The organism is Micromonospora parva (genome assembly GCF_040649675.1).
Lineage (GTDB): Bacteria > Actinomycetota > Actinomycetes > Mycobacteriales > Micromonosporaceae > Micromonospora > Micromonospora parva.
Genome location: NZ_JBEZFX010000001.1, coordinates 57,120 through 172,462, shown reverse-complemented (window position 1 = coordinate 172,462; position 115,343 = coordinate 57,120). Strand labels below are relative to the sequence as shown.

Sequence of the window (115,343 nt, the reverse complement as noted above, 5' to 3'; positions counted from 1 at the left end):
TAGACGGTCCCCTTGACGTGCGGCACACCGAACTCGGCGCCCGGGTCGATCTCGTGGTTCTGGATCAGGGTGTACCGGCCCCGGCCGGCGTCGTAGACGGCCATGCCGTCGTGGTCCGAGGGGGTCACGCCCTGGCCGCGGTCGAGCCGGGTGACGCCGGTCCGGGTGATCACCGTGTAGCTGAAGCCCTTGGGCAGGGCCAGGACTCCCTTGGGGTCGTCCACCAGCGGCGGGAAGGGCACGTTGCCGGGCTTCACCGGCGGGTGCGGCCGGGCCGGGCTGGCCTGGGCCAGGGACGGCAGGCCGCCCGCGACGGCAAGGCCGACGCCGGCGGCGGCACCGCTGGCGAGGAAGGTACGACGAGAGGAAGGCACGCGGATCAGCTCCTGGTCAGGACAAGTGCGACGGCTCGCAGCCAACTCCTGCGGGCGGACGGCGACACGTCACCAGTGGGAGCGGACGGTGACATCGGGGTGAAGAGTCAGGGTCGCGACGGCGTGCGGGTTGTGATGTCGGCGGCCTGCGGGCTTGACCTTGACGCTGCGTCAACCCTCCATGCTGACGCCATGAGCATCCCGCCACCAACAGCGCAGGTCGAGCAGCCAGCGATCCACGTGCACGGCCTGGAGAAGTCGTTCAAGCAGCTGAGGGTGCTGCGCGGCGTCGACATCGACGTGGCGCGCGGCAGCATCTTCGCCCTGCTCGGCTCGAACGGGGCCGGCAAGACCACCGTGGTGCGAATCCTGGCCACGCTCCTGAAGGCCGACGGGGGGACCGCCCGGGTTGCCGGCTTCGACGTGGCGACCCAGGCCGCCGACGTACGGCAGGCGATCAGCCTCACCGGGCAGTTCGCGGCTGTCGACGAAATCCTCACCGGCCGGGAGAACCTGGTCCTGGTCGCCCGGTTGCGCCACCTCAGTGAGCCCGGCGTGATCGCTGACGACCTGCTGCGGCGCTTCTCGCTGACCGAGGCGGGCAGCCGCAGGGTGCGGACCTACTCCGGCGGCATGCGTCGCCGGCTGGACATCGCGATGAGCCTGATCGGGAACCCGCCGGTGATCTTCCTCGACGAGCCGACGACCGGGCTGGACCCGGAGGCGCGCATCGAGGTGTGGCAGGCGGTCAGGGAACTCGCCAGTGGCGGCACCACAGTGCTGCTCACCACCCAGTACCTCGACGAGGCGGAGCAGCTCGCCGACCGCATCGCGATCCTGCACGAGGGCCGGATCGTCGTGAACGGCACCCTCGACGAACTCAAGCAGCTCCTGCCACCCGCCCAGGTCGAGTACGTGGAGAAGCAGCCGACCCTGGAGGACGTCTTCCTCACCCTCGTCGGCACGAAGACGGAGAAGGAACAACGATGAACAAGCACTTCCTCGGCGACACGACGGTCCTGCTGGGACGCTCACTGCGCCACATCGCCCGCAGCCCGGACACCATCATCACGACCGCTGTCATGCCGATCGCCTTCCTGCTGCTGTTCGTCTACGTCTTCGGCGGCGCGATCGAGACCGGCTCCGACTCGTACGTGAACTATCTGCTCCCCGGCATCCTGCTCATCACCATCGCGTCGGGCATCTCGTACACCGCCTTCCGGCTGTTCCTGGACATGCAGGGCGGCATCTTCGAACGGTTCCAGTCCATGCCGATAGCCCGATCCTCGGTGCTGTGGGCGCACGTGCTGACCTCGCTGGTCGCCAACCTGATCTCGCTCGCCGTGATCGTCCTCGTGGCCCTGGTGATGGGCTTCCGCACCGGCGCCGGGGTGCTGGACTGGCTCGCCGTCGCCGGCATCCTGCTGCTGTTCACCCTGGCGCTGACCTGGATCGCCGTGATCCCCGGCCTCACCGCGAAGTCGGTGGACGGCGCGAGCGCGTTCTCGTACCCGCTGATCTTCCTGCCGTTCGTCAGCTCGGCCTTCGTGCCCACCGCGTCGATGCCCGGCCCGGTGCGCGCCTTCGCCGAGCACCAGCCGGTGACCGCCATCGTCAACGCGATCCGGGACATCTTCGCGCAGAAGCCGGTCGGTGCCGGCATCTGGGCCGCCCTGGCCTGGTGCGTCGGGATCCTCGTGGTCGCGTACGTGTTCGCCAACCTGACCTACCGCCGCAAGATCTCCTGATGCGGATTCGGGTGGGGCCGGACGACTCGCAAGGCAGGATCAGTGCATGTTGACGATCAGCCAACTGGCGGCGTACGCCGGCGTCACGGTGCGGGCGGTGCGCCACTACCACCAGATCGGGTTGCTGCCGGAGCCCGAGCGGGACGCCTCGGGCTACCGGCGGTACGGCGCCACGGCGGCGGTGTCCCTCATCCGGATTCGGATCCTCGCCAACGCCGGGGTGCCGCTGTCCCAGATCGGTCAGATGCTGGAGGCCGACGCGCCGACCTTCGCCGCCGCGGTCGCTGACATCGACAGGCAGTTGGGCGACGAGATCGCCCGACTGGAGGCCAGCCGTCAGCAGATCGCGCAACTCGCCGCCGGGGACCGGCTGGCACTCCCGCCGCAGGTGATCGCCTATCTCGACCGGCTCCGGGAGATCGGGGCCTCGGAGCGGGTGGTGGCGGGCGAGCGGGACGGCTGGATCCTGATGTCGGCCCGTTGGCCCGACCGCGTCGGCGACTGGATGCCCGGCAAGATCGCGCAGCTGGATGACCCGCAGGTCGTTCGGCTGTACCAGATCCTGTCCGGGGTCTTCGACAGCGACGCGGGCGACGACGCGCGCCTGGAGGAAGCCGCCGACCTCATCGCCGGCCTGGCCGAGCAGGCGTACGCCTCCGGCGAGATCGACCTCGGCGAGGTGGGGCAGGACGACCTGCCGTTCGACCTGCTGGACGCGCTCGCCGTCGAGGCCGACCCGCGGTTGCAACGCCTGCTGGACCTCGTCCGGGAGCGGGGCTGGGCCGGGCTGGCCAGGTTGGAGCGGCTGCCGGCGTCCCCCGACTGACCATCGCCACGAACCGCGGTCAGCTCTGCTGGTAGTTCACCGCGGCGAACCCGCACGGCTGGTGCAGGTGCAGGTAGTAGGCGCCCTCGCCGACCTCGTCCAGGTCGGCACCCCCGATCAGGCCCAGGTAGTCCATCGGCTCGCCGCAGCCGGGGCAGTCGGGGTGCTCGGCGTCCTGGATCCAGTCGGGCCGACCACCCACCGTCGAGCCACCCTCGTTCCAGGCGCTGGCCTGGTACGGGCTCGCCAGGGCCGGCCCCGGAACCGGGAGCAGCGTCGGCGGGTCCTCCGGCCCGACGTCACCGCCCAGGTAGCTCGGACGGATGTTGTCAGCCCACCAGTCGGTGGTGCCGGCCGGCGTGACCCGGCTGTACAACGTCGTGTAGCAGGCGCAGAAGTGGCAGGTCTCGATGACCAGGCGGCCGGACCAGCCGGTATGTGCCAGCGCGGCGCGGATCGTGGGGTCGGTGGTGTCAAGGTCGGCGGCGACCCAGAGGGGTGACGTGCACCAGGGGCAGGCGGGTCGGTCGGCTGGCGCGGGCCCGTCCCGCATGACCCACCGGTACGCGAGGTCGGCGCACAGGTCCCGGCGGTTGCCGTCCGGCCCGATCGTCCAACCGCCCTCGAGCGCATAGCTCAGCACGCCGACGTGCAGGTCGTCCGCACCGGCTGGCGGCTGCGTCGACCAGCGACGCAGGGCACGCTCGGCGAGCGGGTGCCCGCTGTGGGCCAGGATGAGGAGCAGGTGGTTGAGCTGGTCCGGCGTCCGCCCGCCGTCGATCTGCTCGATGACCCGGCTGACCACGTCGGCGTTCGCCGCCCGGTACAACGTCGCCGGCCACAGCAGATCGAGGTCGAGCAGACTTGCGTGGTACGGCGACAGTCTCCGCGGATCGGCGGCACCGATCCCGGTCAACTCCTCGATCGCGTCGTCGTCCCCGTCCGCCGCTCTGCCGATCAGTTCCTCGATCACCAGCGGATGGTAGCCGGGTGGCGGCCGCGCTTGTGAGGTCGGCGATCCGTTGACGCATCCGGCGCGGCTCGCCACCACCGGCGGGACGCCCACGCCGCCAGTCCGGCGCCGGCGGCGTTGAGCAGGACGTCGTCCACCGACGACACCCGGTCGAGCCGCAGGACGTACTGGGCGGTCTCGACCAGGATGGAGGAGCCGGCTGCGAGGGCCAGGATTCGCGGTACCGACGCCAGCGCCCGGAACCGCAGCGGGGCGAAGAACCCCACCGAAACGAAGACCAGCAGATTGCCGACGACCTGGACCGTCGCCGTCAGCGGGCCCCCGTCGGAAAAGATCGTGAGCAGGTCGCGTAGCGGCACCAGGGCCACCCGGCCGGACACCACACCGGCCTGGTCGCCCGGCAACATGATCATCCAGACCCACGGCACCGTGCCGTAGACGATGCCGACGTCGGCCAGCGACGTCCGCCACGCCGAGGTGATGCCGGCGGCACGTCGGCGGCGCGCCACCGCCCACACCGTCAGCGCGGCCAACGGCAGCAGGAGCACCGTGATGAGGACGACGCCGTTGATCGTGCCGAGCCAACCGTGCCAACCCTTGACCACGCGCCCCCGCCTCTCGCCCGGCCCCGAAACCTACCCGGACCGGGCGGCGCGCGTTCGCCCGTTTGTGACACCCGTGGGTCGGGGACAACAGCGGCATGGGGACGCAGATCCTGGTGATCCAGGGAGCCGGTGCCGGCGTACACGACGAGTGGGACAACCGGCTGGTGGACAGCCTGCGCCGTGAGCTCGGGGACGGGTACGAGGTCCGCTATCCGCGGATGCCCGACGAGGACGACCCGAGCTACGCCACCTGGAGCGCGGCCATCCGGCGGGAGACCGCGGCGCTGGCCGACGGGGCGGTCGTCGTGGGCCACTCGGTGGGCGGGACGATCCTCGTCCACACCCTCGCCGAGCAGCCACCGCAGCGGGTGCTCGGCGCGATCGTGCTGATCGCCGCCCCGTTCGTCGGCACCGGCGGCTGGGCCGCCGACGAGTTCGAGTTGCCGCCCGACCTCGGCGCGAGGCTGCCGCGCGAGGTGCCGGTGCACGTGTTCCACGGCCTCCGGGACGACACGGCGCCACCGTCGCACGCCGACCGGTACGCCGACGTCATCCCGCAGGCGCGTCTGCACCGGCTGCCGGAGCGCGATCACCAGCTCAACGATGACCTGCGCGAGGTGGCTGCGGTGATCCGGCGCGGTCCGGCGACCGCAGCGGACCGTGTTCCGCCGCGGTCGCCGCTCGTCTGAACCCGAAGCTGGTGCTCAGCGCATCACGGGTTCAACCGCACCTCGGGCTGGTGGCGGCGGGTGAGGCGATCGATGCCGGTAACAATGGCGGCGATCACCGTGATGAGGATTGCCAGTGGTAGCGGCTGACCGTCGAAGTGCCGCATCGCCGTGTTGACGAGAAGCGGGTCGGGGATGAGCCACCCGGCCAGGAATCCGGTGAGTCCGACGCCGACGATGACGGCGGGCCGATGGCGGCGGACCGCGAAGGCGGCGACGACAGCGGCGGTGGCGGCGGCGAGGATCCCCAGGACCGTCGGCACGGCGTCGAGAACGTAGACGCCGTGGCGTCCCCATGCTCCGGTGCCTTTCCAGGCGAGGATCCCGAGCGGGACGAGGGCCCACCAGAACAGGCGCGGCCGGGGCGCGGTCCACCGCTCGCGGGCGGCGATCACGAGCAGGACGAGGATCGAGACCGGTACGGCGGTGGTGAAGAGCTGTTGGCCGAGATTCGTGCCCATGCCGCCGCCGTTGCGAGCATCGACGACGAACCAACCGACGGTGGCCGTCAGGAATATCGCCTGTACGGTGAGGGCGGTCCGGGCCGCGCCGCACAGCCAGGCGATCAGCGGTGCGAGGGGCAGCAGGCCGAGACCGACTGTCTGTGGCCAGCCGGCGATGATGGCCGGCATGTCGGTGGCGAGGACGGCGCCGGTGAACAGGTCCAGGGTCTGACCGGCGGGCTGGGTGCCGGCGGCGACGAGCAGGGCACTGAGGCCAGTGGTGAGGGCTGTGGTGGTGACGGGCGTGGTGAGTCTCAGTCGGATAGCCAGGGCGACGATGTGCAGTGTCTCGTGCCAGCTCGGGTGCCGGCGGCCGTGGTCGAGGTCCAGCAGCAGTCCGAGTAGTTCCTCGCCGCGGGCGGTGCGGTGCGCGGCTGGCAGCAGCCGCAGCAGCCGTCGATATCGTCGCTCCAGACTGCTCCTGCCCGGGTTCATCCGGTGGTCCCGAGGCGCGGAGCGTTGCGGGCGGCACGTTTGCTGAGGCGCTCCTCGGCGAGCCGGACCGCTCCGGCCATCCGCTGGCTCTCGGCACGGATGGCGTCTGCCCCCGCGTCGGTCAGTTTGTAGAAACGTCGCAGCCGACCCTTCTCCACCTCGTCGTGGTCGGGGGCGATGAGCCCCTGGGCGACGAGACGGTCAAGGGCTCCGTAGAGGGTGCCGGCGCGTAACCGGATCCTGCCGTCGGTCATCTGGTCGACCTCCGTCACCACGGCGTAGCCGTGCCGGGGTTGGTCGGCGAGGGCGGAGAGGATCAGGAACGTCTGCTCACTGAGGTCCATGCACGATATATATCGCACCGCGATATATAAAGCAACGATGCCGGTGTGGGACGTCGCCGGTCGTGCCGCCCCCGGCTGCGTTGCGGGGGGCGGCGCGACCGATCAGTGGGTGGGTGGGTCAGCTGCGGGTGGACCACTGCTGGTTGCTGCCACCGTTGCAGGCCCAGAGGATGAGTTTGGTGCCGTTGGCGGTGGCGGCGCCGTTGGCGTCGAGGCAGAGCCCGGACTGGACGCCGGTGATGGTGCCGTTGGAGTTGAGGTTCCACTGCTGGTTGGTGCCGCCGTGGCAGTCCCAGATGATGGCCTGGGTGCCGTTGGTGGTGCCCTGGCCGAAGGCGTCGAGGCACTTGTTGCCGTACACCTGGAGTTGTTTGCCGGCGGTGTAGGTCCAGCGCTGCGCGGTGCTGTTGCTGATGCAGTCCCAGAGCTGGACCTGGGTGCCGTTGGTGGTGGTGCCGTTCGGTACGTCGGCGCAGCGCCCGGACTGGCCGCCCACGACCTGGGCGTTCTGTTGCGGGTTGCCGCCTCCGGCCGGTGCGTAGCCGGCGGCGTTGATGTTGGCCTGGACGGCGTTCTCGGTGGCGGCCGTCGGGTAGCCGGAGGTCAGTACGCCCTCGAAGAACGTGCCCCGGCCGGTGATGCTGTTGTCGCCGCCGATGCCGAGCAGGATGGCCCCTTCCTTCTTCATCGGGTGGTAGCCGTTGGGGCGTGGCCCGTCGAAGTAGGTCGTCAGGCTGCCCGACTGAGCGTTTCCGCCCCGGATCGCCCAGTGGTTCGGCTCGCCCTTGACCATGGCCGTGACGAAGCGGTGGTTGATGGACGCGATGTTGTTGTAGCCCGCGTTCACCCCGGAGAACAGCCCCCACTCCAGGTCGGCCATGATCCAGGGGCCGGCGCCCGCGCCGTAGCCCCACTGCTTGTTGGCGCCGAAGTAGACGGTCTCCATGATGGCGCGTTCGTCGGCCAGGTTGTTGGTCTGGGCGTTGCCGTAGTCGAAGCAGCACCACTGGTTGTAGTGCGTGCCGTCGACGACCGCGTAGATGCCCTCGGGCTGGTCGCCGGTGGCGACACCGTTGGTGTTGTTGTTGCGGTAGCCGGTGCCGGGGGCGATGTAGACGCCGTACGCCTTCTGGCCACCGACGGTGACCGGGGCCGCCTTCGCGTCGGCGAGGTTGTCCCAACCGCCGGGTGCGGGGCCGGCGAAGCCGCCGGGCGGTGCCTGGGTGAGCCGGTTGTTGCGGCCGGACTGGTCATAGATGATCGTGATGACGCAGCTGGTGTTGGCGCAGAAGGCGTCCTGGGTGGCGGCGTTGGCGTAGCCCCCCTCGCTGAGTACGCCCACGTCGCGGGTGGTGTTGTCCGACGAGCGTCGGACCTGGTAGAGCGGGCCGTTGTAGGCGCCGTACAGCGCGCGGGTGGTGCTGTGCGCGGCCACGCAGGGTGTGCCGCCGGAGGCGTAGATGTCGCACGGGCCGGTGCCGGCGGCATGGGCGACGCCCGGGGTGTCCGAGACCACGTAGACGCCGGCGCTGACGACCACTGCCAGCAGGGTCCCGGCGGCGGCCATCAGGCGACCCAGTTTTCTCTTCACATTCATCGGATCCTTTCCGGTACGGGACGGGGTGCGGTGCGGAGATTGACGTCACACGTCATACCTGTGACATTAATAGTCGTCCATCTATGAGCGCTAGTTGGCACACGTTGGTTGTCGATCGATGAGCCTGAGGACGGATATGCTGGCCGGCGGTGCAAGGTGCGTCCCCGTGTCGGGGCAAGAATCGATTCGAGGGCGATTGATGAACATCGGGGAGATCGCCCGTCGGGCGGGGGTGTCCCGCAGCACCGTCTCCTACGTGCTCAGCGGGAAACGCAGCGTCTCGGAGGGGACCCGGCAACGCATCCAGTCGGTCATCGACGAGTTGAACTACCGGCCGAACGCCAGCGCCCGCGCGCTGAAGGAGGGGCGCACCCGCACCCTCGGGCTGGTCATCCCGCCGGCCAGCCAGCGATTGACAGACATGCAGCTGGGCTTCGTCGCCAGCGTCGTCGAGGCGGCCGCCCGCCACGACCTCGATGTGCTGCTGTCCCCCTCCGGTGGCGACCATGACCGGTCCTTCGAACGGATCGTGACCGGGCGTCGGGTGGACGGCGTGGTCCTGATGGAGATCCGGTTGGCCGACGACCGGGTGACCCGGTTGACCACGGCCGGGCTGCCGTTCGTCACGATCGGCCGGACCGCCGAGCCGCACGGGATGAGCTGGATCGACATCGACTACGCCGGCCTGATCGCCCGGTGCGTGCAACACCTGGCCGATCTGGGGCACCGGCAGGTGGCCCTCGTGAACCGGTCGGCGGAGCTGGTGGCCGCCGGATACGGCCCCAGCCATCGCGCGCTGGCCGGCTTTCGTGCGGCGGCGCTGGAGCGGGGGCTGACCGGCGTGGAGGTCTGCAGCGGCGACGACACGGCCTCCGGCGAGGCGTGCATGGAGCAGCTGCTCGCCACGCACCCGGAGGTCACCGCGGTGGCCACCATCAACGAGGCCGCACTGCCCGGGATGCAGCGCGCGCTGACCGGCGCCGGGTTGTCGGTGCCCCGCGACTTCTCCGTCACCGGCGTCGCCGCGCAGCACTGGGCGGAGGACTTCCGTCCGCCGTTGACCGCCGCCGACGTGCCGATGGTCGAGATGGGCGCCGAGGCGGTGGCGCTCCTGCTGGAGATCATCGCGGCTCCCGGCGCCGTGCCACGACACCGCCTCTACAGCCCGCCCATCTCGTTGCGTTCCAGCACCGGGCCGGTCCGGGCCCGCTGATCCGACCCGGCTACCCGCCCCTGACCCGCCGTTGCTCCGCGGCGGCGGCGAGGATGAGATAGCTGCTCGCGGTCCAGGTGTACGCCCGGTCGCGCAGGCCGGTGCCGGTCTCGGCGTCGAAGTTCTCCGCGAAGCCGGACTTCTCACACAGGGCGAGGAAGCGTCGGCTGATGTCGTCGGCGATCCTGGTCTGCCCGGCCCGGCGCAGGCCGTCCTCGACCAGCACCGTGGACGGTGCCCAGATCGGGCCACGCCAGTAGCCGTCGGCCACGTAGTGGGCCGAGTCCGTCGGCTCGGTGGCCAGCCCGTGCGTGGTCAGGTGGGTTTCGACGCCTCGCGCCAGCGCGGCGGCGACCGGGGCCGGCAGGTCGGCCCCCAGCGCGACGGGCATCAGGTCGAGCAGACTGCGGCTGGATCGCCGCTGCCCGGTACGGGGGTCACGGGCACGGAAACGCTCACCGTCCCACAGGTCGCGCAGCATGGCAGCGTGGATCCGGTCGGCCTCCCGGGACCAGCGGGCGGCGGGCTCACCCAGCTCGGTGGCGAGGTCGGCGAGGCAGCGCAGCTGCGACACCAGGAACGCGGCGAGGTCGGCCGTCTCGAGGACCCGGCTGTCGTCGAAGGTGGTGGCGTTGTCCCAACCGCTGTCGTTGCCGTGGTGGTAGTGCGGCAGGTCGTGGCCGGGGGCCCGCCGCGCGTCGAGCCAGAACCCGGTCCAGCGCGCCACCCGGTCGTAGGTCTGCGCCAGCGCCGCCCGATCCGGCGGCTCGGGAAGGCGTCGGCGCAGGTGACGCAGGGCCCAGCCGTGGATGGGGGGCTTGACGTAGTTGTGCAGGACCTCGGAGTGGGTGACCGAGTCGGGCAGGGCGCCGGTCTCGTCCTGGTGGTCGAAGGGCAGCTGGAACTGGTGCCAGGCCAGCTCCGGCTCGCCGGCAGCCAGGGCTATCGCGTTGAAGCAGTGGTCCCAGCTCCACACCTTGTCCATCCAGTGCTTGGACATCAGCACGGCCGGTCGGGTGACGAAACCCGCCGGAGCGACGGTGGCCGACCACAGGACGTACGCGGCCAGCTCGGCGGCCGGGGTCTGGGCACCACGCCAGGGCGCGATCGCGTCGACGAACGCGGTGAACTCGGCCATCCGGTCACGGCACAACCGCTCGAAGGCGACGGATCCGGCGTACGGACGGCGCGCCGTGGCGTACTCCTCGATCGCGATCTCCCAGGGCTGGTCGCCCGGCAGGTCCACGGACCGGTCGGCGGTGCCGAGCGCCTGCGCGCCGTCGGTCCGCGACAGAGCGCCGGAGAGCACTGTGACCCGGTAGCGGCGACCGGTCTCGTACGAGGTGAACACGTGTGACCCGTCGACCGGGTCGGCGTACAGGTAGGTGCCGCTGAACGGGGTGAGGGTGTGCGCGGCGGCGGCCACCCGCAGGCCGAGCCGGTGGCCCCGGATCCGCAGGGTGTCCGGCCCGTCGTAGACGGCCTCGATCCGGCCGGTGCCGTTGTGCCAGGTCAGCACCGTGGGTGTGGCGACGACGGTGGTGCCGGCGACACTGGGGGCGAGCCGCAGGACGGGGTGCAGCCCGGTCTGGTGCGAGACCAGGTGCAGATCGTCGGCGTACGTCTTCTCGGCTACCACCGGGGAGATGTCGAACCAGGATCCTCGGTAGCTGAACGGGATGTCCTGGATTCCGAACTCCGGACCGGACGGGGCGACGGTCATGGGTGGCGGGTGCCTCTCTGTGGTGCGGGTGGTCGGTCCTCGACCGCCGCGGATGGTCAGTCCTTGACGGCGCCGGCGGTCACGCCCATCGAGACGTAGCGCTGGGCCAGGATCAGCAGTACGGCGGCGGGGATCGAGGCGACGACGGCGGTGGCCATGATGGCGTTCCACTGCTGGTTGTTGTTGCCGATGTAGTGGTAGATGCCGAGGGTGATCGGCTGGTGGTCGCCGCCTCCGGCCAGGGTCGAGGCGAAGATGAAGTCCGACCAGGACCACAGGAACGCGAAGAGCGACACCGTGACGATCGAGTTGCGGCTGACCGGCAGCACCACCGACCAGAAGGTCCGCAGTCGACCGGCGCCGTCGACCACTGCGGCCTGGAGCAGCTCGTCGGGGATGCCTGACATGAAGGCCGTGAAGATCAGGACGCCGAACGGCACCGCGAGCGTGGTGTCGGCCAGGATCAGGCCGGGCAGCGTGTTCAGGACGCCGAGGGTGAGGAAGATGGCGTAGAAGCCCATCGCCATGATGATTCCCGGGATCATCTGCGCGATCAGCAGCACGAAGCTCAGCGCCGGCCCGCCGGGTGGCCGCAGCTTCGCCAGGGCGTAGCCGGCGGGGGCGGCCAGTGCGACTGTCAGTGCCACGGTGCCGAGGCCGACCAGGAAGCTGGTGCCGAGGTACGGCAGTTGCTGGTCGAGCACCGCCCGGTAGCCGTCCAGGGTGCCGTTCGTGGGGAACAGGTGCGGGGGACTGGCCCGCATGTCCTGGTCCCGGGTGAAGGACACATTGATCATCCAGTAGACGGGGAAGAGCATCAGCCCGGTCAGCACCAGGCCGACGCCGGTCTTCCACCAGGCCCGAGGCGTCGAGGTGGTCATCGCAGCTGCTGCCTCCGCTCGATCCGGATGTAGACGAGGCCGGCGATCAGGGCCAGCACGATGAGCAGGTTCCCGATGGCCGCGCCCGGGCCGAACTCGGGCAGCAGGTTGCCGAAGCCGAGCCGGTACGACCAGGTGGCGAGCGTGGCGGAGGAGCCGGTCGGGCCACCCCTGGTCATGATCCAGATGATGTCGAAGACCTTCAGCGTGTAGATCAACCCCAGCAGGAGCGTGATCGCGGAGACGGGACGCAGCAGCGGGAAGGTGATCCCCCAGAACCGTTGCCACCCGGTCGCGCCGTCGAGCGCGGACGCCTCGTACATCTCCGCCGGGATCGCCTGGAGGCCGCTGTACAGCACCACCAGGTTGAACGGGATGCCGATCCAGACGTTCGCGATGACCACCGAGGTGAGCGACCAGCCCGGTGAGGTGAGCCAGTTGACCGGGTCGATCCCGACGACGCCGAGCGCCGCGTTGACCAGCCCCGAGTCGCTGTTGAGCAGCCACGACCAGGTCGACGCCGAGACGATCAGCGGCAACAGCCACGGTACGAGGATCAGCGCCCGCAGCGTGCGCGACAGCGGGAAGTGCTGGTGGAAGAAGAGGGCCAGGGCCATCCCGATGGTGAACTGGAAGGCGAGCGAGGCCGCGGTGAAGACCACCGTGTGCGTGAGCGTGGGCCAGAACGCCGGGTCGGTCAGGACCGTCCGGTAGTTGTCGAGGCCGGCGAACGGTGCCCCGCCCTGCACGAACGAGCGGACGGTGTACTCCCGCAGGCTCAACTCGACGTTGCGGTAGAGCGGGTAGGCGTAGAAGGCCGCCAGGTAGATGGTCACCGGGGCCAGGAAGCCCCAGGCCCACCATCGGTTGGGCCGGCGGGCCCGGGACGGGGGAGGCCCGGGTGGGGCGGTGCTCGCCGCCCCACCCTGGTCCCGTACGGCAGTGGAGGTCTCTGTCGTGGCGCGCATGGTGTCGGTTCGGATCGCTTACCTGGTCGAGGCGGCGGTCTGCGCGGCGGTCAGCGCCTCCTGTGGTGACTTCCCGCCGCTGAGGGCCGCCTGGACCGCCGTCCACAGGGATTCGGAGATCTTCGGGTACTTCGTACCGAGGTTGTCACCGGTGCGGCCCTTGGCTGCCCGGACCGCCTCCACCCAGACCTTGAGCTTCGGGTCCGCGGTCGCCTGTCGCTCCTGCACGGCGGCGACGGGTGCGACGTAGGAGAGCGTGGTGTCCGTGGTGAGGAGGTTGTCGGCGTTGGTCAGACAGGCGACGAGCTGCTGCGACGTCTGGTAACGACCGGTGTTTTTCTGCACCGGGATGGAGACGAACTCACCACCGGTGGGCGCCGGGGCCGGGCCGCCCGCGCTGGCCGGGACCGGGATGGTGCCGTACGCGAAGGGAAGCTTCTCCGCGTTCGCCAACTGCCAGGTGCCGTTCTCGGCGAACGCGTAGTCGCCGGTGGCGAACTCCTGCCAGCTGGTGGTCTGGGTGTTGTTGATGACGGAGTTGGGGGCGTGGCCCTGCTTGAGCCAGTCGGTCCAGAGCGTCAGTGCGGACACCGCCTGCGGCGAGTCCAGGCTGGTCAGTTGGGCCCCCGATCCCCAGAACCAGGGCAGGAACTGGAAGCTGCCCTCCTCGGTGCCGATCGCGGAGAAGGTGATGCCCTTCTTCCCCTTGGCCTTGACCTTGGTCAGGGCTGCGGTCAGCGACGTCCAGTCCGTGACGGTGGCGGGATCGACGCCGGCGGCGGTGAGCAGGTCCTTGTTGTAGTAGAGGGCGAGGGTGTTGGCCCCGATCGGCACCCCGTAGGTCTTGCCGTCGCTCTGGCCGGCGCCGAGCAGGTTCTTCTCCATGGCGGAGACGTCCAGCTTGTTGTCGTCGGTGGTGGTGAGCGCACCGGCCTCGGCCAGCGTCGAGATGACCGGGTTGTCGACGATCAGCACGTCCGGCGAGTTCCCCTGCTGGGCGGCGAGCAGCGCCTTGTTGGTCAGGTCGGTGGTGTCGTAGCCGGTTCGCTCGACCGTCACTCCGGCCGAGGTGCCGCACTTCTTGAGCAGCGCGACCCACTCGGAGTCGTCGGCGAACTGCGGATACGGGTCCCAGACGAGGTAGGCGCCCCCGTCGGAGGGGCCGTCGGTGGACGACGAGCAGGCACTGCCCGTCACTGCGGCGAGAGCTATCACGGCGACGGCGGCCAGGCGCCGCCGACGATTCAGTCCGGTCATCTGGTGCCTCACTTCAAATCGATCGTCAGGTGGGGTGTGTGGGTTGATCGTCGCGGGTTGGACCAGTCCAACCATGACGCGAATCGATTCGACGAATCGGTTCGCCCGAAGATAGGTCTGGGCGTGGCCGGGGGTCAAGAGCCGGTCGGCCGGTCGAGGAGGATCGCAGGGCAACGTGGACGTAACCGCGCCGTCATCTCATTGACATCGTTCAGTTCGTGGTCCTACGATCCGTGCGAATCGATTCGCAAGCGCTGCCCTCCGGAGAGCGTCCCCCGCGCCCCACCAAGGAGCCGCCCGTGAAAACCCCGTCCCGCAGCAGGTCAGGACGAGCCCGCGTGTTCGCGGCCCGACTCGTCGTCGGCCTGCTCGCCGCCGCAGCCGCCGTCACCGTCGTCGCGTCCCCCGCCCAGGCCGCCGACGAGTCGATCAGTGTCAACTTCTCCACCACCAGCGGTGCGCCGACCTACCGCGCGTCCGGCTGGATCTACGGCATGACCGAGAACGCCAGCGGCCCCGCCGACCACTTCTACCGGGACGTCAAGTTCCAGTACATGCGCGCCGGTGGCGCGCAGCTTCCGGGGAGTGGCTGGGTCGGCGGCACGTACGACCGTCGCTGGAACTCGACCCTCGCCCAGGCGCGCCGGACCACGTCCCTCGGCGGAAAGTTCATCATCCTGCCGCACGACCTGTGGGGCGCCGACGGTGCCGGAATCTCCCGCTTCCCCGGTGACAACGGCAACTGGACCGACTACGACAACTTCCTGACCCGCCTGATCAGCGACGTACGGGCGTCCGGCCTGTCGGTGCAGTGGGACATCTGGAACGAACCCAACATCACCATCTTCTGGAACCGGCCGATCTCCCAGTACCTCGAACTCTGGCGTCGGACCTACCAGCGCATCCGGGCGGAGTTCCCCAGCCAGCTCATCGTCGGGCCGAGCTGCGCCTGCGTGCCGTCGACCACGCACGCCTTCTGGAACCAGTACCTGGACTTCGTGCGCTCGACCAACACGGTGCCGGACATCATCAGCTGGCACTCGCTGCCCGGTGACCCGGTCGCCAACGTCGCCGCCGCCAACGCCACCCTCGACCCGCGCGGCATCGCCCACCCGCGTCCGTACCAGATCAACGAGTACGGCGCGCCGGACGAGCAGAACCCGGCCGACGGCGCCTGGTACATCGCGCGTCTGGAACGGGCCCGGGCCGACGGCCTGCGGGCGAACTGGGCCAGCGGCGGCAGCCTGCACAACGACCTCGGCAACCTGTTGATCCGCAACTCGGCCGGCCAGCACCAGCCCAAGGGGGAGTGGTGGAACTACCGCTACTACGCCTCCCAGGTCGGCGAGAACGTCGCGGTGACCCCCAGCCAGTCGTACGACGCGTACGCCACGAAGACGGCCGGGTCGGCGAAGGTCCTGCTCGGCGGTGGTCGTACCACCGGGAACCTGACAGTCAACCTGCAACGCCTGGACACCACCAGCGGCATCGTGCAGAACAACCAGGTCCGGGTCGTCACCCAACGCATCCCGCACAACGGCGGTGGCGCCGTGCCGGGGCCGGTCACGGTCTCGAACAGCGTGGTCACGGTCTCCAACAACAACGCGACGGTGACAGTGCCGTACACCAACCAGACCGACACCTACACCGTCACGCTGCTGCCCCCCTCGGACGGTGGCTTCCAGTCGGTGGCGGTGGCCCAACACTCCCAGCAGTGCCTGAACAACGCCGGGCTGAGCACCGCCGACGGCAACGTCCAGCAGCAGAACCACTGCGACGGGGGTGACCAGCAGCTGTGGAACTTCCGGCCGGTGGCCGGCGTGGCCAACACCTACACGGTGGTCAACCAGCAGAGCGGCAAGTGTCTCGACGTCAGCGGCGTGTCCACCGCCGACGGCGCGGCGGTGCACCAGTGGACCTGCCTGAACGGCCTCAACCAGCAGTTCACGCTGCGCAAGGTGACCTACGCCGGCAACGACTCGCACGACTACCAACTCATCGCCCGCCACAGTGGCAAGTGCGTCGATGTCAACGCGGTCTCCACGGCGGCCGGCGCGCAGGTGCACCAGTGGACCTGCCGGGCGGCCAACCAGGGCAGCCCGTTGAACCAGACGTGGCGGCTCCTGGGGCGGTAGGCGTCCCGGAAATGGTGACGCGCTGGCCGTCGGTCCCACGGCCAGCGCGTCACGTCGCACTGCATTCATTGACATAAATTCCACAAAGGTCATACGATTCGCTGCGAATCGATTCGCCGCCACCACTGACCTGGCGCATCGACAATCCCCCGCGCCTCCACGACTTCCGAGGAGCACCCCGTGCGAACCCCGTCCCCCATCGGGCCAGGAAAGGCCCGTGACCTCATTCCGAGACGTCGTCGCGCCCGACGGCTGACCGCCGTGGCGGGCGCTCTGGTCGGCGTTCTCGTCGGCATCGGCGCCACCCCGGGCGCCTCGTCGCCGTCCGCCGAGGCGGCCGCCGCGCCGCTGGCGGCCGCCATCCAACCGGGGCAGAGCACCCCCATCGTCGGCACCGCATCCGGCCGCTGCCTCGAAGTGCCCAACTCCAGCACCACCAACGGCACCCAGACGCAACTCTGGGACTGCAACGGCAGCGCCGGCCAGAGCTGGACCTGGACGTCGACAAAGCAACTCCAGGTGTACGGCAACAAGTGCCTGGACGCCTCCGGCCGGGGCACCACCAACGGCACCCAGGTGATCATCTGGGACTGCAACGGCCAGAACAACCAGCAGTGGAACGTCAACAGCAACGGCACCGTCACCGGCGTACAGTCCGGGCTCTGCCTCGACGCCAACGGCGCGGCCACCGCCAACGGCACCAAAATCATCCTCTGGGCCTGCAACGGCGGCACCAACCAGCAGTGGGCCTCGCCGACCACCACCCCGCCGCCGACCAACCCGCCCACCGGCGCGCGCCCGTGCGACATCTACGCCTCCGGCGGCACCCCGTGCATCGCCGCGCACAGCACCACGCGAGCGCTCTACGAGACGTACGCCGGCAACCTGTACCAGGTCCGACGCTCGTCGGACAACACGACCCGCAACATCGGTCTCACGGCGACCGGCGGCACCGCCAACGCGGCCACGCAGGACTCGTTCTGCGCCGGCACGACCTGCGTGATCACCGTGGTCTTCGACCAGTCCGGGCGTGGCAACGACCTCTGGTACCAGGGGTCGAGCGTGGTGCCGGGCTCGCCCCAGAGCAAGCCGGCGATCGCGACCTCGGAGTCGCTGACCGTGGGCGGCGCGAAGGCGTACTCGCTCTACATCAATCCCGGCAACAGCTACTGGCGCGACGGGCACCTCACCGGCGTGCCGACCGGCGCGGCTCCCGAGGGCATGTACATGGTGACCAGCGGGACCCACGTCAACAGCGGCTGCTGCTTCGACTACGGCAACAGCGAGACGACCAGGAAGGCCGACGCCGCCGGGGCGATGGACGCCATCAACTTCAGCAAGCAGTGCTGGTTCGGCGGCTGCTCCGGCAGCGGGCCCTGGGTGCAGGCGGACCTGGAGTGGGGCCTCTTCCCAGGTGGCAGCCAGGCCTGGAACCCGAACCAGCGTGCCTTCACCAGCAAGTTCGTGACCGCGACGTTGAAGAACAACGGCACGACCCGCTTCGCCATCAAGGGCAGCGACGCCCAGTCCGGCAGCCTCTACACACTGTACGACGGCTCGCTCCCGCCGGGATACAGCCCGATGAAGAAGCAGGGCGCGATCATCCTGGGCAGCGGCGGTGACTGCTGCAAGCCCGACGGCGGCGCGAACCTCAGCGCCGGCACCTTCTACGAGGGGGCCATGGTCGCCGGCTACCCGTCCGACGCGACCGAGAACGCGGTGCAGGCCAGCGTGGTGGGCGCCGGTTACCGCTGACCCGGTGACGCCGGAACGGGGGAGTGCGCCGGTCACCACGCGGTGGTGACCGGCGCACTGTCTCGCCGACGCCAGCCTGGTCTCAGGCGATGGCGCAGGACGCGCCGTTGAGGGTGAACGAGGACGGCCGGGCGTTGTTGCCGGTGTGGGTGGCCTGGAAGCCGATGGTCACCGAGCCGTTGGCGGGGATGCCGCCGTTGTAGGCGACGTTGCGGGCCGTCACCTGCCCGGAGTTGGGCGAATAGGTGGCGTTCCAGCCCGAGGTGATGGTCTGCCCGCTCGGCAGGGTGAAGACCAGTGACCAGCCGTTGACGGCGCTGGTGCTGGTGTTCGTAATGGTGATGTTCTCGGTCAGGCCGTTGTTCCAGGCGTTGACGGCGACGCTCACCCGACAGGCGCCGTTGGCCGGCGGCGGCGTGGTGGGCGGCGGCGTGGTCGGGGGTGGCGTGGTCGGGGGTGGCGTCGTCGGCGGCGGGGTGGTCGGCGGCGGCGTCGTGGGGTTGGTCAGGCCGAAGAACTGCAGGGCCGCGGCAGCCATTCCGCCGGAGGGCAGGCTGTGCCCGGCCCCCTGGATGCTGTACGCCTCAACCTGGACGGTGCCGTTGCTGTCGGCGTAGCGACGCCGGTTCCAGTTGGCCTGGGGCGTGTCGGTGGAGGTGGGTGTCTGGCTCAGCCCGAACACGTTGGTCCACTGCTCGATCGTCTCCTGCAGCAACGAGTACGGCACGAGCGTGTCGCTGGTGCCGTGCCACAGCTGCACGCGCGGGCGGGGCCCGGAGTAACCCGGGTACGCCTGGCGGACCGCGTCGCCCCACTGCTGCGGGGTCCGGTTCATGTTGCCGCCGGTGCACTGGCTGCTGCCGGGCGGATAGTCCGCCGCGTTGGCGAAGCAGTTGAACGGCACGCCCATGAACGCGGCGCCGGCCTTGAACACGTCGGGGTAGAGCGCCAGCATGTGGTTCGTCATCATGCCGCCGGAGGAACTGCCGGTGGCGTAGACCCGGTCCCCGTCGGCCGCGTACTGCTGCTGCACGTACCGGATCATGGAGATGATCGACACCGGGTCGCTGCCGCCACCACGTCGCTTGGCGGCGTCCGACCAGGTGTCGAAGCAGTTGCCGAACCCGGCCTGCTGGGTGGCGGACGGGTAGATGACGATGTATCCGTAGCGGTCCGCGAGGCTGGCGAACTCGCTCCCGGAGTAGAAGCCGGGGCCGGATCCTCCGCAGCCGTGCATGGCCACCACGACCGCCGGGCGGGCCGGGCGGTTGTCCGGCACGTAGACGTGCATGCGCATCCGACCCGGGTTGTCACCGAAGCTGGTCACCTCGGTCAGCGACGCCGCGTACGCGGGTCGGAGCGCGGGGACCAGCAGGCCGGCTGTCAGCAGCGGCACGGCGAGGGCGAGCAGCAGTTTTCTCTTGATTCTCAACGGACGACTCCTTCGATTGCCGGTTCGGCTGGGATTGGTCGCGCGATCCGTCAGCGGGTGCGCCCGGTTCCCGCGTGATCGCGCCTGCCCGCTACCTGTGGCTTGCCCTGCCCGGCTCCGGACGGCATTGCGTGGCAATTAGTGTTCCCCTCGGACCGACAAGTGTCAATCGAAGTTTCTCTATCGCGAGGTGGTCCCGGGGCTCGGCGGGGAGCGGCGATCCGTCTACAGTCGTCACACCGTCCCTGAAGAGCACGGAGCGCCTGTGGCAAGCCCGTTCGACATCGACGAGATATATCCGGACGACGGAGATCACGAACTCCGGCTGCCCAGGCGGCAGGTGGGCAACTCCCCCCAGGGGGTCGCCGTGACCCTGTTGGCGGACTACACCCTGCGGACCCGTGTCCCCCTGCCGTCCGCCGCCATCGTGGCGCTGCTCGGAGAGACCGGCGTGACGACGGCCGGGGCGCGCACCGCGATCAGCCGGCTGGCCCGCCGCGGGGTCCTGGAGGGCAGCCGACTGGGGCGCCGCAGCTCGTACCGCCTCAGCCGCGCAGCGGCGGCCAGCCTCTCCGCGGGCGCCCACTGGATCCTCGCCTCCACCACCTCGACGGTGCGATGGGACGGGTGCTGGACGGTTGTCGCCTTCTCGCTGCCGCAGGAGCTGAGCACGCAGCGACGCGCGCTGCGGGCTCAGCTGCGGTGGCTCGGCTACGCGCCGCTGTACGACGGGCTGTGGATCTCGCCGCGCGAACTGAACGCTCCGGCTCGGGCTCGGCTCGACCAGCTCACCCTCGGTGCCGTGACGGTGTTTCGCGGCCGACAGACCCCGCTCGGCTCGGCGGCTCATCGTGCCCCGATCGAGGCCTGGGACATCCAGGCGATCAGTCGGAGCTACGACGCGTTCCTGCGGCGCTGGACGCCGCTGCTGCCCGCTGTGGTGTCCGGGGAGGTCGACGGGGTTGCCGCGGTGCGGGCGCGTACCGAGGTGATGGACACCTTCCGGCGGTTTCCCGTACTCGATCCGCAGTTGCCCCTGGAGCTTCTTCCGCAGGGGTGGCTCCGGCGGCCGGCGCAGGAGTTGTTCGCGGCCGTCTACGACGGCCTCGCCGCGCCCGCCGAGCGGCACGTTCGGGCGGTCGTCGCCCGGTTTGCCGACGGCACACAGCCCGACATCCGGGCACACACCACCGCCGACATGCTCGCCGGTGTACGCGTCGAGGCGAGCCTGGCCGAGCATGGGCATAGCGGTTCTGCCGGCTGACGAGAATTACGTGGATCGTGCCGATGGCGCACTCGGGGTCTGGGGTCGGCGCGCTTGGCGATGACGCCTACGGGCAGCTGATCAAGGACGGTCTGGATCGGCTGGCGCAGGAGCTGACCTCCACGTAGGCGCGCGTTGCCGATAAGGACCTCTGGTCGCCGGATCGCCTGCCCCGCCGCCGCCCGTGCCCGGTCTCGCTTGCTAGCTGTGAGCGATAACAGAGCCACCCTCAGGCGTCTTTCGGTAGCGCCGTGGCGCGGCCGTTCCGGCAGGTCGCTCGGCGAATGACGCGGATCCTCGCAGGCGGCGGGTGGTGATCGAGGCGAGGTGTTCGGGTGCGTCGGCGTGAACGGCTCATTTCGTCTTGACGAACGACATGTTATCGCTCACTCTCGATATAGAGGACGATCGTTTCGTTGGGTTCACCGGGCGGGCCCTACGCGTCGTTTCTCGGTTCTCGGCGTCCATCCGGGCAGGCGGACGTCACCTCAGGGCTCCCGGCGGTGCCGGCGAACGCCTTCCCCAACCATGTGCGCCGGCACCAGGGGCCGTCCTGACTGAAGTGGCACATCACCACCACCGATGCACCCACTGAGAAGGAACGACATGAAATCACCGAGAACGTTGCTGGCGGCGGCGGCCCTCGCCGTCGCCCTCACCACCGGCATGACGGTGGCGCTGACACCCGCAGCCGGTGCCGGCACGACCCTGAAGGCGGCCGCCGCCGAGAAGGGCCGCTACTTCGGCGCGGCTGTCGCCGTCGGCAAGCTGTCGACCAGCGCCTACACGACGATCCTGAACCGTGAGTTCAACAGTGTCGTGGCCGAGAACGAGATGAAGTGGAGCTCGACCGAGCCGCAGCAGGGTGTGTTCACCTACTCCAGTGGTGACCGCCTGGTCAGCCACGCGCAGGCCAACGGCATGAGCGTGCGGGGTCACACGCTGCTGTGGCACCAGCAGCAGCCGGGCTGGGCGCAGGGCATGTCGGGCAGCGCGTTGCGCAACGCGATGATCAACCACGTCACCCAGGTCGCCACCCACTACCGGGGGAAGATCTACGCCTGGGACGTGGTGAACGAGGCGTTCGCCGACGGTGGTTCGGGTGGGCGTCGTGACTCGAACCTGCAGCGCACCGGTAATGACTGGATCGAGGCGGCCTTCCGGGCGGCGCGGGCGGCGGATCCGGGTGCGAAGTTGTGTTACAACGACTACAACACCGACGGGATCAACGCGAAGTCGACGGGGATCTACAACATGGTGCGGGACTTCAAGTCCCGTGGTGTGCCGATCGACTGTGTGGGGTTCCAGTCGCACCTGGGTACCTCGCTGGCCGGTGACTACCAGGCCAACCTGCAGCGTTTCGCCGATCTCGGCGTGGACGTGCAGATCACCGAGCTGGACGTGATGACCGGTGGCAACCAGGCCAACATCTACGGCGCCGTCACCCGCGCCTGCCTGGCGGTCTCGCGCTGCACCGGCATCACCACCTGGGGGGTACGCGACTGCGACTCGTGGCGTGGCTCGGACAACGCGCTGCTGTTCGACTGCAACGGCAACAAGAAGGCCGCGTACAACGCCGTCCTGGACGCCCTCAACGGCGGCTCCACCCCGCCCACCACGCCCCCGCCGGGCACCGGGGTGGACACCAGCGCCTGGTACGTGCTGCTGAACCGGAACAGCGGCAAGGCGCTGGACGTGTACGCCTCGGCCACCAGCGACGGCGCGCGGATCAGCCAGTGGACGCGCAACAACGGCAACAACCAGCAGTGGCAGTTCGTGGACTCGGGTGGCGGCTACTACCGGGTGAAGTCGCGCAACTCCAGCAAGGTGCTCGACGTCAGCAACTTCTCCACCGCCGACGGTGGCGCGATCGTGCAGTGGTCCGACCTCAACGGCACGAACCAGCAGTTCCGACTCGCCAATTCGTCTGATGGCTATGTGCGCCTGATCAACCGCAACAGCAACAAGGCGGTCGAGGTGCAGGGCGCGTCCACCGCCGACGGTGGCAACATCGTGCAGTACGCCGACTGGGGCGGCACGAACCAGCAGTGGCAGCTGGTCCGGATCGGCTAGTCGCTGCCATTGCCTGAGCTGGGGGAGAAGGGCTGCCGGCCGACCGGGATCCGGCCGGCGCCCGCCCCGGCGAGGTGTGACGACCGGTGGCCCGTCCCCGGGTGGGGGCGGGCCACCGCGACCATCAGGTAGTCGTTTCGGGCCGCCATTCGAATCGATGACAGTCATTTGACGTATGACGTCTTTGCCGCTAATTTTCACCAGCGGGCGACGCGGCAGCCGGGAGCCAGGACGTCGCGCCGCGCGGCTCGACGCGGCCTGCTCCGAAGCCCGGATCGCGGCATCGCCATCGACGTGCGCCGAAGGCCGCAGGATGCCCGCACAACACCCCCAGACGTGCTGACGCCACCACCACGACGCCGGCACGCACGCCAGGGCACCCGCGGCTCTCCGCTCGTGGGTGACCCCGATCGAAGGAGTGGACATGAAAGCCCTCGGTGAGGCTCGTCCCGCCTCTCGACAGAGACGTCGCTGGCGGTCAGGGTTGGCCGCGGCGACGGCCACGGTCATGGCCGCCAGCACCCTCGTCGCCGTCAACGCGGCGCCCGCGGCGGCAGCGACAGTGGACACCAACGCCTGGTACACCCTCGTGAACCGGAACAGCGGCAAGGCGTTGGACCTGTACGCCTCGGCCACCAACGACGGTGCGCGGATCAGCCAGTGGACGCGCAACAACGGCACCAACCAGCAGTGGCAGTTCGTGGACTCCGGGGGCGGCTACTACCGGGTCAAGTCCCGGCACTCGGGCAAGGTGCTCGACGTCAGCAACTTCTCCACCGCCGACGGCGGCGCGATCGTGCAGTGGTCCGACCTCAACGGGACGAACCAGCAGTTCCGGCTGGCCGACTCGGACGGTGGCTACGTCCGGCTGATCAACCGCAACAGCAACAAGGTCGTCGAGGTGCAGGGCGCGTCCACCGCCGACGGCGGCAACATCGTGCAGTACGCCGACTGGGGCGGCGCCAACCAGCAGTGGCAACTCGTTCCCGTCGGCGGCAGCAACCCCCCGCCGACCGGCGGCAGCGGGTGCGGCAAGGCGCCGACGCTGGCCAGCGGCACGCACACGATCCAGAGCAACGGCAAGAGCCGAACCTTCATCCTGCGGGTGCCCGCCAACTACAACAACAGCAACCCGTACCGGCTGATCTTCGCCTTCCACTGGCGGGGCGGCACCATGCAGGAGATATCCTCCGGCGGCACCAGTGGGGCCGCCTGGTCCTACTACGGGCAGCAGGAGCAGTCGAACAACAGCGCGATCCTGGTGGCGCCGCAGGGGTTCGGCAACGGCTGGGGCAACTCCGGCGGTGAGGACATCACCTTCGTCGACGACATGATCAGCCGGATCGAGAGCAGCCTCTGCGTCAACCCGAGGCAGCGGTTCGCGCTCGGCTTCAGCTGGGGTGGCGGCATGAGCTACGCCGTCGCCTGCGCACGGGCCACCGTCTTCCGGGCGGTCGCTGTCATCTCCGGCGCGCAGATCAGCGGGTGCAGCGGTGGCACCCAGCCGATCGCGTACTTCGGGCTGCACGGCATCTCGGACAACGTCCTGAACATCTCCCAGGGCAGGGCGTTGCGCGACACCTTCGTCCGCAACAACGGTTGCACCGCCCAGAACCCGCCCGAGCCGGCCGGCGGCAGTCGTACGCACATCACGACCGCCTACTCCGGTTGCCGGGCCGGCTACCCGGTGCAGTGGGCGGCGTACGACAACGGTCACATGCCCGGCCCGGTGGACGGCACCTACGCCGAGAGCGGCATCACGACCTGGACCAAGGGTGAGATCTGGAGGTTCTTCGCCCAGTTCTCGTGACACTGATCGGCGCAGCCGGCGGCGTCCGCTCCCGTACCCCGGGGGTGGGCGCCGTCCCGGCTGGGGTGGCGGTCAGCGTTCGAGGCGGGCGGGGCTCCCCGAGCCGTTGCGGCGGACCAGCCAGGCCTCGGTGATGTGGGTGAACATCGCCTCGGCGGCGCCGTTGGCGTCGTGGGCGGCGATGCGTTCGTAGATGCGTCGGTGGCCCTGGTTGGACGCCACGCACAGGGCGCGTTCCGTCCGGCCCATGTACCGGGCGGTGTTGATCACCTGGCTCTCCAGCGCACGGACGACGCCACGAGCGATGCGGTTCCCCGACGCCTGCATGATCGTGTCGTGGAAGGCCCGGTCGTGGTCGTGATAGGTGACGTGGTCGTCGACGAGCTCGTCCATCCGGTCGACCATGGCCCGCAGGCGCTCGATGGTCTCGGTGTCGGCGAGGCGGGCGGCGACGTTCGCCATGTCGGACTCCAGCACCCGCCGGGTGACGACCAGGTCGTCGAGGATGGCGAAGCTGTCGTCCACGGCGATGGTCGCGGCGAGGACGAGCTCGTCGAGCATGTCCCAGTGTGCCGGTGGGGTGACCATGGTGCCGGCGCCCTGGCGGACCTGCACCAGCCCCTTCTCCTGGAGGATCTTCACTGCTTCCCGGACCACGGTCCGGCTCACCCCGAAGGTCTCGCAGAGGATCGGCTCGGGAGGTAGGGACGTCCCGGACGGGTGTACGCCGCGGACGATGCGCTCCACCAGTTCGGCGGTGACCGCCCTGGCGAGGTTGGTCGGCCGACGCACCCACGCCGGGGTCGCCGGGCTGTTCAGGGCTGTCTCCCGTGGTGGCGTCATGTCCCCCTCCGAATGGCTCGCCGTGGCACGACGTCCGGATCAGTGTACGGCCGGGTGTTGACGTCACACGTCATACGAGTTACGTTCCCGTCAACATTGGCTCGCGGGGCACCCGCCGGCCACCCCCCATATAGAGGTGACAACATGAGACAGCGCGCAATGTGGTCGGCCGTCCTCGTTGTGGGCCTGGCCCTGGCCGGTTGTGGAAGTGCTAGCGATTCGGGCAAGTCAACCAGCTCGGACGGCAAGTTGGTGGTGTGGGACTGGAAGTCCGGCGAGCCGTTCGCCAAATCCTATCTGGACAAGGCCAAGGCCGACTTCAAGAAGAAGCACGCCGACGTCGAGGTCGAGTTCGTCGCACAGCCCTTCGATCAGTACTACACCCTGCTCGGTGCGGCGATTCAGTCCGGCAAGGGCCCGGACGTCATGCTGTTCAACGGTGGCGGCCAGATCCGCGACCGGGTGGACGCGCTGGTGCCCCTCGACGAGTACGTGGCCGAGGACAAGCAGCGGCTGGCCGGCTGGGAGGCGTTCACCAAGGACGGCAAGATCTACGCCGCCCCGGTGACGCTGCAGGGTTACCCGATCTACTACAACAAGGCGATCTACCAGAAGGCCAACCTCGACCCGGCGAGCCCGGCCACCACCTGGGACAAGTTCGTCGCCGACTGCGCCGCCATCGCCAAGGCCGGTTCCAAGTGCTTCGCCCTCGGCAACAAGGAGGGCGTCGGCATCCAGTTCTGGATCTCCAGCATGGGCTCGACGACCCTCACCGCCGCCGAGTACGACGCCTGGATCGCCGGCAAGCGCGACTGGAACTCGGCCAACGTCAAGCGGCTCTTCCAGCTCTGGAAAGAGACCGGCGACAAGAAGATGAACAGCGACGGGGCCAACTCGACCGCCATGTTCAACGACTCCTTCGCGCTCTTCCAGTCCGGTAAGGCCGCCCACGTCATGGGCCTGATGTCGGACGTGGGTCACTGGCAGGACTTCAACGAGTTCCTCACCCCGGAGAAGCTCGGCGTCATGAAGGCCCCGGTCGTCACCGCCGGCACCACCCCGAGCCTTCCCTACGACGGCGGCATCGGCTACGCGGTCGCCAAGTGGACGAAGGACCCGAAGATGGCCGCCGACCTGGCGCGCTCGCTGAGCTCGGCCGAGGCGTTGAAGGCCTTCTACGCTGACGCCGGCGCGATCGCCGCCGACACCACCATCGACGTGTCGGCGGGCGGCCCGGCGGTCTCCACGATCGTCGGTGAGCTCAAGAGCGGCAAGCCCGCTCTGCACGTGGCGCTCTCCTCGAAGACGATCGACCTGATGGGGCGCCTCTCCCAGCAGCTCCTCAGCGGTTCGATCACCGTCGACGAGGTGGTGAAGCAGTTGGCCGCTTCTGACCAGGCGGGCTGACCTCGTGCCAATGGGAAACACGCAACCATCGGTCCGTCCGGCTTCGGCCGGACGGGCCGGCGGGGCGGCAGTCACCCCCGCCGCCGCTCATCGCAGCGGCGTACGACAGCGTCGCGCCCGTGGCGGCCCGGGGGCCGAGCGTTACGCCCCCTACATCCTGGTCGCCCCGGCCGTCCTGATCATCGTGCTGCTGCGGCTCTACCCGCTGATCCTCGGCGTCAACTTCTCCTTCACCGGCGACGGCGCGCAGAACGGCACAGCGGTCGGATTCGGCAACTACCGCGAGCTGTTCGCGGACCCGCTGTTCCGGACCGCGCTGAGCAACGTCGGGCTGCTGGTGCTGCTGCTGCCGGTGGCGGTGGCGATCCCCGGTCTCCTCGCGACGTTCATCTACCTGCGGGTGCCGGGTCACCGCTTCTACCGCAGCGTCTACTTCTTCCCGGCGGTGCTCTCACCGGTCATCGTCGGTGCGATCTTCAACCTGCTGCTCGCCTTCGACGGCCCGCTCAACGCCGTGCTCGGGTCGGTCGGTGTCGGTCCGGTGGACTGGCTCGGAGACCCGGACATCGCGATGTTCATGGTGGTGGGCGTGCACATCTGGGCCACCTTCGGGATGGCGCTGGTGGTGTTCCTCGCCGGCTTCGCCACGCTGGACGCCGCGCTCCTGGACGCCGCCCGGGTGGACGGGGCGTCGCTGCGTCAGGTCGTCTGGCACGTGGTCATTCCGAGCCTCGCCCGGACCATCCAGTTCGTCTTCGTGACCACGATGATCGGGATGCTGACCTCGATGTTCGGGTTGCTCTTCGTGATGACCAGCGGCGGCCCGGAGGGCTCGACGTACCTGCCGGAGTACTACATCTGGATCCAGCAGGGCCAGATGAACCGCCCGGCCCTCGCGTCGGCAGCGTCGACGATCCTCTTCGTGATCATGCTGGTGGTGGGGCTCATGCAGATCAAACTGCTGGAACGAGCGGGGAAGGAGGACTGATGTCTCGCGTCCGACTGGGACGGTGGCTGATCGCCGTCCCGATGGCACTGCTCGCGCTGGCGACGATCTACCCCCTGCTCTTCACCGCCAACGTCGCGATGAAGACGCGGCGCGACTACATCCTCGACCGGTTCTCGCTGACCGACGCGCTGCGCTGGGAGAACATCAGCACGGCGTGGAGCAGCGTCGGCATGGGCCGCTACTTCGTCAACTCGCTGTTCGTGGTGACGGCGTCGGTGCTCCTGCTGCTGCTGTTCGGGTCGATGGCCGGCTTCGCCCTGAGCCAGCTGCGGTTCCGTGGCTCCTCGGCGTTGTTCCTGGGTTGCCTCGCGGGGCTCTTCATCCCGTTCCAGGTGATCATGGTGCCGCTCGCCCGGATCATGGCCGACACCGCACTCATCGACACCTACCCGGGCCTGATCCTGGTCTACGTGGCCCAGTTTCTGCCCTTCACGGTCTTCCTCATGACGAGCTACTACAAGGGCATCCCGCCGGAGATCGTGGACGCCGCGCGGATCGACGGCAGCACCGTGTACGGGGTGTACCGCCGGATCATGCTGCCCCTGGGCACCCCGGCGCTGCTGTCGGTCGGCATCCTCAACGCCCTGTTCTGCTGGAACGACGTCCTCATGGCGCTGGTGATGATGCCCTCGGCCGACCACCGGACGCTCATGATCGGGGTGACCTCGTTGCGCGGGCAGTACTCCGACAACATTCCCACCTTCGCCTCGGGTGTGCTGATCGCCGCGATACCCGTCCTGTTGGTCTACCTGTTCCTCCAGCGCCAAATTGCCGACGGCGTCGCCGCCGGTTCCACGAAGGGTTGACATGCGGATCACGGGATATCGGACGCTCACGACGGTCCAGGAGTGGGGGCGACCCGTCGGCGACGCCAACGGGGTGTTCGCCGACGGGGTGGTCCCCGTCTCGATCGTCATCGTCGACACCGACGAGGGAATCTCGGGAATCGGCCTCGGGCCGCACGTCGAGATAGAGCGGATCTTCGCAGCCGTCGAGGGCGAAGACCCCCGTGCCGTGACGTCCCTGTACGACCGCATGTTGCGGCACACCTTCAAGGCGGGCCACGCGGGGCCGGTGTTCGGCACCATCGGCGCGCTGGACACCGCGCTCTGGGACATCAAGGCGCAGGCCGCCGGCGAACCGCTGTGGCGGCTGCTGGGCGGAAGCGACCGGCGGGTCACCGCCTACGCGTCCGGTTTGGACATCGGGCTCACCGACGACGAACTCGTCGCGGAGTACGAGGTCTACGCGAGCCACGGCCTCCGGGCGGCCAAGCTCAAGGGCGGGCTCGACATCGAGCACGACAGGCGCCGCCTCGGGCTGGTCAAGGAGGTCCTGACCGAGGCCGGGAAGGGGCAGCGGCCGGGCCTCATGCTCGACGTCAACGAGGCGTGGACGCGCAAGCAGGCTGTCCGGCACGTCTGCGAACTGGAACGTACGCTGGATCTCATCTGGATCGAGGAGCCGGTCCGGCGCTGGGACGCCGAGGGTCTCGCCGCGGTGAGCCGGGGTGTGTCCGCGTCGGTAGCCACCGGCGAGAACCTCACCGGGCTCGAACAGTACCGTCCGCTGATCGCCGCCGGCGCTGTCGACATCGTCCAGATGGCGGCCGTCTGGGGGGTCACCCACTTCCTGCGGGCGTCCGCCCTGGCCCACGCCCACGACCTGCCGGTCAGCCCGATCGGCAACAGCCCGATCGGGCTGCTGCACGCCGCGACCTCGGTGCCGAACCACCTGACGAGCGAGTTGCAGGACCTGCACCCGCCGGTCGGCGTCTCCCTCGACCTGCACGTCGAGGATGGCGCCTTCATCCTCGGTGACACACCGGGGCTGGGGGTCCGAGTGGACGAGGACCGGATCCGGGCGGCCAACCGCCGCCCGCAGGCGCAGACGGCCGACAGCCCCAACGTCCGGCCGGAGCGGGCCGGTCGGCGGCTGCTGGCCGGTGTCGACGGGGTGATCCCCACACGTCAGGTGCCGGTCACGTCGCTGCACCCCCACAATGACGTGTCACCGACCGCACGGCACTGAGCTGACCGACAGAACAGGGAGACGTGGGTGCATCGCGACGGCGGTGCACCCACGACCATGCCCGGTCGGCACGACCGACGTACCGACCGTCGAGACGGAGGAACGATGAAGGCAGTCGTCTACCGGGGGGCGCGAAACCTCGGAATCGAGCACCGCGACCCGGAGCCACCGGGCCGGGGTCAGGTACGGATCGAGGTGGCGTACACCGGGATCTGCGGTACGGATCTGCACATCTACCACGGCGACATGGACGCCCGGGTTGGTGACTCCGCCGTCATCGGGCACGAGATGTCCGGCCGCATCGCGGCCCTCGGTGAGGGCGTGACCGGCTGGGAGGTCGGTCAGCCGGTCACCGTGATGCCGACCCGGCCGTGTGGACGCTGCGCCGCCTGCCAGCGGGGCAACTCCCACGTCTGCCACGCCATGAACTTCCTCGGCATCGACTCACCGGGTGCCATGCAGTCGTCCTGGACGGTGCCGGTGGAGCTGGTCCTGCCACTTCCGCAGGAGTTGCCCCTCGACCACGCGGCGCTCGTCGAGCCGGTGGCGGTCGCCGTGCACGACGTACGCCGGGGGAACGTGACCGCCGACGACCAGGTGGTCGTCGTCGGTGGCGGACCGGTCGGCGTCCTCATCGCCACCGTCGCGCGCAGCCGTGGCGCGCGGGTCCTCCTCGTCGAGCCGGACCCGTTCCGCCGCGAGGTGGCCGAAGGGATCGGGGTCGAGGCCGTCGACCCGCTGTCGACCGATGTCGTGGCGCTGGTCAACGACCGTACCGACGGCGCGGGCGCCGACATCGCCTTCGAGGTGTCCGGCTCCGCCGCCGGTGTCACCACGGCGGTCGACGTCCTCACCACCCGTGGGCGGCTGGTGATGGTGGCGATCCACCCCCAGCCACGGGAGGTCAACCTGCACCGGTTCTTCTGGCGTGAGCTGGAGCTCCTCGGCGCCCGGCTGTATCAGCGCGACGACATGGTGGAGGCGATCCGGCTGGTCGCCTCGGGTGCGATCCCGGCCCAGCGGCTCATCTCCCGGATCGAGCCGGTCGAGTCGGCCAGCGCAGCCTTCGCGGCGCTGGAGGGTGGCGGCGTGATGAAGGTGCTGCTCGACGTGCGGGAGGGTAACCAGTGACGGCCCTGTTCGACCTGTCCGGACGGACCGCCGTGGTGACCGGGGCGCGGCGCGGTATCGGTCTCGCCATGGCCGAGGCGCTGGCAGTGGCCGGTGCCGACATCGTGGGCGTCTCCGCGCAGCTCGAAGCCGACGGCAGCGAGGTCGAGCGTCGGGTGCGCGCCGCCGGCCGCCGGTTCACCGCGTTGCGGGCCGACCTCGGCGACCGGGCGGCCGTGCACCGCCTGGCCCGCGACATCATCGCGCTCGGACCGGTCGACATCCTGGTGAACAACGGCGGCACGATCGCCCGGACCCCGGCCGCGGAGCACCCGGACGAGATGTGGGACCAGGTGATCGAGGTGAACCTCAGCAGCCAGTTCATCCTCAGCCGGGAGATCGGCCGGACGATGGTCGAGCGCGGCCGAGGGAAGATCGTTTTCACCGCGTCGCTGTTGAGTTTCCAGGGCGGCATCACCGTCCCCGGTTACGCCGCGTCGAAGTCCGGCGTGGCCGGCCTCACCAAGGCGCTGGCGAACGAGTGGGCGGCCCACGGGGTGAACGTCAACGCCATCGCGCCCGGCTACATCGCCACCGACAACACGCAGGCGCTGCGCGACGACCCCGATCGCAACCAGGCGATCCTCGGCCGCATCCCGGCCGGGCGGTGGGGCCGGGCCGACGATCTCGGCGGCGCCACGGTGTTTTTGGCGTCGTCCGCGTCGGACTACGTCAACGGCGTGGTGCTGCCCGTCGACGGCGGCTGGTTGGGCCGATGACGGGCGCACCGGAGCCCGGCCGCGCCGGGATCGTCGACGCACACCACCACCTCTGGGTCCGGGCCCGGCACCCGCAGTCGTGGATCGACCCGGTAACCATGGCGGCCATCGACGCCGACTTCGAACCCGCCGATCTCGCGCCGCTGGCACGGGCGGCCGGGGTCACCGCGACCGTGGTGGTGCAGTCCATTCCCTCGGTGGCGGAGACGGTGGACCTGCTGGGCATCGCGGCCGAGGACACAGTGATCCGTGGGGTCGTCGGCTGGGTGGACCTGACCGCCGACGATGTCGCGGAGCGCCTCGACCGGCTACGGTCCGCCCGGGGCGGGGAGCGTCTCGTCGGCATCCGCCACCTCGTGCAGTCCGAGACCGACCCGGCGTACCTGGACCGCCCGGACGTCCGCCGGGGGATCGCCGCGGTGGGGGCCGCCGGCCTCGTCTTCGATTTGTTGGTACGCCAGCACCAGCTCCCCATGGCCGCGCGCCTCACGCGCGACCTGCCCGAGGTGAGCTTCGTCCTCGACCACCTGGCCAAGCCGGCGATCGGTCGTCCGGAGATGGCGCAGTGGAGCCGGGACCTGCGGTCGTTGGCCGCCTCGCCGAACACCACGGCGAAGCTCTCCGGGCTGGTGACGGAGGTGCCGGGTTCGGCCTGGACGCCGGGGGACCTGCGACCCGCCGTCGAGGACGCGCTGGACGCGTTCGGGCCGGACCGACTGATGTTCGGCTCGGACTGGCCGGTCTGCCTGCTCGCCAGCTCGTACCAGCGGTGGGTGGACACCGTGGCGGAGCTGCTGGACGGCCAGGACGCGGCCGACCAGGCGTCGGTCTGGGGCGCGACGGCACGCCGCGCCTACGGGCTGGAGACGTCATGATGACGCGTGCGCTGCCGCGCCGGCCGGGGACACGTCTCACCGAGCTGGGCTTCGGCGCGGCCCAGGGAGGCAACCTCTACCGGGCGACGACGGACGAGGAGTTCGCCTCGGCCGTCGACGCCGCGTGGGAGGCGGGCGTCCGGTACTTCGACACCGCGCCACACTACGGTCTCGGGCTGTCCGAACGCCGCCTCGGCGCCGCGCTGCGCCAACGGCGGCGCGACGAGTACGTGGTCTCGACGAAGGTCGGGCGGCTCCTGGTGCCCTCGCCCGAGGACGCGCACCTGCGGGACTCCGACGGGTTCGACGTGCCAGCGACCCATCGGCGGGTGTGGGACTTCAGCCGCGACGGCGTCCTGCGCTCCATCGAGGCCAGCCTGGACCGGACCGGGCTGGACCGGATCGACATCGTCTACCTGCACGACCCGGACGACCACTGGGAGCAGGCCGCGCACGAGGCCGTACCCGCCCTGGTCGACCTCCGCGACCAGGGTGTCGTGGGTGCCATCGGCGCGGGCATGAACCAGTCGGCGATGCTGGCGCGGTTCGTGCGGGAGGCCGACGTCGACGTGATGATGTGCGCCGGGCGGTACACCCTGCTCGAACAGGGCGCCGCCGGTGACCTGTTGCCGGCCGCCGAGGACCGGGGGGTGGGCGTGGTCATCGCGGGCGTCTACAACTCGGGGCTGCTGTCGCGGGACCGGCCGCCGGCCGACGCCGTCTACAACTACCAGCAGGCGCCGGCGGCGGTGATCGAGCGGGCGCGGCGGATCGCCACGGTCTGCGAGACGCACGGGGTGACCCTGCCGCAGGCGGCACTGGCCTTCGTTCGCCGGCATCCGGCGGTGGTGTCGACGGTGGTCGGCGTCCGCAACGAGGCGCAGGTGGCGGAGACGGTGCGACGGTCCGGGGTCGTCGTGCCGGAGGAGTTGTGGGAGGACCTGGCGGCGACCGGGCTGCTCGCCGAGCCGCCCGGTCGGCGCTCCCCGGCCCCGCCCGACTGACGGCTGCGTTCGCCTCTGCCGCCCACCAGTGGGTGCGACGGTGACGACGACGTCCCGGCCGGGACCGGTTCCGTTCCTCGGAGACCGGTCCCGACCGGGACGTCAGCTGTTACCGCGAGAGCGGCGGGATCACACTGCGGTGAACCGCCACTGCTGGTTGGCGGCGCTGTGGCAGGTCCACTGCAACAGCCGGGCGCCGTCGGCGGTGGATGCGCCGTTGACGTCCACGCAGAGCCCGCTCAGCACGTTGCGCACCGTGTACACGCCGGAGGTTCCGGTCGCGGTAGCGGTGAACTTCTGCTGGTTGCCGTTGTTGCAGGTGGCCTGCTGGAGGAAGGCACCCGCCGTGGTGGAGCTGCCGATCACCTCGACGCACTTGCCGCTGTGCACCGCCTTGAGGTAGAGCGCACCGTTACCGGCGTCGACCGCCTGCCACCTCTGGTTGTTGCCACCGGTGGCCGCCCACTGGTTGATCTGGGCGCCGTCGGCGGTGGAGACACCGCTGACGTCCATCAGCTTGTTGCTGTGCTGCGCCGTGACCGTGTAGGTCTTGCCGGCCAGGCCGGTGCCGGTGCCGGGTGTCCCGACGCCGTTGCCGCCGAAGGTGTGCGAGTCCAGATCGAACGAGTTGTTGGCGTTCTTGAACACCATGTAGAGCGTGTGCGTCCCGCCGAGGGCGGCGACGCTCACCGGTGTCGTGGACTGGTAGTTGTCCCAGCCACCCGTGCTCGGCACCGTGGTGGTGGCCAACAGGGTGCCGGTCGGCGAGTCGGCCCGCAGCTCGATCGATCCGCCACCGGAGGGCGACGACAGCCGGTAGCTGACCGTCGAGATCCCCGACAGGTTCATCGGGTTGAACGCGATCCAGTCGTTGCTGGAGATGTCACCGATGCGCTTGGTGCTCTCCGCGGCCGCCTGGTCGATCACCCGGATGCCGGACTGGCTGCTGAAGTACTCGGACTGCTTGTGCTTCGGCTGCAGGATCGCCTGTGCGGTGCCGGTGAGCGGAGACCCGCCGCCCGAGCCGCCGTTGTCGGTGTACCTGGCGTTCAGCACGTAGAACAGGTTGGCGCCATCGGGGTGCCCGCCGAGCAGGTCGGTGGAGATGGTGCCCGAGCAGCCCGGGTACTCGGTGGTCTCGTGGGCGTGGTCGTCGTGACCCAGCGCCGGGTTGAGGAACACCTTCGAGCAGTCGACTGTTCCGCCGTCCGGATCGGTCACGGTGATCTGGTACGGCACCTTGTCACCGAAGGTCAGCATGCCGCCGTTGCCCGGTGTGGTGATGGTGACCACCGGGGCGCTGTTGCCGACGGTGATCGGGACGTTGGCGAAGCCGGTCTTGCCGGTGCTGTCGGTGACCTTCAACTGGGCGGTGTAGTTGCCGTTGGCGGTGTACACCTTCGACGGGTTGGCCGCCGTCGAGGTGGTGCCGTCGCCGAACGTCCACAGGTAGGTCAGCGTGTTGCCGTCCGGGTCGGACGTGCCAGCGCTGCTGAACTGGACGGTCAGCGGTGCGCTGCCGCTGGTGGGCGTGCCGGTGGCCCTGGCGATCGGTGACCGGCCGCCCTGGTTGTAGTCGATCCGGTAGAGCCCGGAGTCGCTGTTGCCGCCGCCGAAGTTGGTGCCCCACTCCAGCATGTAGAGCGAGCCGTCCTTGCCGAACTCCATGTCCATCGGCTTGTTGAACCGAACGTTGGGCAGGAACGGGTTGGTGCGGGTCACCGCCGAGGAGGAGTCGAAGTGCACCTCCTTGACGTAGTTGCGCGCCCACTCGTAGAAGAAGTGCACGCCGTCGTAGTAGGGCGGGAACTTCGTCTCGGAGGGGTTCGCCGCGTCGTACCGGTAGATCGGCCCACCCATCGGAGCGGAGCCGCCGGAGCCGAGCTCCGGGAAGGTCGTCGAGGCGGGGTAGCCATACCAGATGTTGGGCATGACGACCGGCTTCAGGCTGGTCAGACCGGTGTTGTTCGGCGAGTTGTTGACCGGCGCGGAGCAGTTGAACTTCGCGCCGACGACGCCGGTGTCCGGGTTGAACGGGGCGTACGGCTGGTTGTTGCCGTGGCAGAACGGCCAGCCGTAGTTGCCGGCCTGCTTGATCACGTTGAGCTCGACCAGGCCCTCCGGCCCACGGTTGGTGGTGGGCGGGTTCCGGTCCGGGCCGTAGTCGGCCAGGTAGACCCAGCCGTTGGCCGGGTCGATGGAGAAGCGGAACGGGTTACGGAAGCCCATCGCGTAGACCTCGGGCTTGGTCTGCGCGGTGCCCTGGGGGTAGAGGTTGCCCGACGGGATGGTGTAGCCACCGTTGGCCGAGGGCCGGATGCGCAGCAGCTTGCCGCGCAGGTCGTTGGTGTTACCGGCGCTGCGAGCGGCATCCAGGTTGGACTTGCCCGACCGCCAGTCCAGCGGGGCGTAGCCCTGCCAGTTCGGGTCCAGGTTCGGCGGTGTGTCGTCGCCGGTGCCGATGAAGAGGTTGCCGTCGGGACCGAACTTGATGTAGCCGCCGGTGTGACCGGGCTCCGGGAACGTCCGGTCCCGGTACGCCGGGATGTCGATGATCGTCACGCCGCTGGACGTGTTCAGCGTGTCACCGCTGACCGTGTAGCGGGAGACCCGGTTGACGTCGGTGCTGCTGCTGGCCGGTGAGTGGTACAGGTAGATGTAGCCGTTGGTGGCGAAGTTGGGGTCCAGCGCCATGCCGGTCAGGCCGTCCTCGCCGCCGGTGTAGACGCTGAGCGTGCCGGCGGTGACGGTGCTGTTGGTGGAGGGCTTGAAGATCTTCACCTGGCCGCCGCGCTGGACGTAGAAGACCCGGCCGTCCGGGGCCACACCCAGCGCCATCGGGTCGACGGTGTTGTCGTCGAGGGTGCGCCTCTCGAAGTTGCCCCAGACGGTGCCGCCGCAGTCTCCGGCGGCGTTACCGGCCGCCCACCGGATGCCACCGAGCACGTGGTTCTGGAAGTTCGCCTCGCTGTAGGAGCCGATCGCGTGGCCCATCGCGGTGGCCCACACCCGCCCTCCACTGGTGTTGCGGCACCAGGAGATCGGGTGGTCCGGGCCCATCGCCCGGGATCCCGGGTTGTAGGTGCGCTCGTCGGCGGTCACCAGCACGTGCACGTTGCCGCGCGGGTTGGCGTCGAAGTTGTACCACTCCTCGCTGCGGGTCCACCGATCCGGCAGGCTGGCCGTCGACGGGTGCTTCTTGTCGGCGACGATGGCGGTGCCCTGGAGCACGCCGGGGGAGTGCTCGGGCATGTGGGCGCCACCGTTGATGGTCTGGTCCCACCACGGGTATTCGCCCTCGATGCCCATGTCGGTGGCGTTGTGGATGGCGACGATGCCCTTGCCGCTGGCGAGGTAGCCCTCCACCGCCTGGCGCTGCGCCGCCGAGGTCCAGACCATGCCGGAGGTCTGGAGCATGACGATCACGTCGAAGGTCGCCAGGTTGCTGGCGGTGAAGACGCTGGAGTCCTCGGTCGCCACCACCTCGAAGTTGTTCGCGGCGGCCTGCTGTTGGATCATGCTGATCCCGGCCGGGATCGAGTCGTGGCGGTAGCCGGTGGTCTTGGTGAACAGCAGGGCCCGGAAGGCCGGGGCCGCCGACGCGGGTGGGGCGAGTCCGAGCGCCAGTAACAAACCGGCGATCACTGATATGAGCAGTGTGTTGCGACGCATGGCGTCTCCTAGGTTGGACGGGCAACTCCGGTAGCGACCACGGGCCCCGCAGCACGTCAGGTTGTGCCTGGACGCGTGCGACGGCACGAGGGTGGTGGTCGGTCCTCGTGCCGCTCGCCGAAGACGGCAGTCAGACCCGTGGGACGTCACCCAGCGTGATGGTGGCTGAGGGCTTCGTCCGGTGATCCACGGGGTCAGGATGAGCTACAAATAGATGACTGTCAATCAAAGAAGCAAACGTCCGACGTCGCGCCCGGATGACGACGGCCGTGATCGACTCCCTCGCTGCGGCGTCGCTGCCGCTCAAGCTGCGGCCCTGGCAATCAGCCCCGGTCGAGGATTGCGGACCTCAATCCAAACATCTATCTTCATACGTGTGATGTTTCCTCGATGTCAAGGGAATGTTCGCACCATAAGAACGTAAGCATCCGTCGATGGCTACGAAAGTTCGATGCCCAGGGCCTCGAAGTCGCCGTAGAGTTTCATCGAACCTTGTTGATGACTACTGTCTGTGAGGGCTTTCGGGATGTCAGATCCGCCGCCGACGCCACTTCTCACCCTTCGGGGCATCGGCAAGTCCTTCCTCGGCGTACGTGTTCTCGACGGCATCGACCTCGACGTCGCCCCGGGCGAGGTCCACGCCGTCGTCGGTGAGAACGGTGCCGGGAAGTCGACTCTCATGAAAATCGTCTCCGGTGGCTACAGCCCGGACGAGGGCACCGTCGAGTTCGCCGGTGCCACGCGTAGCTTCCGCGGCCCGCGCGACGCGCAGCGGGCCGGCGTCGGCATCATCCACCAGGAGTTCAACCTCCTACCGGAGCGCACCGTCGCGGAGAACGTCTACCTGGGGCACGAGCCGGTCCGCCGCGGCTTGGTCGACCGCCGGGGCATGCTGGAGCGCACCCGGCAGCTGCTCGCCTCGATCGGCGAGACCACGTTGCCGGCCGACGCCCGGGTGGGGCAGCTCGGTGTCGCGCAGCAGCAGGTCGTCGAGATCGCCAAGGCGCTGGCCCTGGACGCGCAGCTGCTGATCATGGACGAGCCCACCGCGGCGCTGGCCGACCACGAGGTCGAGCTGCTCTACGGGCTGGTGCGCCGACTCCAGGAGCGGGGCATCGGGCTGCTGTACGTCTCGCACCGGCTCGCCGAGGTCTTCGACCTGTCCGGTCGGATCACCGTTCTCAAGGACGGCCGTCGAGTCACGACGGTGGCCACCGCCGACACCACCGGCGACGAGCTGGTGCGGCACATGGTCGGCCGGGAGCTGTCCAGCTACTACCCGGACCGGGCCGCCCCCGAGGACCGGGGCCCGGTGCGGCTCAACCTTCGCGACGCGGGAAACCGGAAGCTGCGCGACGTCAACCTTCAGCTGCGCGCCGGCGAGGTGCTCGGCATCGGCGGTCTGCAGGGCTCCGGGCGGTCCGCGCTGGCCCGCGCGATCTTCGGGGTGTCGCCGTTCACGACCGGCGACGTCACGCTCGACGACCGGCCGGTTCGGCTGCGCTCACCCCGCAGCGCGATGCGGGCCGGCATCGCCTACGTCACCGAGGACCGCAAGGGCGAGGGGATCGTGCCCCGGCAGTCGGTGCTCGACAACGCGCTGCTCGCCAGCCGGGCCGTCTTCGCCGCTCGCTCCGGCCGGGCGGCACGGACGATGCGGGTACGCGAGCTGCTGGCCGCCGTCGAGGTGCGCGGCGCCGGCGACGACCAGGAGATCCGCTTCCTGTCCGGGGGCAACCAGCAGAAGGTCGTGCTGGCCCGGTGGCTCGCGCTCAACCCGCGGATCCTGCTCTTCGACGAGCCGACCCGGGGCATCGACGTGGGCGCGAAGTCAGCCATCCACGATCTCGTCCGCCGCCTCGCCCGCGACGGCGCGGCGGTGCTGATGATCTCGTCCGATCTACCGGAGCTGCTGGGAATGAGTGACCGGATCGTCGTCATGCGGGACGGTCACGTCGCGGGCGAGCTGCCCGCCGGCGCGACCGAGGAGGAGGTCGTCGCGCTGGCGGTCGGCACCGCGCGTGAGGCCGTCGCATGAGCGTTTTGTCGCTGCTGCCGGCCCGGCGTCCCGTACCGGGTGTCTTCGTGGCCCTGACCCTGACCCTGACGATCGGTTGGCTGGTCGTCCTGCTCGACGGCGGTCAGCTCTTCAACCAGTCCACGACGGTGAGCCTGCTGCATGTCGCCGCCGGCCTGGGGCTGGTCGCGGTGGGGCAGACCCTGGTCATCCTGGGGGGTTCGCTCGACCTCTCGGTGGCGTACGTGATCAGCCTCAGCACCCTCGTCGCGGCCGAGACGATGAACGGCAGCGACGGTGCGGTGCTGCCGGCGATCGGCCTGGTGCTCGTCGTCAGCGCCGGCGTCGGGCTGCTCAACGGGATCCTCGTCACCAGGTTCCGGGTCAACGCGTTCATCGCGACGCTCGGGGTCGGGTTGCTGCTCAAGGGCTACCTGGACAACGGCTACGACGGTCCGGCCGGTACGACAGCACCCGCACTCGTGCAGGCGCTCGGCTACCAGCGCGTCGGGCCGGTCCCGGTGTCGTTCCTGCTGTTGGTAGCCGTCACCGCGGCGGCCTGGTTCGCGCTGTCGCGGACCCGCTTCGGCCATCACCTGGTCGCTGTCGGCGGGGATCCGGAGGTGGCCCGGCTCTCCGGTGTCCGCAACGACCGGGTCCTCGTCACCGCCCACGTCCTGTGTTCGATGTGCGCGGGGCTCGCCGGCATCTATCTCGCCAGTCGGCTCGGCTCGGGTGCCCCCCGGGTCGGCACCGAGGGTCTCTACGACCTGGAGTCGATCGCCGCGGTGGTGATCGGCGGGACAGCTCTCGCCGGTGGGCGCGGCGGCGTCGTCGGCACTGTCGGCGGCGTGCTGCTGCTGGCCAGCATCGACGCCATCTTCAACCAGCTTGAGGTCGACGCCTTCTTCAAGCAGGTGATCCGGGGCGTCATCATCATCGCCGCGGTCGCCGTCTACGCCCGCAGGGCCATGCGAAAGGCGGCCTAGTCATGCAGACCGTCCAACCCCGTTCCCTGCCGCTGCGGCTGCCGCGGGTACGTCCCGGTGGTGTCCTGCCGATCCTCGCGATTCTCGCGGTGTTGGTGGTGCTGGTCGGCATCCGGCAGCCCGACTTCCTGGCCCCGCCGTCGCTGATGTCGTTCCTGGGTCGGTCGGCGCCGATCATCCTGCTCGCCGCCGGTCAGTACTTCGTGATCGTCTCCGGTGAGTTCGATCTCTCGGTCGGGTCCCTGGTGACCGCGCAGGTGGTGGTCGCCGCCCGGCTGATCGACAGCGACCCGGCGCGTACCTGGCCGGTGGTGCTGCTCCTGCTCGCCTTCGGAGCACTTGTCGGGCTGGTCAACGGCCTGGTCACGACCCGGCTGCGGGTGCCGTCGTTCATCACCACCCTCGGCATGTTCCTGATCCTCGTGGGCGCTGTCTACCTGTGGTCCGACGGCGCTCCGAAGGGTGGGCTCTCCGAGGAGTTCCGGCGGTTCGGCCGGCGGGCCTTCGAGGACGTTCCGGTGCTGGGCCGGGTGCCGTACGCGCTGCTGGTTCTGGTGGTCCTGGCGGTGGCGGCAGTGCTGCTGATGCGGTCGGACTTCGGTCGGACGCTGGTCGCCGTCGGCGACAACCCGCGCACCGCCGAGCTGAGCGGGGTACGGGTGTGGCGTACCCGGACCTTCGCCTTCATCCTCAGCGGTCTGGCCGCGGCGGTGGCGGCGATCCTCCTGGGTGGCTACAGCGGCGTGTCGTTCCAGGCCGGCAACGGCCTGGAGTTCGGTGCGATCACCGCGGTCGTCCTCGGTGGGGTGGCGCTCGGCGGGGGTCGCGGCGCTGTCGTCGGGGCGATGCTCGGCGCGCTGACCCTCGAACTGCTGTTCGCTCTGATGAATTTCTACGGCGTCTCCGGCGCCCTCAGGTCGACCGTCCAGGGCGCGATCATCCTGCTCGCCGTGGCGGTCTCGGCAACGCGTTCTTCGTCCAGATAAGGGGAAACCATAGTGCGACGTTCCATGGCGGCACTGGCCGCTGTCACGCTGCTGTCTGTTGCCGCATGTGCCACCGACGAGCCGGCCGCGAGCCCGTCGGGGAGTGCGTCCGCCGCCACTGGTTCCGGCACCGGGGACCAGTCGAAGTTCTTCGTGCAGGCCGACTACGACGCCGAGTTGGCGCTGCTCGACGCGGCACCGACGGGCCCGGCCGACAAGCCGTGGGAGCAGGTGCTCAACCCGACGATGGTCGACACGGCCAAGTTCAAGAAGAACGGCCCGCACAAGATCTGCTTCTCGAACGCTGCCCTGAACAACCCGTGGCGTCAGGTCGGGTTCAAGACGATGCAGGCCGAGGTCGAGGCGCAGAAGAGCCGCATCAAGGAGTTCGTGCACGTCGACGCCGAGGGCAAGGACCAGAAGCAGATCGCGGACATCAACGACCTGCTCGGCAAGGGTTGCGACGCGCTCATCGTCTCGCCGAACACCACCGCCACGCTCACCCCGGCCGTCGAGGCGGCCTGCAAGGCGGGGTTGCCGGTCGTCGTCTTCGACCGTGGGGTCAACACGAAGTGCCCGGTGACGTTCATCAACCCCATCGGCGGTTACGGGTTCGGCCATGTCGGCGCCGAGTTCGTCAGCCAGAAGATGAAGCCCGGCGGCAAGGTCCTCGCCCTGCGGATCCTGCCCGGCGTCGACGTCCTGGAGACCCGCTGGTCGGCGGCGAAGGTGGCGTTCGACAAGGCGAAGGTCGACGTCGTGGGCGTCGAGTTCACCGACGGTGACCCGGCCAAGACCAAGAAGATCGTCGACGACTACATCCAGCGGTACGGCACGATCGACGGGGTCTGGATGGACGCCGGAGCGACGGCCGTCGCGGCGGTCGAGGCGTTCCAGGACGCGGGCAAGCCCGTTCCGCCGATGAACGGCGAGGACCAGCTCGACTTCCTGAAGATCTGGAAGGACAAGAACCTCACCGCGATCGCACCGACCTACCCGACCTACCAGTGGCGGACGCCGATTCTGGCGGTGCTGCAGATCCTCGACGGCAAGCAGGTGTCCAGCCCGTGGAAGCTGCCACAGCCGACCGTCACGCAGGACAACCTCGACAAGTATCTCGACCCGAGCATGCCGCCCCTGCACTACGCGATGTGCGGCTGCACCGACCTGCCCGGCTACCCGCAGCGCTGGAAGTAGGGTCCGATGTACGCCATCGGCGTCAACCCCTGGGTCTGGGCCTCGCCGGTCGACGACAAGGCCCTGGCCGAGCTGATTCCGCGGATCGCCGAGTTCGGCTTCGACGCCGTCGAGTTGCCGATCGAGCAGCCCGGTGACTGGGACCCGATCCGTACCCGGGACCTGTTGGCGGCGCACGGCCTCGTGGCCGCCGGTGTCTGCGCGGTCACCCCGCCGGGGCGGGAACTGGTCGACGCCGCGCCAGCGGTGGTCGAGTCGACGGTGGCGTACCTCATGGGCTGCGTGGCGAGCGCGGCGGCCGTCGGCGCTGGATGCGTCGGCGGCCCCGCGTACGCCTCGGTCGGCCGCATCTGGCGGATGTCGCCAGCGGCCCGCGCGGCCTGCTACGCGGATTTCCGGCGCAACCTGGCGCCGGTGGCCGAGCGGGCCGGCGAGTTGGGCGTGAGTATCGGCGTCGAGGCGTTGAACCGCTACGAGACGAGCGTCGTCAACACCGTCGAACAGACCGTCGAGTTGATCGACGGGTTACCGTCCAACGTCGGCATCATGATCGACACGTACCACATGAACATCGAGGAGGCCGACCCCTACGCGGCCCTCGCCGTCGCCGGCCGGCACATCAAGCACGTCCAGGTCAGCGGCACCAACCGGGGCGCGCCCGGTGCTGACCACTTCGACTGGCCCCGCTTCTTCACCGTCCTGCGGGACACCGGCTACCAGGGCGCTGTCTGCATCGAGTCGTTCACGGCGGAGAACGAGACCATCGCCACCGCCGCGGCGATCTGGCGGCCGTTGGCCCCCTCGCAGGACCGTCTCGCCACGGACGGCCTGCGCTATCTCCGGGAGATCCTCGGGTAGCCGCCGCCCCCTCCTACCAGCCACGCCTCCCGCCCGTCGAGGCGTTCCGTCCCCATGCCCTCCGCACGTCAGGAGCACCGTCCCATGTCCTCTTCTCCTCCGCTGCGCCGGCTGCTGGCCGGCGCCGCCGCGACGGCGGTGACCGCAGTGGTCGCCGTGACCGTCGCGGCGTCCCCGGCCGTCGCGGCCACCACCACCCTGTACGCGTCGCCCTCCGGTGCCGGCACCACCTGCTCCGCCAGCCAGCCGTGTTCGCTGACCGGCGCCCAGACCGCGGTCCGGGCGATCAACAGCGCGATGTCCGGTGACATCGTGGTGGAGTTGGCCAACGGCACGTACCGGCTCTCGTCGCCGCTGCGGTTCACCGCCGCCGACTCGGGCAACAACGGCTACCAGGTGATCTGGCGGGCGGCCGCCGGCGCGCGTCCGACGATCACCGGCGCGCGGGCGGTCACCGGTTGGTCGCTCGTCGACTCCGGCAAGAACATCTGGCGGGCCAGCGTTCCCGCCGGTCTCGATTCCCGCCAGCTCTACGTCAACGGGGCTGTCGCCACGCGGGCGCGTACCGCGGTGAACCGCTCCGACTTCACCTTCACCACGTCCGGAATGCGGTTCACCAACAGCGCCCTCAGCTACCTCAACAACCTGGGCAACCAGAACCGCGTCGAGGTGGAGAGCGTCGGTTCGTTCACCGACCGGTACTCGCCCGTGCAGAGCATCAGCGGGAACTTCCTGACGATGCAGCAGCCCGCGTGGAACAACAACACCTTCGGGTTCGACACCCTCTCCAGCCCGCACCGCGCCGGGCCGTTCTACCTGACCAACGCGTACGAGTTCCTGGACTCAGCGGGGGAGTGGTATCTCAACCCGAGCAACGGCCAGCTCAACTACATCCCGCTCGCCGGGCAGAACATGAGTTCGGTCAGCGTCGAGCTGCCGCAGTTGCAGTCACTGGTCAACGTCGGGGGCAGCTACGACGCGCCGGCGCACCACATCTCGTTCAGCGGCATCACCTTCACCGGCACCAGCTGGCTCGGCCCCAGCAGCAGCAACGGCTTCGCCGACCAGCAGACCGGCGCCCACATCACCGGCACCTGGTCCCGCCCGTCCGACGCGCTGACCTCCTGCCAGGCCGGCTGCCCCCAGTTCGAGGCCACCCGACCGAACTGGAACCAGATGCCCGCCGCCGTGCAGGTCTCCGCCGCCAACACCATCACCTTCAGCGACTCCCAGTTCGTCAACCTCGGGCAGACGGCGATCGGCATCGGCAACGACGCCAACGCCCACGCCAGCGGGGTCGGCCTGGGGGCCAGCAACATCACCGTCACCCGCTCCGAGATCGCCCGCAACTCCGCCGGTGGCATCGTGGTCGGCGGTGTGCGGGCCGACGCCCACCACCCGAGCGACCAGCGGATGGTCAACCGCAACATCACCATCAGCAACAACCGGGTGCACGACCTCGGCCTGGAGTACCGGGGTGTGGTGTCGATCCTGACCACCTACGTGAACACGGCACTGGTCTCGCACAACGAGGTCTACAACATGCCGTACACCGGTCTGTCGGTCGGCTACGGCTGGGGCGCCAACGACGCCGGCGGCAGTCAGCACTACGCGAACCGGGGGCTGTACAACTACCAGCCCCGCTACACGACGGCGACCACCGCGGCCAACAACCAGGTGATCGGCAACTACGTGCACGACGTGATGCAGCAGATGACCGACGGCGGGTGCATCTACACGCTGTCGGCGAACCCGGGCGGGACCATCAACGAGAACTACTGCCTGCGGACCAACGGCTGGTTCGGGCTCTACTTCGACGAGGGTTCCCGCTACTACACCGCCCGTAACAACGTGTTCTCCTCCACCGGTACCTGGGCCACCGCCAACTACTGGTACGCGGAGAACATGGGCAACTTCACCGTCACCAACAACTGGTCGACGAACAACAGCACGAACGTGACCAACGGTGACCGCGGCAACGTCGTCAACGGCAACGTCACTGTCACCGGAGGCAGTTGGCCGTCGGGTGCGCAGACGGTGATCAACGCGGCCGGCGTGCAGAGCGGCGGCAGCACCAACCCGCAGAACGTGCAGATCGTGGGCGTCCAGTCGGGCCGGTGCGCGGAGATCGGCGGGTCGAGCACCACGAACGGCACGCAGGCCCAGCTCTGGGACTGCATCAGCGGGGCCACCAACCAGCGGTGGACCCACACGGCCAGCCGGCAGCTCATGGTGTACGGCACCAAGTGCCTGGACGCCTCCGGCCAGGGCACCAGCAACGGCACCACAGTGGTGATCTGGGACTGCAACGGCCAGGCCAACCAGCAGTGGAACGTCAACGCCAACGGCACGATCACCGGCGTGCAGTCGGGTCTCTGCCTGGACGCCAACGGCGCCGGGACGGCGAACGGCACGAAGTTGATTCTCTGGTCCTGCAACGGCGGCACGAACCAGCAGTGGCAGCTGCGCAGCTGACCTGCCAGCTGGGCACCGACGGGTCCGGGCCGGGGCGACACGCCTCGGCCCGGACCTGTCCGGTCTACTGCCCGACCGTCGCCCTCGCCGTGTCCACTGTCAGCCCGGTCGCGGCCCGGTAGCGGACCGGGATCGGGTCGGTGATCTCCCCGACGAACGTGTCGTCGACGTGGTCGAGGAAGCCGATGAGGGACCAGTCGTCGGCGGGTCCGTGGACCAGCCGGGGCGCGTACAGGTGCGGGTGGGTGAACGGCTGGGCGGACGCGATGTCCCACGGTCCGAGGGTGCTCTCGCCGGTCGCCACCCAGATCCGGTGGTCGTCGCGCCGGGCGCTGCCGGTGGCGTCGGTGGAGAACAGCAGCAGCGGTTGCCCGTCGAGGACCGCGACCTGGGGCACCTCGAGGTGACCGAAACCGGCGGGGGTCGACAGGGGTGGTCGCACCGTCCAGGTCAGCAGGTCGGTGGAGGTGGCGTGGCCGACGACGCCACGGGTGTTCGCCGGCCCGGTGTTGGCACGGGCGGTGATGAGCATGTGCCAGCCCTGGCCGTGCGGGTCGGGGAACACCCACGGGTCACGCCAGGCCTGCTCGTACCACAGGTCCGTGTCCAGCAGCTCGTACCAGGTGGGGTCGGCCTGGACGATCGGTTCGTTGCCGTGCCGGTGCCAGGTCATCAGGTCGTCGGAGACGGCCAGCCCGATGCGTTGGACGAGCCCGTCCTCGGCGCGACCGACACCGGTGTAGAACAGGTACCACAGTCCGTCCGGCCCGCGCACTGTGCAGCCCGTCCAGGTCGCCAGGTCGTCCCAGCCGGGCGGGTCGGCGGGGACCAGGGCGTCGGCGACCAGCCGCCACGAGCGCAGGTCCGTCGAGACGGCGTGGCCGATCGTGGCCCGGCGGTGGCGGCGGTGCGGGTCGTGCAGGGCACGTGACGCGCGCAGGAAGAACACGTGCCAGAGGCCGTTGTCGTCCCGCGCGTACCAGCTGTCCCACACCCAGTGGTCGGGTAGACGAAGCATGGTCGGAAACCTAGCACTAAACCGTTTTAGCGTCGGCCCAGGCTGCCGCGGCGGTGCGGCCGTGGGCCCGTTGGTCAGCCGGCCGGGGGTGCGAGGGACCGGCGTCGGCGCAGCGGCATCGCCACCAGCGCGGGCTCGGCGACGCCGCCGTCCAGGAGCAGTTCGACAGCACGCCGCCCCATCTGCTCGTGCGGCAGGGCCGTGGTGGCCAGACTGGGCCGCAACCAGGCGGCGATCGGGTCGTCGTCGAACGAGATGACCGAGATGTCCTCCGGGACGGTCAGCCCCGCCTCGCCGAGCGCCTGGTAGGCGCCGAAGGCCAACCGGTCGTTCATGCAGATGACCGCGCTGGGGCGCTTCGGCCTGCTCAACAGGCCGCGCATGGCGGCGTACCCGTGCTCGGGTAACCACTCCGTGCAGAAGCACTCGGCCAGCAGGCTGACGTCCGCCTCGTCCAGGGTCTGCCGGATGCCGTGCAGCCGGGCGCTGGCGGCGAGCGAGACCTCCGGGTCGTCCTCCTTGAGCCGGTTGCGGCCGATGAGCGCGATCGCGTCGCGGTGGCCGAGCTCCAGCAGGGCGGCGGCGACGGAGCGGCCGGCCCCCTCGTCGTCGGGGACCACGCTGGGCAGACCGTCGGGGCTGGTGGCGTTGAGCAGCACCACCGGTCCGCCGAGGATGGCCGCGGGCACCGAAAGCCGTCGGGTCGCCATCGCCGCGTAGATCACCCCGTCGACCTGTCGGTCCAGGACGGCCTCGATGGCGTACTGCTCGAAGGTGGCGTCGCCCTGCGTCTCGGTGATGAGCAGGACGTGGTCGCGTTCGCGGGCCGCGTCGAGAGCGCCACGGATGAGGTCACCGGCGAACCGGGTGGTGGCCACGATGTCGGAGACGAACGCGATGGTGGCCGTCTTGCGGGTGCGGAGGCTGCGCGCGGCGAGGTTGGGCCGGTAGCCCAGCTCCTCGGCGGCGGCGAACACCCGCTGGTGCGCCTCGGCCGAGAGTCGGGTGCCCTCCCTGCCGTTGAGCACCATCGACGCGGCGGTCTTGGACAGCCCGGCTCTGCGCGCGACGTCGGCGAGTGTTGCTCTGTTGCGGCCCATCAGTCCTCCGAATCAGGCGCGGTGCCGCAGGCACCGCTCCCGCCCATCATGATGCGTCGCCGCCCAGGATCCAGCGCCGGTCGTGTCGGTGCGGTGTGAACCCGACGTTTCCGCACCGTTGCCAAGTTGTCCTTGACAGCTTCCCGTGCCACGCGCATGCTCTGCTAAATCAGTTTAGCGACCACTTCTGGTGCATCCAGAGGCGCCTTCGGTGGCCGTGCCGGCTTCTTTTCCGCTGACGGTACGGGTGCTGCGCCCGGGCGGCAGGTCACGGCGTACGTGTCGTGGCCCCACCCGGTCGCGCTGGTCCCGGTGGAGCCGTCGCGCGGCCGTGGGTCGCGGGACGCGTGGAGATGTCAAGGAGTCATGAAATGGCAGAATTGCTGACAAAGTTTCCGCGACGGAGAACGGTGCTCCTCGCGTCGCTGCTGGCGGTCGGGATGACCGCGACGGCCTGCAGCGCCCCGGGCGAGGACCGGTCGTCGACCCAGAAGTCCGATGCCGCCGTCACGACGGAGCTGGGGACCGACCCGATCACCCTGGAGATGTACGCCGAGACCGGCTTCCCGCTGGCCAAGGCGTTGGCCGAGGAGTTCTCCAAGCAGCACTCGAACGTCAAGTTCAACATCCGTGAGGACCAGTTCACGGTGATCGTGGAGAACGCGCCCCGGGTGATGGCCTCGGACAACTCGCCCGACATCATCCGGCTCCCCACCATGGTCGACCTGGTCAAGGACGACCTGCTCAAGAACCTCGACCCGTACTTCACCGCGTACGGCTGGGACAAGTTCCCCGCCTCGCAGCTCGTGCAGCTGCGCGTCGGTGAGAACACCCGGGGCACCGGCTCGCTGTTCGGGATGGGGCTCGGCTACAGCGTCACCGGCGTGTTCTACAACAAGAAGCTGGCCAGCCAGATCGGCATGACCCAGCCGCCGGCCACCGTGGCCGAGTTCGAGCAGTTGCTGGCCAAGGCGAAGGCCGGCGGGGTCCAGCCGATCATGCAGTTCAACAAGAACACCGCCGGCATCAACTTCCCGCACCAGGCGCTGCAGAACCAGTTCGGTGACCCGGCCCAGGTCGCCGACTGGATCTTCCAGAAGCCGGGGGCCACGTTCGACACCCCGGCCGCCCTGAAGGCCACCCAGACCATCCAGAAATGGGCGCAGGCCGGCTACTTCCCGAAGGACGCCAACGCCATCGACTACGCCGGCATGGTGGGGGAGTTCCAGAAGGGCAACGGCCTGTTCATGTTCAACGGTGACTGGGAGTCGGCGAACCTCGACAAGTCGATGCCCGGCAACGTCGGCTTCTTCCTGTTCCCCACCGAGTCCCCCGGTGGAAAGCACGTGGCGATGTCCGCCCCGAACACCTTCGGCGTCTCCGCCAAGGCGAAGAACCCGGACGCCGCCGCGTACTTCCTGAACTGGGTGCACACCAACGCCAAGGCCCGGGAGATCTCGGTGACTGTCGGCGGCTCGAGCCCCGGCGGCCCGAGCGACCTGCCGGTGCCGGCCGCCGCCCCGAACACCGTGCTCGCCGAGACCCTCAAGGCGTCGCAGCAGCTCGGCGCGGAGAACGGCGCGGTCGACTTCACCGCGAACGCGACCGGCGGCATCTTCGCCGCCGCGATCACCCCGGAGATGCAGAAGCTGATCGCCGGCCAGCAGACGCCCGAGGGGTACGTGAAGGCGGTCCAGGCCGAGTACCAGAAGGAACTGTCCCGATGACGTCTGCCCTCGGCAGCGCACCAACCGGGCGCGACGCTCGTCGCGCCCGTCCGACCCCCACGCGGGCCCACCGTTCTCGGTGGGCCCGCGCGGCCGGGACCGGCTGGTTGTACGTCCTGCCCGCCCTGGTGATGTACGCGGTGTTCGTCCTGCGCCCGCTCGTCCTGACGCTGCAGTACTCGCTCTACGACTGGAACGGGATCGGGGTGGCCCGCTGGGTGGGCCTGGACAACTACCTCACCGTCTTCACCGACAGCGACCTGCTGAAGATCATCGGTAACGCGATCGTCCTGATCGTCTTCTTCAGCTTCATCCCGGTCGCGCTCGGGCTGTTGGTGGCGAGCATGGTCCGCCGGATCACCACCGGCCCGTTCGGCACCGTCGTCCGGACCATCCTGTTCCTGCCGCAGGTCATCCCCCTGGTGGCGGCGGGCATCGCGTGGAGCTGGCTGCTTTCCTCGAACGGTCTGGTCAACCAGGTGCTGCGGGCGGTCGGGCTGGGTGGCGTCGCCCGCGCCTGGCTCGGCGACTTCGACACGGCGCTGCCCGCCGTCGGCGTCATCGGGGCCTGGGTCCTGCTCGGCCTCTGCACGATCCTGCTGGTGACCGGCATGAGCAAGATTGATCCGGCGCTGTACGAGGCCGCCCGCCTGGACGGCGCCGGTCCGTTCCGCGAGTTCTTCGCCGTGACCCTGCCCAGCCTGCGCCAGGAGATCGGCGTCTGCCTCACCGTGACCATCATCGCGGCCTTGGCGAGCTTCGACATCGTCTACATCTCCACCAGCGGCGGGCCCGGCCTCCAGACCACGGTGCCGGGTCTGGAGATCTACCGGCTGGCCTTCTCGCAACGGCAGGTGGGCCTCGCCTCGGCGCTCGCTGTCGTGCTGATGCTGCTGGTGCTGGCGTGTGTGCTGCCGATCCAGCGGCTCAGCCGAGGGGAGAAGTCGTGAACCTGACCCGACGCGAACAGCTGACCGGGCGTGTCTTCCTGATCGCCCTGATCGTCGTGACCCTGCTGCCGTTCGTGAGCATGTTGTCGGCGGCGTTGCAGCCGCGTGGCACCGTGCCCAGCGGGCTCGACTGGCCGTCCGACCCGCAGTGGGGGAACTTCGCCGACGCCTTCACCGCCGCGAACATGGGCGCCCTGCTCCGGTCCAGCCTGCTCATCGTGGCCGGTGTCGTGCCGGTGTCGGTGCTCATCGCGACCATGGCCGGCTTCGGCCTCGGTCAGTTGCGGGTGCCCGGTGGCCGGCTCGTCTTCGGCCTCTTCCTGCTGGGTCTGACCCTGCCGTTCGAGGCCGTGGTGACGCCGCTCTACTACCAGATGCAGGATCTCGGCCTGCTCAACACGCGCTGGGCCATCATCCTGCCGCTGATCGGCCTGTACATGCCGTTCGCGGTGTTCTGGATGCGGGCGCACTTCACCAACGTGCCGGTCGAGTTGACCGAGGCGGCCCGGGTGGACGGCAGCAGCACGTGGCAGTTGTTCTGGCGGGTCCAGGTGCCGCTGGCCCGGCCGGCGATCGCCTCGCTGACCATCCTGATGTTCCTCTGGACGTGGAACCAGTTCCTGCTCGCCATCGTCCTGGTCGACGACGCCACCAAACGCACCATGGCCGGGGCGCTGGGCGCGTTCCAGGGCCAGTGGGGCACCGACCTGGTGCTGCTGTGTGCCGGGTCGCTGCTGATCCTCACCCCGACCCTCATCGTCTTCCTGATCTTCCAGCGACAGTTCATCAAGGCCCTGATCCAGGGGTCAGTGAAGGGGTAGGCAGTGGTCACACAGCCACAGATCCACGGCGACGTCGCCGACCGCTACGGGCGCGTCGCGGACGTCTTCCGGGACAACTTCACAGCGCGGGGCGAGGTCGGCGCCGCGGTCACCGTCTACGTGCGGGGCCGCAAGGTCGTCGACCTGTACGGCGGGGTCGCCGACACCCGGACCGGCCGGCAGTGGGACAGGGACACACCCGTCGTCGTCTTCTCCTGCACCAAGGGAATGCTGGCGATCTGCGCGTACCTGCTGGTCCAACAGGGCCGGCTCGACCTCGACGCGCCGGTGACGCGCTACTGGCCGGGGTTCGGACAGCACGGCAAGGCGCACATCCCGGTGCGCTGGCTGCTCACGCACCAGGCCGGTCTGCCCGCGTTGGACCGACCCCTGACCCTCGACGAGGTCCTGGCGTGGGACCCGGTGATCAAGGCGATCGAGGCGCAGGCCCCGTTGTGGGAGCCGGGCACGGCACACGGCTACCACCCGATGACCTACGGCTGGCTGGTCGGAGAGGTGATCCACCGCATCACCGGCCAACTACCCGGCGCGTTCTTCGCCGACACGCTCGCGGGCCCGCTCGGCCTGCGCACCTGGCTCGGGCTTCCGGCCGCCGAGAGTGACACCGTCGCCTGGGGCCTGGCGCCGCCGCCGGACCCGGACCCGTTCGAGGACCCGGTCGCCGAACGCGGCATCACCATGGGGGGCGCTTTCGCCTTCCCCGCCGACGCCGACGGCCTGGTGAGCTTCAACGACGACGCCATCCGGGCCGCCGGTGTTCCGGGCGCGGGCGCGGTGAGCACCGCGGACGGCCTCGCCCGCCTCTACGCCGCCTGCGTCTCCGATCTGCCGGGTCAGGCCGGACCGCTGCTCACGTCCGCGTCGGTGCACGACGCTGTCGTCGTCCGTTCGCGCGGCCAACAGCGACACGGTCCGCCGGACACCGGGCAGCGATGGGGCACCGGCTTCCTGCTGCACTCGCCGCCGGCCCGGCCCCTGCTCGGTGAGCGCAGCTTCGGCCACGACGGCGCGGGCGGGAACCTGGCCTTCGCCGACGCCGAGCACCAGGTGGGATTCGGCTACGTGGTCAACCAGATGCGGGGGATGGGCGACGAGCGGGCGAACCGGCTAACCGCCGCCCTCCGCACCTGCCTCGAGACCTGACCCGGGCCGCCCCACCCCACCCCGGCCCGCCACCGGGGTGGGGTTTCGGCGTGGCCAACCGTCCACTGTGGAACGGGGGGATGTTACGGGGATACTTCGGGCACGTTTCATCGATAGTCTTGACAGGTGTTGTTAGCGATAACACCATGGCCTTCACGCCGCTCTCGCGTTTGGAGCTCGTCTTGGTCGTGTCGATCCGCTCGGGTGTCCTGAACTCCTCCCGCATCACTCCTGTGAACAGCCTGAACGCCCTCGCACGCCGCACCGGGCGCGCGCTGAGCCGGCTGGTGTCCACAGTGCTGCCACGTCGGCTGCGCCCACTGTGCGCGTTCGCATCGGCGGCCACCCTGGTCGCCGCGAGCCTGATGGTCACCCCGGCCGCCGCGCACGACGCCGACGGCTGGTCGCCCCGGTCGTCGTACACCTCGACCGACACCGGCGCCGGCACCTACTCGGTGCCGCTGCTCAACGCCGACGTGCCGGACATCAGCGTCGAACGCGTACCGGCCGCCGAGAACGACGAGGGCCGCGACCTCTACTACATGATCAGCACGACCATGCACCTGAGCCCGGGCGCGCCGATCATGAAGTCGTACGACCTGGTCAACTGGGAGATCGTCAACTACGTCTTCGACCGGGCGAGCATCGGCGACTCCTTCTCGCTGCGCAACGGTCAGAACTCGTACGGCCAGGGCCAGTGGGCGTCGTCGCTGCGCTACCACGACGGCACGTTCTACGCCGTCTTCAACACCAACAACCTCAGCGGGGCGTACCTCTACCGCACCGACGACATCGAGAACGGCCCGTGGCAGCGCACCGCCCTCGGTCGTGGCCTGCACGACCCGTCGCTCTTCTTCGACGTCGACGGCACGCCGTACATCTTCTATGGCTCCGGCGGCACCAGTGCCGTCCGCCTCAACGCCGGCCTGACCGCCATCGCGCAGGACTACCCGAACATCTTCACCGCCAACAACTACGCCGGGCAGCCGTTCATCGGCGGTCTGTTCGAGGGCGCGCAGGTCTACCACATCGACGGCTGGTACTACGCCGTCATCATCACCTGGCCGTCCGGGCAGGGACGCCAGGTCGTCATGTTCCGGTCGAAGGACCTGCTCGGGCGCTACACCTCGGCCGGTGGAGTCAACACCTACGAGGCGCGCGGCGTGCTCAACTCCAACGGCTTCGCCCAGGGCAGCCTGGTGCCGATCAGCCGCGCGGACGGCCGCACCGACTGGCACGGCATGTTCTTCCGGGACACCTTCCCGATCGGTCGGATCCCGGCGCTCATCCCCGCCACCTGGCAGGACGGGTGGCCGACCTTCGGCGCAGGCGGGGTCGTGCCGGTCAACGGCCTGTTCGACAAGCCGATCCGGCTCAGCCCGGCGGAGGAGACGTTCGAGCGGCAGAAGAGCATCGTCGCCTCGGACGACTTCGCCAACGACGCGCCGCACCGGGCGTACCAGGACGAGCAGTGGACGGTCCCGGCGCCGCTCGATCCGGCGGAGATCGCCCCCAACGGGTCGCGGCTCGACCTGGCGTGGGAGTGGAACCACGCCCCGGACAACCGGTACTGGTCGCTCACCGACCGCGCCGGCTGGCTGCGGTTGACGGCCGGCACCGTCGTCACCGGCCAGTACGTCTACACGAAGCTGGCCAACCGGGCCGAGCTGGCGTGGTTCGAGGAGGCGCGCAACACGCTCTCCCAGCGGACGTTCGGGCCACGGCAGTCGGTCCAGACCCGGATGGACATCAGCGGGATGAAGAACGGCGACGTCGCGGGCCTGGCGGCCTACAACCGCGGATTCTCGTACGTGGCGGTGAAGCGCGTCGACGGCGTCAACACCCTCGGTGTGGTGAACCGGTCGCAGCCGTTCGCTGTCGACCTCGACCAGTCGACGCTGGAGAACTTCGTGGCGGGCACGACGGTGCCGCTGGGCGACGCCACCGACGTGCACGTGAAGGCCGACCTCGACTTCGCCTCGCCGGTGGGCCAACTGTGGACGACGTTCTACTACAGCCTGGACGGGGTCCAGTGGACCCGGCTGGGCAACCGCGTCGGCCCGCAGGCTCTCGACGGCAGCCTCGCGCACTTCATGGGCCACCGGGTGGGTCTGTTCACCTACGCGACCCAGGAGGCTGGTGGCCACGTCGACTTCGACAACTACCTGCTCAGCGACGTGCTGACCGCGCAGGCCCGATCGTTGGACACCACCGCCCTCGACGCGGCCATCGCCCACGCGCGGACGCTCGACGCGCGCCACTACCCGGCCGACGCCTGGGCCACGACGCAGGCCGCGCTCGCCGCGGCGAGCGCGGCACGGGCCGGTCACCTCGGCACCCAGAACGAGATCGACGCGCCGGAGCGGGCGCTGAGCTACCAACTGGCCCGACTCGCGGTGCTGGCCGCGCTGCCCGCCACGGCCACCGCCGAGGTGCGCTGCCTGGGCGGGAAGACGTACGTGGCGGTGCAGGCGCGCAACGACTCGACCGAACCGGTCGAGATCACCGTGCAGACCCCGTACGGGAACCGGTCGTTCGCGGCCGTCGCGCCGGGAGCGAACGTCTACCAGTCGTTCAACACGCGTACGGCGTCCGTGCCGGCCGGCTCGGCGACGGTCCGGGTCAGCGGCACTGTCGCCGGTCAGGACGTGAGCACCGTCCACTCCACGCCGCACCCCGCCAACGCCTGCGGCGGCTGACCCCACCACGAGCCCTCGGCTCATCGACCAGCACCACCGGCGACCGGCCGGACGGCGCGGAACAGCGGACCTGTCCCGCGCCGCCGGCCACGGCCCCGCCGGTGGTGACGGTCGACCCCTGATGTCCGGACCACCCACCGATCCCCCGTACACCGATGACCGCACGTCAGAGATGAAGGAGGATGTCTCGTGGAACAACGACTGCGACGGGCGACCCGAGGACGGGTAGCTGCGCTCGCGACACTGGGCCTGATGCTGGCCACGGGGTTCGTCGCCGGCGCGGCGCCGGTCCAGGCCGCCGACACGAACCTCGTCGTCAACGGCGGGTTCGAGGACGGCCTGGCCAACTGGTTCGTCAACAACGGAAACGCCGCCGACGGCGCCCAGTTGTCCGTCACCTCGGACGCCTTCTCCGGCGCGACCGCCGCGCACGTCACCAACCGGGCGACCACCGGATCCGGCCCGATGCAGGACCTCAGCGGCAAGGTGCAGGCCGGTCAGGCGTACACCCTGACGGCCCGCATCAAGTACGCGAACGAGAGCGGACCGGCCACGAAGCAGTTCTTCGCCACCATGCACTACGGCGGCGGCACCTACACCAACCTGGTCAGCGTGACGGCGACGAAGGGTCAGTGGGCGCAGTTCAGCGGAACGTTCACGATCCCGGCGACGCAGAGCGTGTCGACGGCACGCCTGTTCTTCGAGACCCCGTGGACGAGCACCCCGTCCACGGACCCGGCCCTGCACCTCATGGACTTCACGCTCGACGACGTGTCGGTGGTCGGCGCCGCGCCGCCTGCCCCGGCGTCGAAGACCATCGAGGTCGTCGGCAAGCTGCCCGGGGAGCACAACCCGTTGATCGGGCACAAGTTCGGCGCCGACGGCTTCGGTCTCGTGCACGACGGTCGGGTCTACATGTACATGACCAACGACACCCAGGGGTACGCCCCGAACCCGACCACCGGTGTCTCGCCGGGGATCAACTACGGCGACATCAACCAGATCACGGTGATCTCCTCCGAGGACCTCGTGAACTGGACCGACCACGGTGAGATCCAGGTCGCCGGCCCGAACGGGGTGGCCCCGTTCACCGCCAACTCGTGGGCTCCGGGCATCACCAAGAAGGTGGTGAACGGGGTGGAGAAGTTCTTCCTCTACTACGCCAACGGCGGTGGTTCCAGCAATGTGATCACGGGTGCGTCGCCGCTCGGCCCGTGGACCAGCGAGCGCACCAGCACGCTGATCGACGGCCGTACCCCCGGTGCCGAGGCCGTCGCGTGGAAGTTCGACCCGGCGCCCTTCGTCGACGACGACGGCCAGCCGTACCTCTACTTCGGTGGTGGCCCCGCGTCGACGAGCATGCCGCCGGCCGAGCGCTTCAACAACCCGAAGAACATCCGGTCGATCGAGCTCGGCGACGACATGGTGTCGACCGAGGGGACGGCCGCGGTGGTGGACGCCCCGGTCGCCTTCGAGGCCGGGCACGTCTTCAAGCGCCAGGGCAAGTACTACTTCTCGTACTCCTCGCACTTCGGCGGGAACGACTTCGGTGGCAGCCAGCAGCCCCTTCCCGGTTACCCCGGCGGTGGGCAGATCGGCTACATGATCTCCGACGGCCCGATGTCGTGGCCGAAGGAGGCGTACGCCGGTGTGCTCTTCCCGAACCAGTCGCAGTTCTTCGGTGCCGGCACCGGCGGCAACAACCACCAGTCGGTGTTCGAGTTCGGTGGCAGGTACTACTTCACCTACCACGCCCCGACGCTGAACAAGCGCATCAACGGCAACACCACCCAGGGGTACCGCAGCCCGCACATCCAGGAGTTGACCTTCAACCCGGACGGCACGATCCAGCAGGTCGTCGGCACGTACGCCGGCGTGGACCAGGTCCGGGACTTCGACCCGTACCGCGTCTTCGAGGCCGAGACCTTCGGCTGGAGCAAGGGCGTCGCGACCACGAAGGTCGACGGCGGCTCCGCCCAGTTCGGTGGTGCGGCACCGAATCTGGTGGTCCGCGACGTCGACAACGGGGACTGGACGGCGCTGTCCTCGGTGAACTTCGGGGACAGCGGCGCGCGCAGCCTGACGGCGCGGGTGCGTGCGCTCGCCGCCGGCGGGCAGGTCCAGGTCCGGCTGGACGACGTCAACGGTCCCGTCGTCGGCACTGTCGCCGTGGACACGCCGGTCGGACAGTGGGCCGAGGTGAGCGCCGAGCTCACCGGCGTCAGCGGCGTGCACGACGTCTACTTCACCTACACCGGCCCGGCCGGCGCGGATCTCTTCGAGATCGACACCTGGGCGTTCCAGTCGGCCACCGTCGACCTGCCCGTGACGGTCACCGCGTCGACGCGGTGCGTCGGTGGCACGGCGTACGTGGCGGTGCAGGTGCGCAACGACCATGACGCGCCGGTGGGCGTGAGCATGGAGACGCCGTACGGCACGCGGTCCTTCGCGGCGGTCGCGCCCGGCGCGAACGCCTACCAGTCCTTCACCACCCGGGCCGGGTCGGTGCCGGCGGGTTCGGCGACGGTCCGGGTGACCGGGGCGATCGGCGGACAGGACGTGACGACCGTCCGCACCGTGCAACACCCCGCCGGCACCTGCGGCGGATAACCCCTCATGCAGAGAACGGAGCTCACATGAACACAGACAAACGGCGGCAGTTGCTGGCGGCCTGCTCGGTCGGCGCCGTGCTGACCGGGGCGGCGGTGCTGCCGTCGCCCGCGCTGGCCGAGCCCGGTGACGACGCCAGCGTGCGGGTCACCGTCGACATCGACGAGATCCGGGAACCGGGCGTGCTCGCCCTGTCGATCGCCGGCGACGCCGTCGCGCTCTCCGAGGACGGCTCGACCCTGCTGGTACGCCAGTTCGTCGGCACCCTGCCGACGGTGACGGTCACCGACACCCGGGTCGCCGACGAGGTGCCCGACGGCGCCAGCTGGGCGGTGCTCGGCAGCGCGACCGACTTCGCGGGCGCCGCCGGTCAGGCGCCGATCACCGCCGACCACTTCGGTTGGAAGCCGCGCCTGCTCGACGGCGGCGAGACCGGCCTGGTCACCGAGGGCGAGGAGGTGGTGACCAGCCTGGACGAGCCGACCCAGCCGGGCAACAATGTCGGCCTTGTCGACCAGGAGCTGTTGGTCTCGGCCTTCGACTCCGCTGCCGTCGCCAGCGACTCGTACTCGGTCAACGCCGACCTGTACCTGCGGACCCCCGCCGAGGTCGCGGCCGGCGAGTACAGCTCCACCCTCACACTCTCACTGTTCGAGTAGTGGCCTGGGCGGGGCCCGGACCGGGCCCCGCCCAGCCCCGTGCCGAAGGGCCACCTGAATGACCGTCACCCCGCTGCGCCGGGCGCTCGCTGTCCTCACCGTCGTGTTCCTCGCGGTTGCGGCCACGCCGGTCGCGGCGGCGGCGGAGCCGGACCCCAAGGCCCTGACCTGGACGGTCCAGCCGGCCACCGCGAGTGGCCCGGACCAACGCCGATGGATCACCGCCAGCCTCGACCCGGGGCAGGCAGTGACCGAGCACCTGGCGGTCCGCAACTTCAGCCGCACCGCCGTCACGTTCGCCCTGAAGGCCGCCGACGGGTACCTCACCGACAAGGGCCGCTTCAACATGCTGTCGTCCGACCGGCCCTCGGTCGACGGCGGCACCTGGATCGACGTGCAGGACAAGGTCACCGTCGGCCCGAACGAGACGCGGGTCGTGCCGTTCACCATCACCGTGCCCAGGAGCGCCCCACCGGGCGACCACCCGGCCGGCATCGCCGCGACCGTCAGCAGCGCCGGAGGCACTGTCACCGTCGAGAGTCGGGTCGGGTTCCGGGTCATGCTGCGGGTCAACGGCTCCGCGCGGGCGGCCCTGGCCGTCCGGGGCCTCGACGCGACGTACTCCCCGTCGTGGAATCCCTTCGCCGGTGGCACGGTGCGGGTCCGCTACACCGTCGAGAACGACGGCAACGTCTGGGTCAGCGGCACCAGTCGGGTGGCGATGTCCAACCTGCTCGGCCGCAGCAGCCACGACGCCACCAGCGCCGTCGAGGAGCTGCTGCCCGGCGGCAGCCGGACGGTGCGGACCCGGGCCGACGGCCTGTGGGCCCTGGGCCGCCTCCGCACGACCGTCACCACGTCGCCGACGCTGCTGGGCGACGGCCAGGCCGGGGCCGACCTCCGTCCGGCCTCCGCCACCGTCACCACCTGGGTCGTACCGTGGGCGCAGCTCGCACTGCTCGCTCTGCTCGCCGGCCTGCTCCTGGGGCTGCGGGCGGCGGCCCGGCACCGGCGGCGTCGACTGGCCGGCCTGCTGGCCCGCGCCCGGCAGGAGGGCCGGCAGGAGGCTCAGGAGTCCGTGCTCGTCGGGGGCGCGGCAACCGCTGGCGAGCCCGACCCGGGCGACGCCCACCGGTGACCCGTCGACGCGAACAGATCGCGCCGTCGGGTCGAGGCGTGGCGTCGCCCGACCCGCGACCCTACGGCTTGGCCTGGTCGAGCAGCCAGCGCAGGATGCCGTCGTCCTCGTAGGTCGGCCCGAACGCCGCGTGGTAGTCCGGCACCGAGAACGCGGCGTCCGCGTACTCGGTGTAGCGCACCAGGTCGGCGGCCTGCTCGGGCGTCTTGCCCCGGGCGGCGTACGCCTGCCGCAGCACCGCCGTGGAGTTGCGCGCGCCGGAGACGTTGAGCAGGTGGTCGTGCTCGCCGTGGGTGATCCACACCGGCACCTCGGCCGCCGCGATGGCGCTCGCCTGGGTGGCGTTGACCGGGAAACCACCGGTCACCAACCCGCCGGCGAACAGGTCCGGACGCTTGGCGAACGCCTCCCAGAGCAGCTGCGAGCCGTACGACACGGTGGTCGCGTACACCCGACGGGTGTCCACCGCGAACTGGTCGACGAACTGGTCGAGCAGTTTGACCAGCAGGTCCGCCTCGGCGGCTCCACCGACCCGCTGGTGCTGCGGGGCCAGGACGATGACGTCCTCGGAGGTGCCGGTCCACTGCGGTTGGAGCCACGCGGTCGCCGGGATGTCGGCGGCGAGCTGGACACCGAGGTTGTCGCCGTCCCAGCCCATTCCGTGACCGGGCAGGACGACCATCAGCGGGTACGTGCGGCCCGGCTGGTAGTTCTTCGGCAGGTGGTAGTGGTACGGCAGCACCATCCCACCGCTGAGGAACGAGCCGTAGGTGAACTCGTCGACCAGGTGGTTGACCGGCTTCGCGGTGACCGGTCGGGACTCGCGCGGGGTGGCGCGGGCGAGCACCGGCCCCTTGCCGGCCCCTCGGCCGGGCTGGCCGTGCACGTCCTCGCGTTGCACGACCCGGGTGGGCAGCTCGGGGTTGACCTTCACGGTGCAGAGGAACGTCGGGCACTTGGAGACGATGACCGTCGAGCCGCCGGTGTCCGCGGGGTCGAGTTCGACGATGACGTACCTGCCCGGCGTCGACCGGTGGTCGTCGCGGGTGTCCGGTGCCGAGTTGGTGTAGGTGCGGGTGACGGTCCGCTCGGCGAGCTTCGGCAGGTCCTCGATGGGGTTGAAGCGGAAGTTGTAGATGGTGTCGGTCACCGCGAACGTGTCGGTGTCGAGGGTGCGGGGGTTGACAGTGGCCCCGTACTCGATCGCCACCGCGGAGACCTTCTGGCCGTACGTGTAGACGGTGGTGATCGGGGTGATGCTGCGGATTCCGTCCGGGCCACCGGGGCTACCGGTCGCGCTGCCGTACGCCGTGCCGGAGGCGGTGGCCAGGACGACGGCGGTGGCGAGCGGGATCAGTCCTTTTCGCAGTCTCATGCGGGTCCTTTCTCGGGGGTGGTGCGCTCAGTCGACGAGCCTGCCCGGGACCGGGAGGGGGACGGGTCGGAGCGAGCCGGTCGCTAAACTGATTTAGCAGAGCATCGATGGCCGGTCCGGCGCTGTCAATACCGCGCGTGCGCCAACCTGCGGGCCGGGCTCGGGCGAGCGCCCCGCCCGCTCGCCCGAGCGTCCGGGAGCACTGCAACAAACCTGCAAGCGTCAGCTATTGCCTTCAGGGAAACCGCTTTCCTACGATTGCGTTACATCGATGTTTCGATTAACGGTCGGGCGAGTGGCGTCACCAGGAGCGCCGCGCTCACCCGACACATCAGTGCTTCCACCAGGGCACGAAAGATCTCGATGACATTCTCGCGATTGACTGCCGTCAATTCCTGAACGACGTCAGTCGGCAGGTGTGATCGCGGTGTCCGTCGAGTCGAAACCTGGTACGAGACGAATGCGAAGGTGAGACGACATGAGACGACGAGTCGCGTTGCGACGTCGGGCGGTGCTGGCCACCGCGGCCGTGCTGGTAGCGGTCGGGGTGACAGTGCCGACCCCGCAGGCCTCGGCGGCGGTCGGCAACGCCACCGGCTACGCCACCCAGAACGGCGGGACCACCGGCGGCGCGGGCGGGCAGACGGTGCGGGCCACCACCGGGACGGCGATCCACGCGGCGCTGTGCGGTCGGCCCAGCAGCAGCACCCCGATCACCATTGAGGTCAGCGGGACCATCAACCACGGCAACACCAGCAAGGTGTCGGGGTCGAGCTGCAACACCGCGGCGGGCGTGATCGAGCTCAAGCAGATCAGCAACGTCACCATCATCGGGGTCGGCAGCGCCGTCTTCGACCAGCTCGGCATCCACATCCGGGACTCCAGCAACATCATCATCCAGAACGTGACAGTGCGGAACGTCAAGAAGTCGGGCTCGCCCACCTCGAACGGTGGGGACGCGATCGGCATGGAGAGCACGGTCCGCAACGTCTGGGTCGACCACGTCACCCTGGAAGCCTCGGGTGGGGAGTCCGAAGGGTACGACGGCCTCTTCGACATGAAGGACAACACCCAGTACGTGACGCTGTCCTACAGCATCCTGCGCAACTCTGGTCGCGGCGGCCTCGTCGGGTCCAGTGAGAGCGACCTGTCGAACGGCTACATCACGTACCACCACAACCTCTACGAGAACATCGACTCCCGGACGCCTCTGCTGCGCGGCGGTGTGGCCCACATCTACAACAACCACTACGTGAGCCTGCACGAGTCCGGCATCAACTCGCGGGCCGGCGCCAGGGCCAAGGTGGAGAACAACTACTTCCGCGACTCCAAGGACGTCCTGGGCACCTTCTACACCAACGAGCGCGGCTACTGGCAGGTCGGCGGCAACATCTTCGACAACGTGACCTGGTCCAGCGCGGGCAGCGAGAACTACCCCGCCGGCCCCAACCCGACCTCCACCACCACGGTCAGCATCCCTTACCCGTACAGCCTCGACGGCGCGAGCTGCGTACCGGAGATCGTCCGTCAGACGGTCGGCGCCAACACGGGCCTGAAGGTGTCGAACGGCAGTTGCTCGCCGCAGACCCCGCCGCCCACCACCCCGCCACCCACCACGCCACCGCCCACCACGCCACCGCCGACCACGCCGCCGCCCTCCGGTGGGACCAACCTCAGCCTCGGCGCCGGCGCCGACGGCTCCAGCAAGGCCAGCGGGACCAGCTACGGCAACGTCCGCGACGGCGATGTGAGCACCTACTGGTCGCCGGCCGGGTCGACCGGCACGATCTCGATCAAGTGGGGCTCGGCGACCCGGGTGTCCCGAGTGGTGATCCGCGAACCGTCCGGCACCCAGGGCTCCATCGGGTCCTGGCAGCTGATCAACAACGACAACGGCGCCGTCCTGGCCGCCGGCAGCGGGGCCGGAACGATCACCTTCTCCGCGACCTCGTTGAGCAAGATCAACTTCAAGATCAACAGCTCCGGCGGTACGCCACGAGTCGGTGAGTTCGAGACGTACGCCAGCTAGGGCCGATGCGGTTCTCAGCGGTATACCTCAGGGGCATGTTCATGCCCCTGAGGTATACCGCTGTTCGGCAGTTCCGCACGGCTGGTCAGCCGAGCGCGGCCGTCACGAATCAGTCGACGGCAGGGTGTCCATGAAGGAGCTGACCGAGAAGACCGCTCGCCCCGGCCCGGCCGGACCGTAACCGGGCGGGCTGGAAAGACCGTGCGCCTCCATCGTCGCCCGGTAGACCTCCAGTAGGCGGACGTGGTATTCGAGCGGCGCGCCCTGCGGGTTCGTCCGCCCGAGCGGGGTGGTGGGCTCCGGGCACCAGGTGGTGAACCGGGGCGTGATCCCCCGGGACATGAAGTAGTCGAGCCCCTCAGCGGTGGAGGCGATCGCCTCGTCGACGCTGGTGAAGCCGTGCGGGGCGGCCATCTCGACGCCCGCCACGAAGTTCGGGATCACGTTGCGCGGGCCGAACACCTCGGCGGAGTCGAGGATGCGCCGGTGCCACTCCTCCCGACCGACGTAGCGCTCCTTACCCGGGCAGTACAACTCGAACAACCGCTTGTCCCACACCTCGTAGTTGGGGTGGTAGATGCGGATCCCGTAGTCGTGGAACCGCTGCACATCGGCTCGGGGCAGCGCCTGGGCCACCACCTTGCCGATCCAGCGGCCCGGGAAACGCTCCTCGATCGCCTGCGCGTACCGGCCGTAGAAGTCGGCCTCGGCCAGCCCGTTGACCTGCGAGGTGATGCTGCCGCCGGTCAGCGTGTACGCCTGCGACGCGCGGTCGGTGTCGTGCCGGTTGATGATCTCCAGGGCCTCAAGGACCTCGTCCACGGGCTTGACCCCGGTGTAGGGGCGGCCGGCCTGCTTGTGCTGCCGCCAGTTGTGGTTGATGTCGCAGTACTGGCACTCCTCCTTGGCGCCGAAGTACTGGCAGACCCGGAACGCGGTGAGGTAGATGAGATAGCCCCACTGGATCGTCGGGGCGACCTCCATCACCGACTTGCCGTTGGCGAGGGTGTGGCGGTAGTACGCCGGCATCGGGGGCAGCCCGACATCGGCGATCGGCCGCCCGTCCAGGAACAGGCGCAGTCGACCGTCGCCGTCGGTGGCGACCCGGTACGGCGAACTGGGGTTGGTGCGGACCGAGACGACGGTCCGGCGTAGCTCGTACGGACCCCCGGTGAGCACGATCTCCTCCGGCGGTCGGCGCAGCGCGGCGGTCCCCAGCTCCGGCAGCGTCCGGTGGTCGAAGGAGAAGATGAAGTACGACTTCGGCTTGACGTCGCCGTGTTCGTTGTCGGTCAGTGCCGCGTCGTCGAAGGCGAGCCCGCCCCGCAGCAGGTCCTCCTTGAGGACCGCCTCCCGCGGCACGTGTGGGAAACGGCTCATCAACTCTTCGACGAGGTCGGTGCGCGACGTCATGCGGTTCCTCCCGAACGTGGTACCCCGAACCGGGTGGCCTGCGCCACCCGGTACCGGCTGCTCAGCTCTGCTTGGTCTCCCAGAAGATCTTCGAGATCTCCTCGATCTTCCCGAGGAGCTGCTCGGCGACCGCCGGGTCCGCGGCGCCCTTCGCGCCGCCGGCACCCGCCAGCTTCGTCGCCTCGTTGAACAGGCCGTGCAGCTGGGGGTACTTCTCGAAGTGCGGCGCCTTGAAGTAGTCGGTCCAGAGGACCCAGAGGTGGTGCTTGACCAGCTCGGCTCGCTGCTCCTTGATGAGCAGGGAGCGGGTGCGAAACTCCGGGTCGTCGCTGGCCTGGTACTTCTCGGAGATCGCCTTGATCGACTCGGCCTCGATGCGGGCCTGGGCCGGGTCGTAGACGCCGCACGGCAGGTCGCAGTGGGCGCTCGCGACGGTACGCGGGCGGAGCGGGCGGGGCAGGTGCATCAGATTCCCTCCGACGGTGGCGCTCGGCTGACGGACGTCCGGACGCGACGGCCCGGACGTGATCATCTAGGGACGCTAGAACCTCAACCCCACTTCATGTCAAGTGTCATGCTGGTCCGGGGCGCTGCCTCCGGACGAGTGTCAGCAGGGCGGCGTGTGTCCGCTCGTCAGCGGCCACCACGAGACCGTTCCCACCGGTGTGCAGCGGTTCGCCGTCGAGCCCGGTGACCACGCAACCGGCCGCCTGGCAGAGCGCGATTCCGGCCGCGAAGTGCACGCTGCGGCTCAGGTCGTGGCGGTCCGTCAGGTAGGCGGCGCGGCGACCGGCGGCGACCCACGCAACGGCCAGGCTGGTGGAGACCACCCGGGGGTGGAACTGCTCGATGAAGTCCTCGTCGGCGAGCATCCGGGCGGCCAGGAAGACGTCCCGGCTGGGGAACGGCGGGTCGAGGTTGACGTCGACCAGCCTCGACTCGGCCGACGGCACGAGCCGCTCGTCGGTGCCCGCGAGGCGGACGTACGCGGCACCGCCGTCGGTCCAGAACACCTCACCGCTGAACGGGTCCGCCGACGCGGCCACGGCGCAGCCCGTCCCGGTGAGCAGCGCGACGTTGACCGACACGAGCGTGGTGCGGGCGGCGTAGTTCGCCGTGCCGCAGAGCGGATCGACAAGCCAGGTGCGGCCGTTGTCGCCGGTGCCCGTGCGCCCGCTCTCCTCGCCCACCACGAGGTCGTCGGGGCGCGCCCCGCGCAGGACGCCGAGGATGGCCTCCTCCGCCTCGATGTCGACGGTGGTGGCGAAGTCGTTTCCGATCTTCATGAAGCGGGTCAGCGGCGACCCGAATCGCGCGCGGACGACTGCCGCGCCGGCCTCCGCCGCCGCGATGGCCACGGCCTGGTCGGTGATCGACACGTGTCACTCCGGCAGTTCGGTGATCGCGAACCGACTGACCACCCCGATCATGATCATCGGGGCGTCGCCGTCGCACTGGTTGACCGAGACCGCGACCCACCGGCCCTCGGCCGCCGTCGGCCCCCACACGGTGAGGTCGCCGTAGCAGTCCATGTCGCTCAGGGACTGGAACAGCGCCGGCATCGGTGCGCCGGCCTGCTTGCGGAACAGCGGTACGTGCATGGACACCCTGCGGTGCGGGCCCCAACGGCGGTCAAGTTCACCGACGACAAGGGTCAGGTTCGCCGTGGCGACCTCCTCGGCCTCGTTCCACTCGGCGCCGTACACACCGACGAGGTCGTCGCTCTCCCAGAGCGGAATGATCTGGAAGCCCGCCCCCCGGGTGCCGGTCCACTCACCGGTGGCCGGGTCGCCCTCGCTGACCGGCTCGCCGTCCGTGGGCAGCTCGACGGCGAGCAACGACTCGACGTGGGAGACCGCCCGAGCGGTGTCGAACGCCTCACCCGCTCGGGCCGTCACCGGGCTGCTCGTGTCGCCGCTGACGGTCCGCGCCACATCGTCCGCACTGTGTCTCCCTCGGTCGCCGGCCCCGATCATCGCTCACCTCTGGCCGCTCGGCCACTGCGGTCGCCCCGATCCAGGCGGTTAGCGGGACGATCAGGAAACCGCTGCCCGCACCAGCTCGGTGATCTTCTTCTCCACGGTGGGGCTCCACTTCTGCAGCGCGTACGACGCCGGCCACATGTCGCCGTCGTCGAGGTTGGCGGTGTCCTGGAAGCCCAGCGTCGAGTACCGGTAGTTGAACTTCCCGGAGTCCTGGAAGAAGACCACGATCTTGCCGTCCGCGTTCGCGTAGGCGGGCATCCCGTACCAGGTCTTGGGCGTCAGGTCCGGGGCGGCGGCGGTCACCGTCACGTGGACGCGCTCGGCGAGCGCCCGATCCTCCGGCTCCATCTGCGCGATCCGGTCGAGGACCGCCTGGAGCCCGTCGGCCTTCTTGGCACCCTTCTTGCCCTCGGCGCGCAGCTCGGCGGCGCGCTCCTTCATCGCGGCGCGCTCCTCGGCGGTGAAGCCGTCGGACTCGGTGGTGGTCTTCGTGGACATGGGCGGTCTCCCTCTCGTCGTCCGGCTCGGCGTGCCGCCGGCCGTTCTGGGAAAAGGCTAGGCCGGACGTCGGCCCCGGGGCTTCTCGATTCCTGATCGGTACGGAGCACCGCCGGATGCCCGAATCGTCACGTTTGCTGGTCTAACGGATTGCTGGCTAGGTTGACGGACTCGTCAGGACTAGTTCCATGGGGGAGACCAGGCATGAGCACCACCGCCGACCGGTTGGCGACGGCGTACTCCGACGCCATCGAGACACTCTGCCGGGTGACACCGAAGGGCTGGTACGCCGAACGCGGCACCGCTCGCGCGGGGGTCACCCACACCGGCGTCGCGTCGCTCAACGGGGTCTTCGACCTGACCACGGACCCGGACCTCGGCTCGCTCGACGAGTTGGCAACCGAGGTCCGCGCGCAGGTCCCGCACTGGTCGATCATCGTCCGAGGTGAGCCCAGCGCCGGGATCGCCGAGCTCGCGGCCCGGCACGGGCTCACCGAACGCGGCGCCCTCCCGCTGCTGGCCTGCGCCACCGACGACATCGTGTTCCGGACCGGCTCGACCCAGCAGACCCTGGTACGCCCTGTCGGCGCCGCCGAGAGCGACACGTACACCGCTGCTTTCGCCGAGAGCTTCGAGGCGCCCGTCGGTGTCTTCGGCTCGCTGATGGGCGGCGCGGTGCTCGACACCGACGGCGTGACCGGCTATCTGGCCGAGGAGTCCGGCCGTCCCGTCGGCACCGCCCTCGGCATGAGGGCCGCCGGCGTGGTCGGTGTGTTCAACATCGGCGTCGTACCGTCCGCCCGGGGTCGTGGCCTCGGCCGGGCGCTCACCGAAGCGGTGCTGCGCGACGGCATCGCGGCCGGCGCGGACATCGCCTACCTGCACAGCAGCCCGATGGGCCGGCCGCTCTACGAGTCGATGGGCTTCGCGCTCGTGCAGAACTGGACCATGTTGACGGCGCGACCGAGCGAAGCGTGACGGGGGAGAAGGCCATGAGCTTCAGTGAGAACGTGCGTTCGGCCTTCCGGCGGGGCGAGACCGACGCCGTGGTGCGGATGAGCGAGGCCGAGATCGAGCGGGCGCGGGCGGCCGGCGACCCGGCGGGTGAGGTGGAGGCCCGCTACAGCCTCGCCCGGGTCGCCATCCGCGGCGGCGACCTGGCGGGCGGGGAGGCCCGGGCGCGGGAGGCCCTGGCGGTGGCGCTGCGCTCCGGCGACCGCGCCCTCGAGGAACGGCCGAGGCACGTGCTGGCCGGCGTCGCGCGGATGTCCGGCGACCTGGTTCGGGCGCGGGAGCTGTACCGGGAGAGCATCGCGCTCAACGAGACGCTCGGCCAACCCAAGACCGTCAACTCCGAGTATCACAACCTGGCGTTCTGCGAGCTGGGGCTGGGCAACCTCGACGTGGCGCGGACGCTGTTCGCCGAGAACCGCGAGCGGGTGTTCGACAACGGCTGGGCCGACTTCGTGCCGTACGTCTGCGTCGCGGGCGCCGCGCTCGCGACCGCCGAGGGAGATCACCTGCGGGCGGCGCGGATGATCGGCGTCGCGGATGCCGCGTTCGCGGCGCTCGGCCAGGTGCCGGACCCGGACGACGCGGCGGACCTCGCCCGGATGCGCGCCGCCGCGGTCGAAGCGCTCGGCCCGGCCGCCTTCGACGAGGAGTACGCCGTCGGCCAGCTCCTCGAACCGAGGGCGGCCTTCGCCGCGTAGCCGCGCTAGGCGGCCCCGGGTGAGGTCGAGGCTCGGGCGGCGGTGACGACCCGTCCCCGCTCCGACTCCGGGAAGCGGTCGAGCATCGCGCGGACCTCGTCGGCGCTCACGTTGGCGCCGAACAACTCGCTGCCCGGTTCGAGTCGTACCCCCTCGGCCAGCGGGCCGGCGACGACCGGATCGAAGCCGAGCGCGTCCACCAGTGTCGACACCTCGGCGACGTCGGCGCTGTCGTCGCCGGCGATCGCGATGGCCTTGCGCCCGGCCACCCCGGCCGGTCGGGCCTCGTCCTCCAGGTCGTGATAACCCATATGGTTGAACGCCTTCACCACCCGGGAGCCGGACAGGAACGCCTGGACGATCTCGCTCGACGAGGTACGCGGGTCGGTGAGGTCGTCGCGGATGCCGTCGATCTCCCACCAGTAGTTCATGGCGTCGACGACGAGCTTGCCACGCAACGCCTCGGCGGGGATGCTGCGGTGCTTGCCCAGGGGTAGGGCGAGGACGACGATGTCGGCGTCGGTCGCCGCGTCCAGCGCGGTGGTGGCCTCGGCCCCCGGGGCGAGCACCTCGACGGTGAGGGCGATCTTCGCCGGGTCGCCGGAGCCGGCTACCCGTACCCGGTAGCCGGCGGCGACGGCGAGCCGGGCGAGCACGTTGCCCACCTTGCCGGCACCGAGGATGCCGAGGGTGGCAGGCCGGCTTCGGTCGTTGTCGGTCATGTCGTCCTCTCGCGGGGAAGTGGCGGTCAGGCCAGCAGTTCGCGGACCATGGGGATCACCTTCGAGCCGTACAGTTCCACGGCGCGCATGCGGGCGCTCGCCGGCTGTGCTCCGGCCGAGTAGATGAGGTCGAACCGGCCGACGCCGAGGCTGCGGATCGCCCGGGCCATGCGGCGGGCCACCGTCTCCGGTGAACCGATGTAGAGGGAGCCGTTCTCCACCTCGGAGTCGAACTCCTGGCGGCGGATCGGCGGCCAACCCCGCAGTTTGCCGATCCGGTCCCGCATGATCCGGTAGTGCGGCCAGTAGATCTCCTTGGCCTCCTCGTCGGTGTCGGCGATGAAGCCGGGCGAGTGCATCCCGACCGGGTGCGCGGTGGTGCCGAGTTGCGCGGCGGCCCGGCGGTAGAGGTCGATGTAGGGCGCGAAGCGGTCGGGAGCGCCGCCGATGATGGCGAGCATGAGCGGAAGCCCGTACTGGGCGGTGCGGACGACCGACTGCGGCGAGCCGCCCACGCCGACCCAGGTGTCCAGGCGACCCGACTCGGTCTTCGGGAAGACGTCGGCGTTCTCCAGCGGGGCACGCAGGGTCCCGCTCCAGGTGACCGGTTTCTCGTCCAGCAACTTCACGAACAGGTCGATCTTCTCCTCGAACAGCGTGTCGTAGTCGCGCAGGTCGTAACCGAACAACGGGAACGACTCGGTGAACGAGCCGCGGCCGAGGATGACCTCGGCCCGGCCGTTCGACAGCGCGTCCACGGTGGCGAAGCGCTGGAACACCCGCACCGGGTCGTCCGAGCTCAGCACTGTCACGCCGGAGGCCAACCGGATCCGCGAGGTGCGGGTGGCGATGCCGGCCAGCACCGTCTCCGGTGTGGAGACGGAGTACTCCGGACGGTGGTGCTCGCCCAGGGCGATGACGTCGACCCCGAGCTGGTCGGCGAGCACCGCCTCGTCGACGACCTGCCGGATCGCCGCCGCGTGGGAGACGAGCTTGCCGGCGTCGTCCTGCGGTACGTCACCGAACGTGTCAAGGCCGAACAAGAGATCAGACATGGTTGGGCTCCTTCGCCAGCAGCTCCCGGACCCGTGGCGCGACCGCACTGCCCAGCAGGTGGATCGTGCGCGCACGGGCCTCGCGGGGCAGGTGCATGATGTCGTACTTCAGGTCGAAGCGGCTCAGCCGCAGGTCGCGAGCGACAGTGGCGATCTTCTGCGCCACCGTCTCGGGTGAGCCGACGAACAGCGCCCCGTGGTCGATTTCGGCCTCGTAGCGCGCGCGGTCCGGTTTGTAGAAGCCGCGTTCGGCGGCCAGGGCCGTCGCGACCGGCTGCCAGTACCGCCACCACGTCTCCACCGCCTCCTCGTCGGTGTCCGCGACCAGGCCGAGGGAGTGCTGCCCGATTGGCGGCAGGGTATGCCCGAACTGTTCGAGCGCCCTGGTGTAGAGGTCGACGTGGCCGGCGAAGCGCTGCGGACGCCCGCCGATGATCGCGAGCATGAGCGGAAGTCCGTGCCGGGCGGCGCGGATGACCGAGTTCGGGCTTCCCCCGACCCCGATCCAGGTCGGGATGCCGCCGGCGGGCATCCGTGGGTGCAGCCGCTGCGCGGTGAGCGGGCTTCGTACCGTGCCGGACCAGGTGACCGGTTCGTCCTGTCGCAGCCGCAGGAAGAGGTCCAGCTTCTCTTCGAACAACCGCTCGTAGTCGGCGAGGTCGTAACCGAACAACGGGAACGACTCGGTTGCCGAGGCGCGGCCGAGGATCACCTGGGCGCGGCCGTTGGAGACAGCGTCGAGGGTGGAGAACTCGTGGTAGAGCCGTACCGGGTCGTTGGTGCTGAGCACGGTGACCGAGGTGCCGAGACGAATTCGCTCGGTCGCCGTCGCGGCCGCCGCCAGCAGCACGGGTGCCGCCGAGTCGTTGTGGCCCTCGCGGTAGTGCTCACCGACGCTGAACACGTCGATTCCGGCCGACTCGGCGAGCCGTGCCTCGTCCACGAGTAGCCGTACGGTCTCGGCGTCGCTCAGGGTCCGGTCGCCGTCGGTGGCGACCTCCCCGAACGAGTTCAGCCCCAGCTCGAAGTCTGCAGCTGCCATCGTCTCCTCCTCGGTGCTCAGCCGGCGAGCTGCGAAAGCAGACCTACCGGTTGACGTGTCAATGATGCTAACTTGGCGATTGACACGTCAATTCCCAGGAGAGTGAGATGACGGACGCCACACCGACCCGGCGGGGGCGCCAGCTCCCCACCGCCGACGAGCTGCGGATCTGGCGGGACTTCATCGAGACGACGGCAGCGCTCGGCTCCCGGCTCGAGTCCCGGTTGCAGAGCGACTCCTCGCTCTCGACGGGCGACTACGCCGTGCTCCTCGCCCTCAGCGAGGCGCAGGGTCAGGCGATGCGGTCGTCCGAGCTCGCCGCGCACATCGGGTGGGAGCGGAGCCGCCTCTCGCACCACCTCGGGCGGATGGAGCGGCGCGGCCTGATCCGCCGCCAGGAGTGCGCGACGGTGCCCCGGGGCGCCGAGGTGCTGCTCACGACAGCCGGCGCCGAGGCGTTCAAGGGCGCCACCGTTCCGCACCTGCGCGCCATCCGTGAACTCTTCGTCGACGCCCTCACCCCGGACCAGATCGTCGCGGCGGGCGAGATCGCCACGGCGCTGCGAGCGCGCCTCGACGCCCTGCGCGCGGAGTGACACGCCAGGGCGGCTCCCCGGCACTATCGCATTCATAACTGTAAGTGCGCGGGCGATTGCCGACAGCTACGTCCGGGTGGTCCAATCCTCCAGAAAGCCGCCACCCCGCCCGCCCGCGGGGGACGGCGTCGGCCGCGCCGCCCGGGAGGTACGTCCATGAGCGAGACCGCCACCGCAGAGGCCCACCGGGTCGGGCCAGAGCAGTCCCGCCCGGGACGTACCGAATCGGTGCTGCCGGAACTGCGGGAGATGTGGTGGGAGACGGGGGTGCGGGCGCGCGCCGAGGCCGGCGTCTTCGCCGTCTTCGCGGAGTTGCCCAGGTTGGTGTGGACCGCACTCGGCATCAGTTGGCGCGCGGACCGGCTCCGTACCGGTGTGGTGGCTGTGGCCACCGTCGGCGCGGGGGTGATGGCGGCCTTCGGACTGCTGGCCACGCAGCGGGTGCTGGTGGAGTTGTTCGCCGGCGGGCCGACACCGGACAAGGTGCGGGCGGCACTGCCCGCGCTGGTCGTGCTGGCCGTGACGGTCGCGCTCCGCGCCGGGATGGGCATCGCCACCGGGTACGCGCAGAACGGGCTGACGCCCCGGGTGAGCCGGGAGGTGGAGCGGGGCCTGTTCGAGGTGTCCACAGCGGTCCGGTTGGAGGCGTTCGACGCGGACGCGTTCGCCGACGACATGGAACGCGCCTCGCGGGGCACCGAGTCGACGATCGGGCTGGTGCAGGCGTCGATGAACCTGCTCGCCGGGCTGGCCGGCCTGCTCGCCGTGGCGGCTGCCGTCATCATCATCCATCCGCTGCTGCTGCTGGCGCTGCTGGTCGCCACGGTGCCCACGGCGTGGGCGTCGTTGCGGGCCGGGCATCTGCGCTACCAGACGTACACCGCCGGATCGGTGCGCCGACGTCGACTGTGGCTGCTGCACAAGTTGATGGCCGAACGTGCCTCGGCACCGGAGTTGCGCTCGTACGGTCTGCGCCGGTTCCTGCTCGACCAGTACGACCGGGTGATGCGGGTGGAGACCGACATCCAGCTCGCCCTGGCCCGGCGCGTCACCACGACCACCACTGTCGGAGCGATCATCGGTGGCCTCGCCACCGGCACCGTCTACGCCCTGCTCGGGTTGCTGCTCCTGGACGGGCAGATCCCGCTCGCCGCGGCGGCGACCTGCGTCATCGCGGTGCAGTCCGCGCAACGGTCCCTGGCCATCGCGACCTTCCAGGTCGACCACGTCTACACCGAGGGGCAGCACTTCGGCGACTACACCGGCTTCATGACCCGCGCCGACGCCTACCTGCCGGGCAACGCCGACGACGAAGCCGGGGCCGCGCCGGACCGGCTGCGGGAGTTGACGGTCAACGGGGTGAGCCTGCGCTATCCCGACCGGGACACCCCGGCCGTCGACGGCGTCACGTTGACGATCACCGCCGGGCAGACGGTCGCGTTCGTCGGGGAGAACGGCTCGGGCAAGACCACCCTCGCCGCGATGATCGCCGGCCTGCGCGTGCCCACCGCTGGCGGTATCGAGTGGAACGGCCGCCTGTTGTCGGAGCTCGACGTCGACGGGCTGCGGGCCCGGATCGCGGTCGTGACGCAGGAATACCACAAGTGGCCGTTCACCGCGGCCACGAACATCGCCATCGGCGACGTCGACAGCGAGGCCCGGCAGGATCGCATCGAGGCCGCCGCCGGCCGCGCGGTCGCCCACGACATGATCAACGAACTTCCACACGGGTACGAGACGCTGCTCGACCGAACCTTCGCGCGAGGCCAGGACCTCTCCGGTGGGCAGTGGCAGCGGATCACCGCCGCCCGCGGCTTCCTGCGCGACGCCGAACTGCTGATCATGGATGAGCCGTCCTCCGCGCTCGACCCCCGCGCCGAGGATGCCCTGTTCCAGGCCATTCGGGACCGCAGAGGTCGCGCCACCACGATCCTCATCACGCACCGGCTCGCCAACGTCCGGCACGCCGACCGGATCTTCGTCCTGCACCACGGCCGACTGGTCGAGGCCGGCTCACACGCCGACCTCGTCGCCACCGGCGGCCGGTACGCCGAACTGTTCGCCCTCCAGGCCGCCGGCTACGACGCGAAGCTGAGGGACGGCCACCGGCCCGCACCGAGCTCCCACTGAGGACCGCCACCGCCGGCCCCGGGTCAGACCTTCTCCCGTTCCCCGCCGAGCGGCTAGGCTTCCGCTCATGTCAGGGTGGCGCGGCCGTTCGGCGAACGCGGCCCTGGTGCTCGTCGTCGGCCTGATCGCCCTCGTGGGCCTGGTGGTGCAGTCGCGCGGCCTCGACACCACCGCCGAATGGGCGGCCCTGCCGGTGGTGCTGCTCTCGTCCGGCGCGCTGTACGTCCGCCGGCGTCACCCGGTGCCGGTGGGCGTCGTGGCGCTGGCCGCCGTCGGCGCGTACGGGGCGCTGCTGCACCGGCCCGGCCCGATCATGTTGGTGTTCGTCGTGGCGCTCTACACCGTCGTCGACGAGGGGTATCTCGCGGTCGCCATCGGGCTGGGTCTCGCCTCGGTGATCGCCTTCGCCGTGGCGGACAGCTACAACCGGTCCCCGACCAGCATGAACGGGGCGACACTGCTGCACGCGGGCTGGCTCGTCGCGGTCATCGTCGGGGTGACCCGCAACCGTCGCGCCTATCTCGCCGAGGCGCAGGCCCGAGCCGTCGTCGCCGAGCAGCGGGTGGAGGAGGAGGCCCGCCGACGGGCCACCGAGGAGCGGCTGCGCATCGCCCGGGAACTGCACGACGTGCTCGGCCACCACCTGTCACTGATCAACGTGCAGGCCAGCGCCGCGCTGCACCGGCCCGACCCGGCCCGGTCCGAGCAGGCCCTCACCGCGATCAAACAGGCCAGCAAGGAGACCCTGCACGAGTTGCGCGCGACGCTCGGCGTACTGCGGGAAGAGGGTGCGGGGGCGGCAGTGCCCGCACCCGGTCTGTCCCGCCTCGACGATCTCGTCAGGACGGCCGGTCGGCCGGAGTTGGAGATCCGCACCGAGTTGGCGGAGACCCGGTCGCTGCCACCGGAGGTCGACCTGGCGGTGTATCGGATCGTCCAGGAGGCGCTCACCAACGTGGCACGGCACGCGGGTGCCACCACGGCCGTGGTCCGGGTCCGACCCGACCACGACGACGTGCTCGTGGAGGTCGAGGACGACGGCACCAGCCAACCGGGTACGCCGGGCAGCGGGATCGTCGGGATGCGTGAGCGGGCGCGGGCACTGGGCGGTTCGTTGAGCGCGGGCTCGCAGCCGGACGGCGGCTTCCGGGTCTGTGCCCGGCTGCCGGTGCGGTCCGGCCCGGCGGGGGAGCGGGAATGATCCGGCTGCTGCTCGTCGACGACCAGACCCTGGTCCGCGCCGGTTTCCGGTCCATCCTGGACGGCGAGGACGGCATCGAGGTGGTCGGCGAGGCTGCCGACGGCGCGCAGGCGGTGCGGCTCGCCCGGCAACTGCGGCCGGATGTCGTGCTCATGGACATCCGGATGCCCGGGCTGGACGGCCTGGCCGCGACCGGGGAGATCGTCGGGAACTCCGACGCCCGGGTCATCATCCTGACCACGTTCGACCTGGACGAATACGTCTACGGGGCGCTGCGCGCCGGCGCCAGCGGCTTTCTGGTAAAGGACACCGAACCGGCCGAGTTGATCCACGGCGTGCGGGTGGTGGCCCGGGGCGACGCGCTGATCGCGCCGTCGATCACCCGTCGGTTGATCGCCGAGTTCGCGGCCCGGGCCGGGCATCCCGACCCGGGGCCGCGACTGAGCGTGCTCACCGAACGGGAGCGGGAGGTGCTGGCGCTGGTAGCGGCCGGCCTGTCCAACGACGAGATCGCCGCGCGACTGGTGCTGAGCCCGGCCACCGCCAAGACACATGTCAGCCGGATCATGACCAAGGCGGCTGCCCGGGACCGGGCCCAGTTGGTGATCCTCGCCTACGAGTCCGGCCTGACCGTGCCCGGTTGGCTCACCCGCTAGCGACCACCGCCTCCGGGCTGGCCGGCAGAGCCACCGGCCGGCGTCCTGATCGGTCAGGCGGTCAGCCGGTCGGTGCGGCGGGCGCGGGCCAGCGCCAGCCCGCCGAGGGCCGCGCTGATCACCCCGACCACCACTGCCACGTAGGCCCCACCCAGCCCGTTGCCGGTGCCGACACCGCCGTCGGAGGTGACCACCACCAGCGCGCCGAGCGCCAAGCCAATCAGGCCCGCCGCCAGGGCCAGGACGGCTCCGAGGCTGCCCGAGCCGGTGCCGATGCGACTGGCGGGGCGGGCCAGAGCCAGCCCCCCGACGACGGCGCCGGCCAGGCCCAGCAGGACGGCGGCGCTGGCACCGAGACGCCCGGAGCTCATGGAGAGCGCAGCGGCTGCGGTCGACTGGGCCGAGGCGTGCGCGGCTGCCGGCGCGCTGAGCGTGATCCCCCCGATTGGGACGGCTACGGCGGTGGCGAGCAGGTGGCGGACGGACATCGTGGTTCCCCTCGGTCGGCTGACGACTACATGCGGCAGCGTAGGAACGGGACCGCCCGCGAGTCGTCATGCCGGAGTTGCCAACGGGCCTACCACCCGGGATGTACGCGCTCGCAACGGCGTACCGCCGCGGTTGTCTCCCCGGGCTTGACCGGCCCCACGACCCCGGCGCGAGCTGAGCGGGAATGGCCCTTGACCTGGGGTTTTGTCGGATCCGAGCAGTGGCGTTCACGGTCTGCGAGTGGTACGACTGATGCATCGGACCAGGTGGTGCGGGTTCAGGAGGTGACATCCATGCTTCTCACAAGCACCCCGCCTCGACACCGGCCCTGCCATCTGGCGGCCGTGGAGATTCCGCCCCAGCGGGGGATCGCGGCGCCGTCGTCGACGCCGAGGGCACCATGACAAGTCCGGAGAACACCGAGGAAAAGGCGGCTGCCTACGCCCGCGGTCTCGACGCGGGTCGGATCGAGCAACGTCTACAGGGGCACGATGAGCACCTGCGAAAGATCAATGGTTCGATCGACTCGATGACGCAGGCTCTCCAATTTCTCACCGAGGAGCTCCGCGCCAACGTCGCCCTGTTCAGCGCCAACATGACCGCAGACCGCCGGGACACCAGCGAGCGGGAGAGGATCGCAGCCGTGCGGGTGGAGGAGGCGGGCATCGTCGAATCCCAGAGGACGGTCCGGTGGACGGCGTGGCAGCGCTGGTCTGCCGTCGCCGGCGCGATCATCCTGGTGGTGAACTTCGGCCTGGGTCTCTACCTCGCGTTCGGCCGTTGACCGGGTGGCAGCGCTGGTAGCCCGGTGGACCCGGGGTGTTGAGGTCAACAACCGCGTCACTGCATTGAGGAGTCGCCACCCGGTCTGGGCTCCAGCACCACCACAGTGGTTTCCGACGATCGCCGCGCCGCATGGGCCTCGAAGTTCTTGTCGGCCCCGCGCCAGCGTGGCCACAGTCGCGTCCGCTCGTCGGCGGTGGCGGCCCGGCCGCGGACCAGCCGCCGCCCGTCAGCCAGGTCCACTGACGCGTCCGGGTGGGCCTGCAGGTTGAGCCACCAGGCGGGGGCGCCCTCGCCCCACCCGTTCATCGCCACCCCGACCAGGTTGGGGCCGTCCTCGAAGTACGCGAGGATGACGCTACGTTGCTGGCCGGTGCGGCGACCGGTGGTGGTCAGTCGCAGCGTGCCCCAGCGGTGCTCGCGCGGCCGCCACAGCCCGACCCGGCTGCCGGTGACCCGGTACAGACCCCGGTGCACCGACCAGGCCAGCCGGATGAACCACCGCGGCGGCAGCCACGGTGCCTTCGTCTCCTGAGCATCGGACATGACGACCTCCTCCACCGACCACTGCTGATGGCCCGGCAGGCTGCCGTATCCGGTAACCCCACTGTGGACCGAGAGCCCAAGGTCTCCCGGCGTGAGCACAGCTTGCGTCCTGTTGTCCATGATCCGACCGAGGAACGGACCGATCGGTGGAAGCCCCGTCTCGGCGGCAGCCGGGTGAGCTACCGCTGCCAGGCGTCGATGGCGCGTACGCCGTCGCGCACGACCCGGTCCAGGATGGCCGGGTTGCCGCTGGTGCCCTCCCACCCCTGGTCGTTGAAGACCGTCACCGCGCTGTCGACGCGGGCCACGGCGATCTGGCTGGACGCGGTGCCGCCGGTGCGTTCGCCGTTCAGGCTCGTCTCCGGCCAGGTCCGGGTCAGCAGCAGCCCCTCGCCACCGACCCCGGTCAGCACCTCGCTCTTGACGGTGACCCGGTTTCCGGCCTGCTCGTAGGAGGGACACGCCTGCACGGCGGTGCGAAGCCGGTCCAGGTAGGCCGAGGCTCCGGCGCCGTCGAAGGTGAAGATGGTCTGGTGGATCATCCCCTGCGGCACGTTGCTGGCGGGCTCGCCGGCCGTCTGGTAGGTGACGGTCATCGCGGCGCTCGCGGTGACCTGCCGGCCGCCGGTGCCGAACTCGTTGCCGCACAGCGTCGGCAGGGCCTCCTCGACGGGTGTCGTCCGTCGTGGAGACTTCCGCAGCTCGGCGGGCAACTCGACGAAGGCCGAGGTCGGGATGGTCACCCGGGGGCTGCTCGCGCTCGGAGACGGTGCGCCCGTCGGGGGCGCCGACGCCGACGTGGTGGTCGGCGCGGTGGTCGCCGGGGCCGAGTCGGGCGGTTCCCCGGTGGTGGTGCAGGCGGCGGCCAGCGCGATGGTGCCGAGCAGTGGGAGCAGCGCGAGCGAGCGTCGGGTACGCGCCGGTGGCAGTGGTACGGATCGGCTCATCATCACCCCTTGTCTGTGCCGGGAAGGTGCCCAGCACCGCGCCGACCGAAACGATCACCAGGCGGCGCGGGGATCGACCGGGCCACCGGAATTGAGGTGTCGTCACATCGACCGGGCCACTAGGCTGCCCCGCATGACCAGCGTAATCGCTCACCGCACCACCGGACTGTCGGGTGACGTCCAGGTCGGTGCGGAGCGACGCCGGCGACCCGTCGCCCGCCCGCGCTGACCTGTTCCTGCGACCGGCGGATCGAGCCGCCGGTCGTTCGCTGGTCGTCCTCGGTCCGCCCGCATCTCCCCGTCAACGGCTCGCGTGACAGCGCGGGTCCGAGCGAGATCGGCGTACCCATGGATCTTGAAAAGTTGTTGTCCGACCGGCTGGCACCGGCGTTCGCGGCGGTGGCCGGCGGCCCGGTCGACCCGCTGGTGCGGCGGTCCGGGCGCGCGGACTTCCAGTCCGACGCGGCGCTGGCGCTGGCCCGGCGGCTCGGTCGCCCGCCGCGGGACATCGCCGGCGCGGTGCTGGCCCACGCGGTGCTCGACGACATCGGCGTGTCGGCCGAGGTCTCCGGGCCGGGTTTCATCAACCTGACACTCGCCGACCGGGCGCTGGCCGACCTGGTCGCCGGGCTGGCGGGCGACGCCCGGCTCGGCGTGCCGCCGACGGCGACGCCGCAGACCGTGGTGGTCGACTACTCGGCGCCCAACGTGGCGAAGGAGATGCACGTCGGGCACCTCCGCTCGACCGTCATCGGTGACGCGGCGGTGCGGCTGCTGACCTGGCTCGGGCACCGGGTGGTGCGGGTCAACCACCTGGGTGACTGGGGGACACCGTTCGGCATGCTGATCGAGCACCTGATCGACCTCGGTGAGGCCGAGGCCGCGCAGCACCTGTCGATGGGCGACCTGGACACCTTCTATCGGGCGGCCCGCGTGAAGTTCGACGAAGACGAGGCGTTCCGGGAACGGTCCCGGCTGCGGGTGGTCGCGTTGCAGGGCGGCGACGAGCGGACCCGGCGGCTGTGGCGGCTGCTGGTGACGCAGTCCGAGCGGTACTTCCTGACCGTGTACGACCTGCTCGACGTGGGGTTGTCCGGCGACGACTTCCGGGGCGAGAGCGCCTACAACCATCTGCTCGCTGGTGTCGTCGACGACCTGGACCGGCTGGGGCTGCTGCGGCCCAGCGGTGGGGCCGAGTGCGTCTTCCCGCCCGGGTTCACCGGCCGGGACGGCGCGCCGTTGCCGCTGATCGTGCGCAAGAGTGACGGTGGGTACGGCTATCCGGCCACCGACCTGGCCGCGCTGCGGCAGCGCGTCGGCGAGCTGGGCGCGACCCGGCTGCTGTACGTCGTCGGCCTGCCGCAGCGGCAGCACTTCGCGATGGTGTTCGCCGTCGCCGAGGCGGCCGGTTGGCTCCGCCCACCGGTCCGGGCCGAGCATCTGGGCTTCGGGTCCATCCTCGGCGCCGACGGTCGGATGCTGCGTAGCCGGGCCGGTGAGTCGGTGAAGCTGGTCGGCCTGCTGGAGGAGGCGGTCGCCCGCGCCACCGACCTGGCCCGCAGCAGAAACCCGGACCTGGACGCCGAAGCCGCCGCCGAGATCGGCCGCGCGGTGGGCATCGGCGCGATCAAGTACGCGGACCTGTCCGTCGACCGGACCAAGGATTACGTCCTGGACTGGGAGCGGATGCTCGCGCTGGACGGCAACACCGCGCCCTACCTCCAGTACGCGTACGCCCGGATCCGGTCGGTGCTGCGGCGGGCCGGGACCGCCGCGCAGCCGGATGCGCCGATCGTCCTCGCGCGGCCGGACGCGCCGATCGTCTTCGCGCAGCCGGCGGAGCGGGCGCTCGCGGTCGAGCTGCTCGGCTTCGCCGGGGTGGTCGGCGAGGTGGAGCGGAGCCTCGAACTCCACCAGCTCGCCGGGTACCTGCACCGGCTGGCTACCGCGTTCAGCGCGTTCTACGAGCGCTGCCCGGTGCTGCGCGCGTCGGACGAACTGCGGGAGAGCCGGCTGCTGCTGGCCGGGCTGACCGCCCGGACCCTGCGGCAGGGGCTGGACCTGCTCGGCATCCGAACGTTGGCGCGGATGTGACGGGCCGGCTCCCCGGCCCCGGTCAGCGGGCCCGCTTCGTCGCCCGCTTCCGGGGTGGCGTCAACAGGTCGGCGATCTGCGCGATCGCGGCGGGCACCAGGCGGTAGTACGCCCAGACCCCACGCTTGTCGCGTTCGAGCAGGCCGGCCTCGGTGAGGATCCGAAGGTGATGACTCACCGTCGGTTGAGAGAGATTGAGCGCCGACGTGAGGTCACTCACTGACGCCTCACCCTCCGGCGCGGACTGGATCAGGCTGAGCAACCGGAGTCGCGCCGGATCGGCGAAGGCCTTCAGCACCCCCGCTAGCCGCTCGGCATCGGCCCGCTTGATGGGATCGCCGGTGAGCGGCGAGATCGCAGGCATGGCAGTTTTCGCAGTTCCCACGCCTGCCATAGTGACACCAACACCATCAATAAACCGGCAGAAACCGACACCAGCCCTCCGATGGCGTCCAGATGGCGCAACGACGCCACCGAACGTGAGTCGAACGCCGACGTCCGTGGTGGCGGACGGGCCGTGTGGAGCTTCGGCAAGCTCCACACGGCCCGTCCGGCGAGATGCGTGTCAGCGGCGCGGTTTGGGGGCGACGCGGGGCAGGACGTACGGCGGCCCGGCGAAGATCAGGTCGGACTTCAACTCGTGGTAGGCCCGCTTGGGCTGGTAGTTCTCGTCGTAGATGGTGGCCAGGCCCTCCGGCGGGTCGCTGAACCAGCCGGGCACCCACGAGTGGTTGTCACTGAAACCCCAGACCGTGTACGACAGGCAGCTCCGCACGGCGAGGCACGCCTTCATCAGCACGCTGAAGTTGGCGGCCGACGCCTGGAGCCGCGGGTTGATCTCCTCCGAGTTGCCGGCCTGGACACCCGCCGTCAGTTGACTGCGGACGTCGACCTCGGTGAACGCCGTCGCGACGCCGAGCCCGCTGAACTTCTTCAGCGCCGCCGTCACCTGGAGGGTGTCGAAGTTGCCGTACTGGGTGCCCAGGTGGCCCTGGGCGCCGACGCCGTCGATCGGGACACCCTGAGCGCGCAGGCTCCTGGTCATGTCGTACACGAACTGGGTCTTGTCGTCGGCCGGGTTGCCCGAGCCGAACGCCTCGATGTTGTAGTCGTTGTAGAACAGCAGCGCCTTCGGGTCGGCGGCCCGTGCCCAGCGGAACGCGTCGGCGATGTAGCCGGGCCCCAGGTTCTGCGCCCAGAAACCCTTGTAGTGCAGTGTCGACGGGGTGTCCCAGGGGTCGCTGACCGCCTCGTTGACCACGTCCCACTGCCAGATCTTGCCCTTGTAGCGGTTGACGACAGTGGTGATGTGCTTGCGCAGCAGCTCGCGCAACTCCTGCTTGCTGATGGAGCCGTCGGCGACGCCACTGGTCAGCCAGGCGGGCAACTGGTTGTGCCAGACCAGCACGTGACCACGCACGCTCTGCCGGTTGCGCTTGGCGAACTCCACGAACTCGTCGGCCGGAGCCCAGTTGTAGGTGCCACGGGTGGGCTCCAGGCTCTCCCACTTCATCACGTTCTCGGCGGTGACCGAGGCGAACTCGGTGGAGGCCAGCTTGCGGTACTGGGGGTCGCTGGCGTCGTTGAGGGCGTCCATGTCCACCGCGGTGCCGACGTGCAGACCGTGGCGCAGGCCGAGGGTGGCGAGGCTCTGCGTCGTGGGGTCGTACGGCCGGCTCGCGGTGGCCGGCACCGTGTTCAGCGTCGCGACGGTCGCGACGGCGACCAGGCCGACGGTCGACCACTGCCTTAGCTTCATGTGCCTTCCTTCCAAGCGATCAATGGGAATGTGTCGATCAAGGAGGCGAGGGTCCGGTGCTGGCCGGCGGGAACGTGGTCGGGTGGGCGGGCGACACCGGTAGTTCCGGCCGGAAACCGGAAACCCGCTCGAAACGTTAAGCCGATCGATGTCTGGGCGTCAACGGTGAAAACTTCCGGAAATTCATCACATGACCTGCGCAGCCCTGGGCCACCAAGCGTCGAAACTTCCGGGATCAGCTTCCGGCCCCGGCGCACGCCGGTGGCATCGTCGACGCGGTGGTCGACGATGCCAGGGTGCCGTTGGGTAAGACCGGTCAGCGCAGGCCGGCGAAGAGGTCGTCCTCGGGGGTCGGCGCGCCGGTCCGGTCCCGGACCCGCAGGAAGGTCTCCACGCCCATCAGCTCGGTGAACCGCTCCTGACCGAGTTGCAGGAAGAAGATGTTCTCGGTCTGACTGGCGTGCGTGGCCAGCGCGTTGAACTTCTGCGCGCCGAACTTGCTCGTGTCGACCCAGGTGGTGATCTCGTCGTCGGGGAGGCCGAGCTGCGGCTGCGACGCGTCCGGCTCGGCCCAGTCGACGCCGAGCTCCTTCATGATCCGACCGAACTCCGCGAACGCCGTACGCGGCACCGTGGTCCAGTAGACCTTCGCCGGGACGTCCGTCTGCTCGACGGCGGCCATGGTGATCCGATGCGCCTGGATGTGGTCCGGGTGGCCGTAGAAACCGTTCTCGTCGTACGTGACGATCACGTCCGGCTGGTACTGCCGGATCAGCTCCGCGAGCCGGGTCGCCGCCTCCGCCACCGGGGTCGTCCAGAACGCGCCGGGCTGGTCGTTGGTCGGCCAGCCCATCATCCCCGAGTCGGCGTAGCCGAGGGTCTCCAGGTGGGTGACGTTCAGCGCCGCGCAGCTGGCCTCCAGCTCGGCCTGACGCATCGCCACCACGGCGGCCGGGTCGTGCCCCTCCTCGCCCGGCTTGACCCCACCCGGGCCGTCCCCACATCGCCCGTCGGTGCAGGTCACCAGCACGGTAGTGACCCCCTCGGCGGCATAGCGGGCGAGGACGCCGCCGGTGCTCGTCGCCTCGTCGTCGGGGTGGGCGTGCACCGCCATCAGGGTCAGAGGTCGCTCAGCCATGCCAACACCCTACGGTTCCGCGGCTACCACCCCACGACCTCCACCCGCAACGACGGCGGGGAGCGGGCATCCTACCCAGTTCGGCATCCGCGCAGCGGTCCTTGTGTGAACGGTGATCACGTCCCGGGCGGGTCGCTAGATTCGGCCGTGATCAGCCCAACCGAGCAGGTCCGGACGTGGGGAGAGAGCCGATGGCAAGAGCCGCTGGCGGGTTCACCGACCTGCGACAGGTCGAGGCCGGACTCCTGAACGTGGGGTACGTGGACGCCGGGCCGCCCGACGGGGACCCGGTGATCCTCCTGCACGGGTGGCCCTACGACATCCACAGCTTCGTCGACGTCGTACCGCTGCTCACCGCTGCCGGTCACCGGGTCGTCGTCCCGTACCTGCGGGGTTACGGCACGACCCGGTTCCTCTCCGACGACACCATGCGCAACGGCGAACCGGCGGCGATGGGGCTCGACCTCATCGCCCTGATGGACGCCCTGAAGATCGACACCGCGAAGCTGGCCGGCTTCGACTGGGGCGCGCGGACCGCCGATGTCGTGGCCGCGCTGTGGCCCGAACGCTGCCGAGGGCTGGTCTCGGTCAGCGGCTACCTGATCGCCAGCCAGGAATCCGGTAAGGCGCCGCTGCCGCCGAAGGCGGAGTTGGCGTGGTGGTACCAGTACTACTTCGCCACCGAGCGCGGGCGGGAAGGTTACGACAAGAACCGGCGCGCCTTCAACAAGCTGATCTGGCACACCGCGTCCCCCCGGTGGACCTTCGACGACGCGACCTACGACCGCAGCGCCGCGGCGTTCGACAACCCCGACCACGTCGACATCGTGATTCACAACTACCGGTGGCGGATGGCCCTCGCCGACGGCGAGGCACAGTACGACGAGATCGAGCAGCGCCTCGCCGGGCAACCGAAGATCAACGTGCCCAGCATCTCCATGGAAGGCGACGCCAACGGTGCGCCCCACGTCGAGCCCACCGTCTACGCCAAGCAGTTCACCGGGCCGTACGAGCACCGGACCGTGGGCGGCGGCGTCGGGCACAACCTGCCGCAGGAGGCGCCGCAGGCCTTCGCGGACGCGGTGCTGGAGGTCTGAGTCGCTAGCCTCCCGGCCGCCGGGGCGTCGGACGTTCCACCCGCACCGGGTCGCCGCGGACCAGCCCGTCGTGGATGCGCCAGCGGGCGGTGGTGACGGCCCGCCGGGCCGCCTCGTCGCCCTGCTCGACGCGTTGGCGCAGCAGCTCCACCGCGATCCGGCGGTTGAGACTGAACTGCCGCTCCTCGTCCACCACGACGACGATGCCCGAGGGGCGGTGCGTCGCGCGTACCGCGGTGCTGGCCTTGTTCCGGTGCTGACCACCCGGCCCGCCGGTGCGGCAGGCGACGACGTCGACGTCCGCCTCGCGGAACGTCGTGGGTCGGGCGTCGCGTTCGGGTGGCTGGGCGGTGACGTACCAGTTCTTCCGGCCGCTGCCCGACCGGTACGGGCTGGGGGCCTGCCAGCACAGCGTCCCGGTCCACGACGCCGCGAACGCCTCGGCGTCGGCGCCGGAGATTCGGATCAGCACCGACCGGTAGGTGCCGGCGCGGTCACCGGGCACCGCGCGCACCTGCTGGATCGTCAGACCTCGGCGGGTGCCCTCGCCCCGCAGGCGGTGCAGCAGCTGACCCAGTGCCCAGGCGCACTCCTGCGGCCCCCGTCCCGCCGACAGCAGCAGGAACACGTTCACGACCGGCCCCGCCTGCCGCGGTGACCCCGCCGGTCCGCTCGGGCGGCGGACCCGGGATCGGGCGTCTTGTAGGTGACCACTGGCGTCGTGGCGAGCACCGGCGTGGCCAGGCGGTGCTCGACCAGGTCGGCGATCACCTGCTCGATGCGCTTGTACGCGGTGGGCGCCTCCTCGAAGAGCAGCTGCCGGTCACCGCACACCACCAGCGACCCGACCGGGGTACGCCGCAGCTCCTCGACGGTGTGCTTGGCCCGGCCCCGCCGCAGTGCGTCGGCGCGCGACATCTTGCGGCCCGCGCCATGGGCCACGGAATGGTTGGCGTCCGGCCCGGCGTGCGCGGCCACCAGGTAGGACGCCGTGCCCCGGGTGCCGGCGATCAGGACGTCGCGCCCGTCACCCGGCGCCGCGCCCTTGCGGTGCAGGTAGATTCCGTCCCGAACCTCAACCAGGTTGTGGCACTGGTCGACGATCGGCGCGGTGGGCTCGGCCCCCAACGCGTGCGCCACCCGGGCGGCCAGCACCCGGCGGTTGAGCGAACCCCAGCGCACGGCGTCGTCGTGGCTGCGCAGGTAGGCGGCGGGGTCGACAGCCGGCCCGGCACCGTGGACCTCGGTGTGCGCCCGCAGGATCCGCTCGCCCAGGCCACGGGAACCGCTGTGCACGATGAGCACGAGGTCGCCCGCGTCGAGCCCGAGTCGGCCGGCGTGCCGCCCGTCGAGGATGCTGTCGACCCGGGCCAGCTCCACGAAGTGATTGCCCCGGCCGACCGTCCCGAGCCCGTCCAGGTGACCGGCCGGAACATCACCGTCGACGGCGGCCCAGGCCGGGTCGTCGGCGTCGCGTACCGGGTCGAGCGCCTGGTCGAGGTCGGGGAACCGGGCGGCGAGCCGTTCCGGTACGGCCCGTTTCAGCTTGATCGGAAACACGGCGATGCCGCAGCCGATGTCGGAGCCCACCAGGAACGGGTACAGCACTGTCGACGCCATGGCCGCGCCGATCGGCGCGCCCTTGCCGGGATGCAGGTCCGGCATCGCGGCGACGTGCCGCATGCCGTCCAGGGCGGCGACCTGTCGACACTGGGCGAGCGCCGCGGACTCGATCCAGCTCGTCGGTGAGGCGAACACCGTGACGGTGGCCGGGGTGGACGGGGGCAGGGGCTCCCGAGGGAGGTGGTGCTGGGACAAGGAGGCTCACTTCTCGCTTGCGAACGTGGGAACGGACGGCGTCACGGCCCCGGGAGGCGTCACCGGTGGCGCGGAGCAGGGGGTGGTGTCCGTCAGTACGTCATGGCCGTCACTCTGGCCCAGGCGGGTCGGCCCGACAACTGATTTTCCTTCACGACGTACGCTGCCGCGATGAGCGCACCGCGTCGCGTCCTGGTCTACGGGGTGTACGGCTCCGGCAAGTCCACCCTCGCGGCGCGGCTGGCCGACCACCTCGGACTGCCCTGGTATCCGGTGGACGATCTGCTCTGGCAACCGGGCTGGGTCGAGGTGCCGGTCACCCAGCAGCGCAGCCGGATCGAGGAGATCTGCCGACGGGACCGCTGGATCATCGACGGGGCGTACCACGGGTGGCGGGACGTCCCGCTGGCCCGCGCCGACCTGGTCGTCGGCCTGGACTATCCACGGTGGTGCTCGTTCGGACGGTTGCTGCGCCGCACCGCCCGTCGGGTGGTCACCGGCGAGGTGATCTGCAACGGCAACCGCGAGTCGCTGAGCAGTGTGCTGTCCCGGGACTCGATCCTGCTGTGGCACGTCACCGCGTTCGGCCGGGCCCGCCGGCGGATGCGGGCCTGGCAGGCGGACCCGTCCGCGCCGCGAGTGGTGTTACTGCGCTCCCCGGCGGAGCTGGACGCTTGGCTGGCCGGCCTGCCCGGTCGGTGAGGTCGCGCGGAGAGCCGCCGAACTGAGCTCTGACCGAGCTCGCACCGGGTGCCGCACTCATTCGACCAGGTGGACGCCGCCGGCCCGCTCCATTGGGGAGCGGGCCGACGATGTCACGTGGCCCGGCCGTACTCGCGCCGGCCGGGCCACCGGTCAGGACTCCTGGCGTCGACGCCGGGCGAGGAGGAACGCGAATGCGCCCAGCACGACCATCACACTTCCCACGCCGGTCATGGTCGGGACCACACCGCCACCGGTCACCGGCAGGACCGGGGCTTGGCCGCCTGGGCCACCGGGTCGACCGGGTGCGCCAGGCGCGCCCGGGCTGCCAGGCGCTCCGGGGGGCCCGGACGGACCAGGTACGCCGGGCGCTCCGGGTGCTCCAGGGCTACCGGGCGCTCCGGGTGCTCCAGGGCTACCGGGCGCTCCGGGTGCTCCGGGGCTGCCGGGGGCACCAGGGCTGCCGGGGGCACCAGGGCTGCCGGGGGCACCAGGGCTGCCGGGCGCACCGGGGCTGCCGGGCGCTCCGGGGCTGCCGGGCGCTCCGGGGCTGCCGGGCGCTCCGGGGCTGCCGGGGGCACCGGGGCTGCCGGTCGGCCCGGGCGGGCCGGTGGGTCCGGGCGGGCCGGTGGGTCCGGGTGGGCCGGTCGGCCCGGCGCAGACCGGTGCGGTGATGACGTTGGTATCCAGGGTGACGGCGGCGGTGCGTGCCAGCGCGCGGCCCTGCAGGGTCGCGCCCGTGGCCATCGTGATCGCGGCCTGCGCCATGATTGTGCCGACGAAGGTGGTGCCCGTGCCGATCGTCGCCGAACTGCCGATCTTCCAGAACACGTTGCAGGCCGAAGCCCCGTTGATCAGGACGACGCTGCTGTTCGACGCCGTCGTCAGCGAGGAGTCGACCTGGAAGATGAACACGGCGGACGGGTCGCCCTGGCCGTTGAGCGTCAACGGTCCGGTGAGTTGGGCGGCTCCGATCCGGTAGACCCCTTCGTTGAGCGTGTTGCCGCCCAGCTCCGCCGGGAGGTTGGTGAACGGCGTCCGGCCGGCGGCATCGTTGAAGGCGATGGTCAGGTCGCTCTGAGCCTGTAGAGCGACAGCGTCACCGAGGTGCACCTCGCCGCCGATGGTTGCCGTCTCGAATCCGGACGCGGTGTTTCCGGGGTACCGACCGAGGCTCTGAGCCAGGAAGCTGGGCCCGGTGTTGGTGGGTTCCGCTCCGGCCAGGACGGAGAAGTCGGCCGCCGTGCCCAGGTTGACCGGTGCTTCCTGCGCGTTGGCTGCGGTCGAGCTGAAGAGCAGCAGGCTGGCTGCCACTGTGGCGGCTGCGCCGGCCGCAAGCGCCGGCAGGACCACCTGTCGCCGTAGCCAGTGTTTGGGTTTAGCTGTCACAGAACACCCTCCGTGGGTACTACTCGCAGGAGACGTCAAGCCAGTGGCGTCCTGCGTGATATGGCCTGTATGGCGCCGATAAGCGCGTTGACTACCACATCACGGCGGGTGTTCAAATGGGGGCAAATTGGCGCAATGACCGACGCGCATCTATCTGAATAGGACAGATATTCGCATTCTTGTTCGCCGGTTTCGACAAGCGGGCGGGTGCGCACCCGGGGCGACCGAGCAGATCTCGGCCTATCGCCGGACGGCCGGGACCGGCCTGATCGCACGGCCGAGGACGCAGGGCGAGGATGGGCTGTTGCTGGTGGCCGGGAAGCGGAACCGGCGCAGCTGCGTCACCTCGAAGCCGGCCGCTGCGATCGCCGCGACGGTGTCGCGGTTGGTGTGGCAGCCCGCGAACAGCCTCGGCCACACGGTGGCGTCGACGAGACGTTGGGCGCGGTGCAGGCCGGTGGCCTCCTCGGCGGCCACGTGCTCGAAGAACCGCACCTGGCCTCCGGGGCACAGCACCCGGCTGATCTCCGCCAACGCGCTCGCCTGATCGGGCACCGTGCACAACACCAACGCGACCACGGCCGCGTCGAACTCGCCGTCCGCGGCGGGCAGCGCCTGGGCCAGAGCGTCGACGACGGTGACCGGAATCGGCGCATCCGCGGCGGCGCGCTCGGCGGCGGCCCGCAGCCGCCGTTCCGGTTCGACAGCGAGGACCTGGGTGACAGACGGCGGGTAGTGGGCGAACATCCGCCCGTTGCCCGCACCGATCTCGATCACCCGGCCGGACAGGCCGGCGACCAGCTCCCGCCGGAACGCCGCCGTGCCGGCGCGGTCCATGGCGACGCTGAGTCGCTCGTACACCCGGGCGAACACGGGGTGGGACACCGTGGCCACGTCGACCTCCACTGATGGCGTGATCTCCGTAAGACGCTTTCTCCGGCGATTGTCCTGCATCCGCGCACGCTTTCCGTCTTACTGATGGGCAGCACGACTCAACCCAGTGCAGACAGGATGTGGTCCGACCATGAAGATCGTCGTCATCGGGGGCAGTGGCCTCATCGGTTCCAAGGTCGTGGACCGCCTCGGCGCCCAGGGCCACGAGGCGGTGGCGGCATCGCCGAAGACCGGCGTGAACACCCTGACCGGCGAGGGCGTGGCCGATGCGCTCGCCGGCGCCGAGGTCGTCGTCGACACGTCGAACTCGCCGTCGTTCGAGGACGCCGCCGTACTGGAGTTCTTCGAGACCTCGACCCGGACGCTCCTCGCCGCCGCGTCGGACGCCGGGGTGAATCACTACGTGGCGCTCTCCATCGTGGGGAGCGACCGGATCCCGGACAGCGGTTACATGCGCGCGAAGGTCGCTCAGGAGAAGCTCATCGTCGCCTCCGGAATCCCGTACTCGGTGGTGCACGCCACCCAGTTCTTCGAGTTCCTCCAGGGCATCATCGACGCCGCCACGGACGGCGACACCGTGCACCTCGCGCCGGTGCTCATCCAGCCGATGGCCGCTGACGACGTGGCGGCCGCGGTGACCGAGGTCGCGCTCGGCGCGCCGACGAACTCCGTGGTCGAGGTCGCTGGTCCGGAGCAGTTCCAGCTCGACGAGTTGGGCCGCTCGCTCCTCGCCGACCAGCAGGATCGCCGCACGGTGGTGGCCGACCCCGACGCCCGGTACTTCGGCGCCAGGCTGAACGAACGCTCGCTCGTTCCGGCCGACGGCGCCCGCACCCCCGGCACCGCCCTGGCCGACTGGCGTGCGGCGGCTGGCCGGGGACGCTGAGCCGGCCCCGCTACCTCGGCGTCGTGGTCGGGCCAGCCCGCCCGCCGAGGCGCCGCACCAGCTCCCGAACCGCCTCGGTGAACGGCTCGTCGGACTCGTCCGGCCAGTGCCCGTGGATGGGTGGGGCGACGCTGTCCCCGGGGGGCGTCACCACATCGCGGGGATCGCGCTGTCGGCGATCGACAGCTGCTGTCGGGTCGCCGGTGGTATCCGGCGCGGGTGACGGATTCGGGGAGAAGATCCAGCCACCGATGGGATCGGTGTCGCGCCACAGGTTCACCCAGCGCCACCCCACCCGCTGGCCGATCTCCTGTAGTGCCGCGTCGTCGAGGTAGGCGGGGAAGGGCCGCGCGCAGAAACGGCGCAGCGGTGATCCGTGGGTGAGCAGGGCGACCCGGTCGCCGATCTGCGGCCGCAGTTGGAGCACCGCGGCGGCGAGCAGAATCGAGCCGTGGCTGTGCCCGGTCAGCAGCACCGCGTCGCCGCGCTCGACCAGGTAGGTGATTCGGCGGGCCAGTTCCGGCACCGCCCGCCTGGAGTAGCAGGGTGGCGCGAACGGGTGGGCGGCCCGGGGCCAGAAGGTGCCAAGGTCCCAGAGGACGCCGATGTAGCGGCGGTACGGCTCGGTCCGGTACGCGAAGATGGCGCCGATGACCAGGCCGAGGATGATTGCCCCGATCACCCAGCTGCTGAGCGCGATGGCGAACGTGATCGCCTCCGCCGGCAATCGGATGTTTCGCTCGATCACGTCGCCCGGCAACTGGCCGAGCAGGCCGACCGTGGTGGTGGCCGTGGCGAGTCCGGCGAGGCATCCGTAGACCACTGCCAACGGCACCAGTTTCTCGGTGAAGCGGGCCCGAGCTATCGCGTCTCGGACCTGCCTCAGGCGGAGCTCGGCCTCGGCCGGCGCGTTCGGGAAGTCGCGCGCGACGATCGCCGCCGCAGCCCGGCGTCGACTCCGGCGGGAGATCAGGATGACCAGAACGGCGACGATCGCGGTGACCACCACCGCGCGGAAGAAGCCGTAGATCGCCCAGGTGAAGGCCCGGGGCGGGCCGGTGGCGATGCCCTCCCCGGTCGGCACGCCGCGATCCAGGAAGTCCGCCACCCGGCAGACCAGCTCTGCGGAGTACGCCACCGCCGTACTGATCCCGGTGGCCGCGACAACGAGAGCGCCCAACCCGAACAGCGGGGTGGCGTCGCGCTCCCGGCTCCGGTACCAGAGCAGCACCACGCCCAGGGCGGCCATCAGTGTCGTCTGAGCCGCGAACACACCGACCACTGTCGGGTCGTAACCGGGCAGCCCGCGCTCCTGCGGCCACGGCTGCGAACTGGTCGACACGTGTGCCACGACGACCACGGTCAGGATGATGGCAGCGGTCCGGAGGGTGCGGGTGACCCGGTCGAGCCGCTGGTCGGCGGGGTACCGGTCCATCAGTGGCGGGGTGCAGAGCATCCCCACGCAGCTCGTCAGGATCACCCCCGTGATCGCCGTCAGCGCGATGGTGGCCGCCGAGGCGTCTCTCGCACCCTGGGCGAGGAGCAGGACGAGGTCCAGCGTCGCGAACGCGGCGGCGACATGGATGGCCCGCAACCGGCCCACCAGCGGCTCGGCGTCCCACTGGCCGACGGTGTCGAGCCGGCAGGCGGAGCCGCCCTGATCGGGTGCGCGAAACGCCTCGAAGGCTCGCCCCGGACGACAGCTGATCAGCCAGATCAGGCCGATCGCGGCGGCCGGGACCAGCGCGAGCACCGCCAGCCGCGGCCCGATCGTCCGCCCACCCAACCAGGACAACCAGCTGCGTCCGGTGAGGCAGCTCGGCGAGGCCAGGCACTTCCAACCGACGAGGTCCAGGGCGACGCCGGCGATGGCGAGCACGTACAGCACGGTGAGCGTGAGCCCCAGCACCCGGCACAGGGACTTGACCGCCGCCTCGGAAGCCGGGTTCGCCGGGCGCATCCAGATCGCGACGTTGACAAGCATGAAGGGGAGCAGGAACACCACCGCCAGGGTGCGGGTCACGGTGCCCGACGGCAGGTCACCCCAGCGGTACGCCTCCAGCGTCACCCCCGGCACGCTCGCGCTGTCCGAGGACCGGAGGCGCGGCCGGTAGAACCCGCCACTGCGGTCACCGGCGACCTGCCCGGTCTGCTGCAGGCCCAGCACCTGTGCGGGACTCGCGCCGGAGACTCCGTGCACCCGTAGCTCCACGACGCCACCGGAGCTGTCCGGCCCGCTCAACCGCGCTGATCCATCCGACGTCCCCCCGAGGCGTCCCGCCGCCCTTGTCCCGCTACCCCACCTCGACGACACGCGCCGGGGCCGGCGGCCGAGCGGGTCTACCCGAACCGGACCCGCTCAATCTCGGCCGTCCCTGGTGCTGCCACCCGATCGGCGCGCTGTGGTCGACCGGCCCGTGCGTGCGAGGGTTGAGCCGGTCGTGGCGGGGTAGGTGCCGCCATGGTCGCTGCCGGTCGGCGCGGAGCGGACGCGGGCCCGTCGACAGCGCGGCGCTGGGAACGCCTGCTGGCCGCCTGGCACGACCGGGTCCGTCGGGTACGCGCCATCGGCGGCCTCGCCCTGCAGGCCGGCCTGGCGGCGGCACTGTCCTGGTTCGTGGCGCACTCGCTGCTGCACGTGTCGCAGCCGGTCTTCGCGCCGATCTCCGCCGTCTCGACGCTCGCCGCGTCCGTCGGCCAGCGGTTGCGTCGCACCATCGAGCTGATCATCGGTGTGACCGTCGGGGTGCTGATCGGCGACCTGCTGCTCCTGGTGACCGGCACCGGGTGGTGGCAGCTCGCCCTGATCGTGGTGCTGGCGATCGTCGTCGCGCTCTTCCTCGCCGGCAGCGCGGCGGTGGTGATCCAGGCCGGGGCGACGGCGGTTCTCATCGCCACGCTCAGCCCAACCGTCCGGGACCTGGAGATCCCGCGGTTCGTGGACGCGTTGATCGGGGGAGGGGTGGCGTTGCTGGTCACCGCCGTGTTGCTGCCGCTGAACCCGCTACGGGTGCTCAACCGGGCCGCCCGGCCGGCGTTCGATCTCCTGCTGACCCAGCTCGACGCCACCGCCGAAGCGCTGGCCGAGCGGGACGCCGCGCGGGCCCGTACCGCCCGGGGTGAGCTGCGGCAGAGCGCGGGCCGGTTGAAGGCGTTCGTCGAGGCGGCCCAGGGCGCCCGGGAGGCGAGCACCCTGTCGCCGGTGTACTGGCACCAGCGGCACGGACCGGTGGGCCGGTACGCGCAGGCGGCGGAGCTGATCGACCGGGCGACGCGGAACAGCGGCACCCTGATCCGACGGTCGGTGACGCTCATCGAGGACGGCGAGCCGGTGCCGGAGTCGTTGTCGAGGGCGGTGGCCGAGCTGGCCGAGACCGTCCGCCTGCTCAAGCGGCAGTTCGCCGCTGGCGCTGAGCCGAATCGGGCGCGGGAGCAGGCACTGCGGGCGGTCGCGACGGCCGGGAACGCCTATCGGGACGGTGTGGGCTTCTCCGGTGCGGTGGTGGTGGCGCAGGTCCGGACCACGGTCAGTGACCTGCTTGTCGCCACCGGCCTGACGCAAGAGGGCGCGAATCACCTGGTCCGGAGGGCTTTCGGCGATCTCTGACGGTCCGGCGGCGCCCATCGGCGCCAGTTGTTGGCGCATATTTGAGCCATCGCTGTTGCCATCTGAGCCAAAGTGGTGCCATCATGGTGCCATGGAGCTGAGGTCATACGTCGAGAACCTGCGTAACGAGTTCGCCGTGGCGGCGGAGGGTGTGGACCCGGAGGCCCGGGTGCTGGCCGAACGGCTCTTCACGCAGTTGGAGGCGGCCACCCGTCTCACGCTGCTCGAAGCGCTCTCCGACGCGGCTGACGAGATCACCCGTGACCTCGCGCCGGGCTCGGTGCACGTCCGGTTGCGCGGGCGCGAACCCGACTTCGTGGTGACCCCGGCCAGCCCGCCGGCCGAGCTGGCGAGCGAGGCCAGCGGCCCGCCACCGCTGGCGGTGCCGGTGTCCGCGCCCGACGGTGACGAGGGCGGCACCTCGCGGATCAACCTCCGGCTGCCCGACCACCTGAAGGCCAGCGTCGAGGAGGCCGCTGGGCGCGCCGGGCTCTCGGTCAACGCCTGGCTGGTGCGCGCCGTCGCCGGTGCCGTCGGGGCGGGCGACCCGGAACGTCGTCCGCCGCGCCGGGTGGAGCCGACCTCCGGCCAGCGCTTCACCGGCTGGGCCCGCTAACTTCCCGTACCCCCATCCGCCGCGCCGCTGACCAGCGGCAACCTTCGCCGACCACCTTCCGGGAGACCACCATGCCTGTTTTCGAGACGCCAGAACCGATTGCCGTCCAGATCGAGCTGCCGATCGGCGACGCCTGGATCGCCGCGAGCGACCGCACCGACACGGTGGTGACCGTGCGTCCCCGCGACCCGTCGAGCAAGGCCGACGTGAGCGCCGCCGACCAGACCACCGTCGAGTTCGCCGCCGGGCAACTGGTGATCCGGGTGCCCAAGAGCTGGCGCCGCTACGGGTTCGGCCCCGGGCCGTCGGTCGACGTCCTGGTCGAGCTCCCGACCGGGTCGCGGGTGCACGCCGAGGCGTCGTGGGCGGCGTTCCGCTGCGAGGGCCGGCTCGGCGAGTGCCGGATCAAGACCGGCAGCGGCATCCGGCTCGACGAGACCGGGCCGTTGGAGATCGACAGCAGCCACGGCGAGGTCGCGGTCGAGCGCGTCCTCGGACCCGCCCGGGTGAAGGCCTCGTCCGGCAAGGTGCGCATCGGCGCGGTCGACGGCACCGCCGAGATCAAGAATTCGTCCGGCGACTGCTGGATCGGCCGCAGCGGCGGCGACGTCCGGATCAACACGGCCTACGGCGACATCACCGTGGACGCGGCGCTGGGCTCGGTGACGGCGCGTACCGCCTACGGCAACCTTCGGCTGGGTGAGGTCGCCCGCGGCGCGATCGACGTGCAGACCTCCTACGGCGCCATCGAGGTCGGCATCCGTCGCGGGACCGCCGCGTGGCTCGACGTCAGCTCCAAGCACGGCCGCGTGCACAACGCGCTGGAGTCGACCGGCAGCCCGGCGCAGACCGACGAGACGGTCGAGGTCCGGGCGAACACCTCCTACGGCGACATCATGATCCGCCGCGCCTGACCCCCACCGCGCCGACCACGAATGAGGAGACCATGACCAGCTCCACGAACCCCGCGATCGTCGCCACCGACCTGCGCAAGTCCTACGGCGACAAGGTCGTCCTGGACGGCGTCGACCTGATGATCACCGAGGGCACGATCTTCGCCTTGCTCGGTCCGAACGGGGCCGGCAAGACCACCACCGTGCAGATCCTCTCCACCCTGATCAGGGCCGACGGTGGCGATGCGCGCATCTTCGGCCACGATCTGACCCGGGAGCCCGACGCGGTACGCGCGCTGATCGGCGTCACCGGCCAGTTCTCCGCCGTCGACAACCTGCTCACCGCCCGGGAGAACCTGACCCTGATGGCCGACCTGTGCCACCTGGGCAGGGCCGCCGGCCGGCGTCGGATCGCCGACCTGCTCGACCAGTTCGACCTGACCGAGGCGGCGGCCAAGCCGGTGTCGACGTACTCCGGTGGCATGCGCCGGCGGCTCGACCTGGCGATGACCCTGGTCGGCGAGCCCCGCGTCATCTTCCTCGACGAGCCGACCACCGGCCTCGACCCGCGCAGCCGCCGGGCCATGTGGCACATCATCCGGGCGCTCGTCGCCGAGGGCGTCACCATCCTGCTCACCACGCAGTACCTGGAGGAGGCCGACCAACTCGCCGACCGGGTGGCGTTCCTCGACCACGGCCGTCTGATCGCCGAGGGCACACCACGCGAGCTCAAGCGGCTCATCCCGGGCGGTCACGTCGTGTTGCAGTTCGCCGACCAGGAAGGGCTCGACTCGGCGGCCCGGACGTTGCAGGCCGCCACCCGGGACGACGCGGCGCTCACCCTCCAGGTGCCCAGTGACGGTGGGGTCGGGTCACTGCGATCCCTGCTCGACCAGCTCGACAGCGCCTCGATCAGCGTGGCCGGGCTCTCCGTGCACACCCCCGACCTCGACGACGTCTTCCTCACCCTCACCGGTCAGCCGGACACCCGGGCCGGCCGGACCCATCACGAAAGGGCTTCCGCGCGATGAGCACCATCTCCCTCGCCGTCCGCGACTCCAGCACCATGCTGCGGCGCAACCTGCTGCACATGCGGCGGTACCCGTCGATGACCTTCCTGCTCATCGGCATCCCGATCATCATTCTGCTGCTCTTCGTCTACGTCTTCGGCGGCACGCTCGGCGCCGGCCTCGGCCCGTCCGGCGACCGCTCGCAGTACGCCAACTACGTCACGCCCGGCATCCTGCTCATCACTGTGGTCAGCGCCGCGCAGGGCACCGCCATCTCGGTCGCGATGGACATGACCGAGGGGATCATCGCCCGGTTCCGGACGATGTCGATCTTCCGACCGTCGGTCCTGACGGGTCACGTGCTGGGCAGCCTGGTCCAGACCATGCTCAGCCTCGCGGCCGTCACCGTCGTGGCGCTGCTGGTCGGGTTCCGGCCCACCGCCAACCCGGTCGAGTGGCTCGCCGCCCTCGGCGTCCTCGCCATGGTCACCTTTGCGCTCACCTGGCTGTCGGTCGCCCTCGGTCTGGTCAGTGACAGCGTCGAGACGGCCAGCAACCTGCCCATGCCGCTGATCCTCCTGCCGTTCCTCGGAAGCGGGTTCGTCCCCACCGACTCCATGCCGGCCGCCGTGCGGTGGTTCGCGGACTACCAGCCCTTCACGCCCGTCATGGAGACCCTTCGCGGCCTGCTCCTGGGCACCGGGATCGGGAACAACGCCACCATCGCCGTCGTCTGGTGCGCCGTCATCACCGTGGCCTGCTTCCTCTGGGCCAAGGCGCTCTACAACCGCAACCGGACGAGCTGACCCGACCGGCGCGCGGTCTCGCCATCAGCTCGCGGAACCGGCGGCTCGGCCCAGGGGGCCGGGCCGCCGGCTCGTGGTGTCGCGCGGCCTGCGGGGGCGGCGGCGCGCGCACCTGAGCGGGCTGTGGACCGGGTGTCCCGTCGCTGTCCGACCCGGGCGGCCAGAGCGCCTCAAGACGTCGAATGTTATCGATAACACAGCCGCGTCGCCCGGTTGCGCGCGGCGTGGGCAGCCGGTGCGGAGCGCTCACCCAAGAGCCCGCAAGGTCATTGACGGCAGTGGTGCGGATCCGAGCGGGGGAACGCGCGAGCCCGATGATGTTATCGCTGCCATTGCCACCGAAAGTTTAGGTGGTCGCTATCGGACGGTCGTCCCGCAGTGTCCGGCGCACCGCACCTGTCGCCTCGCCTGTCGACGGCCATCTGGTGGGCATCCGGTCCGCGCCGAGGCCCCGTTCGGCACCTGATCGGCGCACTTGCCGTCGGAATGGTGTGCTTTGCACCGGTCCGCTATCAACCCTCCCGAGTCGGTCCGCCTTCCGCGTTCCGTTACGGAGCTGTTGCGGGTAGATGTCTTGACGAGGCTGGATGTGAGCGTTAACACTATCCCCGTTAACGGTGGAGGTGAACATGAACCGTGTGGACGGAGCTGACGACCGCTATGTCGTCGGTGTCGATTACGGCACCCTGTCCGGGCGAGCTCTGGTGGTCCGTGTCGGCGATGGTGCCGAACTGGGGACCGCGGTGCACGAGTATGGCGATGGCGTGATCAGCACGGCGCTGCCGGGAGGTCGAGCGCTACCCCCGGACTGGGCCCTGCAGAACCCGCAGGACTACCGCGACGTGCTGCGGTACGCCGTCCCGGCGGCGGTGTCCGCCGCAGGGGTGGACCCGGCGGCGGTGGTCGGCATCGGCATCGACTTCACCGCCTGCACCGTGCTGCCGACGCTCGCCGACGGCACTCCACTGTGCGAGACGCCCGAGCTGCGCGACCGACCGCACGCCTGGGTCAAGCTGTGGAAGCACCACGCCGCGCAGCCGCACGCCGACCGGATCAACGCGCTGGCCCACGAGCGGGCCGAGCCGTGGATCGGCCGGTACGGCGGCAAGATCTCCGCCGAGTGGCAGTACGCCAAGGGCCTGCAGCTCCTGGAGGAGGACCCGGAGGTCTACGACCGGGCCGAGCGCTTCATCGAGGCGGCCGACTGGATCGTCTGGCAGCTCTGCGGCACCGAGACCCGCAATGTCTGCACGGCCGGATACAAGGGCATCCTGCAGGACGGTCAGTATCCCGCCAAGGACTTCCTGACCGCGCTCAACCCCAACTTCGGTGACTTCGTGGCCAAGTTGGACGGTCCGTTGCTGCCCCTCGGCGCCCGCGCCGGCTCGCTCACCGCCCAGGCCGCCGCATGGACCGGCCTGCCGGAGGGGATCGCGGTGGCCGTCGGCAACGTCGACGCGCACGTCACCGCGGCGTCCGCGCAGGCGGTGCAACCCGGTCGGCTGGTCGCCATCATGGGCACCTCGACCTGCCACGTGGTCAACGGCGCGGAGGTCGCCGAGGTGGCCGGCATGTGCGGTGTCGTGGACGGCGGCATCAGCCCCGGCGCGTGGGGTTACGAGGCCGGGCAGAGCGGCGTCGGCGACATCTTCGGCTGGTTCGTCGAGCACGCTGCCCCGGCCGGCATCGACTCGCACGAGCGCCTCACCGAGCTGGCCGCGAGTCAGCCCGTCGGCGCGCACGGCCTGATCGCGCTCGACTGGTGGAACGGCAACCGGTCCCTGCTGGTCAACCACGACCTCAGCGGCATGATCGTCGGGATGACCCTGGCCACCCGGCCAGCGGACATCTACCGGGCCCTGCTGGAGTCCACCGCGTACGGCACCCGGATGATCATCGAGGCGTTCGTCGACGCCGGAGTCCCGGTGAACGACCTGGTGATCGCCGGTGGTCTGACCAACAACGCGCTGCTGATGCAGATCTACGCCGACGTGACCAGGCGTCCGCTGAACATCATCGCCTCGTCGCAGGGTCCGGCGCTGGGCTCGGCGATCCACGCCGCGGTCGCCGCCGGTGAGTTCCCCTCGATCCACAAGGCGTCGCAGGCGATGGGTCGGGTGCACGAGGCCGTCTACCGCCCGGACCCCGAGCGGGCCCGCGCCTACGACGCCCTCTACGCCGAGTACCGGGCGCTGCACGACCACTTCGGTCGTGGCGGCAACGACGTCATGCTCCGCCTGCGGGCGATCCGCAACGCGGCGGTCGAGACCGCCGCTACCCCGCACGAGACCCCGCTGGAGGTGGTGGCGTGAACGCCGAGGTGACCCGACAGATCGCCGAGCTGCGCGAGACCGTCGCCCGCCTGCACGCCGAGCTGACCCGGTACAACCTGGTCGCCTGGACGTCCGGCAACGTCTCCGCGCGGGTTCCCGGCCAGGACCTGATGGTGATCAAGCCGAGTGGGGTGAGCTACGACGACCTCACCGCGGCCACGATGGTGGTGTGCGACCTCGACGGCGTTCTCGTCGAGGGCGACTTCGCCCCGTCCAGCGACACCGCCGCCCACGCCTACGTCTACCGGGCCATGCCCGAGGTCGGCGGCGTCGTCCACACGCACAGCTCGTACGCGACCGCCTGGGCGGCGTGTGGCGAGCCGATCCCCTGCCACCTCACGGCGCAGGCCGACGAGTTCGGCGGGGAGATCCCGATCGGTCCGTTCGCGCTGATCGGCGGCGACGACATCGGCAAGGGCATCGTGGCCACGCTCGCCGGGCACCGCTCGCCGGCGGTGCTGATGCGCAACCACGGCGTGTTCACCATCGGCCGCGACGCCCGCGCGGCGGTCAAGGCGGCGGTGATGTGCGAGGACGTGGCCCGGACCGCGCACCTGGCCCACACCCTCGGGCGGCCGGTCCCGATGGCACAGGCCGACATCGACTCACTCTACGACCGCTACCAGAACGTCTACGGCCAACAACCAGTCGCACCGGCGGGTTCCTGACCCTCACCGAAACCCCGGGACCCGTCGGTCTGCACCACGCGCACCAGCACGCACCACCCGCGTACGCCGCTCTTTCGCACCTCGGCGGCCGGCGCGGTTACCCACCACATCCACCAAGGAGATTCGATGGGAAAGATGCGAATGCAGTCCGCTCCGTGGCGTGCTGCCGCGGTCCTCGCCAGCGTGCTGCTGGTCGGCGGCGTGGCGGCCTGCGGTAACAGCGACACCGGCGGCGGCGGGTCCAAGGACGACGGCAAGATCACGATGGGCTTCTCCCAGGTCGGTGCGGAGAGCGGGTGGCGTACCGCGAACACCACCTCGATCAAGGAGTCCGCTGCCGCCGCGGGGATCGAGCTGAAGTTCGACGACGCTCAGCAGAAGCAGGAAAACCAGATCAAGGCGATCCGCAACTACATCCAGCAGAAGGTCGACGTGATCGCCTTCTCGCCGGTGGTGGAGTCCGGATGGGACACCGTGCTCAAGGAGGCCAAGGACGCCGGCATCCCGGTCATCCTGACCGACCGCTCGGTGGACTCGGCCGACAAGACCCTGTACAAGACCTTCCTCGGCTCGGACTTCGTCAAGGAGGGCCGGCTCGCCGGTGAGTGGCTGGTCGAGCAGAAGAAGAGCGCCTCGGGCCCGGTGAACATCGTCGAGCTGCAGGGCAACACCGGTGCGGCGCCGGCGAACGACCGCAAGAAGGGCTTCGGTGAGGCGATCGCCGCCAACCCGAACCTGAAGATCATCGCCTCGCAGCCGGGTGACTTCACCCGGGCCGGCGGCAAGCAGGTCATGGAGCAGTTCCTCAAGGCGTACCCGAAGATCGACGTGCTGTTCGCGCACAACGACGACATGGGTCTGGGCGCGCTTGAGGCGATCACCGCCGCCGGCAAGGAGCCCGGCAAGGACATCACCATCATCACCGTCGACGCCGTCAAGGATGGCATGCAGGCTCTCGCCGACGGGAAGTTCAACTTCATCGCGGAGTGCAGCCCGCTGCTCGGCCCGCAGCTGATGGACCTGGCCAAGAAGGTCCACGCGGGCGAGGAGGTGCCGCCTCGGATCGAGACCGAGGAGACCACCTTCACGACTGAGCAGGCGAAGGAAGCTCTGCCCAACCGTAAGTACTGATCGACGACGGGGTCGCCGCGCTCGCGTGGCGGCCCCGCCGCGTCGCCTCCCTACCCGAAACGGACCGGGCTTGGCCCGCGACGACCCCGAGTACCACGCCCGCCCGAGCGACCCCCAAGGGCGACCGGGCGGGCGTCGCGGGGACGTGGCGGCCCTTCCGTGTCGACAACCCAGAAGAGGTCTGATGGGATGACGGATAGCCGTCCGGTCCTGACGATGACCGGGATCAGCAAGTCCTTCCCCGGGGTGCGCGCACTCCACGACGTCAACTTCCGGCTCTTCCCCGGCGAGGTGCACGCCCTGATGGGCGAGAACGGCGCCGGCAAGTCGACCCTCATCAAGGTGCTCACCGGTGTCTACGACACCGACGAGGGCGCGATCACCCTCCACGACGAACCCGTGTCGTTCACCGGGCCGATGCAGGCGACCGCCGCCGGTGTGAGCACCGTTTTCCAGGAAGTCAACCTCTGCACCAACCTCTCGGTGGCGGAGAACATCTTCATCGGCCGTGAGCCCCGCCTTTTCGGCGCGGTCCGCTGGGGCGAGGTTCGCCGCCGCGCCCGCGCCCTGCTGGCCCGCCTCGACCTCGACCTCGACGTCAGCGCGCCGCTCGGCTCGTACTCCCTGGCGATCCAGCAGATGGTCGCCATCGCCCGCGCGATCGACATCAAGGCCCGGGTGCTGATCCTGGACGAGCCGACGTCCAGCCTCGACGCCGACGAGGTGGCGCAGCTGTTCCGGATCATGCGGCAGCTGCGCGACGAGGGCATCGCCATCCTGTTCGTGACCCACTTCCTCGACCAGGTCTACGAGATCGCCGACCGGATCACCGTGCTGCGCAACGGCGGGCTGGTCGGCGAGTACCTCACCACCGAGCTGCCCCAGCTTTCCCTGGTCGAGAAGATGATCGGCAAGGAGCTCGACGTCCTGGAGGGCATCGAGGAGCACTCCCGGCGGGACCTGGCCACCCTGGAGGAGGGCACCCCCCTGGTGGCGGTGTCCAACTTCGGTCGAGGGGGCGCTGTCGAGCCGTTCAGCCTCACCATCCACGCCGGCGAGGTGGTGGGCCTGGCCGGCCTGCTGGGCTCGGGGCGTACCGAGGTCGCGCGGTTGTTGTTCGGGGCCGACCGGAGCGACGGGGGTCAGGTAGCTGTCGACGGCACGGCGAGCAGCCTGCGCACCCCCGCCCAGGCGATCGACCACGGCGTGGGCTTCTGCTCGGAGAACCGCCGCGCGGAGGGGATCGTCGCCGACCTGTCGGTGCGCGAGAACATGATCCTCGCCATGCAGGCGGCGCGCGGCTGGCTGCGGCCCATTCCGCGTCGTCGCCAGGACGAGCTGGTCGACAAGTACGTCAAGGCCCTCAACATCCGGCCCGCCGACCCGGAGGTTCCGGTCCGCAACCTCTCCGGCGGCAACCAGCAGAAGGTGCTCCTGGCCCGGTGGCTGATCACCGAGCCCCGGCTGCTGATCCTCGACGAGCCGACGCGGGGCATCGACATCGGCGCGAAGACCGAGATCCAGAAGCTCGTGACGCAGCTGTCCGACGGCGGCATGGCGGTGCTGTTCATCTCCGCCGAGCTGGAGGAGGTGCTGCGCCTGAGCCACAAGGTGGCCGTGATGCGGGACCGGCAGATGGTCGCGCAGCTCGCCAACGACGAGAGCCTCGACGCCGACCGCATCATGCAGACCATCGCCAGCGGATCCCACCGGGAGGAGGCAGACCGATGACCGACACCATGAGCCGCTTCCGGACGATGACCGGTCACCGGCTGTTCTGGCCCGCCGCCGTGCTGTTCGCCATGCTCGCCGCGAACACGATCTACCGGCCCGGGTTCCTGTCCATCGAGCTCAAGGACGGGCACCTGTACGGGACGCCGATCGACATCCTGCGGCTGAGCGCACCGCTGATCCTCGTCGCGCTGGGCATGACCCTGGTCATCTCGACCGGCGGCATCGACCTGTCGGTCGGCTCGCTCTGCGCGATCAGCGGCGCGATCGCCTGCATGTACATCAGCAAGCAGCCCGACCAGAGCAGCATTGCCGTGGTGGCGACCGCCCTCGCGATGGCGATGGGGGTCTCGCTCGTGCTCGGCGCGTGGAACGGGGTGCTGGTGGCAGTGATCGGCATCCAACCGATCATCGCCACCCTGATCCTGATGGTCGCCGGCCGGGGTCTCGCCCAGCTGATCACCGAGGGTCAGATCATCACCATCAACTCCGAGCCGTACCGGGCGATCGGCCTGGGCCACGCGTTGACCCTGCCGCTGGCCATCTTCATCGCTCTCGCCGCGGCACTGCTCGTCGCCGCGTTCACCCGTCGCACCGCGCTCGGCATGATCATCGAGTCGGTGGGCGGCAACTCGGTGGCCAGCCGGCTGGCCGGCATCCGGTCCGGCCGGGTCATCTTCCTCGCGTACGTGATCAGCGCCGCCTGTGCCGCGGTCGCCGGTTTCATGATGACCGCCAACGTCTCCAGTGCCGACGGCAACGCCGCCGGCCTCTGGGTCGAGCTGGACGCGATCCTCGCTGTCGTCATCGGCGGTACTTCGCTCGCGGGCGGCCGGTTCTTCCTCAGCGGCACCATCATCGGCGCGCTGATCATCCAGACCCTGACCACCACCGTGTACGCGATGGACATCTCGCCGCAGACGTCGCTGCTGTTCAAGGCGGTCGTCGTCATCGCCGTCTGCCTCATCCAGGCGCCGGCCTTCCGGGCCCGGTTCACCCGCCGCAGGCGCAACGCCCCGCCGCCCGCCCCCGTCGCCGACAAGCCGAAGGAGCAGGTGCCGGCATGACCACTGGAACGCTTACCGCCGGTCGTAACCGGTTCCGGCTGCCGAGGAAGCAGATACCGGTCCTGGCGACGCTCGCCCTGCTGCTGGTGATGTACGGCATCGGTGTCTCGCAGTACACGGCGTTCTCCAACGTCCAGGTCATCTTCAACGTGTTCATCGACAACGGCTTCCTGCTCGTCGTCGCGGTGGGCATGACCTTCGTGATCCTCACCGGTGGCATCGACCTGTCGGTCGGTTCGGTCGTCGCCATGACGGCGATGGTGTCGGCCGCGCTGCTGCAGGACGGCATGCCGGCGGCGCTGGTGCTCGTCATCGCGCTGCTCATCGGCCCGACGCTCGGCCTGCTGATGGGCTGCGTCATCCACTTCTTCGAGATCCAGCCGTTCATCGTCACGCTCGCCGGGATGTTCTTCGCCCGGGGCATGTGTACGTTCATCTCCGGCGCGTCGATCCCGATCACCGACGGCTTCTGGACCGCGATGTCGCAGGAGCGGATCGGGAACCCCCGCGGCAACTTCGTGTCGATCAGCGTGCTGATCGCCTTCGTGGTGGTCGCCATCGCCGCGTACGTGCTGGCCTACACCCGGCTGGGGCGCAACGTGTACGCCATCGGCGGCAACCCGCAGTCGGCGCTGCTGATGGGCCTGCCGGTGGGGCGGACCCGGATCGCCGTCTACACGATCAGTGGTCTGTGCTCGGCCATCGGCGGGATCCTGCTGTCCTTCTACACCCTCTCCGGCGCGCCGCTGATCGCCGTGGGGATGGAGCTGGACGTCATCGCCGCCGTCGTCATCGGTGGCACGGTGCTCACCGGCGGCGCGGGTTACGTCTTCGGCACGGTACTCGGCGTGCTGGTCCTGGGCGTGATCCAGACCCTCATCACCTTCGATGGGAGCCTCAACTCCTGGTGGACCAAGATCGTGATTGGCGGCCTGCTCTTCGCGTTCATCCTCCTACAGCGCCTCATCGGAATCCGTTACAAGTGACCGCCCCTCTCGCGGAAGGCAACCCCATGGCACCACACACCGAACCCGAGATCTGGTTCCTCACCGGCAGCCAAGGCATGTACGGCGAGGAGACGCTCCGCCAGGTGGCTGAGCAGTCCCGCCAGATCGCGGCAGCACTCGACGACTCGCCGCAGATTCCCGCCCGCGTGGTCTGGAAGCCCGTCCTGACCAACAGTGGTGAGATCCTGCAGGTCTGCCGGGATGCCGCCGCCCAGGGTGCCGTCGGGGTGATCGCCTGGATGCACACGTTCTCGCCGGCCAAGATGTGGATCTCCGGTCTGGACGCGTTGCAGACACCGCTGCTGCACCTGCACACCCAGGCGAACGTTCTGCTGCCGTGGAACGACATCGACATGGACTTCATGAACCTGAACCAGGCCGCGCACGGCGACCGCGAGTTCGGGTACATCCAGACGCGCCTCGGTGTGGCCCGTAAGACGGTGGCCGGGCACGTCAGCGACCCGCGGGTGACCACTCGCATCGGGGCGTGGGCGCGCGCCGCGCTGGGCTGGTCGGCGATGCGGTCGCTGCGCCTGGCCCGCTTCGGCGACAACATGCGCGACGTCGCGGTGACCGAGGGCGACAAGGTCGAGGCCGAGCTGCGGTTCGGCGTCTCGGTCAACACCTACGGCGTCAACGACCTGGTCGAGGTGGTCGGCGAGGTCACCGACGCGCAGGTGGACGACCTGGTCAAGGAGTACCAGGACACCTACCGCATCGTCGGTGAGCTGCTGCCCGGCGGCGATCAGCACGACGCGCTGCGCTACGCCGCGCGCCTGGAGTTGGGCATGCGCGCCTTCCTGGACGCGGGTGGGTTCCGGGCCTTCACGACGAACTTCGAGGACCTCGGTGGGCTGCGTCAGCTGCCGGGCATCGCCGTGCAGCGGCTGATGGCGGACGGTTACGGCTTCGGCGGCGAGGGCGACTGGAAGACCTCGGTCCTGGTCCACACCCTCAAGGCGATGTCGGTGGGGGTGAGTGGCGGCACCTCGTTCATGGAGGACTACACCTACGACCTCACCCCGGGCAACGAGCTGGTGCTCGGCGCCCACATGCTGGAGGTCTGCCCGACCATCGCGTCGGACGTGCCCAACGTGGAGATCCACCCGCTGAGCATCGGTGGCCGGGAGGACCCGGTCCGGCTGGTCTTCGACGCCGCACCCGGTCCGGCGGTGGTGCTCGGGTTGGCCGACATGGGGGAGCGGTTCCGGCTCGTGGCCAACGAGATCGACGTGGTGTCCCCGCCGCAGCCGCTGCGCCGGTTGCCGGTGGCCCGGGCGGTGTGGCGTCCGCGCCCCGACCTGCCGGTCTCGGCCGAGGCGTGGATCACCGCCGGCGCCCCGCACCACACGGTGCTGTCGCAGGCGGTGGGCGTGGAGGAGCTGCACGACCTGGCGGAGATGAGCCGCACCGAGCTCGTCGTCATCGACGCCGACACGCAGCCGCGCCGCTTCGCCGACGAGATCCGCTGGAACCAGGCCTACTACCGGCTGGCCCGCGGCTTCTGATTCGCGCGCTCTGATCGCGCTCGACACGGGTGGTCCATCCCTGCCTGCGGCTGGGGTGGACCACCCGTTCGCGTGTGGTCCCGGCGTACGTGAGGCGGCCGTGTTACGGCTTGACTAACAGCATGTTATCGCTCACAGTCTATAGCCAAGATGGTCGATGTCTTTGACTGTCCGGCCACGCGCGCGTTCCACCTCTCTCGGTTGCGGCAGCTCATCGCCGCGACCGTCGGGATGACGGTGTTAGCGATCACATGGCCGGACGTCGGTCAGCTCGGTGCCCCGCCCGGTGCCGCGGACGCGACCCAGATCGCTCGGTTGACGTCAGCAGAGGAGGATCATGCTTTCCATCGGTCGGGTTCCCCGGGGTGCGCCACGTCGGCGCGGGTGGCTGTCGAGACTTGCTGTCGCCGCGATGACGCTGGTGGTCGGTGGCGCCGCCGCAGCCGTCGCCTCGGCGCCCGCGTCAGCGGCGACTGTCGACACCAGTGCCTGGTACGTGTTGGTGAACCGCAACAGCGGCAAGGCCCTGGACGTGTACAACCTGGCGACCAACGACGGCGCGCGGATCACGCAGTGGACCCGCAACAACGGTAACCAGCAGCAGTGGCAGTTCGTCGACTCCGGTGGAGGCTACTACCGGGTGAAGTCGCGGCTGTCCAACAAGGTGTTGGACGTCTCGGGCTTCTCGACCGCCAACGGCGGCGCAATCGTGCAGTGGAGCGACAACAACAGCACCAACCAGCAGTTCCGGTTGGCCGACTCCGACGGCGGTTACGTCCGGTTGATCAATCGGAACAGCAACAAGGTGATGGAGGTGCAGGGCGCCTCGACCGCCGACGGCGGAAACATCGTGCAGTACGACGACTGGAACGGCACCAACCAGCAGTGGCAGTTCGTCCGCGTCGACGGCGGGACCGACCCCACCACGCCACCCCCGTCGAACGGCACCTTCTCGAACCCGGCGATCTGGCAGGACTTCGCCGACGTCGACATCATCCGGGTCGACAACGCGTACTACCTCACGTCGTCCACCATGCACTACTCGCCGGGCGCGCCGGTGCTGCGCTCCTACGACCTGGTGAACTGGGAGTTCGCCGGGCACGCCGTGCCCCGGCTCGACTTCGGCTCGAAGTACGACATGAGCGGTGGCAACGCGTACGTCGACGGGATCTGGGCGTCGACGCTGAACTACCGGCCGAGCAACCGGACGTACTACTGGGCCGGGTGCATCGACTTCGCGCAGACCCACATCTACACCGCGTCCGCCGTCGACGGCGCGTGGAGCAAGCACGCCACCATCCCCAACTGCTACTACGACGCCGGGTTGCTGGTCGACGACAACGACACCATGTACGTGGCGTACGGCAACAGCACCATCAGCGTGGCCCAGCTCTCCGCCGACGGAAAGTCCCAGGTCCGCGCCCAGCAGGTCTACCAGACGCCGTCGAGCATCGGGACGCTGGAGGGCGCCCGCTTCTACAAGCGCAACGGCGCCTACTACATCTGGCTCACCCGCCCGGCGAACGGCCAGTACGTGCTGAAGTCGACGAACGGTCCGTTCGGCCCGTACGAGCAACGTCAGGTCCTGCTCAACCTGCCCGGTCCGATCTCCGGCGGCGGTGTGCCGCACCAGGGCGGTCTGGTGCAGACCCAGAACGGCGACTGGTACTACATGTCCTTCGTCGACGCGTACCCCGGTGGTCGGATGCCGGCCCTGGCGCCGATCACCTGGACCGGCGACGGTTGGCCGGTGTTGCAGACGGTCAACGGCGCGTGGGGCAGCTCGTACCCGAAGCCGAACCTGCCGGCGCCGCCCCGGGCGGTCAAGCCGCTCACCGGCACCGACACCTTCGCCGGCACCACGCTGGGCCCGCAGTGGGAGTGGAACCACAACCCGGACAACAGCAAGTGGTCGGTCAACAACGGCCTGAACCTGCAGACCGCCACCGTCACCGGCGACCTGTACAAGGCGCGCAACACGCTGACCCACCGCATCCAGGGCCCCACCTCGACCGCGACCATCGAGTTGGACTACTCCACCATGCGCGACGGTGACCGCACCGGCCTGGCGGTGCTGCGCAACTCGTCGGCCTGGATCGGCATCCGACGGGACAACGGGTCCACCCGGCTGGTCATGCAGAACGGCCTGACGATGGACGGCAGCTGGAACACCACCAGCACCGGCAGCGAGGTGGCGAGCACCGCCGTCTCCGGTGGCCGGATCTGGTTGCGCGCCAACGCCGACATCAGACCCGGCTCCGGCCGGCAGGCCCGTTTCTCGTACAGCACCGACGGGGTCAACTTCACCTCGTTCGGCAACGCCCTGACGCTGGCGAACAACTGGCAGTTCTTCATGGGCTACCGGTTCGCCATCTTCAACCACGCAACACAGGCGCTCGGTGGCGCGGTCACCGTGCGGCGATTCGACCTGACGACGCCGTGACACCAGTCACACGACGTCCGGTCTGACCGGTGGCGCCGGCCGCGCACGCCGTACGGCATGTCGAGTCGGCGCCACCGTGTCGGGCCCGCGCCGGCCTGCTCCACGCTCTGTCCAGGAGCGCGGGCGGGCCGGCGTACCACGTCGGGGGCCGCGCGCCGCACCGGCTGGCGCGCACCTCCGGCGGGGACCGGGTGGTACGGCGTGGGCGGGTTGCGCAGACCCGACAGAGCCATGCCGTGTTCAGGACGGTTGCTGGCGTAGACTGTCGGCGATCCAGCGCTGGTCACCTGGGATTCAGCACCGGCGTGGTGACTGAGCGAGGGGGATCGGGCCGGGCCGCTCCAGTCGACGTCGACGGGCCGCGGGCCGGAGATGTAGCGGGGGGAGTGAAATGGCCGTCCACGGTCCCGCGATGACGGACGTTGCTCGTCTCGCCGGTGTCTCCCATCAGACGGTGTCGCGGGTGCTCAACGGGCACCCCAACGTCCGTGAGCAGACCCGGCTTCGGGTGCGCGCGGCGATCGCCGAACTCGGCTACCGCCCCAACGGCGCGGCGCGCGCCCTGGTGACCGGTCGATCACAGGTCATCGGGGTGGTCGCGCAGAACACGACGCTCTACGGTCCGGCGTCGCTGCTGGCCGCGTTGGAGCAGACCGCCGCGGAAGAGGGTTTCGCGGTCAGCGTCGGCAGCGTGCGCAACCTCGACCACCGGTCCATCTCGGCGGCCGTCGAGCGGCACCTGTCGCACCGGGTCGCCGGCATCGTGGTCATCGCCCCGGTCGAGTCGGCCGGTGAGGCGTTGGAGCGCCTGCCCAAGGACGTCCCGCTGGTCACCGTCGACGGCGACCCGAGCCGGCCGGTGCCGCTGGTGACCGTCGACCAGGTGGCGGGCGCCCGGGCGGCCACGCAACATCTCCTCGACGCCGGGCACCGCACCGTCTGGCACGTCTCCGGGCCGACCGACTGGTTCGACAGCGTCGGCCGGATCGACGGCTGGCGGCAGGCGTTGCTGGCCGCCGGGCTGGATCCGCCGCCGCCGATGCCGGGGGACTGGTCGGCCGCGTCGGGCTACCGGTGCGGGCAGATGTTGGCGCGGATGCCGGAGGTCACCGCCGTCTTCACCGCCAACGACCATCTCGCGTTGGGCGTGCTGCGGGCGCTGCACGAGTTCGGCCGGCGGGTGCCGGACGAGATCAGTGTGGTCGGCTTCGACGACGTGCCGGAGGCGGCGTACTTCATTCCGCCGCTGACCACCGTCCGACCGGACTTCGACGCGGTGGCGCGGGCGAGCCTGCAGATGTTGCTGTCGCAGATCGAGTCGGGCACCGGCGGGGCGCTGCGGCAGACCGTCGCCCCGGCCCTGGTCGCCCGCCAGAGTGTCGCCCCACCGCGCTGACCATCAGAGGTGCCCCCGCGGCGGGCATCGGTCCCGCCGCGGCTGCCCGCTGAGCGGGTGCGGGTGCGGCCGGGGGTGCGGGCCGACGTCGGCGTGCGGCAATTTCCGGCATCGTCACCGATAAGACGTGCCTCGATGCGTTGCGCAGTGTAGTCAATCGACCTCGGGCGATACGACCTCGTGAAGGTATTGAACCTCGTGAAATGTCGCCGTAACATGATGGGCGTCTCTGTTAACGCTAACAAAAATAGGCGCACAACTATCGGCGCACCAACCGGAGATCGTAGTCACGGCCGGGCGCCACCGACAAGGAGGCTCGATGAACCGCACTACCCGAGGTCGTCGCTGGGGGAGCGTACTGGCCGCCGGAATACTGCTCGCCGGCACACTGGTCGGCCTTCGCGCTCCGACGGCGCAGGCACTGGACAACGGCGTGGCGCGCACTCCCCCCATGGGGTGGAATTCGTGGAACTCGTTCGGCTGCAACATCAACGAGGCGCTGATCCGGCAGACGGCGGACGCGATCGTCAGCAGCGGTATGCGGGACCTGGGCTACAACTACGTCGTCGTCGACGACTGTTGGTTCAATCCCAACCGGGACTCCTCCGGCAACATCCAGGGCGACCCCGGCCGGTTCCCCAGCGGCATGAAGGCGCTCGGCGACTACCTGCACGCCCGGAACCTGAAGTTCGGCCTCTACCAGGTACCGGTCGACAAGACCTGCGCGCAGTACTTCGGCTCCTACCCGGGCGCGACCGGCAGCCGTGGTCACGAGGTGCAGGACGCGCGCCAGTTCGCCGCCTGGGGCGTCGACTTCCTCAAGTACGACTGGTGCTCGCCGGAGGGCAGCATCAACGACCAGGTGGCCACCTTCGCCAAGATGCGTGACGCGCTGGCCGCCACCGGCCGGCCGATCGTCTACAGCATCAACCCCAACAGCATCCACGCCAAGACCGGCCCGCAGCGCAACTGGGGCGACGTGGCCAACATGTGGCGAACCACCGAGGACATCACCAACGCGTGGGACACCGGCCAGACCAACGGCTACCCGATGGGCATCCAGAACATCATCAACGTGACAGTTCCGCTGGCGTCGTACGCGAGGCCGGGTGGGTTCAACGACCCGGACATGATGGAGGTCGGCCGCGGTGGCATGAACGACACGGAGATGCGCAGCCACTTCGCGATGTGGGCGATCATGGCGTCTCCGCTGATCGCCGGCAACGACGTGCGGAACATGAACGCCGCGACGCAGACCATCCTCAAGAACGCCAACCTGATCGCCATCAACCAGGACTCGCTCGGGTTGCAGGGGACGCAGGTGTCGTTCGACGGTACGCGTCGGGTGCTGGCCAAGCGGCTCGCCAACGGTGACGTCGCCGTCGCCCTGTTCAACCAGGGTGGCTCGACGACGACGATCTCGACCACCGCCGCGGCCATCGGCAAGTCCGGCTCGTCGTTCACGCTGGTGGACGCGTGGACCGGCGGCACCAGCTCCAGCAGCGGGACCATCAGCGCCAGCGTCCCGGCGCACGGCACCGTGGTGTACCGGGTCAGCGGTGGCGGCACGACGACGCCGCCGCCGACCACGTCGAGCGCGTATGCCAGCGCCGCCTCCGGGCGCTGCCTCGACGTGCCGAACAGCAACACGACCAACGGCACCCAGCCGGTCATCTGGGACTGCAACGGCGCCGCCAACCAGCGCTGGACCCGCAGCGGTCAGACCCTGCAGGCCCTCGGCAAGTGCCTGGACGCGCCCCTCAACGCCACGGCCGGCGTCAAGGTGCAGATCTGGGACTGCAACGGCGGGACCAACCAGCAGTGGGCGGTCAACGCCAACGGCACGATCAGCGCCGTGCAGTCGGGGCTCTGCCTGGACGTCAACAACAACGGCACCGCCAACGGCACCACGGTGATCCTCTGGACCTGCACCGGTGCGGCGAACCAGCGGTGGTCGCAGCGGTAGCCGATCGGGTTCGCCGGCCGACGAGGCCCCGGCGACCCATCTGACCCGACGGTAGTGCTGGTGCCCGCGGACGACAGACGTCGTCCGCGGGCACCGGTCTGTCGGTGCCGTGGACGACCACGCTGAGTTGTCGCGTCCTGCCCTTCCGGCTGATCGGTCGTATCGCTACGCTCGCCTGGATGCTCCGTTACGAGACCGTGACACCGGTATTTCGGATCAGGTGTTGACGCAATGTTTGTGAGCGCTAACACTACCCGAAAGATGACAGTTGGCCCCGGGCAGTCGGCGGGGGAGTCCTGAGAGGAGAAGCCGGTGGGCAGGAAATTCCTGGTTGCTCTCGGCGGCGCGGCACTCGCGCTGAGCTTGGCGGCATGCAGCGGCGGGGGTGCGGGCAGCGGTGACAAGACCGGTGACGAGAAGCCCAGCGATCTGACCATCGGTGTGTCGATGCCGACCCAGACCTCGGAGCGGTGGATTGCCGACGGCAACGCGGTGAAGTCGAAGCTCGAGGCCAAGGGCTACAAGGTCGACCTCCAGTACGCCGGCGACGACATCCCCACGCAGTCGCAGCAGGTCGACCAGATGATCACCCAGGGCGCGGATGTCCTCATCCTCGCGGCGATCGACGGCACGGCGCTCAGCAGCCAGCTGCAGGCCGCCGCGGCCGCGAAGATCCCGGTCATCTCCTACGACCGGCTGATCCGCGGCAGCAAGGACGTCGACTTCTACGTCAGCTTCGACAACTACAAGGTCGGCGTCGCCCAGGGCACCGCGCTGCTGGTCGGTCTCGGCCTGCTGAACAAGGACGGCACGAAGGGCACGGCCAAGGGGCCGCTGAACGTCGAGCTCTTCGCCGGGTCGCTGGATGACAACAACACCCAGTACTTCTTCGGCGGCGCGATGGACACCCTGAAGCCGTTCATCGAGGACGGCACGCTGGTCGTCAAGTCCAAGCAGACCACCCCCGAGCAGGTCGCCATCCTGCGGTGGCAGCAGGAGACCGCGCAGAAGCGGATGGAGAACCTGCTCACCTCCAGCTACAACGACGGCTCGAAGGTCGACGGGGTGCTGTCGCCGTACGACGGCATCTCCCGGGGCATCATCACCGCCCTGCAGAACGCCGGCTACGGCAAGGGCGCGAAGAAGCTCCCGGTCGTGACCGGCCAGGACGCGGAGATCGCCTCGATCAAGCTGATCAACGACGGCGTGCAGAGCTCCACGGTCTTCAAGGACACCCGACTGCTGGCCGAGCAGGCCGTGAACGCGGCCGAGGCGTTCCTGCAGAAGAAGCAGCCGCAGGCCAACGACACCGAGACGTACAACAACGGCGTCAAGGTCGTCCCGGCGTACCTGCTGCCGATCGCGACCGTCTACAAGGACGACATCAAGGCGACGCTGATCGACTCCGGCTACTGGACGGCGGAAGAGGTCGCCGCCGGTCAGGCCAAGAAGTAAGCCACTCGTCGGGCCCGGCGGTCATCCGCCGGGCCCGACGCCTGGGCGTGTACCGCGTCCAGACCTGACGGAGGACAGTGACCATGGACGACACCATCCTCGAGATGCGTCGCATCACCAAGACCTTCCCCGGCGTGACCGCGCTGGAGGACGTCACCCTCGCAGTGCGCCGCGGCGAAATCCACGCCATCTGCGGTGAGAACGGCGCCGGCAAGTCCACCCTGATGAAGGTGCTGTCCGGCGTCTACCCGTCCGGCTCGTACGATGGCGAGATTCTCTTCGACGGCAAGCCGATGCAGTTCCGCGGCATCCGCGACAGCGAGGCCAACGGCATCGTCATCATCCACCAGGAGCTCGCCCTGGTGCCGTACCTGTCGATCGCGGAGAACATCTTCCTCGGCAACGAGCGGCGTGGCCGCAGCGGGCTCATCGACTGGAACTTCGCCAACGCCGAAGCGGCGAAGCTGCTGGCATCCGTCGGGCTGCACGAGAACCCGGTCACCCCGGTCATCCAGCTCGGCGTCGGCAAACAGCAGCTGGTGGAGATCGCCAAGGCGCTGTCGAAGAAGGTGCGCCTGCTCATCCTGGACGAGCCGACGGCCGCGCTCAACGACATCGACTCGGCGCACCTGCTCGACCTGCTGCGGGCCCTCAAGGAGCAGGGCATCACCTGCATCATGATCTCGCACAAGCTCAACGAGATCACCGCCATCGCCGACTCCACCACGGTGATCCGCGACGGGCGCGCGGTGGAGACCCTCGACATGACGGCCGACGACGTGAACCAGCAGCGGATCATCCGGGGCATGGTCGGGCGCGACCTGGACAGCTTCTACCCCGACCGCGAGTCGTCCCCCGGTGACGAGGTCCTGCGCATCGAGGACTGGACGGTGCGGCACCCGGTCCAGGACCGGATGGTCGTCGAGGGCGTCGGCCTGTCCGTACGCGCCGGTGAGGTCGTCGGCATC

96 protein-coding genes (2 of these 96 cut by a window edge) are annotated in these 115,343 nt (G+C 69.9%); 61 read left to right on the top strand and 35 right to left on the bottom strand.

Features of this window, described 5'->3' with window-relative positions; all coding sequences use genetic code 11:
• On the bottom strand, window positions 1-374 hold the start of the coding sequence (locus AB0C03_RS00720; protein WP_030333802.1) for an alkaline phosphatase PhoX. Its footprint begins 1,081 nt before the window's first position; the window shows 374 of its 1,455 coding nt (coding positions 1-374); the start codon lies at window positions 372-374; its stop codon lies off the left edge, out of view.
• Between the two features lie 192 nt (window positions 375-566).
• Between AB0C03_RS00720 and AB0C03_RS00715 the strand changes: the two genes are divergently transcribed.
• From AB0C03_RS00715 to AB0C03_RS00705, 3 genes are read left to right on the top strand one after another with little or no spacing between them, the layout of a single operon-like run.
• Window positions 567-1,364, top strand: a complete 798-nt coding sequence (locus AB0C03_RS00715; protein WP_030333804.1) for an ABC transporter ATP-binding protein — start codon at window positions 567-569, stop codon at window positions 1,362-1,364.
• On the top strand, window positions 1,361-2,122 hold the full coding sequence (locus AB0C03_RS00710) for an ABC transporter permease (protein ID WP_030333805.1): 762 nt from the start codon (window positions 1,361-1,363) through the stop codon (window positions 2,120-2,122). The genes AB0C03_RS00715 and AB0C03_RS00710 overlap by 4 nt, the downstream gene beginning before the upstream one ends.
• Window positions 2,123-2,168: 46 nt before the next feature.
• Window positions 2,169-2,948, top strand: coding sequence for a MerR family transcriptional regulator (locus AB0C03_RS00705; RefSeq protein WP_210865657.1), 780 nt, complete (start codon window positions 2,169-2,171; stop codon window positions 2,946-2,948).
• A 19-nt stretch (window positions 2,949-2,967) separates the two neighbouring features.
• Here the strand turns inward: AB0C03_RS00705 and AB0C03_RS00700 are convergent, their stop codons facing one another.
• Together AB0C03_RS00700 and AB0C03_RS00695 are read right to left on the bottom strand one after the other, a co-directional pair.
• Window positions 2,968-3,921 carry a hypothetical protein gene (locus AB0C03_RS00700; RefSeq protein WP_357633096.1) on the bottom strand — a complete coding sequence of 318 codons (954 nt, stop codon included), beginning with the start codon at window positions 3,919-3,921 and terminating at the stop codon, window positions 2,968-2,970.
• Window positions 3,918-4,526 carry a VanZ family protein gene (locus tag AB0C03_RS00695; RefSeq protein ID WP_210861672.1) on the bottom strand — a complete coding sequence of 203 codons (609 nt, stop codon included), beginning with the start codon at window positions 4,524-4,526 and terminating at the stop codon, window positions 3,918-3,920. The genes AB0C03_RS00700 and AB0C03_RS00695 overlap by 4 nt, the downstream gene beginning before the upstream one ends.
• 95 nt (window positions 4,527-4,621) lie before the next feature.
• Between AB0C03_RS00695 and AB0C03_RS00690 the strand changes: the two genes are divergently transcribed.
• Entirely contained in the window at window positions 4,622-5,215 is a 594-nt protein-coding gene (locus AB0C03_RS00690; RefSeq protein ID WP_210861673.1) for an alpha/beta fold hydrolase, read from the top strand.
• 23 nt (window positions 5,216-5,238) lie between these two features.
• On the opposite strand, the gene AB0C03_RS00685 is transcribed toward AB0C03_RS00690, so the two are convergent.
• The 3 genes from AB0C03_RS00685 to AB0C03_RS00675 all read right to left on the bottom strand — a co-directional run bounded on the left by AB0C03_RS00685 (window position 5,239) and on the right by AB0C03_RS00675 (window position 8,133).
• Window positions 5,239-6,192, bottom strand: coding sequence for a hypothetical protein (locus AB0C03_RS00685; RefSeq protein WP_357633092.1), 954 nt, complete (start codon window positions 6,190-6,192; stop codon window positions 5,239-5,241).
• On the bottom strand, window positions 6,189-6,536 hold the full coding sequence (locus AB0C03_RS00680) for a PadR family transcriptional regulator (RefSeq protein ID WP_030333815.1): 348 nt from the start codon (window positions 6,534-6,536) through the stop codon (window positions 6,189-6,191). The genes AB0C03_RS00685 and AB0C03_RS00680 overlap by 4 nt, the downstream gene beginning before the upstream one ends.
• A gap of 118 nt (window positions 6,537-6,654) precedes the next feature.
• Window positions 6,655-8,133, bottom strand: coding sequence for an arabinofuranosidase catalytic domain-containing protein (locus tag AB0C03_RS00675; RefSeq protein WP_030333817.1), 1,479 nt, complete (start codon window positions 8,131-8,133; stop codon window positions 6,655-6,657).
• A gap of 199 nt (window positions 8,134-8,332) precedes the next feature.
• Between AB0C03_RS00675 and AB0C03_RS00670 the strand changes: the two genes are divergently transcribed.
• A complete protein-coding gene (locus AB0C03_RS00670) occupies window positions 8,333-9,346 on the top strand; it encodes a LacI family DNA-binding transcriptional regulator (protein ID WP_030333818.1) in 1,014 nt (337 codons plus the stop codon).
• 10 nt (window positions 9,347-9,356) lie between these two features.
• Here AB0C03_RS00670 and AB0C03_RS00665 read toward each other — a convergent pair whose 3' ends face one another.
• The 4 genes from AB0C03_RS00665 to AB0C03_RS00650 are packed head-to-tail and all read right to left on the bottom strand — an operon-like array spanning window position 9,357 to window position 14,175.
• A complete protein-coding gene (locus tag AB0C03_RS00665) occupies window positions 9,357-11,069 on the bottom strand; it encodes an amylo-alpha-1,6-glucosidase (RefSeq protein ID WP_030333820.1) in 1,713 nt (570 codons plus the stop codon).
• A 56-nt stretch (window positions 11,070-11,125) separates the two neighbouring features.
• Window positions 11,126-11,950 (bottom strand): carbohydrate ABC transporter permease, encoded by an 825-nt coding sequence (locus AB0C03_RS00660; protein WP_030333822.1) that lies wholly within the window; start codon window positions 11,948-11,950, stop codon window positions 11,126-11,128.
• Window positions 11,947-12,918 (bottom strand): carbohydrate ABC transporter permease, encoded by a 972-nt coding sequence (locus AB0C03_RS00655; protein WP_030333824.1) that lies wholly within the window; start codon window positions 12,916-12,918, stop codon window positions 11,947-11,949. Before AB0C03_RS00655 ends, AB0C03_RS00660 begins: the two co-directional genes overlap by 4 nt.
• A gap of 18 nt (window positions 12,919-12,936) precedes the next feature.
• Window positions 12,937-14,175: a sugar ABC transporter substrate-binding protein gene (locus AB0C03_RS00650; RefSeq protein ID WP_030333826.1), complete on the bottom strand. Its 1,239-nt coding sequence runs from the start codon at window positions 14,173-14,175 to the stop codon at window positions 12,937-12,939.
• A gap of 338 nt (window positions 14,176-14,513) precedes the next feature.
• Between AB0C03_RS00650 and AB0C03_RS00645 the strand changes: the two genes are divergently transcribed.
• Both AB0C03_RS00645 and AB0C03_RS00640 read left to right on the top strand, forming a co-directional pair.
• The gene (locus AB0C03_RS00645; protein ID WP_357633084.1) at window positions 14,514-16,310 is read left to right on the top strand and encodes an RICIN domain-containing protein; all 1,797 of its coding nucleotides are present in this window, start codon (window positions 14,514-14,516) and stop codon (window positions 16,308-16,310) included.
• A 180-nt stretch (window positions 16,311-16,490) separates the two neighbouring features.
• Entirely contained in the window at window positions 16,491-18,065 is a 1,575-nt protein-coding gene (locus tag AB0C03_RS00640; protein WP_357633081.1) for an arabinofuranosidase catalytic domain-containing protein, read from the top strand.
• A gap of 82 nt (window positions 18,066-18,147) precedes the next feature.
• Here the strand turns inward: AB0C03_RS00640 and AB0C03_RS00635 are convergent, their stop codons facing one another.
• The gene (locus tag AB0C03_RS00635; RefSeq protein WP_030333831.1) at window positions 18,148-19,497 is read right to left on the bottom strand and encodes an extracellular catalytic domain type 1 short-chain-length polyhydroxyalkanoate depolymerase; all 1,350 of its coding nucleotides are present in this window, start codon (window positions 19,495-19,497) and stop codon (window positions 18,148-18,150) included.
• A gap of 265 nt (window positions 19,498-19,762) precedes the next feature.
• Between AB0C03_RS00635 and AB0C03_RS00630 the strand changes: the two genes are divergently transcribed.
• From AB0C03_RS00630 to AB0C03_RS00620, 3 genes are all read left to right on the top strand, one after another.
• The gene (locus AB0C03_RS00630) at window positions 19,763-20,761 is read left to right on the top strand and encodes a PaaX family transcriptional regulator (protein ID WP_051708621.1); all 999 of its coding nucleotides are present in this window, start codon (window positions 19,763-19,765) and stop codon (window positions 20,759-20,761) included.
• Window positions 20,762-21,367: 606 nt separating this feature from the next.
• Window positions 21,368-22,834 carry an endo-1,4-beta-xylanase gene (locus AB0C03_RS00625; protein ID WP_357633076.1) on the top strand — a complete coding sequence of 489 codons (1,467 nt, stop codon included), beginning with the start codon at window positions 21,368-21,370 and terminating at the stop codon, window positions 22,832-22,834.
• 508 nt (window positions 22,835-23,342) lie between these two features.
• The gene (locus AB0C03_RS00620; protein ID WP_357633073.1) at window positions 23,343-24,644 is read left to right on the top strand and encodes an RICIN domain-containing protein; all 1,302 of its coding nucleotides are present in this window, start codon (window positions 23,343-23,345) and stop codon (window positions 24,642-24,644) included.
• 72 nt (window positions 24,645-24,716) lie between these two features.
• Here the strand turns inward: AB0C03_RS00620 and AB0C03_RS00615 are convergent, their stop codons facing one another.
• Complete coding sequence (locus tag AB0C03_RS00615) at window positions 24,717-25,487, bottom strand: FadR/GntR family transcriptional regulator (protein WP_030333841.1); 771 nt, start codon at window positions 25,485-25,487, stop codon at window positions 24,717-24,719.
• A gap of 144 nt (window positions 25,488-25,631) precedes the next feature.
• Between AB0C03_RS00615 and AB0C03_RS00610 the strand changes: the two genes are divergently transcribed.
• From AB0C03_RS00610 to AB0C03_RS00575, 8 genes are all read left to right on the top strand, one after another.
• The gene (locus tag AB0C03_RS00610) at window positions 25,632-26,894 is read left to right on the top strand and encodes an ABC transporter substrate-binding protein (RefSeq protein ID WP_030333843.1); all 1,263 of its coding nucleotides are present in this window, start codon (window positions 25,632-25,634) and stop codon (window positions 26,892-26,894) included.
• 10 nt (window positions 26,895-26,904) lie between these two features.
• A complete protein-coding gene (locus AB0C03_RS00605; protein ID WP_357633069.1) occupies window positions 26,905-27,882 on the top strand; it encodes a carbohydrate ABC transporter permease in 978 nt (325 codons plus the stop codon).
• Window positions 27,882-28,709, top strand: a complete 828-nt coding sequence (locus AB0C03_RS00600) for a carbohydrate ABC transporter permease (protein ID WP_357633066.1) — start codon at window positions 27,882-27,884, stop codon at window positions 28,707-28,709. The genes AB0C03_RS00605 and AB0C03_RS00600 overlap by 1 nt, the downstream gene beginning before the upstream one ends.
• 1 nt (window position 28,710) lies before the next feature.
• On the top strand, window positions 28,711-29,934 hold the full coding sequence (locus tag AB0C03_RS00595; protein WP_051708622.1) for a mandelate racemase/muconate lactonizing enzyme family protein: 1,224 nt from the start codon (window positions 28,711-28,713) through the stop codon (window positions 29,932-29,934).
• Window positions 29,935-30,039: 105 nt separating this feature from the next.
• The gene (locus AB0C03_RS00590) at window positions 30,040-31,065 is read left to right on the top strand and encodes a (R,R)-butanediol dehydrogenase (RefSeq protein ID WP_030333851.1); all 1,026 of its coding nucleotides are present in this window, start codon (window positions 30,040-30,042) and stop codon (window positions 31,063-31,065) included.
• On the top strand, window positions 31,062-31,823 hold the full coding sequence (gene kduD, locus AB0C03_RS00585) for a 2-dehydro-3-deoxy-D-gluconate 5-dehydrogenase KduD (protein ID WP_030333853.1): 762 nt from the start codon (window positions 31,062-31,064) through the stop codon (window positions 31,821-31,823). Before AB0C03_RS00590 ends, kduD begins: the two co-directional genes overlap by 4 nt.
• Window positions 31,820-32,698, top strand: a complete 879-nt coding sequence (locus AB0C03_RS00580; RefSeq protein ID WP_357633061.1) for an amidohydrolase family protein — start codon at window positions 31,820-31,822, stop codon at window positions 32,696-32,698. The genes kduD and AB0C03_RS00580 overlap by 4 nt, the downstream gene beginning before the upstream one ends.
• Window positions 32,695-33,702: an aldo/keto reductase gene (locus AB0C03_RS00575; RefSeq protein WP_357633058.1), complete on the top strand. Its 1,008-nt coding sequence runs from the start codon at window positions 32,695-32,697 to the stop codon at window positions 33,700-33,702. The genes AB0C03_RS00580 and AB0C03_RS00575 overlap by 4 nt, the downstream gene beginning before the upstream one ends.
• A gap of 129 nt (window positions 33,703-33,831) precedes the next feature.
• Here AB0C03_RS00575 and AB0C03_RS00570 read toward each other — a convergent pair whose 3' ends face one another.
• Complete coding sequence (locus AB0C03_RS00570; RefSeq protein ID WP_357633055.1) at window positions 33,832-37,374, bottom strand: ThuA domain-containing protein; 3,543 nt, start codon at window positions 37,372-37,374, stop codon at window positions 33,832-33,834.
• Between the two features lie 526 nt (window positions 37,375-37,900).
• Here AB0C03_RS00570 and AB0C03_RS00565 point away from each other — a divergent pair.
• The 6 genes from AB0C03_RS00565 (at window position 37,901) to AB0C03_RS00540 (ending at window position 45,896) form a co-directional block, all read left to right on the top strand.
• Entirely contained in the window at window positions 37,901-39,412 is a 1,512-nt protein-coding gene (locus tag AB0C03_RS00565; protein WP_357633052.1) for a sugar ABC transporter ATP-binding protein, read from the top strand.
• A complete protein-coding gene (locus AB0C03_RS00560; protein ID WP_357633049.1) occupies window positions 39,409-40,380 on the top strand; it encodes an ABC transporter permease in 972 nt (323 codons plus the stop codon). The genes AB0C03_RS00565 and AB0C03_RS00560 overlap by 4 nt, the downstream gene beginning before the upstream one ends.
• 2 nt (window positions 40,381-40,382) lie before the next feature.
• Window positions 40,383-41,366 (top strand): ABC transporter permease, encoded by a 984-nt coding sequence (locus AB0C03_RS00555; RefSeq protein ID WP_357633046.1) that lies wholly within the window; start codon window positions 40,383-40,385, stop codon window positions 41,364-41,366.
• Window positions 41,367-41,378: 12 nt separating this feature from the next.
• Window positions 41,379-42,563, top strand: a complete 1,185-nt coding sequence (locus AB0C03_RS00550) for an ABC transporter substrate-binding protein (RefSeq protein WP_245233673.1) — start codon at window positions 41,379-41,381, stop codon at window positions 42,561-42,563.
• Between the two features lie 6 nt (window positions 42,564-42,569).
• Window positions 42,570-43,421 carry a sugar phosphate isomerase/epimerase family protein gene (locus AB0C03_RS00545; RefSeq protein WP_210858550.1) on the top strand — a complete coding sequence of 284 codons (852 nt, stop codon included), beginning with the start codon at window positions 42,570-42,572 and terminating at the stop codon, window positions 43,419-43,421.
• 84 nt (window positions 43,422-43,505) lie between these two features.
• The gene (locus AB0C03_RS00540) at window positions 43,506-45,896 is read left to right on the top strand and encodes an RICIN domain-containing protein (protein WP_210858548.1); all 2,391 of its coding nucleotides are present in this window, start codon (window positions 43,506-43,508) and stop codon (window positions 45,894-45,896) included.
• A 64-nt stretch (window positions 45,897-45,960) separates the two neighbouring features.
• On the opposite strand, the gene AB0C03_RS00535 is transcribed toward AB0C03_RS00540, so the two are convergent.
• Window positions 45,961-46,992: a family 43 glycosylhydrolase gene (locus AB0C03_RS00535; protein ID WP_282102205.1), complete on the bottom strand. Its 1,032-nt coding sequence runs from the start codon at window positions 46,990-46,992 to the stop codon at window positions 45,961-45,963.
• Entirely contained in the window at window positions 46,989-48,014 is a 1,026-nt protein-coding gene (locus AB0C03_RS00530) for a LacI family DNA-binding transcriptional regulator (protein ID WP_210865640.1), read from the bottom strand. The genes AB0C03_RS00535 and AB0C03_RS00530 overlap by 4 nt, the downstream gene beginning before the upstream one ends.
• Window positions 48,015-48,385: 371 nt before the next feature.
• On the opposite strand from AB0C03_RS00530, the gene AB0C03_RS00525 reads away from it, so the two are divergent.
• From AB0C03_RS00525 to AB0C03_RS00490, 8 genes are all read left to right on the top strand, one after another.
• Window positions 48,386-49,741, top strand: coding sequence for an ABC transporter substrate-binding protein (locus AB0C03_RS00525; protein ID WP_210865639.1), 1,356 nt, complete (start codon window positions 48,386-48,388; stop codon window positions 49,739-49,741).
• On the top strand, window positions 49,738-50,691 hold the full coding sequence (locus tag AB0C03_RS00520) for a carbohydrate ABC transporter permease (protein WP_357633041.1): 954 nt from the start codon (window positions 49,738-49,740) through the stop codon (window positions 50,689-50,691). The genes AB0C03_RS00525 and AB0C03_RS00520 overlap by 4 nt, the downstream gene beginning before the upstream one ends.
• Window positions 50,688-51,512 (top strand): carbohydrate ABC transporter permease, encoded by an 825-nt coding sequence (locus AB0C03_RS00515; protein WP_030333883.1) that lies wholly within the window; start codon window positions 50,688-50,690, stop codon window positions 51,510-51,512. Before AB0C03_RS00520 ends, AB0C03_RS00515 begins: the two co-directional genes overlap by 4 nt.
• Window positions 51,513-51,515: 3 nt before the next feature.
• Window positions 51,516-52,676 (top strand): serine hydrolase domain-containing protein, encoded by a 1,161-nt coding sequence (locus AB0C03_RS00510; protein WP_036411814.1) that lies wholly within the window; start codon window positions 51,516-51,518, stop codon window positions 52,674-52,676.
• A 233-nt stretch (window positions 52,677-52,909) separates the two neighbouring features.
• Complete coding sequence (locus AB0C03_RS00505) at window positions 52,910-55,375, top strand: glycoside hydrolase family 43 protein (RefSeq protein WP_357633037.1); 2,466 nt, start codon at window positions 52,910-52,912, stop codon at window positions 55,373-55,375.
• 189 nt (window positions 55,376-55,564) lie between these two features.
• On the top strand, window positions 55,565-57,985 hold the full coding sequence (locus AB0C03_RS00500; protein ID WP_030333890.1) for a family 43 glycosylhydrolase: 2,421 nt from the start codon (window positions 55,565-55,567) through the stop codon (window positions 57,983-57,985).
• A 26-nt stretch (window positions 57,986-58,011) separates the two neighbouring features.
• Window positions 58,012-58,644 carry a hypothetical protein gene (locus AB0C03_RS00495; RefSeq protein WP_030333892.1) on the top strand — a complete coding sequence of 211 codons (633 nt, stop codon included), beginning with the start codon at window positions 58,012-58,014 and terminating at the stop codon, window positions 58,642-58,644.
• 58 nt (window positions 58,645-58,702) lie between these two features.
• On the top strand, window positions 58,703-59,782 hold the full coding sequence (locus tag AB0C03_RS00490) for a hypothetical protein (RefSeq protein WP_051708623.1): 1,080 nt from the start codon (window positions 58,703-58,705) through the stop codon (window positions 59,780-59,782).
• Between the two features lie 61 nt (window positions 59,783-59,843).
• On the opposite strand, the gene AB0C03_RS00485 is transcribed toward AB0C03_RS00490, so the two are convergent.
• A complete protein-coding gene (locus AB0C03_RS00485; protein WP_030333897.1) occupies window positions 59,844-61,157 on the bottom strand; it encodes a hypothetical protein in 1,314 nt (437 codons plus the stop codon).
• 478 nt (window positions 61,158-61,635) lie between these two features.
• Here AB0C03_RS00485 and AB0C03_RS00480 point away from each other — a divergent pair, with 478 nt between their 5' ends.
• Window positions 61,636-63,186: a pectate lyase family protein gene (locus AB0C03_RS00480; RefSeq protein ID WP_030333899.1), complete on the top strand. Its 1,551-nt coding sequence runs from the start codon at window positions 61,636-61,638 to the stop codon at window positions 63,184-63,186.
• A gap of 102 nt (window positions 63,187-63,288) precedes the next feature.
• Here the strand turns inward: AB0C03_RS00480 and AB0C03_RS00475 are convergent, their stop codons facing one another.
• The 5 genes from AB0C03_RS00475 to AB0C03_RS00455 form a co-directional block, all read right to left on the bottom strand.
• Window positions 63,289-64,599: a radical SAM protein gene (locus tag AB0C03_RS00475; RefSeq protein WP_030333901.1), complete on the bottom strand. Its 1,311-nt coding sequence runs from the start codon at window positions 64,597-64,599 to the stop codon at window positions 63,289-63,291.
• 61 nt (window positions 64,600-64,660) lie between these two features.
• Window positions 64,661-65,065: a superoxide dismutase, Ni gene (sodN, locus tag AB0C03_RS00470; RefSeq protein WP_030333904.1), complete on the bottom strand. Its 405-nt coding sequence runs from the start codon at window positions 65,063-65,065 to the stop codon at window positions 64,661-64,663.
• Window positions 65,066-65,171: 106 nt separating this feature from the next.
• Complete coding sequence (locus AB0C03_RS00465; RefSeq protein ID WP_210858694.1) at window positions 65,172-65,978, bottom strand: inositol monophosphatase family protein; 807 nt, start codon at window positions 65,976-65,978, stop codon at window positions 65,172-65,174.
• A 3-nt stretch (window positions 65,979-65,981) separates the two neighbouring features.
• On the bottom strand, window positions 65,982-66,497 hold the full coding sequence (locus AB0C03_RS00460; protein ID WP_210858693.1) for a hypothetical protein: 516 nt from the start codon (window positions 66,495-66,497) through the stop codon (window positions 65,982-65,984).
• 138 nt (window positions 66,498-66,635) lie between these two features.
• Window positions 66,636-67,082 (bottom strand): iron chaperone, encoded by a 447-nt coding sequence (locus AB0C03_RS00455; protein WP_210858692.1) that lies wholly within the window; start codon window positions 67,080-67,082, stop codon window positions 66,636-66,638.
• A 204-nt stretch (window positions 67,083-67,286) separates the two neighbouring features.
• Between AB0C03_RS00455 and AB0C03_RS00450 the strand changes: the two genes are divergently transcribed.
• Together AB0C03_RS00450 and AB0C03_RS00445 are read left to right on the top strand one after the other, a co-directional pair.
• Window positions 67,287-68,060, top strand: coding sequence for a GNAT family N-acetyltransferase (locus AB0C03_RS00450; RefSeq protein WP_210858691.1), 774 nt, complete (start codon window positions 67,287-67,289; stop codon window positions 68,058-68,060).
• 14 nt (window positions 68,061-68,074) lie between these two features.
• Entirely contained in the window at window positions 68,075-68,794 is a 720-nt protein-coding gene (locus tag AB0C03_RS00445; RefSeq protein ID WP_030333910.1) for a hypothetical protein, read from the top strand.
• Window positions 68,795-68,799: 5 nt separating this feature from the next.
• On the opposite strand, the gene AB0C03_RS00440 is transcribed toward AB0C03_RS00445, so the two are convergent.
• Genes AB0C03_RS00440 through AB0C03_RS00430 form a run of 3 tightly spaced genes read right to left on the bottom strand, consistent with a single transcriptional unit; the run spans window position 68,800 to window position 71,613 of the window.
• Window positions 68,800-69,516 (bottom strand): NADPH-dependent F420 reductase, encoded by a 717-nt coding sequence (locus tag AB0C03_RS00440; protein ID WP_357633026.1) that lies wholly within the window; start codon window positions 69,514-69,516, stop codon window positions 68,800-68,802.
• Window positions 69,517-69,542: 26 nt separating this feature from the next.
• On the bottom strand, window positions 69,543-70,571 hold the full coding sequence (locus AB0C03_RS00435; protein WP_210858689.1) for an LLM class flavin-dependent oxidoreductase: 1,029 nt from the start codon (window positions 70,569-70,571) through the stop codon (window positions 69,543-69,545).
• Window positions 70,564-71,613 (bottom strand): LLM class flavin-dependent oxidoreductase, encoded by a 1,050-nt coding sequence (locus tag AB0C03_RS00430; protein ID WP_357633023.1) that lies wholly within the window; start codon window positions 71,611-71,613, stop codon window positions 70,564-70,566. Before AB0C03_RS00430 ends, AB0C03_RS00435 begins: the two co-directional genes overlap by 8 nt.
• A gap of 107 nt (window positions 71,614-71,720) precedes the next feature.
• Here AB0C03_RS00430 and AB0C03_RS00425 point away from each other — a divergent pair, with 107 nt between their 5' ends.
• From AB0C03_RS00425 to AB0C03_RS00410, 4 genes are all read left to right on the top strand, one after another.
• Window positions 71,721-72,209: a MarR family winged helix-turn-helix transcriptional regulator gene (locus AB0C03_RS00425; protein WP_357633020.1), complete on the top strand. Its 489-nt coding sequence runs from the start codon at window positions 71,721-71,723 to the stop codon at window positions 72,207-72,209.
• Window positions 72,210-72,458: 249 nt separating this feature from the next.
• Window positions 72,459-74,339: an ABC transporter ATP-binding protein gene (locus AB0C03_RS00420; protein WP_357634438.1), complete on the top strand. Its 1,881-nt coding sequence runs from the start codon at window positions 72,459-72,461 to the stop codon at window positions 74,337-74,339.
• A gap of 67 nt (window positions 74,340-74,406) precedes the next feature.
• A complete protein-coding gene (locus AB0C03_RS00415; RefSeq protein WP_357633017.1) occupies window positions 74,407-75,540 on the top strand; it encodes a sensor histidine kinase in 1,134 nt (377 codons plus the stop codon).
• On the top strand, window positions 75,537-76,196 hold the full coding sequence (locus AB0C03_RS00410) for a response regulator (RefSeq protein WP_030333925.1): 660 nt from the start codon (window positions 75,537-75,539) through the stop codon (window positions 76,194-76,196). The genes AB0C03_RS00415 and AB0C03_RS00410 overlap by 4 nt, the downstream gene beginning before the upstream one ends.
• Window positions 76,197-76,249: 53 nt before the next feature.
• Here the strand turns inward: AB0C03_RS00410 and AB0C03_RS00405 are convergent, their stop codons facing one another.
• A complete protein-coding gene (locus tag AB0C03_RS00405; RefSeq protein WP_210865627.1) occupies window positions 76,250-76,684 on the bottom strand; it encodes a DUF6223 family protein in 435 nt (144 codons plus the stop codon).
• 401 nt (window positions 76,685-77,085) lie between these two features.
• Here AB0C03_RS00405 and AB0C03_RS00400 point away from each other — a divergent pair, with 401 nt between their 5' ends.
• Window positions 77,086-77,469: a hypothetical protein gene (locus AB0C03_RS00400; RefSeq protein ID WP_030333927.1), complete on the top strand. Its 384-nt coding sequence runs from the start codon at window positions 77,086-77,088 to the stop codon at window positions 77,467-77,469.
• A gap of 56 nt (window positions 77,470-77,525) precedes the next feature.
• Here AB0C03_RS00400 and AB0C03_RS00395 read toward each other — a convergent pair whose 3' ends face one another.
• Window positions 77,526-78,014, bottom strand: coding sequence for a nitroreductase/quinone reductase family protein (locus AB0C03_RS00395; RefSeq protein ID WP_030333929.1), 489 nt, complete (start codon window positions 78,012-78,014; stop codon window positions 77,526-77,528).
• A 179-nt stretch (window positions 78,015-78,193) separates the two neighbouring features.
• Window positions 78,194-78,961 carry a hypothetical protein gene (locus tag AB0C03_RS00390; RefSeq protein ID WP_210861859.1) on the bottom strand — a complete coding sequence of 256 codons (768 nt, stop codon included), beginning with the start codon at window positions 78,959-78,961 and terminating at the stop codon, window positions 78,194-78,196.
• Between the two features lie 348 nt (window positions 78,962-79,309).
• Between AB0C03_RS00390 and argS the strand changes: the two genes are divergently transcribed.
• Window positions 79,310-81,055: an arginine--tRNA ligase gene (gene argS / locus AB0C03_RS00385; protein WP_030333932.1), complete on the top strand. Its 1,746-nt coding sequence runs from the start codon at window positions 79,310-79,312 to the stop codon at window positions 81,053-81,055.
• A gap of 22 nt (window positions 81,056-81,077) precedes the next feature.
• Here argS and AB0C03_RS00380 read toward each other — a convergent pair whose 3' ends face one another.
• The 3 genes from AB0C03_RS00380 to AB0C03_RS00370 all read right to left on the bottom strand — a co-directional run bounded on the left by AB0C03_RS00380 (window position 81,078) and on the right by AB0C03_RS00370 (window position 83,952).
• Entirely contained in the window at window positions 81,078-81,419 is a 342-nt protein-coding gene (locus AB0C03_RS00380) for an ArsR/SmtB family transcription factor (RefSeq protein ID WP_030333934.1), read from the bottom strand.
• A gap of 201 nt (window positions 81,420-81,620) precedes the next feature.
• Window positions 81,621-82,814: an endo-1,4-beta-xylanase gene (locus AB0C03_RS00375; protein WP_210866714.1), complete on the bottom strand. Its 1,194-nt coding sequence runs from the start codon at window positions 82,812-82,814 to the stop codon at window positions 81,621-81,623.
• Window positions 82,815-83,130: 316 nt separating this feature from the next.
• Entirely contained in the window at window positions 83,131-83,952 is an 822-nt protein-coding gene (locus AB0C03_RS00370) for a PIG-L family deacetylase (RefSeq protein ID WP_210859398.1), read from the bottom strand.
• Window positions 83,953-84,143: 191 nt separating this feature from the next.
• Between AB0C03_RS00370 and AB0C03_RS00365 the strand changes: the two genes are divergently transcribed.
• A complete protein-coding gene (locus tag AB0C03_RS00365; RefSeq protein WP_357633010.1) occupies window positions 84,144-85,049 on the top strand; it encodes an alpha/beta fold hydrolase in 906 nt (301 codons plus the stop codon).
• Window positions 85,050-85,053: 4 nt separating this feature from the next.
• On the opposite strand, the gene prfH is transcribed toward AB0C03_RS00365, so the two are convergent.
• Entirely contained in the window at window positions 85,054-85,683 is a 630-nt protein-coding gene (gene prfH / locus AB0C03_RS00360) for a peptide chain release factor H (protein WP_357633007.1), read from the bottom strand.
• A complete protein-coding gene (locus AB0C03_RS00355) occupies window positions 85,680-86,867 on the bottom strand; it encodes an RNA ligase RtcB family protein (protein WP_357633004.1) in 1,188 nt (395 codons plus the stop codon). The genes prfH and AB0C03_RS00355 overlap by 4 nt, the downstream gene beginning before the upstream one ends.
• A 171-nt stretch (window positions 86,868-87,038) precedes the next feature.
• Between AB0C03_RS00355 and AB0C03_RS00350 the strand changes: the two genes are divergently transcribed.
• On the top strand, window positions 87,039-87,569 hold the full coding sequence (locus tag AB0C03_RS00350) for a P-loop NTPase family protein (RefSeq protein ID WP_210866710.1): 531 nt from the start codon (window positions 87,039-87,041) through the stop codon (window positions 87,567-87,569).
• 153 nt (window positions 87,570-87,722) lie between these two features.
• Here the strand turns inward: AB0C03_RS00350 and AB0C03_RS00345 are convergent, their stop codons facing one another.
• Together AB0C03_RS00345 and AB0C03_RS00340 are read right to left on the bottom strand one after the other, a co-directional pair.
• A complete protein-coding gene (locus tag AB0C03_RS00345; protein ID WP_357633001.1) occupies window positions 87,723-88,958 on the bottom strand; it encodes an ice-binding family protein in 1,236 nt (411 codons plus the stop codon).
• A 240-nt stretch (window positions 88,959-89,198) separates the two neighbouring features.
• Window positions 89,199-89,852, bottom strand: a complete 654-nt coding sequence (locus tag AB0C03_RS00340) for a class I SAM-dependent methyltransferase (protein WP_030333951.1) — start codon at window positions 89,850-89,852, stop codon at window positions 89,199-89,201.
• 130 nt (window positions 89,853-89,982) lie between these two features.
• Here AB0C03_RS00340 and AB0C03_RS00335 point away from each other — a divergent pair, with 130 nt between their 5' ends.
• Window positions 89,983-90,738: an SDR family oxidoreductase gene (locus AB0C03_RS00335; protein WP_030333953.1), complete on the top strand. Its 756-nt coding sequence runs from the start codon at window positions 89,983-89,985 to the stop codon at window positions 90,736-90,738.
• A gap of 10 nt (window positions 90,739-90,748) precedes the next feature.
• Here AB0C03_RS00335 and AB0C03_RS00330 read toward each other — a convergent pair whose 3' ends face one another.
• A complete protein-coding gene (locus AB0C03_RS00330) occupies window positions 90,749-92,980 on the bottom strand; it encodes a hypothetical protein (RefSeq protein WP_357632996.1) in 2,232 nt (743 codons plus the stop codon).
• A gap of 219 nt (window positions 92,981-93,199) precedes the next feature.
• Between AB0C03_RS00330 and AB0C03_RS00325 the strand changes: the two genes are divergently transcribed.
• From AB0C03_RS00325 to mmsA, 17 genes are all read left to right on the top strand, one after another.
• Window positions 93,200-94,345: an FUSC family protein gene (locus AB0C03_RS00325; RefSeq protein WP_357632993.1), complete on the top strand. Its 1,146-nt coding sequence runs from the start codon at window positions 93,200-93,202 to the stop codon at window positions 94,343-94,345.
• Window positions 94,346-94,436: 91 nt separating this feature from the next.
• Window positions 94,437-94,961, top strand: coding sequence for a hypothetical protein (locus AB0C03_RS00320; RefSeq protein WP_030333959.1), 525 nt, complete (start codon window positions 94,437-94,439; stop codon window positions 94,959-94,961).
• A 71-nt stretch (window positions 94,962-95,032) separates the two neighbouring features.
• Window positions 95,033-95,875: a DUF4097 family beta strand repeat-containing protein gene (locus AB0C03_RS00315; protein WP_210866705.1), complete on the top strand. Its 843-nt coding sequence runs from the start codon at window positions 95,033-95,035 to the stop codon at window positions 95,873-95,875.
• 32 nt (window positions 95,876-95,907) lie between these two features.
• Window positions 95,908-96,885 carry a daunorubicin resistance protein DrrA family ABC transporter ATP-binding protein gene (locus AB0C03_RS00310; RefSeq protein WP_030333963.1) on the top strand — a complete coding sequence of 326 codons (978 nt, stop codon included), beginning with the start codon at window positions 95,908-95,910 and terminating at the stop codon, window positions 96,883-96,885.
• Window positions 96,882-97,670 carry an ABC transporter permease gene (locus AB0C03_RS00305; protein WP_030333965.1) on the top strand — a complete coding sequence of 263 codons (789 nt, stop codon included), beginning with the start codon at window positions 96,882-96,884 and terminating at the stop codon, window positions 97,668-97,670. The genes AB0C03_RS00310 and AB0C03_RS00305 overlap by 4 nt, the downstream gene beginning before the upstream one ends.
• 629 nt (window positions 97,671-98,299) lie before the next feature.
• On the top strand, window positions 98,300-99,982 hold the full coding sequence (araB, locus tag AB0C03_RS00300; RefSeq protein WP_357632987.1) for a ribulokinase: 1,683 nt from the start codon (window positions 98,300-98,302) through the stop codon (window positions 99,980-99,982).
• Entirely contained in the window at window positions 99,979-100,671 is a 693-nt protein-coding gene (locus tag AB0C03_RS00295; RefSeq protein WP_030333969.1) for an L-ribulose-5-phosphate 4-epimerase, read from the top strand. Before araB ends, AB0C03_RS00295 begins: the two co-directional genes overlap by 4 nt.
• A gap of 126 nt (window positions 100,672-100,797) precedes the next feature.
• A complete protein-coding gene (locus AB0C03_RS00290) occupies window positions 100,798-101,802 on the top strand; it encodes an ABC transporter substrate-binding protein (protein WP_247675477.1) in 1,005 nt (334 codons plus the stop codon).
• Window positions 101,803-101,991: 189 nt separating this feature from the next.
• Window positions 101,992-103,533: a sugar ABC transporter ATP-binding protein gene (locus AB0C03_RS00285; RefSeq protein ID WP_210866704.1), complete on the top strand. Its 1,542-nt coding sequence runs from the start codon at window positions 101,992-101,994 to the stop codon at window positions 103,531-103,533.
• Window positions 103,530-104,600: an ABC transporter permease gene (locus AB0C03_RS00280; protein WP_357632983.1), complete on the top strand. Its 1,071-nt coding sequence runs from the start codon at window positions 103,530-103,532 to the stop codon at window positions 104,598-104,600. The genes AB0C03_RS00285 and AB0C03_RS00280 overlap by 4 nt, the downstream gene beginning before the upstream one ends.
• Window positions 104,597-105,586: a galactofuranose ABC transporter, permease protein YjfF gene (gene yjfF / locus AB0C03_RS00275; protein WP_030333976.1), complete on the top strand. Its 990-nt coding sequence runs from the start codon at window positions 104,597-104,599 to the stop codon at window positions 105,584-105,586. The genes AB0C03_RS00280 and yjfF overlap by 4 nt, the downstream gene beginning before the upstream one ends.
• Window positions 105,587-105,612: 26 nt before the next feature.
• Window positions 105,613-107,115 (top strand): L-arabinose isomerase, encoded by a 1,503-nt coding sequence (gene araA, locus AB0C03_RS00270; RefSeq protein WP_030333979.1) that lies wholly within the window; start codon window positions 105,613-105,615, stop codon window positions 107,113-107,115.
• Between the two features lie 337 nt (window positions 107,116-107,452).
• The gene (locus AB0C03_RS00265; protein ID WP_210859104.1) at window positions 107,453-109,558 is read left to right on the top strand and encodes a family 43 glycosylhydrolase; all 2,106 of its coding nucleotides are present in this window, start codon (window positions 107,453-107,455) and stop codon (window positions 109,556-109,558) included.
• Between the two features lie 412 nt (window positions 109,559-109,970).
• Complete coding sequence (locus tag AB0C03_RS00260) at window positions 109,971-110,954, top strand: LacI family DNA-binding transcriptional regulator (protein ID WP_209444598.1); 984 nt, start codon at window positions 109,971-109,973, stop codon at window positions 110,952-110,954.
• 319 nt (window positions 110,955-111,273) lie between these two features.
• Window positions 111,274-112,920, top strand: a complete 1,647-nt coding sequence (locus AB0C03_RS00255) for a glycoside hydrolase family 27 protein (protein ID WP_030336028.1) — start codon at window positions 111,274-111,276, stop codon at window positions 112,918-112,920.
• A 312-nt stretch (window positions 112,921-113,232) separates the two neighbouring features.
• Entirely contained in the window at window positions 113,233-114,375 is a 1,143-nt protein-coding gene (gene chvE / locus AB0C03_RS00250; RefSeq protein ID WP_030336027.1) for a multiple monosaccharide ABC transporter substrate-binding protein, read from the top strand.
• Between the two features lie 83 nt (window positions 114,376-114,458).
• On the top strand, window positions 114,459-115,343 hold the 5' portion of the coding sequence (gene mmsA, locus AB0C03_RS00245; protein WP_030336025.1) for a multiple monosaccharide ABC transporter ATP-binding protein. Its footprint extends 654 nt past the window's final position; only the first 885 of its 1,539 coding nucleotides appear in the window; it begins with the start codon at window positions 114,459-114,461; its stop codon lies beyond the right edge, outside the window.

Bases quoted from the DNA above. Each gene is read 5' to 3' on its own strand.
- araA (WP_030333979.1), top strand. From the start codon at position 105,613: ATGGCACCACACACCGAACCCGAGATCTGGTTCCTCACCGGCAGCCAA.
- AB0C03_RS00675 (WP_030333817.1), bottom strand. From the start codon at position 8,133: ATGAATGTGAAGAGAAAACTGGGTCGCCTGATGGCCGCCGCCGGGACC.
- AB0C03_RS00365 (WP_357633010.1), top strand. From the start codon at position 84,144: ATGGCAAGAGCCGCTGGCGGGTTCACCGACCTGCGACAGGTCGAGGCC.
- AB0C03_RS00610 (WP_030333843.1), top strand. From the start codon at position 25,632: ATGAGACAGCGCGCAATGTGGTCGGCCGTCCTCGTTGTGGGCCTGGCC.
- AB0C03_RS00410 (WP_030333925.1), top strand. From the start codon at position 75,537: ATGATCCGGCTGCTGCTCGTCGACGACCAGACCCTGGTCCGCGCCGGT.
- AB0C03_RS00670 (WP_030333818.1), top strand. From the start codon at position 8,333: ATGAACATCGGGGAGATCGCCCGTCGGGCGGGGGTGTCCCGCAGCACC.
- AB0C03_RS00680 (WP_030333815.1), bottom strand. From the start codon at position 6,536: ATGGACCTCAGTGAGCAGACGTTCCTGATCCTCTCCGCCCTCGCCGAC.
- AB0C03_RS00620 (WP_357633073.1), top strand. From the start codon at position 23,343: ATGGCCGCCAGCACCCTCGTCGCCGTCAACGCGGCGCCCGCGGCGGCA.
- AB0C03_RS00325 (WP_357632993.1), top strand. From the start codon at position 93,200: ATGGTCGCTGCCGGTCGGCGCGGAGCGGACGCGGGCCCGTCGACAGCG.
- AB0C03_RS00370 (WP_210859398.1), bottom strand. From the start codon at position 83,952: ATGGCTGAGCGACCTCTGACCCTGATGGCGGTGCACGCCCACCCCGAC.
- AB0C03_RS00605 (WP_357633069.1), top strand. From the start codon at position 26,905: ATGGGAAACACGCAACCATCGGTCCGTCCGGCTTCGGCCGGACGGGCC.
- AB0C03_RS00715 (WP_030333804.1), top strand. From the start codon at position 567: ATGAGCATCCCGCCACCAACAGCGCAGGTCGAGCAGCCAGCGATCCAC.
- AB0C03_RS00705 (WP_210865657.1), top strand. From the start codon at position 2,169: ATGTTGACGATCAGCCAACTGGCGGCGTACGCCGGCGTCACGGTGCGG.
- AB0C03_RS00490 (WP_051708623.1), top strand. From the start codon at position 58,703: ATGACCGTCACCCCGCTGCGCCGGGCGCTCGCTGTCCTCACCGTCGTG.
- AB0C03_RS00390 (WP_210861859.1), bottom strand. From the start codon at position 78,961: ATGAGCCGATCCGTACCACTGCCACCGGCGCGTACCCGACGCTCGCTC.
- AB0C03_RS00590 (WP_030333851.1), top strand. From the start codon at position 30,040: ATGAAGGCAGTCGTCTACCGGGGGGCGCGAAACCTCGGAATCGAGCAC.
- AB0C03_RS00495 (WP_030333892.1), top strand. From the start codon at position 58,012: ATGAACACAGACAAACGGCGGCAGTTGCTGGCGGCCTGCTCGGTCGGC.
- argS (WP_030333932.1), top strand. From the start codon at position 79,310: ATGGATCTTGAAAAGTTGTTGTCCGACCGGCTGGCACCGGCGTTCGCG.
- AB0C03_RS00430 (WP_357633023.1), bottom strand. From the start codon at position 71,613: ATGGCAGCTGCAGACTTCGAGCTGGGGCTGAACTCGTTCGGGGAGGTC.
- AB0C03_RS00350 (WP_210866710.1), top strand. From the start codon at position 87,039: ATGAGCGCACCGCGTCGCGTCCTGGTCTACGGGGTGTACGGCTCCGGC.
- AB0C03_RS00260 (WP_209444598.1), top strand. From the start codon at position 109,971: ATGACGGACGTTGCTCGTCTCGCCGGTGTCTCCCATCAGACGGTGTCG.
- AB0C03_RS00545 (WP_210858550.1), top strand. From the start codon at position 42,570: ATGTACGCCATCGGCGTCAACCCCTGGGTCTGGGCCTCGCCGGTCGAC.
- AB0C03_RS00255 (WP_030336028.1), top strand. From the start codon at position 111,274: ATGAACCGCACTACCCGAGGTCGTCGCTGGGGGAGCGTACTGGCCGCC.
- AB0C03_RS00290 (WP_247675477.1), top strand. From the start codon at position 100,798: ATGGGAAAGATGCGAATGCAGTCCGCTCCGTGGCGTGCTGCCGCGGTC.
- AB0C03_RS00520 (WP_357633041.1), top strand. From the start codon at position 49,738: ATGACGTCTGCCCTCGGCAGCGCACCAACCGGGCGCGACGCTCGTCGC.
- AB0C03_RS00710 (WP_030333805.1), top strand. From the start codon at position 1,361: ATGAACAAGCACTTCCTCGGCGACACGACGGTCCTGCTGGGACGCTCA.
- AB0C03_RS00660 (WP_030333822.1), bottom strand. From the start codon at position 11,950: ATGACCACCTCGACGCCTCGGGCCTGGTGGAAGACCGGCGTCGGCCTG.
- AB0C03_RS00570 (WP_357633055.1), bottom strand. From the start codon at position 37,374: ATGCGTCGCAACACACTGCTCATATCAGTGATCGCCGGTTTGTTACTG.
- AB0C03_RS00310 (WP_030333963.1), top strand. From the start codon at position 95,908: ATGACCAGCTCCACGAACCCCGCGATCGTCGCCACCGACCTGCGCAAG.
- yjfF (WP_030333976.1), top strand. From the start codon at position 104,597: ATGACCACTGGAACGCTTACCGCCGGTCGTAACCGGTTCCGGCTGCCG.
- AB0C03_RS00455 (WP_210858692.1), bottom strand. From the start codon at position 67,082: ATGTCCACGAAGACCACCACCGAGTCCGACGGCTTCACCGCCGAGGAG.
- AB0C03_RS00380 (WP_030333934.1), bottom strand. From the start codon at position 81,419: ATGCCTGCGATCTCGCCGCTCACCGGCGATCCCATCAAGCGGGCCGAT.
- AB0C03_RS00335 (WP_030333953.1), top strand. From the start codon at position 89,983: ATGAAGATCGTCGTCATCGGGGGCAGTGGCCTCATCGGTTCCAAGGTC.
- AB0C03_RS00555 (WP_357633046.1), top strand. From the start codon at position 40,383: ATGCAGACCGTCCAACCCCGTTCCCTGCCGCTGCGGCTGCCGCGGGTA.
- AB0C03_RS00690 (WP_210861673.1), top strand. From the start codon at position 4,622: ATGGGGACGCAGATCCTGGTGATCCAGGGAGCCGGTGCCGGCGTACAC.
- AB0C03_RS00615 (WP_030333841.1), bottom strand. From the start codon at position 25,487: ATGACGCCACCACGGGAGACAGCCCTGAACAGCCCGGCGACCCCGGCG.
- AB0C03_RS00625 (WP_357633076.1), top strand. From the start codon at position 21,368: ATGAAATCACCGAGAACGTTGCTGGCGGCGGCGGCCCTCGCCGTCGCC.
- AB0C03_RS00425 (WP_357633020.1), top strand. From the start codon at position 71,721: ATGACGGACGCCACACCGACCCGGCGGGGGCGCCAGCTCCCCACCGCC.
- AB0C03_RS00285 (WP_210866704.1), top strand. From the start codon at position 101,992: ATGACGGATAGCCGTCCGGTCCTGACGATGACCGGGATCAGCAAGTCC.
- sodN (WP_030333904.1), bottom strand. From the start codon at position 65,065: ATGCACCTGCCCCGCCCGCTCCGCCCGCGTACCGTCGCGAGCGCCCAC.
- AB0C03_RS00450 (WP_210858691.1), top strand. From the start codon at position 67,287: ATGAGCACCACCGCCGACCGGTTGGCGACGGCGTACTCCGACGCCATC.
- AB0C03_RS00480 (WP_030333899.1), top strand. From the start codon at position 61,636: ATGAGACGACGAGTCGCGTTGCGACGTCGGGCGGTGCTGGCCACCGCG.
- AB0C03_RS00540 (WP_210858548.1), top strand. From the start codon at position 43,506: ATGTCCTCTTCTCCTCCGCTGCGCCGGCTGCTGGCCGGCGCCGCCGCG.
- AB0C03_RS00395 (WP_030333929.1), bottom strand. From the start codon at position 78,014: ATGTCCGATGCTCAGGAGACGAAGGCACCGTGGCTGCCGCCGCGGTGG.
- AB0C03_RS00685 (WP_357633092.1), bottom strand. From the start codon at position 6,192: ATGAACCCGGGCAGGAGCAGTCTGGAGCGACGATATCGACGGCTGCTG.
- AB0C03_RS00405 (WP_210865627.1), bottom strand. From the start codon at position 76,684: ATGTCCGTCCGCCACCTGCTCGCCACCGCCGTAGCCGTCCCAATCGGG.
- AB0C03_RS00595 (WP_051708622.1), top strand. From the start codon at position 28,711: ATGCGGATCACGGGATATCGGACGCTCACGACGGTCCAGGAGTGGGGG.
- AB0C03_RS00305 (WP_030333965.1), top strand. From the start codon at position 96,882: ATGAGCACCATCTCCCTCGCCGTCCGCGACTCCAGCACCATGCTGCGG.
- AB0C03_RS00375 (WP_210866714.1), bottom strand. From the start codon at position 82,814: ATGAAGCTAAGGCAGTGGTCGACCGTCGGCCTGGTCGCCGTCGCGACC.
- AB0C03_RS00475 (WP_030333901.1), bottom strand. From the start codon at position 64,599: ATGACGTCGCGCACCGACCTCGTCGAAGAGTTGATGAGCCGTTTCCCA.
- AB0C03_RS00655 (WP_030333824.1), bottom strand. From the start codon at position 12,918: ATGCGCGCCACGACAGAGACCTCCACTGCCGTACGGGACCAGGGTGGG.
- AB0C03_RS00400 (WP_030333927.1), top strand. From the start codon at position 77,086: ATGACAAGTCCGGAGAACACCGAGGAAAAGGCGGCTGCCTACGCCCGC.
- AB0C03_RS00560 (WP_357633049.1), top strand. From the start codon at position 39,409: ATGAGCGTTTTGTCGCTGCTGCCGGCCCGGCGTCCCGTACCGGGTGTC.
- AB0C03_RS00445 (WP_030333910.1), top strand. From the start codon at position 68,075: ATGAGCTTCAGTGAGAACGTGCGTTCGGCCTTCCGGCGGGGCGAGACC.
- AB0C03_RS00320 (WP_030333959.1), top strand. From the start codon at position 94,437: ATGGAGCTGAGGTCATACGTCGAGAACCTGCGTAACGAGTTCGCCGTG.
- AB0C03_RS00415 (WP_357633017.1), top strand. From the start codon at position 74,407: ATGTCAGGGTGGCGCGGCCGTTCGGCGAACGCGGCCCTGGTGCTCGTC.
- AB0C03_RS00485 (WP_030333897.1), bottom strand. From the start codon at position 61,157: ATGAGACTGCGAAAAGGACTGATCCCGCTCGCCACCGCCGTCGTCCTG.
- AB0C03_RS00600 (WP_357633066.1), top strand. From the start codon at position 27,882: ATGTCTCGCGTCCGACTGGGACGGTGGCTGATCGCCGTCCCGATGGCA.
- AB0C03_RS00575 (WP_357633058.1), top strand. From the start codon at position 32,695: ATGATGACGCGTGCGCTGCCGCGCCGGCCGGGGACACGTCTCACCGAG.
- araB (WP_357632987.1), top strand. From the start codon at position 98,300: ATGAACCGTGTGGACGGAGCTGACGACCGCTATGTCGTCGGTGTCGAT.
- AB0C03_RS00525 (WP_210865639.1), top strand. From the start codon at position 48,386: ATGGCAGAATTGCTGACAAAGTTTCCGCGACGGAGAACGGTGCTCCTC.
- AB0C03_RS00420 (WP_357634438.1), top strand. From the start codon at position 72,459: ATGTGGTGGGAGACGGGGGTGCGGGCGCGCGCCGAGGCCGGCGTCTTC.
- AB0C03_RS00280 (WP_357632983.1), top strand. From the start codon at position 103,530: ATGACCGACACCATGAGCCGCTTCCGGACGATGACCGGTCACCGGCTG.
- AB0C03_RS00440 (WP_357633026.1), bottom strand. From the start codon at position 69,516: ATGACCGACAACGACCGAAGCCGGCCTGCCACCCTCGGCATCCTCGGT.
- AB0C03_RS00435 (WP_210858689.1), bottom strand. From the start codon at position 70,571: ATGTCTGATCTCTTGTTCGGCCTTGACACGTTCGGTGACGTACCGCAG.
- AB0C03_RS00565 (WP_357633052.1), top strand. From the start codon at position 37,901: ATGTCAGATCCGCCGCCGACGCCACTTCTCACCCTTCGGGGCATCGGC.
- AB0C03_RS00530 (WP_210865640.1), bottom strand. From the start codon at position 48,014: ATGGGCCGCAACAGAGCAACACTCGCCGACGTCGCGCGCAGAGCCGGG.
- AB0C03_RS00665 (WP_030333820.1), bottom strand. From the start codon at position 11,069: ATGACCGTCGCCCCGTCCGGTCCGGAGTTCGGAATCCAGGACATCCCG.
- AB0C03_RS00315 (WP_210866705.1), top strand. From the start codon at position 95,033: ATGCCTGTTTTCGAGACGCCAGAACCGATTGCCGTCCAGATCGAGCTG.
- AB0C03_RS00265 (WP_210859104.1), top strand. From the start codon at position 107,453: ATGCTTTCCATCGGTCGGGTTCCCCGGGGTGCGCCACGTCGGCGCGGG.
- AB0C03_RS00580 (WP_357633061.1), top strand. From the start codon at position 31,820: ATGACGGGCGCACCGGAGCCCGGCCGCGCCGGGATCGTCGACGCACAC.
- AB0C03_RS00650 (WP_030333826.1), bottom strand. From the start codon at position 14,175: ATGACCGGACTGAATCGTCGGCGGCGCCTGGCCGCCGTCGCCGTGATA.